Origin of the sequence: Acinetobacter sp. ANC 5600 (assembly GCF_002018395.1) — a bacterium.
In the GTDB taxonomy this organism is placed as follows: Bacteria; Pseudomonadota; Gammaproteobacteria; order Pseudomonadales; family Moraxellaceae; genus Acinetobacter; species Acinetobacter amyesii.
The window spans coordinates 115,344-198,253 of the sequence record NZ_MVKW01000005.1; the positions used below are offsets into that span (position 1 = coordinate 115,344).

83 protein-coding genes, 1 rRNA gene, 1 pseudogene and 1 riboswitch (1 of these 86 only partly in view) are annotated in these 82,910 nt (G+C 39.2%); of the genes and pseudogenes, 40 read left to right on the plus strand and 45 right to left on the minus strand.

Annotated features, from left to right (window positions below; translation table 11 throughout):
• Window positions 1-897 carry the 5' portion of a flavin reductase family protein gene (locus tag B1201_RS12430; RefSeq protein ID WP_078193814.1) on the minus strand. It extends 123 nt beyond the left edge of the window, so the window shows 897 of its 1,020 coding nt (coding positions 1-897); it begins with the start codon at window positions 895-897; its stop codon lies off the left edge, out of view.
• Window positions 898-1,155: 258 nt separating this feature from the next.
• Window positions 1,156-2,271 (minus strand): S-(hydroxymethyl)glutathione dehydrogenase/class III alcohol dehydrogenase, encoded by a 1,116-nt coding sequence (locus tag B1201_RS12435; RefSeq protein WP_078193885.1) that lies wholly within the window; start codon window positions 2,269-2,271, stop codon window positions 1,156-1,158.
• A gap of 125 nt (window positions 2,272-2,396) precedes the next feature.
• On the opposite strand from B1201_RS12435, the gene B1201_RS12440 reads away from it, so the two are divergent.
• Window positions 2,397-3,953 carry a phospholipase D family protein gene (locus B1201_RS12440; protein WP_078193886.1) on the plus strand — a complete coding sequence of 519 codons (1,557 nt, stop codon included), beginning with the start codon at window positions 2,397-2,399 and terminating at the stop codon, window positions 3,951-3,953.
• Between the two features lie 94 nt (window positions 3,954-4,047).
• Here the strand turns inward: B1201_RS12440 and B1201_RS12445 are convergent, their stop codons facing one another.
• On the minus strand, window positions 4,048-4,536 hold the full coding sequence (locus tag B1201_RS12445) for a class I SAM-dependent methyltransferase (protein ID WP_322853442.1): 489 nt from the start codon (window positions 4,534-4,536) through the stop codon (window positions 4,048-4,050).
• Between the two features lie 9 nt (window positions 4,537-4,545).
• The gene (locus B1201_RS17265) at window positions 4,546-4,683 is read right to left on the minus strand and encodes a hypothetical protein (RefSeq protein ID WP_322853441.1); all 138 of its coding nucleotides are present in this window, start codon (window positions 4,681-4,683) and stop codon (window positions 4,546-4,548) included.
• Window positions 4,684-4,853: 170 nt separating this feature from the next.
• Here B1201_RS17265 and B1201_RS12450 point away from each other — a divergent pair, with 170 nt between their 5' ends.
• Window positions 4,854-5,291 carry a hypothetical protein gene (locus B1201_RS12450; protein WP_078193815.1) on the plus strand — a complete coding sequence of 146 codons (438 nt, stop codon included), beginning with the start codon at window positions 4,854-4,856 and terminating at the stop codon, window positions 5,289-5,291.
• 107 nt (window positions 5,292-5,398) lie between these two features.
• Here B1201_RS12450 and B1201_RS12455 read toward each other — a convergent pair whose 3' ends face one another.
• Entirely contained in the window at window positions 5,399-6,007 is a 609-nt protein-coding gene (locus B1201_RS12455) for a uracil-DNA glycosylase family protein (protein ID WP_078193816.1), read from the minus strand.
• Between the two features lie 39 nt (window positions 6,008-6,046).
• Window positions 6,047-6,762: pseudogene (locus tag B1201_RS12460) on the minus strand (SGNH/GDSL hydrolase family protein).
• A gap of 227 nt (window positions 6,763-6,989) precedes the next feature.
• On the opposite strand from B1201_RS12460, the gene B1201_RS12465 reads away from it, so the two are divergent.
• Window positions 6,990-8,354 carry an alpha/beta hydrolase-fold protein gene (locus B1201_RS12465; RefSeq protein WP_078193817.1) on the plus strand — a complete coding sequence of 455 codons (1,365 nt, stop codon included), beginning with the start codon at window positions 6,990-6,992 and terminating at the stop codon, window positions 8,352-8,354.
• Between the two features lie 64 nt (window positions 8,355-8,418).
• Here B1201_RS12465 and B1201_RS12470 read toward each other — a convergent pair whose 3' ends face one another.
• The 5 genes from B1201_RS12470 to B1201_RS12490 all read right to left on the minus strand — a co-directional run bounded on the left by B1201_RS12470 (window position 8,419) and on the right by B1201_RS12490 (window position 13,691).
• The gene (locus B1201_RS12470; protein ID WP_078193818.1) at window positions 8,419-9,465 is read right to left on the minus strand and encodes a fatty acid desaturase; all 1,047 of its coding nucleotides are present in this window, start codon (window positions 9,463-9,465) and stop codon (window positions 8,419-8,421) included.
• 294 nt (window positions 9,466-9,759) lie between these two features.
• Window positions 9,760-10,503, minus strand: coding sequence for an SDR family oxidoreductase (locus B1201_RS12475; RefSeq protein WP_078193819.1), 744 nt, complete (start codon window positions 10,501-10,503; stop codon window positions 9,760-9,762).
• 19 nt (window positions 10,504-10,522) lie between these two features.
• Window positions 10,523-11,221 carry a histidine phosphatase family protein gene (locus B1201_RS12480; protein ID WP_078193820.1) on the minus strand — a complete coding sequence of 233 codons (699 nt, stop codon included), beginning with the start codon at window positions 11,219-11,221 and terminating at the stop codon, window positions 10,523-10,525.
• Complete coding sequence (locus tag B1201_RS12485) at window positions 11,218-12,339, minus strand: phosphotransferase family protein (RefSeq protein ID WP_078193821.1); 1,122 nt, start codon at window positions 12,337-12,339, stop codon at window positions 11,218-11,220. The genes B1201_RS12480 and B1201_RS12485 overlap by 4 nt, the downstream gene beginning before the upstream one ends.
• A 110-nt stretch (window positions 12,340-12,449) precedes the next feature.
• Window positions 12,450-13,691, minus strand: coding sequence for an acyl-CoA dehydrogenase family protein (locus B1201_RS12490; protein ID WP_078193822.1), 1,242 nt, complete (start codon window positions 13,689-13,691; stop codon window positions 12,450-12,452).
• 93 nt (window positions 13,692-13,784) lie between these two features.
• On the opposite strand from B1201_RS12490, the gene B1201_RS12495 reads away from it, so the two are divergent.
• The 5 genes from B1201_RS12495 to B1201_RS12515 all read left to right on the plus strand — a co-directional run bounded on the left by B1201_RS12495 (window position 13,785) and on the right by B1201_RS12515 (window position 18,179).
• Window positions 13,785-14,702, plus strand: a complete 918-nt coding sequence (locus B1201_RS12495) for a LysR family transcriptional regulator (protein ID WP_078193823.1) — start codon at window positions 13,785-13,787, stop codon at window positions 14,700-14,702.
• A gap of 185 nt (window positions 14,703-14,887) precedes the next feature.
• Window positions 14,888-15,442: a thermonuclease family protein gene (locus B1201_RS12500; protein WP_078193824.1), complete on the plus strand. Its 555-nt coding sequence runs from the start codon at window positions 14,888-14,890 to the stop codon at window positions 15,440-15,442.
• 139 nt (window positions 15,443-15,581) lie between these two features.
• Window positions 15,582-16,358, plus strand: coding sequence for a DUF805 domain-containing protein (locus tag B1201_RS12505; RefSeq protein ID WP_078193825.1), 777 nt, complete (start codon window positions 15,582-15,584; stop codon window positions 16,356-16,358).
• Window positions 16,359-16,549: 191 nt separating this feature from the next.
• Window positions 16,550-16,996 carry a MarR family winged helix-turn-helix transcriptional regulator gene (locus B1201_RS12510; RefSeq protein WP_171263796.1) on the plus strand — a complete coding sequence of 149 codons (447 nt, stop codon included), beginning with the start codon at window positions 16,550-16,552 and terminating at the stop codon, window positions 16,994-16,996.
• Window positions 16,980-18,179: an MFS transporter gene (locus B1201_RS12515; RefSeq protein WP_171263797.1), complete on the plus strand. Its 1,200-nt coding sequence runs from the start codon at window positions 16,980-16,982 to the stop codon at window positions 18,177-18,179. Before B1201_RS12510 ends, B1201_RS12515 begins: the two co-directional genes overlap by 17 nt.
• Before the next feature lie 7 nt (window positions 18,180-18,186).
• On the opposite strand, the gene B1201_RS12520 is transcribed toward B1201_RS12515, so the two are convergent.
• Entirely contained in the window at window positions 18,187-19,173 is a 987-nt protein-coding gene (locus tag B1201_RS12520; protein WP_078193826.1) for a GlxA family transcriptional regulator, read from the minus strand.
• A 122-nt stretch (window positions 19,174-19,295) separates the two neighbouring features.
• Here B1201_RS12520 and B1201_RS12525 point away from each other — a divergent pair, with 122 nt between their 5' ends.
• Entirely contained in the window at window positions 19,296-21,083 is a 1,788-nt protein-coding gene (locus B1201_RS12525) for an acyl-CoA dehydrogenase (protein WP_078193827.1), read from the plus strand.
• A gap of 155 nt (window positions 21,084-21,238) precedes the next feature.
• On the opposite strand, the gene B1201_RS12530 is transcribed toward B1201_RS12525, so the two are convergent.
• The 5 genes from B1201_RS12530 to B1201_RS12550 form a co-directional block, all read right to left on the minus strand.
• Window positions 21,239-21,841 carry a nitroreductase family protein gene (locus tag B1201_RS12530; protein ID WP_078193828.1) on the minus strand — a complete coding sequence of 201 codons (603 nt, stop codon included), beginning with the start codon at window positions 21,839-21,841 and terminating at the stop codon, window positions 21,239-21,241.
• 203 nt (window positions 21,842-22,044) lie between these two features.
• Window positions 22,045-22,536: a hypothetical protein gene (locus tag B1201_RS12535; RefSeq protein WP_078193829.1), complete on the minus strand. Its 492-nt coding sequence runs from the start codon at window positions 22,534-22,536 to the stop codon at window positions 22,045-22,047.
• Window positions 22,537-22,897: 361 nt separating this feature from the next.
• Window positions 22,898-24,292: a class II fumarate hydratase gene (gene fumC / locus B1201_RS12540; RefSeq protein ID WP_078193830.1), complete on the minus strand. Its 1,395-nt coding sequence runs from the start codon at window positions 24,290-24,292 to the stop codon at window positions 22,898-22,900.
• A 199-nt stretch (window positions 24,293-24,491) separates the two neighbouring features.
• A complete protein-coding gene (locus B1201_RS12545) occupies window positions 24,492-25,499 on the minus strand; it encodes an SDR family NAD(P)-dependent oxidoreductase (RefSeq protein ID WP_078193831.1) in 1,008 nt (335 codons plus the stop codon).
• Window positions 25,500-26,016: 517 nt separating this feature from the next.
• Window positions 26,017-26,613, minus strand: a complete 597-nt coding sequence (locus B1201_RS12550; RefSeq protein WP_078193832.1) for a phosphatase PAP2 family protein — start codon at window positions 26,611-26,613, stop codon at window positions 26,017-26,019.
• A gap of 313 nt (window positions 26,614-26,926) precedes the next feature.
• Between B1201_RS12550 and tusD the strand changes: the two genes are divergently transcribed.
• From tusD to B1201_RS12570, 4 genes are read left to right on the plus strand one after another with little or no spacing between them, the layout of a single operon-like run.
• Window positions 26,927-27,295: a sulfurtransferase complex subunit TusD gene (gene tusD / locus B1201_RS12555; protein WP_078190984.1), complete on the plus strand. Its 369-nt coding sequence runs from the start codon at window positions 26,927-26,929 to the stop codon at window positions 27,293-27,295.
• Between the two features lie 45 nt (window positions 27,296-27,340).
• Window positions 27,341-27,691 (plus strand): hypothetical protein, encoded by a 351-nt coding sequence (locus B1201_RS12560; RefSeq protein ID WP_078193833.1) that lies wholly within the window; start codon window positions 27,341-27,343, stop codon window positions 27,689-27,691.
• A gap of 13 nt (window positions 27,692-27,704) precedes the next feature.
• Window positions 27,705-27,992, plus strand: coding sequence for a DsrH/TusB family sulfur metabolism protein (locus B1201_RS12565; protein ID WP_078193834.1), 288 nt, complete (start codon window positions 27,705-27,707; stop codon window positions 27,990-27,992).
• Between the two features lie 48 nt (window positions 27,993-28,040).
• Window positions 28,041-28,352: a TusE/DsrC/DsvC family sulfur relay protein gene (locus B1201_RS12570; protein WP_078190987.1), complete on the plus strand. Its 312-nt coding sequence runs from the start codon at window positions 28,041-28,043 to the stop codon at window positions 28,350-28,352.
• A gap of 82 nt (window positions 28,353-28,434) precedes the next feature.
• On the opposite strand, the gene B1201_RS12575 is transcribed toward B1201_RS12570, so the two are convergent.
• Window positions 28,435-28,914, minus strand: coding sequence for a winged helix-turn-helix transcriptional regulator (locus tag B1201_RS12575; protein WP_078193889.1), 480 nt, complete (start codon window positions 28,912-28,914; stop codon window positions 28,435-28,437).
• 149 nt (window positions 28,915-29,063) lie between these two features.
• Window positions 29,064-29,963, minus strand: coding sequence for a LysR family transcriptional regulator (locus B1201_RS12580; RefSeq protein ID WP_078193835.1), 900 nt, complete (start codon window positions 29,961-29,963; stop codon window positions 29,064-29,066).
• Between the two features lie 97 nt (window positions 29,964-30,060).
• Between B1201_RS12580 and B1201_RS12585 the strand changes: the two genes are divergently transcribed.
• Together B1201_RS12585 and B1201_RS12590 are read left to right on the plus strand one after the other, a co-directional pair.
• Complete coding sequence (locus B1201_RS12585) at window positions 30,061-30,513, plus strand: CidA/LrgA family protein (RefSeq protein ID WP_078193836.1); 453 nt, start codon at window positions 30,061-30,063, stop codon at window positions 30,511-30,513.
• The gene (locus B1201_RS12590; RefSeq protein ID WP_171263798.1) at window positions 30,510-31,220 is read left to right on the plus strand and encodes an LrgB family protein; all 711 of its coding nucleotides are present in this window, start codon (window positions 30,510-30,512) and stop codon (window positions 31,218-31,220) included. Before B1201_RS12585 ends, B1201_RS12590 begins: the two co-directional genes overlap by 4 nt.
• A 64-nt stretch (window positions 31,221-31,284) precedes the next feature.
• Here B1201_RS12590 and B1201_RS12595 read toward each other — a convergent pair whose 3' ends face one another.
• From B1201_RS12595 to B1201_RS12665, 15 genes are all read right to left on the minus strand, one after another.
• A complete protein-coding gene (locus B1201_RS12595; protein ID WP_078193837.1) occupies window positions 31,285-32,031 on the minus strand; it encodes an adenosylcobinamide-GDP ribazoletransferase in 747 nt (248 codons plus the stop codon).
• Window positions 32,028-32,651, minus strand: coding sequence for a histidine phosphatase family protein (locus tag B1201_RS12600; protein WP_078193838.1), 624 nt, complete (start codon window positions 32,649-32,651; stop codon window positions 32,028-32,030). The genes B1201_RS12595 and B1201_RS12600 overlap by 4 nt, the downstream gene beginning before the upstream one ends.
• Entirely contained in the window at window positions 32,652-33,704 is a 1,053-nt protein-coding gene (gene cobT / locus B1201_RS12605; RefSeq protein ID WP_078193839.1) for a nicotinate-nucleotide--dimethylbenzimidazole phosphoribosyltransferase, read from the minus strand. It lies immediately after the preceding gene.
• Window positions 33,701-34,222 carry a bifunctional adenosylcobinamide kinase/adenosylcobinamide-phosphate guanylyltransferase gene (cobU, locus tag B1201_RS12610; protein WP_078193840.1) on the minus strand — a complete coding sequence of 174 codons (522 nt, stop codon included), beginning with the start codon at window positions 34,220-34,222 and terminating at the stop codon, window positions 33,701-33,703. The genes cobT and cobU overlap by 4 nt, the downstream gene beginning before the upstream one ends.
• A complete protein-coding gene (locus tag B1201_RS12615) occupies window positions 34,219-34,893 on the minus strand; it encodes a 2'-5' RNA ligase family protein (protein ID WP_078193841.1) in 675 nt (224 codons plus the stop codon). The genes cobU and B1201_RS12615 overlap by 4 nt, the downstream gene beginning before the upstream one ends.
• A 190-nt stretch (window positions 34,894-35,083) precedes the next feature.
• Window positions 35,084-37,255, minus strand: a complete 2,172-nt coding sequence (gene mtlD, locus B1201_RS12620) for a bifunctional mannitol-1-phosphate dehydrogenase/phosphatase (protein WP_078193842.1) — start codon at window positions 37,253-37,255, stop codon at window positions 35,084-35,086.
• A 235-nt stretch (window positions 37,256-37,490) separates the two neighbouring features.
• On the minus strand, window positions 37,491-38,711 hold the full coding sequence (locus tag B1201_RS12625) for an MFS transporter (protein WP_078193843.1): 1,221 nt from the start codon (window positions 38,709-38,711) through the stop codon (window positions 37,491-37,493).
• A 111-nt stretch (window positions 38,712-38,822) separates the two neighbouring features.
• Window positions 38,823-41,090, minus strand: a complete 2,268-nt coding sequence (locus B1201_RS12630; RefSeq protein ID WP_078193844.1) for a TonB-dependent receptor — start codon at window positions 41,088-41,090, stop codon at window positions 38,823-38,825.
• Between the two features lie 15 nt (window positions 41,091-41,105).
• A complete protein-coding gene (locus tag B1201_RS12635) occupies window positions 41,106-42,377 on the minus strand; it encodes an MFS transporter (RefSeq protein ID WP_078193845.1) in 1,272 nt (423 codons plus the stop codon).
• Window positions 42,353-42,745 (minus strand): hypothetical protein, encoded by a 393-nt coding sequence (locus B1201_RS12640; RefSeq protein WP_078190999.1) that lies wholly within the window; start codon window positions 42,743-42,745, stop codon window positions 42,353-42,355. The genes B1201_RS12635 and B1201_RS12640 overlap by 25 nt, the downstream gene beginning before the upstream one ends.
• Window positions 42,742-43,374 (minus strand): GNAT family N-acetyltransferase, encoded by a 633-nt coding sequence (locus B1201_RS12645; protein ID WP_078193846.1) that lies wholly within the window; start codon window positions 43,372-43,374, stop codon window positions 42,742-42,744. Before B1201_RS12645 ends, B1201_RS12640 begins: the two co-directional genes overlap by 4 nt.
• 54 nt (window positions 43,375-43,428) lie before the next feature.
• Window positions 43,429-45,264, minus strand: a complete 1,836-nt coding sequence (locus B1201_RS12650; protein ID WP_078193847.1) for an IucA/IucC family protein — start codon at window positions 45,262-45,264, stop codon at window positions 43,429-43,431.
• Window positions 45,264-46,721, minus strand: coding sequence for a lysine N(6)-hydroxylase/L-ornithine N(5)-oxygenase family protein (locus tag B1201_RS12655; protein ID WP_078193891.1), 1,458 nt, complete (start codon window positions 46,719-46,721; stop codon window positions 45,264-45,266). The genes B1201_RS12650 and B1201_RS12655 overlap by 1 nt, the downstream gene beginning before the upstream one ends.
• On the minus strand, window positions 46,714-48,498 hold the full coding sequence (locus tag B1201_RS12660; RefSeq protein ID WP_078193848.1) for an IucA/IucC family protein: 1,785 nt from the start codon (window positions 48,496-48,498) through the stop codon (window positions 46,714-46,716). Before B1201_RS12660 ends, B1201_RS12655 begins: the two co-directional genes overlap by 8 nt.
• A 585-nt stretch (window positions 48,499-49,083) precedes the next feature.
• Window positions 49,084-49,353: a hypothetical protein gene (locus tag B1201_RS12665; RefSeq protein WP_078193849.1), complete on the minus strand. Its 270-nt coding sequence runs from the start codon at window positions 49,351-49,353 to the stop codon at window positions 49,084-49,086.
• 353 nt (window positions 49,354-49,706) lie between these two features.
• Here B1201_RS12665 and B1201_RS12670 point away from each other — a divergent pair, with 353 nt between their 5' ends.
• Window positions 49,707-50,198 carry a hypothetical protein gene (locus B1201_RS12670; protein WP_078193850.1) on the plus strand — a complete coding sequence of 164 codons (492 nt, stop codon included), beginning with the start codon at window positions 49,707-49,709 and terminating at the stop codon, window positions 50,196-50,198.
• A gap of 111 nt (window positions 50,199-50,309) precedes the next feature.
• Here B1201_RS12670 and ybaK read toward each other — a convergent pair whose 3' ends face one another.
• Window positions 50,310-50,777: a Cys-tRNA(Pro) deacylase gene (gene ybaK / locus B1201_RS12675; protein WP_078193851.1), complete on the minus strand. Its 468-nt coding sequence runs from the start codon at window positions 50,775-50,777 to the stop codon at window positions 50,310-50,312.
• Window positions 50,778-50,931: 154 nt separating this feature from the next.
• On the opposite strand from ybaK, the gene B1201_RS12680 reads away from it, so the two are divergent.
• The 7 genes from B1201_RS12680 to B1201_RS12710 all read left to right on the plus strand — a co-directional run bounded on the left by B1201_RS12680 (window position 50,932) and on the right by B1201_RS12710 (window position 57,805).
• Entirely contained in the window at window positions 50,932-51,825 is an 894-nt protein-coding gene (locus tag B1201_RS12680; RefSeq protein ID WP_078193852.1) for an acyl-CoA thioesterase, read from the plus strand.
• Between the two features lie 90 nt (window positions 51,826-51,915).
• Window positions 51,916-52,551 (plus strand): CDP-alcohol phosphatidyltransferase family protein, encoded by a 636-nt coding sequence (locus B1201_RS12685; RefSeq protein WP_078193853.1) that lies wholly within the window; start codon window positions 51,916-51,918, stop codon window positions 52,549-52,551.
• Window positions 52,552-52,598: 47 nt separating this feature from the next.
• Entirely contained in the window at window positions 52,599-54,353 is a 1,755-nt protein-coding gene (locus B1201_RS12690; RefSeq protein ID WP_078193854.1) for a bifunctional alpha/beta hydrolase/class I SAM-dependent methyltransferase, read from the plus strand.
• A gap of 18 nt (window positions 54,354-54,371) precedes the next feature.
• The gene (locus B1201_RS12695; RefSeq protein ID WP_078193855.1) at window positions 54,372-55,724 is read left to right on the plus strand and encodes a phosphatase PAP2 family protein; all 1,353 of its coding nucleotides are present in this window, start codon (window positions 54,372-54,374) and stop codon (window positions 55,722-55,724) included.
• The gene (locus tag B1201_RS12700; RefSeq protein ID WP_078193856.1) at window positions 55,721-56,149 is read left to right on the plus strand and encodes a hypothetical protein; all 429 of its coding nucleotides are present in this window, start codon (window positions 55,721-55,723) and stop codon (window positions 56,147-56,149) included. Before B1201_RS12695 ends, B1201_RS12700 begins: the two co-directional genes overlap by 4 nt.
• A 61-nt stretch (window positions 56,150-56,210) precedes the next feature.
• The gene (locus tag B1201_RS12705) at window positions 56,211-56,861 is read left to right on the plus strand and encodes a lysophospholipid acyltransferase family protein (RefSeq protein WP_078193857.1); all 651 of its coding nucleotides are present in this window, start codon (window positions 56,211-56,213) and stop codon (window positions 56,859-56,861) included.
• Window positions 56,861-57,805, plus strand: coding sequence for a phosphatidate cytidylyltransferase (locus B1201_RS12710; RefSeq protein WP_078193858.1), 945 nt, complete (start codon window positions 56,861-56,863; stop codon window positions 57,803-57,805). Before B1201_RS12705 ends, B1201_RS12710 begins: the two co-directional genes overlap by 1 nt.
• A gap of 461 nt (window positions 57,806-58,266) precedes the next feature.
• On the opposite strand, the gene B1201_RS12715 is transcribed toward B1201_RS12710, so the two are convergent.
• The gene (locus tag B1201_RS12715) at window positions 58,267-59,472 is read right to left on the minus strand and encodes an alkane 1-monooxygenase (protein ID WP_078193859.1); all 1,206 of its coding nucleotides are present in this window, start codon (window positions 59,470-59,472) and stop codon (window positions 58,267-58,269) included.
• 181 nt (window positions 59,473-59,653) lie between these two features.
• Here B1201_RS12715 and B1201_RS12720 point away from each other — a divergent pair, with 181 nt between their 5' ends.
• Window positions 59,654-60,604 (plus strand): AraC family transcriptional regulator, encoded by a 951-nt coding sequence (locus tag B1201_RS12720; protein WP_078193860.1) that lies wholly within the window; start codon window positions 59,654-59,656, stop codon window positions 60,602-60,604.
• A gap of 4 nt (window positions 60,605-60,608) precedes the next feature.
• Here the strand turns inward: B1201_RS12720 and lpxB are convergent, their stop codons facing one another.
• Window positions 60,609-61,781 carry a lipid-A-disaccharide synthase gene (lpxB, locus tag B1201_RS12725; RefSeq protein WP_078193861.1) on the minus strand — a complete coding sequence of 391 codons (1,173 nt, stop codon included), beginning with the start codon at window positions 61,779-61,781 and terminating at the stop codon, window positions 60,609-60,611.
• A gap of 139 nt (window positions 61,782-61,920) precedes the next feature.
• Complete coding sequence (locus B1201_RS17315) at window positions 61,921-62,148, minus strand: helix-turn-helix domain-containing protein (RefSeq protein WP_078193862.1); 228 nt, start codon at window positions 62,146-62,148, stop codon at window positions 61,921-61,923.
• A 387-nt stretch (window positions 62,149-62,535) separates the two neighbouring features.
• Here B1201_RS17315 and B1201_RS12735 point away from each other — a divergent pair, with 387 nt between their 5' ends.
• The 3 genes from B1201_RS12735 to B1201_RS12745 all read left to right on the plus strand — a co-directional run bounded on the left by B1201_RS12735 (window position 62,536) and on the right by B1201_RS12745 (window position 65,233).
• Window positions 62,536-63,432 carry a sulfite exporter TauE/SafE family protein gene (locus B1201_RS12735; RefSeq protein WP_078193863.1) on the plus strand — a complete coding sequence of 299 codons (897 nt, stop codon included), beginning with the start codon at window positions 62,536-62,538 and terminating at the stop codon, window positions 63,430-63,432.
• A 127-nt stretch (window positions 63,433-63,559) separates the two neighbouring features.
• Window positions 63,560-64,651: a 3-deoxy-7-phosphoheptulonate synthase gene (locus B1201_RS12740; RefSeq protein WP_143221612.1), complete on the plus strand. Its 1,092-nt coding sequence runs from the start codon at window positions 63,560-63,562 to the stop codon at window positions 64,649-64,651.
• 57 nt (window positions 64,652-64,708) lie between these two features.
• Window positions 64,709-65,233, plus strand: coding sequence for a protein tyrosine phosphatase family protein (locus tag B1201_RS12745; RefSeq protein ID WP_078191020.1), 525 nt, complete (start codon window positions 64,709-64,711; stop codon window positions 65,231-65,233).
• Here the strand turns inward: B1201_RS12745 and ispF are convergent.
• Window positions 65,221-65,709, minus strand: coding sequence for a 2-C-methyl-D-erythritol 2,4-cyclodiphosphate synthase (gene ispF, locus B1201_RS12750; protein ID WP_078193864.1), 489 nt, complete (start codon window positions 65,707-65,709; stop codon window positions 65,221-65,223). The genes B1201_RS12745 and ispF overlap by 13 nt on opposite strands.
• A gap of 100 nt (window positions 65,710-65,809) precedes the next feature.
• On the opposite strand from ispF, the gene B1201_RS12755 reads away from it, so the two are divergent.
• Window positions 65,810-66,460 carry a hypothetical protein gene (locus B1201_RS12755; RefSeq protein WP_078193865.1) on the plus strand — a complete coding sequence of 217 codons (651 nt, stop codon included), beginning with the start codon at window positions 65,810-65,812 and terminating at the stop codon, window positions 66,458-66,460.
• Window positions 66,461-66,536: 76 nt separating this feature from the next.
• Here the strand turns inward: B1201_RS12755 and B1201_RS12760 are convergent, their stop codons facing one another.
• Window positions 66,537-67,778 carry a D-amino acid dehydrogenase gene (locus tag B1201_RS12760; protein WP_078193866.1) on the minus strand — a complete coding sequence of 414 codons (1,242 nt, stop codon included), beginning with the start codon at window positions 67,776-67,778 and terminating at the stop codon, window positions 66,537-66,539.
• A gap of 134 nt (window positions 67,779-67,912) precedes the next feature.
• Window positions 67,913-68,003, minus strand: a riboswitch (glycine riboswitch).
• Window positions 68,004-68,233: 230 nt separating this feature from the next.
• Between B1201_RS12760 and B1201_RS12765 the strand changes: the two genes are divergently transcribed.
• Together B1201_RS12765 and B1201_RS12770 are read left to right on the plus strand one after the other, a co-directional pair.
• Window positions 68,234-69,007: a hypothetical protein gene (locus tag B1201_RS12765; protein WP_078193867.1), complete on the plus strand. Its 774-nt coding sequence runs from the start codon at window positions 68,234-68,236 to the stop codon at window positions 69,005-69,007.
• A 168-nt stretch (window positions 69,008-69,175) separates the two neighbouring features.
• The gene (locus B1201_RS12770) at window positions 69,176-69,703 is read left to right on the plus strand and encodes a hypothetical protein (RefSeq protein WP_078193868.1); all 528 of its coding nucleotides are present in this window, start codon (window positions 69,176-69,178) and stop codon (window positions 69,701-69,703) included.
• 104 nt (window positions 69,704-69,807) lie between these two features.
• On the opposite strand, the gene B1201_RS12775 is transcribed toward B1201_RS12770, so the two are convergent.
• The 3 genes from B1201_RS12775 to prmB all read right to left on the minus strand — a co-directional run bounded on the left by B1201_RS12775 (window position 69,808) and on the right by prmB (window position 72,788).
• On the minus strand, window positions 69,808-70,323 hold the full coding sequence (locus B1201_RS12775; RefSeq protein WP_078193869.1) for a GNAT family N-acetyltransferase: 516 nt from the start codon (window positions 70,321-70,323) through the stop codon (window positions 69,808-69,810).
• 346 nt (window positions 70,324-70,669) lie between these two features.
• A complete protein-coding gene (gene aroC, locus B1201_RS12780; RefSeq protein ID WP_078193870.1) occupies window positions 70,670-71,764 on the minus strand; it encodes a chorismate synthase in 1,095 nt (364 codons plus the stop codon).
• Window positions 71,765-71,777: 13 nt separating this feature from the next.
• Window positions 71,778-72,788, minus strand: a complete 1,011-nt coding sequence (gene prmB / locus B1201_RS12785) for a 50S ribosomal protein L3 N(5)-glutamine methyltransferase (RefSeq protein ID WP_078193871.1) — start codon at window positions 72,786-72,788, stop codon at window positions 71,778-71,780.
• A gap of 311 nt (window positions 72,789-73,099) precedes the next feature.
• On the opposite strand from prmB, the gene B1201_RS12790 reads away from it, so the two are divergent.
• From B1201_RS12790 to B1201_RS12835, 10 genes are all read left to right on the plus strand, one after another.
• A complete protein-coding gene (locus tag B1201_RS12790; RefSeq protein ID WP_078193872.1) occupies window positions 73,100-73,405 on the plus strand; it encodes a hypothetical protein in 306 nt (101 codons plus the stop codon).
• 157 nt (window positions 73,406-73,562) lie between these two features.
• On the plus strand, window positions 73,563-74,936 hold the full coding sequence (locus B1201_RS12795) for an ABC1 kinase family protein (RefSeq protein ID WP_078193873.1): 1,374 nt from the start codon (window positions 73,563-73,565) through the stop codon (window positions 74,934-74,936).
• Window positions 74,937-75,177: 241 nt separating this feature from the next.
• Entirely contained in the window at window positions 75,178-76,464 is a 1,287-nt protein-coding gene (locus B1201_RS12800) for an acyl-CoA dehydrogenase family protein (protein ID WP_171263801.1), read from the plus strand.
• A gap of 30 nt (window positions 76,465-76,494) precedes the next feature.
• Window positions 76,495-77,697, plus strand: coding sequence for an acyl-CoA dehydrogenase family protein (locus B1201_RS12805; RefSeq protein ID WP_078193875.1), 1,203 nt, complete (start codon window positions 76,495-76,497; stop codon window positions 77,695-77,697).
• A gap of 88 nt (window positions 77,698-77,785) precedes the next feature.
• On the plus strand, window positions 77,786-78,271 hold the full coding sequence (locus tag B1201_RS12810) for a GNAT family N-acetyltransferase (protein ID WP_078193892.1): 486 nt from the start codon (window positions 77,786-77,788) through the stop codon (window positions 78,269-78,271).
• 343 nt (window positions 78,272-78,614) lie between these two features.
• Window positions 78,615-79,199 (plus strand): lytic transglycosylase domain-containing protein, encoded by a 585-nt coding sequence (locus tag B1201_RS12815; protein ID WP_078193876.1) that lies wholly within the window; start codon window positions 78,615-78,617, stop codon window positions 79,197-79,199.
• Window positions 79,200-79,679: 480 nt separating this feature from the next.
• Window positions 79,680-80,039 carry a hypothetical protein gene (locus B1201_RS12820; RefSeq protein WP_078193877.1) on the plus strand — a complete coding sequence of 120 codons (360 nt, stop codon included), beginning with the start codon at window positions 79,680-79,682 and terminating at the stop codon, window positions 80,037-80,039.
• 52 nt (window positions 80,040-80,091) lie between these two features.
• The gene (locus B1201_RS12825; protein WP_078193878.1) at window positions 80,092-81,051 is read left to right on the plus strand and encodes a hypothetical protein; all 960 of its coding nucleotides are present in this window, start codon (window positions 80,092-80,094) and stop codon (window positions 81,049-81,051) included.
• A 9-nt stretch (window positions 81,052-81,060) separates the two neighbouring features.
• Window positions 81,061-81,597 (plus strand): GTP-binding protein, encoded by a 537-nt coding sequence (locus B1201_RS12830; RefSeq protein ID WP_078193879.1) that lies wholly within the window; start codon window positions 81,061-81,063, stop codon window positions 81,595-81,597.
• 10 nt (window positions 81,598-81,607) lie between these two features.
• A complete protein-coding gene (locus B1201_RS12835; RefSeq protein WP_078193880.1) occupies window positions 81,608-82,039 on the plus strand; it encodes a roadblock/LC7 domain-containing protein in 432 nt (143 codons plus the stop codon).
• Window positions 82,040-82,050: 11 nt separating this feature from the next.
• Here B1201_RS12835 and B1201_RS12840 read toward each other — a convergent pair whose 3' ends face one another.
• Window positions 82,051-82,491, minus strand: a complete 441-nt coding sequence (locus B1201_RS12840) for a hypothetical protein (protein ID WP_078193881.1) — start codon at window positions 82,489-82,491, stop codon at window positions 82,051-82,053.
• Window positions 82,492-82,744: 253 nt separating this feature from the next.
• Window positions 82,745-82,859, minus strand: a 5S ribosomal RNA gene (rrf, locus tag B1201_RS12845).
• Window positions 82,860-82,910: the final 51 nt, after the last annotated feature.

Below are 82,910 nucleotides of genomic sequence, written 5' to 3' on the forward strand. Positions count from 1 at the left end.
ACAAGTATTACAAATACCCATCCGACAACCATGCGCAGGTTTTAAACCGGCTTTTTCAGCACTTTCAAGTAAGTTACCTTCTGCTAAAAAATCTTGTTGGGCTAAACTAAAAGTGACAGGTTGAGCACGCACTGAATCATCAGCAATCATCTGAAAATATTCAGTATTTAAATATTCTGAAAGCTTAAACTCACGATACAGTTGCTCAATGCTTTGCATCGTTGGCGCTGCACCACAGGCATAGCAATCTCGCTGCTTAAAATCGGGGACCATGTGGTTTAGCACCTCTGGTGAGATATGTAATTTAGTTTTCAGCGTATTAATCGCATGTAAGTGTGCATGGTTTGATTGCTTCGCTAGTTGAATCAATTCATCCAAATACGCATCATCTCGATTGAAATAAATCAGGTCAACCACACGTTCAAGCTTAATCGCTTGTTTAAACAAAGCCATGATTGAGGTAATGCCACTACCTGAAGCAAGCAGTAAAATTGGTCGATCCGAATTTAGCTTTAGGCCAAACTCACCTTGCGGTTGCGATAATTCAACAACATCACCTGTTTTTAATTGCGTCAGGCAATTGGACACGTTGCCTTGCTGTTTAACTGCAATCACCACATGACCTGATGTATTGATTTCGACGATGCTATAGCTACGTTGATGACGTACACCATCTTTGACCACTGTCACCAGAACACATTGGCCTGGTCGATAGTTTGCTACTTTAAAGTTGTGATTCGCTAAAAAACTCAGTTCATAAAACCCGATTCCCACACAACGTGATTTAACCAATTGTGCTTTTACACGTTTGTAGGCCCAAATTGCATCAAATTTTTCTGCAATAAAATCAATAAAATCTTCCCGAATCCACTCAGGCTTGTAACTTGTAGTTGTCATTTTTTGCCTCGGATAATGCATTAATATACATTTGTTTTTAAATTATGCTTACCTTATGTTTAGTGCTAATTTCCCACCATGTGAATTCGGGACAAAATCTATCATTTGGCATTTTTTATCATTTTATGTCTAACAATCTGTCACTTTTTGCAAATCCTAATTTGAAGTTTTGATTTGTTATAACGACACAAAAAAAAACTAGGCCAAAGCCTAGTTTTAAAACAGTGAAAATTAACGTATTAATATTTACATCAATGCTTAATCTTCAAAATGTACAACAGAGCGAATTGATTTACCTTCATGCATTAAATCAAAAGCTTCATTGATTTTATCTAGCCCCATGGTGTGGGTCACGAATGGTTCAAGTTTAATCTCGCCTGACATGGCTTCTTCTACCATACCCGGTAATTGTGAACGACCTTTAACACCACCGAAAGCAGTGCCTTTCCAAGTACGACCAGTAACCAATTGGAATGGACGGGTTGAAATTTCTTGACCTGCACCTGCCACACCAATAATCACAGATTGACCCCAACCACGGTGAGCACATTCCAAAGCAGAGCGCATCACATTGGTATTGCCAATACATTCAAATGAATGGTCGACGCCCCAACCCGTCATTTCTACAATCACTTCTTGAACTGGACGATCATAATCTTTTGGATTAACAAAATCTGTAGCGCCAAATTCTTCAGCCAATTTGAATTTGTCAGGATTGGTATCTACCGCAATGATACGACCTGCTTTAGCTTTTTTAGCACCTTGTACCACAGCCAAACCAATTCCACCTAAACCAAAGACTGCAACTGAATCACCTTCCTGAACTTTAGCGGTATTTTTAACTGCACCAAGGCCTGTTGTTACGCCGCACCCCAACAAACACACATGCTCATGGTTCGCTTCAGGGTTAATTTTTGCCAAAGACACTTCTGCAACCACAGTATATTCAGAGAATGTTGAACAGCCCATATAGTGATAAATCGGCTGACCATTATAAGAAAAACGTGTTGTACCATCCGGCATTAAACCTTTCCCTTGTGTTGCTCGTACAGATACACAAAGATTCGTTTTACCCGATTTACAGAATAAACATTCACCACATTCTGCGGTATAAAGTGGAATAACATGATCACCTGGTTGCACTGAAGTCACACCTTCACCGACTTCTACCACAACACCTGCACCTTCATGCCCTAAAATTGCTGGAAATACGCCTTCAGGATCATCACCCGACAATGTAAATGCATCTGTATGACACACACCTGTATGGCTAATTTTGACTAAAACCTCACCTGCTTTAGGTGGTGCCACATCAATTTCAACAATTTCTAAAGGCTGACCCGGTCCAAAAGCAACGGCTGCACGTGATTTCATGTCTAAAAACATCCTGTATGGCTTATATTAACAGATGAGTTACAGTAACCTCTTTTTAAGCCTAGATACAACCTTAAAACATGATGTTATGATGAATTTTTCAAGGAATGATTAATGCTATTCGAATGATACAATTACGTGAAATAAGTTGTACTGTCGGTTTAACTGTTTCCATCAGCCTATTAACTGGATGCAGCTTACCTAGCAATCAGTCAAAAAAAGATGTCCCTATACAATCACATGCAGAAAAATGGATTACGTCTGCTATGGATTTAGAAAAATTAGAACAAAAACAAACGGCTTATTTAGCATTAGATGATGCCTTCTTAAGCATTGCTTCTCGCCTACATTTGATTCGAAATGCAAAATACACCATCGATTTGCAATATTATATTTGGGAAAATGATGCTATTGGGCATCTGATGTTTCAAGAATTACTGCATGCCGCTGACCGTGGGGTAAAAGTCAGGCTACTAATTGATGATCAAAACGGGACGAAACTCGATCCGACCTTACAATCCCTTTCAGCTCATCCCAACATTTCAATCAAACTGTTTAATCCCTATAAATTCAGAAAATTACGTGTCATTGATTATGCATTTCGCTTAAAGCATATTAACCATCGTATGCATAATAAATTAATTGTTGCCGATGGTTTTATAGGCGTAACTGGTGGTCGTAACATCAGTAATGAATATTTTGATGCCAGTGAAAGTTTTCAATTTACAGATTTGGATATCCTTTTCTATGGGGAAGCCATTCAACAAGCCAAGCAAGTGTTTTTGAACTTTTGGAATGATGATTTAAGTTATTCTGTTCAGCAATGGATTGGTGCAGGTACAAAAGAAGACTTAAATCAATTAAGACAAACGTACCAAGAAAACTCTACAACGTTGACTAAAGATCAACAGCGCATTAACTATGCACAGCAACAACTGGCGGCTCAGCTTAAACTAAGACCGGTGAATTGGGCCGAAGCACATTTCATTGCGGATAGTCCGAATAAAATTCGTGGTGAGGCTAAAGAGCAAGAATTAATTTATAACCAATTTTCGACCTTGATGGGACAGCCCAAGGAACGCATGGAATTGGTTTCAGCTTATTTTGTTCCCACGCAACAAGGAACTGACTTTCTAACGGGTCTTGCAGGTAAAAATGTAGAAGTCCGTGTGTTAACCAATTCATTTTTAGCCAATGACGTCGCTGTCGTTCATGCGTTTTATCAAAAATATCGCAAAGACTTACTCGAAAATGGCGTGAAACTATATGAATTTAAACCTTATATAGAGCGTTCAAAACGCACATGGTATGAGGTCATAACTGGAAATATCATCCCTGCAAAAGGCAAAAATGCCTCTAGTTTGCATGCAAAATTTTTCGATATCGACGGAATGGTGTTTATTGGATCATTTAACTTTGATCCACGTTCCGCAAATTTAAATTCGGAAGTTGGCCTTGTCGTTAAATCTGATCGATTACAAAACGATATTTCGGCGGCATTAAACCAGTATTTACCGCAAATTGCATATGAATTAAAACTAGATGAAAAAGGCGAAATCATTTGGTTAGAGCAACAAAAAAATGGAAAAATCAAAACCTATACCCATGAACCTGAAACAACTCGATTCCAACGATTTAGTATAAAAGCAGTGTCATACCTCCCCATTGAATGGATGATGTAATGACAATGTACTGCTAATTGGTTAAGTTTTTCTCATCGATAAGATCTAATAGGAACGATTTAAGCAGTTTCAAGCAACTCAATAATGCTCTTGGTCAGTCTCGTTCATATGAGTGCTGGCTTTTGAAAACAACCAAACCATTGACTTCACCAAGACATTCCACTTGACCATAATTAGCTGCTTTAAGCGCGGGTAAATGTTCCTCAACTGACATATACAACTCATGATTTTGCTGCGCATGTGGTGCATATAAATGATCACATACAAAATACACGCCTTGTGTATTTAACAACGTTTTTACAGTCCGATGAAACTCTGCTGCATACGCCTTATGTCTCAATTCATGTAAGGCCTGATGAATAATAATCACATCAAAGCAGCTGTTCTGATTGAAATAAATAGATTCTTCCCAATTAGATTGTTTGAAATCCTCTTTTATAAAATTACATTTTAAGCGTTGCGCTGCACTTAGTTTTCCTTTTGCCAAGTCATGCATAGCTTCGGAAAAATCAAATGCTGTGTAATCTATATTTGGACAATGATTGATTAAAAACTCAGCCAAATAGTCTGGGTCTAAACCCAGTTCAAGTACTCAGGCAATCGTGTTGAAAGCCAAAATAGAGTCAACATACATTTGAAAGATGTCATAACGCCACGGACGTTTAAGATTGACTTCAGCAGCCCATTGTTTAGCTTCGATTGGATCTTTTAAGTCTATGGGGCTGTGCACATCATTTATGTGAACATTATTTTCGCAATTCATTTTCTTAGACTTAATTTAGATAGATTGAATGCTATTTATACATAAAATATCTCAATAAAAGCAAAGGTTTTACTCACACTTGATGATGCTTTAACATCCACCTCTTATTTTGTTTTATCTCCTCCTAAAGTTTTCTAATGCAATTTTTTGATTTAAGCCGCCAATTTAATTTAAGTGATATTTTAACGCCTTTTACGACACTTCCTGAACTTGGACATCAAGAATGGTTTTTGTCGAAAGTTCGGGTTGAGCATGACTGCTTATCTGACAATGACATGATTGAAGGCCAAGCTGTGCTTAAATCTAATCACAATATCCAAATTGAGTTGGAATGGTTAATCCAAGATACAGGTCATGAATTACAGCTTTTATTTAAAGGCATTGAAACTGCTGCTAGCGAAGAAACTTTGGTGATCGTGAAAGGCGCGCAAATTGTAGATGATGCAAACAAAAAAGTTTCGTCCCAAACACTGAGTTTATGGATCGATGGCACTTTACTGCCTATGCTGCCAAATATTCGCAAAGAAATTAAAGCGCGATTAAACCTTTGGGATTATGTTGAATATGATGGCTAAGGAGTTGATGTTTATCCATTATTAAGATGCCACGTTTTAATCATTGAATGTTTGCCTGTTTAAATAAGAAATTTTATTCAAGGCATTTCATAAATTCGAAAACTTACTTAAAGGAAGCCTATATCTTTAAATAAGCTTTGGTAGGCTTCGGCTTTTTTTTCCAATGCTAGTGGATAAGCTCTAGATGATGACGGCATACGGTATAAAGTCAAATCTCTGCCTGCAAATTCGGTACGAACAGCATGCCCAATGTGTGGTTTTTCAGTATTTTCTGGCATCGAGAGCATCAAAGTATCAGTCGCCTTGTCTCCCGTCGTCATAATACTGTGGCAATTCGGCATCTGTGTAAGCAGCTTCGCAATGTCGGTTGGCTGATAGATCTGTAAAAACTTGTCTGATGCATTGCCTTTCAAACGAATCACTTGATAGGCCGTATCAAAAATGCCTATACCCTTTTCATTTAAAAAATCTCGAATGCGCTGTTCTTTAAAAGTCTTGCTATCAAGATTGAGAAAATGATTTTTATCCTGAAAAAAACATAAGCCAAAGATTTTCCACATGTCATTTTGGAAATTTGGATAATAAAAATCCATCTTCCAGCGTGTTTTAGGTGGCGGAAAACTCCCTAGCATCAAGAGTTTCCCATTTGCTGGCAAAAATGGCGCTAAAGGATGCGTTTCGATTTGCGGATTCACGTCTGAAATATCTTTACTCATATAGATGTAACTTCACCAAGTGATTGAATCATATATTATCTATGAAAATTGTTCAGTGATATGTTTCGCTATTTTTTCAGCCCATAACTGATAAATTTCTTTACTCGGGTGAAAGCCATCTTGTGCCATTTGTAAATTTTTCTCACGATACTCGTGTAAATCGTATTCAATTAATCGCATATTCGCTTGAGTATTAACATAAATTTTTAACAGCGCATTCATCTGCTGTGAATATTGTCCAAACAGCCATGACAATGGAAACGGTAAAGCTGGAAACGCATCCATTGGTGGCACACCTGAAATGATCAATAGCTGTGGTTGAAACTTTTCCTCGACAGCTTGATATAAGCGCTGCTGGAGCTTCAACCACTGGTCTGGTTGTTTTAATGCTGTGACATCATTGACACCAACAGAGCTGATCACGACATCAAAGTTCTGCGTTGTGACATTGTCCAAAGCATTGATGATTTGCTGGCTGTTATGTCCCGTTGTGGCTTCAAGGCAAAAGTGAACTTGATAATCAGGCGATAAAATTTTAAGCAATTGTCCCAATAACGCATCCGACTGATGCTCGACGCCGACACCTGCTGCCGCTGAGTCACCAAGGATCAATACCGATAATGGCCGATTACCCTGACCAATCATTCCACAGCACTCTCCCACCGGTTCTGCTAAACGTGGGGTATTTTTTTTCACACGGTAACCTTGGATAATAATGCAGGTAACAGCAGCAGTGTTGATACTTTGAGTAGCATAATATTTAGCAATGATTGAGAGCTTGTCGACTGCATTATTTTAATTATTTTTAAAAAACAAAGCATTGACTCTATTGTTATTTTTCTACATTTTCTTTTTTAAAAGCACCATTCTGCGGCATATTGCTAGTTTTTCATATTAATAATGATTATCATTTATCTGATTTCATTCTACCTATTTTATTATTTCAATGAAAAAACTTTCCCTACTTTTTTTGGCTTGTTCTATGAGCTTTGCTGTTTCTTCTGCTTTTGCCCAAACTCAAAACTTACCCGCTTTAACCGATACAACAGAAAAAAAACATTTCCCTTATGCTGCTGCATGTGAAGATGTCAAAGCGCAAAGCCAAATATTATTAAACCTACAACATCAGTTAAATCAAAATCCAAAACAACATGCTCAAATTCTTGAAGATTTTTGGAAGCGTGTAGAGCTTATAGGTACACCAATCATTGAAAACTATGATGAAAAACATGACCGTATAATTTTTTTATGGAAAGGTGCGCAGCATAATGTACGTCTTATTGGTGGCCCGAGTAATGACCATGAATGGTTAACACGCCTACCAAATACCGATATTTGGTTTAAAGAATCGATTATTGATCATCGTTATATTGGCAGTTATAGCTTTGCTGTCGACTTACCGAACTTAGAAGGTTATCTGTCAAATTATTGTCCGCATCTGAATCCTAAACTTAAAGAATCAAGAACGCAGCGTCGTGCTGTGATACAAGTACAACGCATTGATCCTTTCAACAAAAACGCTTATCTCGCAAGTGATGACACATCAGGCTTGCGTAATGAAAATTTAGTGGCGCTTAAAGATGCCCCGCCTTTTATTGATCCAAAACAATATCCAAATGTGAAACAGCCCCAATTACAAGAGTTTGTTCTAGACAGCAAAATTTTGAATAACTCACGTAAAATCCAAATTTACCAATCTAAAGCTAAGAAAAATCAAAGCTATATCACCTCTATATTTTTTGATGGTCAGCAATACAACGAGTTGCTGAATGTGCCAAAGGCATTAGATATATTAGTTGAGCAAAGTCAGTTACCGCCAATTCAAGCCATATTTGTTTCTCCACCGAACGATCAGGAACGACCTAAAGAATTAACACCAAATGCAAAATTTTCAGCATTTTTTAGTGATGAACTGATACCTTGGATTCAAAAAAATGCACCTGCAAAAGTCGATTCGAAAAAAACGGTATTACTCGGGTCAAGCCTTGGCGGTTTAAGTTCAGCTTATTTAGCCTTAGAAAATCCAAATCAAATTAGTCACGTCGTACCGTTATCTGGATCATTTTGGTGGCAAAATGAAGCGACAGACCTCCCAAATGGCATGAGTAAAATCATTCGTGATAAAACCTCGCAACCTAAACAGCATTGGTTTATTACTGCCAATAGTTATGAAAGCTCTCGAAATAATAATGAACTGAGTATTTTAGAGACTTCACCTATTGTTGCAGCCGATTTAAAAAATAAAGGTCATGATGTGCATTACCAATCATATATCGGCGGACATTCCTACGCGGTATGGCAAGTTGCCTTGCAAGATGCGCTCAAGCATTTTTTTGCACACAAGTAATTTATAAACGTTTAGATCATAAAAAAGCCCTCAATTGAGGGCTTTTTTTGAAGCTATTACTGATTTAATTCCAGCGATTTATGCGTTTAAAGGTTCCAAAATCATTGAAACGTACACCAACCTCACGCATGACTTGGTGTGCAGTTTTTGCGGTTAGATGACGAATATAAAACGGCTCTTTGACCACAAAATGGTGGATGGCATGGGTCGAACCAAAGTTAAAGCAAAATAATTGCATTGGGAACAACCACCACGGATTTAACACCTGAGTTTGTTTAATGACATCGCGTGGGTCAATATCACCATAATAATGCATATTTGAGCTGATAAATTGTAAGCAGAAAGAACGTATAAAGTTCGGAATAATCCAAATCACAGCTAAAAAATTAATCGTTGGAATTAATTTCACTAAATTGACTGACCAACTAATACTTTGCCCTAACATCGGAGCAATTCCATTCACCACATGATAAATGACAAATACATACCAAATGCCGTAATAAACAAAACTTAAAGGAAAAAAACCAGTCAGCTGAGAGAAGAATGCAGTTTTACGTTCTTTTTCAGGCTGTTTTTCAATGAATGTCCTAATCATCTTGAACATTTGAAATGGGCGCAAATAAACCGTCATCAATTGATCGCTAATGACCAATAGACGACGTAAACCCCACGGCATGCCATTACTAATGCCCCGTTCTTCCAAATCGTATTCTGAACCTGAATATTTATGGTGGTTGAGATGCAAACGACGACGTGCCCAAGGACTAATGGTATTGGGACGTGCTAACCACACCAAAGCCAACATGAGATGGTGAGCCCACGGCGTCTTTTTAAAGTACATATAATGAATCAGGTCATGTTCTAATTCATGTGTCAGTGAAGCAAACATCGCCACCAAAATCACACAAGCCCATGCCGGTAAAATGCCAACAGCAAACGCCCAAGCTGAACCCAACATTCCTAGTAGCGCAAAAATAAGGATGGCTGCGCCTATAAAGTTTTGATGTTTTAAAATGGGATATTGCTGACGTAAGTCTTCACCAGCTTTCGTTACGACAGTTCTGACTTTGTTAATTCGCTGTTGATCTGTCATATCGGAAGACATAGACATAGTACAAACCTAAAAATTAATGAACAGTTGTACATTAAAGCAAATTAAAAAAAAGGAAATCGCTATTTTGAGAACAAATCATCGTCTGTTCAAATATTCAACATTTTATTTATTTTCAATATCTTATTTATAAATAATCTGAGTATTTACTCCATTTTTTCTTTGCAAAATCGGCTGCTTTTTATGTCTTTTCATCACAGGTTTTATGTATTCCTTTTTAACCTACAGAGGATGACGAATATCATTTGAGAATAATAAAGCCCCAAAATTGGAGCTTTATTATTGCATAAAGGTTTAACCCAATTTATTCACGATCTTCAACGGCAATACTTTCATCGCAAGACCTAAAGGCAACCACGGCCATTGTGGTACATAAGCTTTAACTGGTGCTTTCTCAATGGCTTTTGCTAAAAGATGTGAACCAGTTTTTTCATCGACTTCAAATGGTAGTTTTTTCGCACCTTCATTGATCTCCGTACGAATATAACCAGGGAAAATAGTCGTCACTTTAATTGGGGTATCAATCAGCTCTGCACGAATACCTTCAGCTAGAGCAGCAACACCTGCTTTACTTGCACCATAAGCCGTTAAATGTTTAGGCATACCACGCATAGCACTCATCGACGAAATCACCACCAAATGCCCTGCATTTTGGCTACGGAAAATTTCAACCGCAGCTTCGCATTGCGCCAAAGCAGAGATAAAGTTGGTTTCAACTGTGGCACGGTTAATTTCAAAATTACCTTTACCAATACGACGGCCTTCGCCAACACCTGCATTAACAATAACACGGTCAATACTGCCAAAATCTGCTTTAAAGGCACGGAACACTTCAAACACTTGATCGTAATTTGTGACATCGAGGGTTTTCGCAATCACTTTGATGCCATATTGGCTTTCCAGTTCATTTTTTAGCGTTTCTAGACGCTCTAAACGACGTGCACAAATGGCTAAGTTGTAGCCTTTTTGTGCAAACTCGCGTGCCATTCCTGCACCAATCCCTGAGCTTGCACCTGTAATTAAAATTGTTTTAGCCATGATAATTCCTTTGTTTATCTTAGATCCAAGTCAATAAATTTGGATCAACTGCTTTTATAAAATGGTGTTCATTTAAACTGAGTAATTGCGGTTCATTTCCAACCAAACGCAGTGTTGTCATACTGGTATTGGCAATGGCCCAATTAAGTGCAAATGTTTTTTCAGGACTCAGCCCTAAAATTTTACCGACTGCAACGGAGATCACTCCACCTGAACTAAACACAACGGCATAACGCGGTTTGGTTTCAGCCAGTTGAGTGCATAACTTTTCTAGCGCTGTTTCGACTCGACTTTTAAAATGTGGCCAAGATTCATCATATTCATGATGAAATTCTCCGCCTGTCCAACGTTCAATGGCACCTTCAAAAATTTTAGATAAATAAGCACGCGGGTTTTCATGCTTCGATACATCTTCTTTTAATAAATGCGGCTGGTTAAATCGAGGTTCATATTGAGCAAAAACTTGCTGATGATTAAATTCATTCCACGCGTTATCTGTATCAACTTGTGCTTCTGGAAAGCATTCAGCCAATGCAAGATTGGCTGTTTGTTGATGACGTTGCATTGAGCCCGCAACCACATAAGGACTTTCTTTTAAAATACGGTCGAAATACTGTCCCAGCACCTTAGCCTGTAGCTCACCATTGGGAGAAAGCTTGTCATAGCTTTCTGCACCAAAAGAAGCCTGACCGTGCCGAATTAAATATATCGTGGTCATTTCCCTAAAATATCCTTCATTTTTTCAATATATTTTTGTGCCACATCATTGGCTTCAAGTTTTTGCAAACCGATAAGTTTTAAGGCACGAATATGTAAAGCATGGATCACAATCCAAAAATCTTTAAATGCCGGATTATTGGTTTGTTTGTGGTAAAAGCGATAATAAATTTGCTGTGCAATTACCGCTAAACGGAAAATACCGAACACTTCATAAAAGGTCCAATTGTCCGTTTGAAGACCAGTTTTTTCTAAGTAATATTCAACGACTTCTTTACGGCTAAACATTCCTTTCAAGTTGGTCGGCTGACGGCGTGTGGCTTTAAAAATTGCGTTATCGCCACTTTCAACCCAATACGCCAAAGCTGAGCCTAAGTCCATCAATGGATCACCAAGCGTTGCCATTTCCCAATCCAATACGCCAATCACTTGGGTAGGATCATTTGGATCTAATATCACGTTATCAAAACGCCAATCGTTATGAATTACACAGGTTTTAGAGTCAGCAGGAATATTGTCTTTGAGCCAATTACGGACATATTTAAAAGAAGGAACATTTAAGGTTTTGGCTTTTTCATAACGCGCGTCCCAACCTTCCACTTGACGACGACAGTATCCGTCGCCCTTACCTATTTTTTCTAAAGCGGTGCCTTCATAAGGCACTTGATGCAGTTCAATTAACTTATCGATGACGTTGGTACACAACGCTCGAACTTGAGTTTCATCAAAATTAATTTCTTTGGGTAAGTTTGCACGTGGAATGATACCTTCTACGCGTTTCATTACATAGAAATCACAGCCAATCACTGATTCGTCCTGACATAGTGCCACCATCTCAGGGAGTACAGGATAAAATTCAGATAATGCCTTCTGAACGTTATACTCACGTGCCATATCATGTGCAGACTTGGCTTTGGTGCCTTTCGGTGGACGACGTAAGATTAAATCAGCATTGTCGTATTTTAAGCGATAAGTCCAATTTGATGCGCCACCTGAATATTGAGTGACTTCTACAGGCCCTTCTATTTCAACGCCATGTTCAATCAACCAATTTCCTACAGCACGTACATCCAGTTCTTCACCCTCACGAACTGAACCGCCTACATCGATCACTGACATGCTTTTCTTCCTAAACTTGAATCTATCATGATGATAAAAATATAATTTTCTATAGTTTTATAGCATGGACAATTCGGGGTTGCCATGCCAAATATGTGACTACAACTTGTTTATTTTTTACGGCGACTGCTGTAACCGCGCTTAGCCAACTCTAATTTGGCAATCATGCCTTTATGCACTTCATCAGGGCCATCAGCTAGACGCAGTGAACGTGCTTGCGCAAAGAAACCTGTGAGCGGTGTATCTCGAGAAACTCCAGCACCGCCGTGAATTTGAATCGCCATATCGACAACTTTTTCTAAGACACTCGGCGCGACCACTTTAATTGCAGAAATCTCGGTTAATGCAGCCATATTCCCTAGAGTATCCATTTTATATGCTGCATAAAGGGTCAGTAAACGTGCTTGATCGATTGCAACACGCGCTTCTGCTACGCGTTCTAAATTGCCACCGAGTTTTAAAATTTCTTTACCAAACGCAGTGCGGCTCATACCGCGGTCAATCATCAATTCTAGCGATTTCTCAGCAGCACCAATACAACGCATACAGTGATGAATACGGCCTGGGCCTAAACGACCTTGTGCAATTTCAAAACCTTGACCTGCTCCGCCAATGAAATTTGCAACAGGAACACGAACATTTGTGAAGCTAATTTCACCATGTCCATGTGGTGCATCGTAGTCGCCAAAGACCGGAAGCATACGTTCGATTTTGACTCCATCCGTATCTACTGGAACTAAAACCATAGAATGCTGATGATGACGATCTTTACTTTCATCTGGTGTATGCGCCATAAAAATAATGATTTTGGCATTTGGATCACCTAAACCTGAAGACCACCATTTACGTCCATTCAACACAATTTCATCGCCTTCAACGACAGCTGTAGCTTCCATATTGGTTGCATCACTTGAAGCAACAGCAGGTTCTGTCATACAAAATACTGAACGGATTTTGCCGTCCAGTAATGGTGTTAACCATTGCTGCTTTTGTTCTTCAGTACCATAGCGCCAAATCACTTCCATATTGCCGCTGTCAGGTGCATTACAATTGAATACCGTAGGTACAAGTAGGCTACGGCCTGAAAGTTCTGCGATGTGTGCATATTCTTGTACAGATAAGCCTTGCCCAAGTTCAGAACAAGGTAAGAACATATTCCATAAGCCCGCAGCTTTGGCTTTATCTTTTAAGACCTCTAACTGTGCCGGCCATTGCCATTTGGTCCAATCGCCACCTTGGTTCAGCTCATGAACTTCTGCCCAAAACTCAGTTTCTACAGGCTCAATTTCATCTTTAATAAATTTTTTTGTTCTTTCAATATAATCTTGTGCACGTGCTGAAAGTTCAAACATGACAACATCCTTTAAATATTATGTTCTTTACGCTTTACAACACCATAACCGGAAATCTAATATGAACAAAATGATTTAATTCAATAGATGAACATGAATAGTATTCATAAAAACACCGTCATCGATATGGGTGTGTTTCACCGTATGGATATCAATTTATATCCGCTGTATATCGCAATTTATGAACAAAAAAGCATTTCAAAAGCTGCAAAAATTTTGTGTATTACTCAGTCTGCAGCGAGTCATGCACTTCAACGGTTAAGACAACATTTACAAGATGACTTATTTGTACGTGCTGGAGCAAAAATGCTTCCGACGCCATTTGCCGAGCAGATTTATCCTGTAATTAAAAATGCGCTTATTGCGATTCAAAGTATTTCTATCCAAAAACAACAATTTACTCCTTCAATGGTACAGAGCTTGAAAATTGCGGTACATGATGAAATTGAACCGATCATTTTTCCCAAGTTAGTTGAACACTTTCATCAGCAGCAGTTTCAGATTCAATTTTCCAGTATCAAATTAGACCGCAAAACCATTGTGGCTGACCTTGCTGCACAGCAAATTGATTTTGCGATTGACCTTGAGCAAAACTTTGGTGAAAAGATTAATTTTCAAACCTTAGTTGAAGACCAATTCGTGGTTTGTAGTCAACATCCCAAAATGGATGAACATATTTATCTTTCGGCTCCTCATATTGGGGTTTCTTCCCGACGTGCAGGTGTATTAGTTGAAGATATTTATTTAAATCGTAAAAAACACTCTAGAGAGATTTTTTTACGCTGTCAGCATTACTCTACTGCGCTACAAATTTTGGCACAGCAGCCCAAGGCGATATTGACGATTCCGCAAAATATTTTGACGCATTTACAGGTTGCTCCCGAACTGAATATTTTTGATGTACCTGTAGACTTGCCGAAAATTAAATTAGGGATGTATTGGCATAATGATTTGGAATTAAATTCACGGCATGTCTTTTTGCGAAGCGAAATTTCTAAAATATTTGCTTAGGCTATTTAAATGGGTTTAGATTGAATTCTGCGTGATGAAACTTGCTGTATATTTATAGATCAAATGCTGATTATTTAAGGTATTTTTAACTGATCGCCGGTTTATTCGACAGCCATAAATCATGAGTTCTTATAAAATCTAAACTCCTGTTTTTATGCGATATGACTTCGTTCATATCATTATGTATGCTTTCAAATCTCTCCGCGAATTGGCTCATGGCGTTAGGTGCAGTACTGTGCTTGATCACAGTCTATGTTCTCTATAAAGTCACCATTTTCTTAAAGGATTTTTTTCAACCCTTTAAGAAAGGAAAATCTTACCTCTGCCGTGTATCCGATATTAGTGATGGCGATACCCTCACCTGCTATCGGATGAATCTGAGACGTTCTAAAACCAAACTTCGCTTTGCTTATGTGGATGCGCCAGAATCGACACAAGCCTACGGTAAAGAGTCTGCACGCCTGATCAAATCTATGGTTTACAAGAAATTTGTTCGTGTAAAAATCACTGATGTAGACCGTTATGGCCGCTGCGTTGGGGTCATTTATCGCTATCGTAAATGCATGAATGAAGAAATGGTAAAACGTGGTGCTGCGTGGGTGTACGAAGAATACATCCGTGACCAAAAGCATTTGCACTATATGATGAATTTACAAAGTAAAGCACGTAAACAAAAGAAAGGTTTGTGGAAAGCCAGTCGTCCAATGCGCCCTAAAGAGTATCGTAAATTACATAAATAACAGACCACATTACAGCATGGCTAAGGAATATTTGATGACTTAGCCATGTCTAATATTTGACCTTTTTTTACTTCGCTATACAATAAAGCTGCCCTTTGGGGCATAGAAAATAAATTAGATAATTAAAATTGGAATAATAATGACTGAACTTACTTCAAGCGAATTGAATCCGTTTCAACAAGATCAAAATATTCAGCCTCAAATTCAAAAAGCCGATCATCCACTGTCTCCTGAAGGACGTTTTGGCCGCCTGTCCTATTTAGCGTGGTTATTTATCATTAGTATGATTTATACCTGCCTATTGGGCATCAGCGTCGCGCTAGGTGTTTTTGCATTTTTCAATTCAGCAGAACGTAGTATTGAAGCACTTTTTAATTCATTCTTAGGACTCAGTGCAATCGCACTGATTGTCGTTTCCATCGTTGCAATGTTTGTCGCAATGATCTGCATTACGATTCGTCGTTTACATGATCTAAATAAAAGCGGTTGGCTCTGTTTAATTTTTCTCATCCCTCTCGTCGGTACCATCTTTAGCATTTATGTGATGGCTGCAAAAGGCACTGAAGGTGAAAATAAATATGGTATTAAGCGTCCAACGGAACAAACAGAGAAAGTTATTGGGTCATTGTATCTAATCCTGATGATTGTTTATTTATTGGTCATGATCCCATTGATGTTCAATATGCAAAGTATGATGAGCAATTTAGAACAAGCGCAATTACAAGAACAAGCAATGATGTCTGAAGGTGAACCTGAAGAATTAACAGATGAACAACTTGCGGCTTATTTAGAGCAAGCTGAATCAGAAGGTGAAGAACTTGCTTATGCAGATGGTGAAAGTGTAGAAATTTCAGAAAATGCAGACAGCTCAGCGGAAGATGCAGCAATTGCAGCTGCAGAAGCTTCTGTAGAATAAACACGTATTGTTTAAGGTATCAATTCATCGATATGCATTGAACGATAAGCTTTAAATGAAATGTTATGCAAGAAAACCTGTGCGCACACAGGTTTTTTTTATACCTGATTTTTATGCTTTGAGTTGTTCACTTGAATTGAAAATAAATTAGGCGTAAAGTTGCGATAATTTAGTTACCCTAGTTAACTATCATGAATTCCACATTAGGTTTCCGCTCTTCACTTCTGCGCTGTGCGCGTCTGATGAGTGATGAAATCAACACGATTTTATTGCCCTATCATTTGAACTATTCACTTTGGCAAGTCATGTTTGTCATCCGTGAAAAAACTGCTTGTACATCTATTGAAATGGCTGAATATTTAAACGTATCCAAGCCATCCATCACAAAGCGAGTCAAAATTCTTGTACAGATGGATATTTTGAGTCATGTGCAAACGGACGATAAACGTCAAAAGAAAATGATGCTCAGCGAGACTGGACGTGAGTTATTTCAGCAATGTGCAAAAGACATAGATGCCTTTGAGCAGCGCCTGATCGCGCGATTAGCAAGCCAAGATATCCAACACTCCATTCAAATTTTACACCGTGTCATGCAAGAACTTGAACAAAGCACTGTAGGTGATGATCATGCAAGATAAAGCACCACTTTGGACTCGAAATTTTATTTTAGTCAGCGCCATTAACTTCCAATTGGTTTTAACCTTTTATCTCTTGGTTGTGGTGATCGTGGGCTATGCGGTGGCTGAATTGGGTGCGACAACTGCTCAAGCCGGTCTAGTTTCAGGCTTGTTCATTGTCGGCACCTTGGTCGGGCGTTTATTGGTGGGTAAGTTCCTAGAGCGTTTTGGTCGTAAAACAACACTGATCGTTGGTTTAATTGGCTTTTTAGTCTTTTCTGGTTTTTACTTCATTCAGTTTGGCGTCGGCATGTTGCTTTTCATCCGCTTTATGCATGGCTTTATGATGGGTATGGCATCAACAGTGCTGGGTACCTTAATTGCCCAAATCTTACCAGCGACACGTCGCGGTGAAGGCATTGGCTACTACAGCATGAGTAGTACGTTAGGTACGGCTATTGGGCCATTTCTTGCCATTTGGATGATGTTACATATTGGTTATCATGCGATTTTTATCGTTTCTACGATTATCGCATTGAGCTGCCTATTGGTTGCCTTGCTGATTCAAGTGCCCGATTTACCCAAAATCAATAAACCCCTCGATACTGTTGAAGCCGTCAAAAAACCAAGTTGGATTGCTCAATTTGTAGAGCCTAAAGCATTACCGATATCATTCATCATGCTTTTCGCTTCAATCTGCTATTCAGGCGTTTTGTCTTTCATTAACTTTTATGCCAAAGAAATCGATTTGGTTGAAACAGCCTCGTTTTTCTTTTTGATGTATGCCATTGCGATTTTAATTTCTCGCCCATTTACTGGCCCTTTGATGGATCGTAAAGGTGAAAATATTGTGATCTACCCTGCTTTTGTGATTATGGGCGTAGCATTGGTACTGCTCAGCATCACTCAGAGTTCATGGATGCTTTTACTTTGTGCCGGCTTACTTGGACTCGGTTATGGCAATATTCAGTCGGTCTGCCAAACAGTTGCCGTGAAAAGTGCACCGCTTGAACGTATGGGCTTTGCCACTTCGACTTTCTTTATATTTTTGGATGCAGGCTTAGGCTTTGGACCATACTTTATCGGTAAATTGCTCGACCATATTGGTTACTCACAATTGTATTTGTATAGCGCATTTGCTGCCTTTGCATGTATTGGTGCTTACTACATTTTACATGGTCGTTATACCGTTCGAACGGCTTAAACTATAACTAAACATCAAATCGTCGGCTGAAACGTCGACGATATTCTAAGGGGCTCAGCCCCGTTTTTTTTTGAAATAACCGTCGAAATGAGCTTGGGTCACTATAGCCAACATCTCGCATAATCAGATCTAAAGCATGTCCCGTTTCTTCTAAACGCTTTCGTGCAGCTTCAATCCGTATCGATTGTAAGTACTGATTCGGTGGAATATCCAAAGCTGCTTTAAAATGTCGAATCAATGTCCTCGTTGTCACATTAAACTGCGCCGCAAGTTCATCTAAGACAATATTTTCATGATAATGCTGTTCTAACCAATCTTGAACTTTTTGCACCAAACCATCCTGATGCGGTTTAGATATTTTCAATAATGAATAGGACAACTGACTATCACGACGATAATCCAATACAAATGATTTTGCCGTATGGATTGCCGTTTCAAAACCATAAAAACGTTCTATTAGGTGTAGTCCCAAATCAAACCATGCTAAGCCGCCGCCTGCACAATAGATATTTTGGTCATGGCTAATGAGCTGATCTGCATTCAGTTTGACCAAAGGATAGCGTTCACGAAACATTTGCTGAAAGCCCCAATGCGTCGTTGCCTGCTTACCATCTAAAAGCCCTGATTCTGCCAGAAAAAAATTACCCGTACAATTTCCTGCGATCAGTCCGCTCTGCAATTGCCGAGTTTTTAATAACTCGATTAGTGCTGAATTTTGCGCTAAAACATCTAAGATCGGCGCGCCTATCGTTGGAACAATGATGATATCTGCATCTGTTATTTCAGAAAATGCTAAATCTGCATAAAGCTTGATGCCATTGATACATTGCACTGCTTGACCATGTTGTGAGGCAATTTTGACCTGAAATAGCCGCTGCACATTTTGTTTTTGAATCCGGTTCCAACTGACTCCCGCCATTGCAAATAGATCAACAACCCCAGTAATCGCGGAAGCCAAAGCACCATCAAATGCTAAAATTATGATTTTCTTCATTTAAAGTTCAAATTATCAAAATGTCATTTTTAACTTATTGAGTGTCATTATTGACAATTCTATATCCAAAAATCAACTGCTAGGCTTAAGGCATAAAATTCAACCCGATTAGAGATTGAGCAATGGCGCAGTTAATCAATGACAAAGATTTAAATTTTTTGCTATTTGACGTGTTTAAAGCACAAGACTTAACGCATTACCCACGTTTTGCTGAGCATGATGCTGAAACCTTCAAAAGCATCCTAGAAACTGCACAAGGTATTGCTCAAGACTTTTTTGCACCCCATAACGCAACTGCCGATCAAAACGAACCTACGTTTGATGGTCAACAGGTTAAAACCATTGCTGAAGTCAAAACGGCATGGAAACAATTTGCTGATGCCGGCTTGCTTTGTGCGCAGCATGATTATGATGCAGGCGGTATGCAACTTCCGACTTTGATCAACATGGCTGCAAATGCCTATTTCATGTCGGCAAATCCTTCATCAGTGGCTTATTCATTTCTAACCGCTGCGGCTGCAAATGTGATTCAGGCTTTTGGTACGACCGAACAAAAAGATAGGTTTGTACCGCATATGTTTAGTGGTCGTTTTGCAGGAACGATGGCCATGACTGAACCTGATGTGGGTTCATCTTTGGGTGATTTGACCACAAAAGCCATACAGCAAGCCGATGGTACCTACCTCATCAAAGGCCAAAAGATGTTTATTTCAGGGGGTGACCAAGACATCACTGAAAATATCGTGCATTTGGTCCTTGCTCGCATCCAAGATGCACCTCAGGGCGTGAAAGGTATATCGCTGTTTATTGTTCCGAAGTTTAAAACCCTGAGCAATGGTTCACTTGCAGGCGCCAATGACGTTCAACTGGCCGGCTTATTACATAAAATGGGCTACCGAGGTACAACATCGACTGTGCTGAGCTTTGGTGAAAAAGACCAATGTACAGGCTATCTAATTGGTGAAGCAGGTGCTGGTCTTAAATATATGTTTAAGATGATGAATGAAGCACGAGTCGGTGTCGGCTTAGGTGCAGCCATGATTGGATACCGTGGCTATTTAGAGTCACTCGAATATGCCAAAAACCGTCCACAAGGCCGCTTAGTTTCAGATAAAAATCCTGCTGCGAAACCTGTCAATATCATTCAACATACAGATGTTAAACGGATGCTTTTGGCGCAAAAATCCTATGTAGAAGGCGCACTTGCGTTATGTTTATTTGCTGCACGTTTAATTGATGAACATCAAGCCGCTAACAATGATGACAGTGCACTGTTATTAGATTTGATTATCCCTGTCGTCAAATCATTCCCTTCCGCCTATGGACCAAAAGCCAATGATTTAGCCATTCAAGTTTTAGGTGGCGCTGGCTATACCCGTGAATATCCGCTTGAACAATGCTATCGCGACAATCGCTTAAATCCGATCCATGAAGGTACATTTGGGATTCAATCTTTGGATTTGTTGGGTCGTAAGCTTTGGCAGCACAACAGCATAGGTTTGATGCTGTTATTACAACGTATGCAAAATACGATTGATCAAGCTCAACATCCAAAAACGCAAGCGCTTGCAGCGATTTTTTCAGGGCATTTAAACACCGTGAAGAAAACCACACAAAGTTTGGGACAAGTCCTCGCACAAGGTCGTGTCGATCAGGCGCTGGGTAATTCTGCCTTGTATCTAGACATGATGGGCAAAGTCATCATTTCATGGTTATGGCTTGAAATGGCTAATCAAGCCCTAGTGAAATTTGAACATTCAGATTTAGCTGAAGATCAACAATTCTTAGCCGGTAAATTACAAGCCGCGCAATATTATATCCGCTGGGAGTTACCTGAAATAGAACATCAAGCCAAGTTATTGCTAGAACTTGATGATACTTGCCTCAACATGCAAGAAAGTTGGTTCTAGCCACCCGTTTAGCTCAGTCCTCAATGGGCTAATCTGGACAAGGTTTTCACGGATGAAAATCTTGTCCAACCCTATCTATCTCAATAAAACTGCAATAAAAAAAGGAACTTATTTTTCGTTCCTTTTTTATCGAAATTGTGTGTTATACACTGCAATTATTGAAAGACTTTAAAACGAGCTGCATCATCCATATAGCCTTTTTCTTTCGCTTCACCTTCCACTGAACCAAAAACTAATTGAGCACGAAGTTTCCAATGCGCAGGAATGTCCCATTCAGCATGCACTTGTTCATCCACAATTGGGTTGTAATGCTGTAGTGATGCACCTAAACCTTCGGTGTGCAACGCTGTCCAAGTCGCAAATTGGGCAATGGCAGTTGAGTGTTCTGCCCAAATCGGAAAGTTTTCTGCATAAGACGGAAATTGTGCTTGTAGCCCACTGACCACATCTAAATCTTCAAAGAACAGAACCGTACCCAAACCTGCTGCAAAACTTGCCATTTTAGCCGTGGTCTTCGCAGCACTTGCTTCATCTTTTGCATAAGATTTTAATTTGTCAGCGACTAAGCCCCAAAATTTTTCGCTTTCACCGTTAAATAAAATAACAGCACGAGAAGATTGTGAATTAAATGAAGACGGGCTTTGTTTAATCGCTGTTTGGATCAAATCAGTTAAATATTCTGTGCTTTGGCTTACATTGTCCCCAATAGCATAAATAGTGCGACGTTTGCTTATCAGGTCAATAAACTGATTTGACATATAAAATGGTCCTTTAAAATAAAATGTGCAGATGAGTCAGAAACATTTGGAATGATAAGTATCGCAACTTTCCAAATGTTGGAATGCTTCTCCTGCTTGATGGGTCACTATGAAACAGTCACTTGTCGAAGTAAATCTGAAGTTCTGCTGTACATATAAAAAATCCTCCTAAGCGGAGGATTTTTCGACTAACTTTTTGACGTTTAGAATTTTGCTTCTAGTACATTCGCTGACACTTGGTTTTTCCAAAGCTCACGTAACGTCGGTAGATAGAATTTTTCACCTAGCTCGACCAACTCAGCATCAATCAAACCATGAACTTCGTGCATGAATAGATAATCTAGTTCAACAGTTTGTAATTTTGACTGTGCTTTTTTATATTCTTTACGCTTTTGCTGAGCTTTTTTTACCAAGTTATCTGCATAAGCACGGTCTTTATATTGAGCAATAGCATTCAAACGTAGTTCAATTACGCCCCAACCACTGAGTAGCAATTTAAATTTTTCAAAATCTGTCGTTGTCGATTCCCAGCTCATTTCTTCTAGATTTTCATTTTCAGGCAAAACTGGTAGCAAAAGCTCCATAACACTTGGGAAAATCTTTTTAAAATTCAAAACAAATTTAACAGGATGCTCGCCCGGATAGTCTTTAAATTGAACGTTCTTTTGGACATCTGTCAAATAGATGGTGAGCATTGGGGGAAATCCTTAAATAAAACACTGTCTTGCAAATATTTATTCAAACAAATGTCAAATAGCAACGAAAACAGAAAAAGAAAGGCATTTTAACAAGTGTGCCAATGAATTCAAAGCCCAATCCAATGAATTACTCGCTTCATCATCAGGCCTTTCTTCATTTTGTTCGTTCCCCTATTTTTAATAAATCGTCTGGTTTCTATACATACATTTCAAGATGAATATGAATCCAAAGAATCTGTGTTAGGCAATAACTAGTTGAAAAATAATTCAATCATATATCCAATAAAAAGAGAGGCTAAGTATGAGTCAGCCTCTCAAATTATTTTCAAACACTCTAATTGAATGATCTCAAAACTATTTATTTGGTATTGGGTGAAACCATTTGCTCAGGACGAACCACTTCATCAAATTGCTCTGCAGTGACTAAACCGAGTTCTACCGCAACTTGCTTTAGAGTTTTACCTTCTTTATATGCAGTTTTAGCAACTTTCGCAGCATTTTCATAACCAATTACAGGATTGAGTGCCGTAACTAACATTAATGAATCATGTAAGAAATGATCGATTTTTTCACGGTTTGGCTCAATGCCTACTGCACAGTGGTCATTAAAGCTATTACATGCATCACCGAGGAGTTGAATAGATTGCAATAAGTTAAAGGCAATAACCGGCATAAACACGTTTAATTCAAAGTTACCCGATGCCCCAGCAACATTAATGGTTGTGTCATTTCCAAGTACTTGAGCAACCACCATCGTCATAGCTTCACTTTGAGTTGGATTAACCTTACCTGGCATGATGCTTGAACCTGGTTCATTTTCTGGAATGCGTAGCTCACCAAAACCACAGCGTGGGCCACTGGCTAACCAGCGCACGTCATTGGCGATTTTATTTAAACTTACAGCAAGTGTTTTTAACGCCCCCGATGCAAATACAGCAGCATCACGTCCTGCAAGTGCTTCAAATTTGTTGGGTGCAGTTACAAATGGCAGACCCGTTTGTTTCGCAAGTTCTGCTGCTGCTTTTACAGCATATTCAGGATGTGCATTCAGACCTGTGCCGACCGCTGTACCACCTAGTGGTAATTCATACAGTCCTTCTAAAGCTTGATTTAAACGCTTCAAACCATGATCGAGCTGTGAAACATAGCCGCTAAACTCTTGGCCTAATGTTAAAGGCGTTGCATCCTGTAAATGTGTACGGCCAATTTTAACAATATCTTTAAAATCGTTAGATTTAGCTTCTAAGGTATTACGCAGTTTTGTTACTGCAGGAATTAAAAGCTCATTGATTTGTAGACTTGCAGCCACATGAATTGCGGTTGGGAATGAATCGTTGGTCGATTGCGCACGATTGACATGATCATTTGGATGGACAGGTTTTTGTGAGCCCAACGGATTACCCAGTTTTTGATTGGCAATATTGGCAATTACCTCATTACAGTTCATGTTACTTTGCGTACCTGAACCCGTTTGCCAAACTACCAGTGGAAATTGTGCATCCCACTGCCCTGAGATCACTTCTTCGGCTGCATTGACGATATAACCAGAAAGTTCCTGAGGGATTTGACCCAATGCTGCGTTCGTAATCGCAGCTGATTTTTTCACGAGACCCATTGCACGAATCATTGGACGTGGTAAACGTTCACCACCAATTTTAAAGTTTTGCAAACTACGCTGTGTTTGTGCACCCCACATCGCATCGCTAGGTACTTCAACATCGCCCATTGTGTCATGTTCAATACGTGTTTGCATAAATGACCTCATATCCTTATCTATAAAACTTGAACGTCTGTGCAGAATCAAATTCTGCTGATAAATACAGTTTAGGTAACTTGCTTAGGCTTGTAAATAATAACCATTATCAATTATAAATGGATTATTTGATAATCTTTATCGTGATTTTATAAGGAAAATCATACTCAATGATGATTTTTTTCCAATACAAGACGAGTTAATTACCTCTTAATGTTTGTTGATAGAAACGCCATTCATCTTCAAGCATTTTCTTTAAATCTTGTTCAGGCTGCCAATCAAAAGTACTTTTCGCTTTCTGTGTACTTGCCCCAAGCTGGTCATATTCATGGCTTGGGTAAAAACTAGATTCGACCGTCTTAATCTCCGCCTGTGTCACTTCTGAAAGCGTATCCAACAGTTGCTGTATCGAAACCAACTCACCTGAAATATTAAAGGCCTCACAGGCAAACTGTTGCTGTGACAACCATTGCAAACATTGCCACACCGCCTTACAGCAGTCGAGTACATGCAAGAAACTCCGTTCCACAGTACCATCTTCAGTTTTGGCTTGTTTGCGAAGTTCGATAAAGTCTCGTTGTAAAGCCCCGACTTGCATCGCAAGCGGCACAATATTTTTTGGCAATGGCGCAACAAACTCACCTAAAACTGCATGTTCGAATGCACCTGCGACGTTTCCTAAACGCAAAATCGCAATTTTCCACTCATTATCAGTACGTGCTGTATCCCGTATAATTTCTTCCACCATTTGTTGAGATTTCACATAGGGATTTGGATAGGTAAAATTGATTTCTGTGTCTTCTGTTAATTCTGCCGACGACTGTCCATATACCGCTAAACTTGATAAATGGATCAGTGTTCGTACACCTGTTCGCTGCATAGCACGCAGCAAACTCATGATACAACTGACATTATCATTATAATATTCAAGTGGTTTAAGGACGGATTCTTCCAATGACTTAAAGCCTGCCGTATGAATGACAGCATCGACGTTATATTGTTCAAATACTTTATTGAGTGCGGGAGTATTGCGAATATCGAGTTTGACAAAAGGCACATACATGCCTGAAATAAATTCTAGTCGTTCAAGTGTTTGTAAATTTGCATTGGATAAATTATCCACAATAATGACTTCTTGACCTTGAGCCATTAAACTCAAGGCTATATGTGAGCCTATAAAGCCTAAACCACCAGTCACTAAAATCATTGTTTAGATACTCCTTATAGTTATCAAGCTTTTACAAATCTTTGGCATCATCTTGGTGTCGTCACCAACTTATCTACAGATCTAAATTTTGAAACTTCGCCTCAGCATTTTTCATGAGCCGAATAATCTGCAAGAGCATTCTAGTTTTATCTTACTGCTTTAGAATTTTGACTGTGTTGCAGTTATGGATATTAACTGTATTTGATTTACGACAAATGACCTAGCTAACGATCAATTTTGAAGACATTACAAGTTTTCGTGGCATTTGAGTTGAAGGCTTTTTGAAGAAGATATTTAATAATAGTCGTACAACAAAGCATATTTCGCAGCAAAAAAAGTATTAGAAGTAATCTACTCTAATGAGCAAATGGAATTGAGCAGTCTGACTATTTTTGAGATGGAGAAGCAGGATGTGAACGCCAGATGAATCATCAGAAATATTCATCTGGCAGGATGTTGGCAATGTAACTATAGCAGCAGCAAAAGTTTGTAATCGCAAATATCTAGCAAACTTAATTTAGCGGATATAGCCTTTTTTAATCATGGCTGAGAATAGGAACTCGTAAACTTTTAAGATCATGCTCACCAAATAAGACCCATATTTTCGCCATAAAGACAGTCCAACAAAATTAAGCAAAACAGCAATGATCAACGCGCCTGCCATATCCATTGGATAATGCACACCCAAATAGACTCTCGACCACGCCACAAGAAAAGCGAAAGCTAGAAATACATAGCCGACAGCTTTTTGCTTTGAAAAAATATAAGAAAATGCAATCGTACTAAAAAACAGCATGTGATCACTCGGGAATGATCCATTTGGTGAATGTTCTATAATCGTGCGTCCAACGTCCAAGACAAAGGGTCTAGGATAGTAAAAGAAACTTGAAATCACTTGGCTGATTAAAAATGCGACAATTGTAAAAACAGTGGCTTTAACGATTTGTTTTTTGGTGTCAAAACTGCCTTTAAACCAAGCCAAAAACATCAAAAGAATCACGATATAAAATAGATCATTGGCTATAAATATGGCAAAAGAAATAGTGAAATCTAAAGCATTGTCCGATGCATTGATTGAATTAAATAAACTTAAATTAAATTTCTCTATATTCATGAGATGGTTTAAAAAATGAAAAGATCATAGCACTCTGTAAAATCAAAAATTGCGTTTTATTCATATAAAGATTTTTCAGTATGTAACCGCACAGTTTATTTATGAAAAGTGATGGCTTGAGGCTGAATCCCAAATAAGCCAGAAGTTATACCAATCGTTCTATTTGAAGAAAAATTTGCAATGGCAGTGCTGCCTAAATAAGCAAAACTTTGCAAATGTTCAGATCATTGAGTAAATCATTGTATACTAGCTTTTTCTTCTGAACTCAGAACAAACTGTCGATCTAGACCGTTTATTCATTTAGTGAATTTCGATGAGTACTCTATTACTAATTACCTCCTCACCCACTTCGATATTGGCTTGGCATGCTTTGGGTCTTGCCCAAGCGCTGAAGCAGAAAGGCGAAAACTTTCGGGTTTTTTTCTATCAAGATGGTGTAAATGTGGCAAATGCTCTGCAATGGGTGCCAGATGATCAGCGCAAACTCAGTAGTGAATGGCAAAAACTCGGCATTCGTTTACCTGTTTGCGTAAGTGCAGCGCTCGCACGTGGGATCACAGATCAGGAAAATGCACAGCGTCACAATATTCAGCAACATAATCTAGCTGAGCAATTTGAACTTGTAGGCCTAGGCGAACTTGCTGATGCCGTACAAGCTGCTGACCGTTTATTGCAATTCTAAGTATTTTGATTGCCGCGCATTTGTAGCATTGAAAAGGAAAATTACGTGAAATCTGTACTGGTTGTTTTAACCCATGCAAATCTTGCAAGCTTACAAGTACATGAAAGTCTTTCTGCGACCATGGTGCTTGCAACCTTCGGTTGTGACGTAAAAGTGTTGCTCAAAGATGCTGCGCTGAGCTTACTTCAAGCAGAACAAGAGTTTAGTCAGCTCAAGCATGCATTTAAACTCGCATCCAACATGGTTGATAGCTTTGAATTTTATGATCTCACCCCGATTTATATTGAACAAAAAAATTCACAGCATCCATTTGTGATCAACAGTGAACAAGAACTAGAGTTTGTTCAATTCAATACTGAATTAATTCAACAATTTGATCATGTGTTGTATTGGTAAAAGAGGAATGATGATGTCAAATTCTACGCTGTATTTAGTCCAAGCCAGCTATGCCAATACCCTACAGCACATCCAGCAGTTAGCCAGTTTAATCAATCCTGAAGATGCAATTATCTTGATGGGTGAAGCAGTCTTACATATTGCAGATGAACGAATTCAGCAATTTGGCACATGTTATGTACTTGAAAATGATGCTGAAATTTTAGGTAAAACTATGAATTATAGTCATATGAAAGTGATTGACTATGCCGCTTTTGCTGATCTATGCCTTAGATTTAAAAGATGTATTTCACTCAAATAATTTGAATAAAAGCGATCCATTTCTACAATCTTCTCTTTTGGAATGAATATGAATCTTGAATTAGACCAAGATGGTCATTTGGTGGATTACACTATTTGGAATGAAACTGTTGCCCAAGAACTGGCTAAAAGTTTAGAACTTGAGTTAAGCCCTTGGCATTTTGAAGTTTTACAAGCTGTGCGACAGTTTTATCAACAGTTTGGTCACTCGCCGGCAACTCGCCCACTCATTAAATTTTTAATGAAAACGGTGAGCGCTGATATTAATAATGCAGTGTTACAGGACAAATTTAATACGGGCTTGGTCGCTCGACATTTAAGTCGTTTAGCGGGCATCCCTAAACCTGCAAATTGTTTGTAATTTTAAATCAATCTAAATACCGCTTAGGCTATTTTGGCTAAATGGATGCAAATCAGCATCTTGAAGAAAGCCATAAAACAGCTTAGGCAGGTTTTAATTGATTTAGAGCAATGTAATAGGCTTGGGTAAATATAGGTTTGACCTGTTTGGCTTGAATCGGTTCAGCACAACATGAGCACACTAAAATCGGTTTAAATTTTTGCCCACATACCTGATGCACATATTCAACAGGTGATCCTAAGCCCTGATCCATATATTGATCAGCCCAATGGGTCATAGCTAGAAGGATTGGATACAAGTCTAAGCCTTTTTGAGTCAGCCGATATTCAAAACGTTCCTGACGCTCGACATAAGCAACTTTGGTTAAAATACCTTCTTCAACCAAACGCTTTAATCGGTCGGATAACACATGACGCGTCACACCGAGATTTTGTTGAAAGTCATCAAAACGTCGAATGCCCATAAATGCATTACGGATAATCAACATGGTCCAACGGTCCCCTAGCACTGAAAGTGCACGAGCGATTGAACACGGTTGTTGACCTATATCATCCCATTTCATTTTATGAACCATTAAAAATAACGACCGACACCCAATTTAATTCATGCCTGTTAATTTTGCAAAATCCTTTTCAATAATCTTTGTTGTACAAATCATAAATCCATCTTCATTTCCAATCATTTATTTCATCGGCTTGATCTGCATATGAACTAAAAATGTATTTTGTCTTTATTGTCCTCAATTATTTCTAGCCATGCACGCGTTGCGGGACTCATGGCAACAGTGGTATTCCAGGCCATACTGAGTTTCCAGTCTAGGTTTGGATTTTCTAATTCAGCCATATGGTATTTTGCCGCATCAAGTTGTTCACAATAAATTTTAGGCAGGAGTGCAATCCCGACATTTGAATCTACCATTTTGGCGATGAAGTCCCACTGGCTACTTTTACACACTACATTGGGCTCAAATCCGACGTAATTTGCCGCCTGTATAATGATGTCATTGAGTGTGAAGGTATCGTCATACAATAAAAAAGATTCTTCTTTTAATTCAATCAACGAAACAGTTTTTCGCTTACGCCACTGTGAGTTTTTTTTGGACAATAGACACAAAGGTGACTCCATCACTGGAATACCACTTAACACCGGTTTCAAGTGACCCAAAATAATTCCCACATCGACCTGTTTTTTTAAAATGGCATTTTCAATACCTGTTGCCCCTACCTCAAAAAAGCTCAATTCAATATTAGGGTATTTTTTATGAAACAGCGCGATTAACTGACTAAACATCACCGATGCCAATGGCGGTAAACCTAGAGTCAATTTACCTTGTTTTAAGGCACGAACTTGGGTGACTGTATCAAGCATCCGTTGTTGTTCATTCAATATCACTAAAGCATGCTGATAAATCTGCTCTCCCATATAGGTGAGCTGCGCTTCCCTTTTACGCCCTGCTTCACCTTTATGAAATAAAGGCACGCCGATCTCATCTTCTAACTGACGAATTAATTTACTAATGGTCGGCTGAGTGACAAAAAGCGCTTCTGCTGCATGACTGAAACTCTGTTTTTGTACGATGGTCACAAAAACTTTTAAGCTTTTAATGTCCATTATTATTCCATATAGGCATAATTAATAATTAATTATTCATAATTATACAGGGTATGCACTTTTAAAATAGCGTCATCTCCTATTCTGCTGTTGTCTCATGGATACGTTTCCACAATCTACTTCCAAATTTACCCAGTTTCTCAAGACCTTAGCGCAGCTAAGTTTATTGATATTTATCTGGTGGATTGGCTTTTGCATTCAATCTTGGTTTAACTTGCCGATCTCTGCTGGCGTGATTGGTTTATTGCTGCTATTAGCTGCATTGTTGAGTGGTTTATTTAAAATGCAGTGGGTCAAACAAGGCTCAGATTTTATTTTGGCTGAACTGGTTCTATTCTTTATCCCCTGTGTGGTTGGGTTAATTAAATATCAAGATTTATTACTCAGCTCTGGCTGGCAGTTAATTTTAGCCGTGGTACTGGGTACCGTCTGTGTCATGGTGTTTACAGCATTTACGGTTTATTGGGGCTTTAAACTCGAGGCAAAAATTAAAGCGAAACACCAAACTGCGACAGATCATGATGTCAACACAGCAGGAAAAACCTTATGAACGATTTTGGGTTGAACAGCATCTCTGTATTGTTTTTCGTCCTGACCTTTGTCGGTTATATTTTGGCGAAAAAGCTACATCGTAAGTTACCGTATATGGTTCTTTCCCCTGCACTATTCGTCCCATTTGTGCTGATTATACTCATGCTTTGCTTTCATATTTCATATGACACCTATATGCAAGAAAGCCAATGGATTGTATGGATGCTCGGCCCTGCCACTGTGGCCTTTGCTATTCCCATCTATGAATATCGACAAATTATCCGTCAGCATGCGCTGAGCATTAGTTTGGGCATCGTGATTGGTACGTTAGCAGGGATTATTAGTGCTTTTTATTTGGCACAGTTGTTTCAGTTTGATCAAGAAACGTCTTATAGCTTAATGGCACGTTCCATTTCTACACCCTTTGCCATGGAACTTACCTCGAATATTGGAGGTTCAGTAGAATTGGTGATTCTATTTACCATGATTACTGGGATTGCCGGCGTGGCTATGGCTGACCTAGTTTTGGCTGGGCTTAAATTGCATTCACGCTTTGCACAAGGTGCGGCTCTTGGCAATGCTGCACACGGATTTGGTACAAGTAAAGCATTATCACGTCATAAAGAAGAAGGTGTTGCAGCCTGCTTGAGCATGGTACTTGCTGGAGTATTTATGGTATTGCTTGGGCCATCGCTTATTCATTTAGTCATTTATCTATTGGGATAAATAAAAAGCCCAGTGCAGTCTCTGGGCTTTTTAAATGATGATTTAAACTGTTTCATCTGTAAAACTATACAGCTAAATAATGTATTGCTATGACAAACGCTAAAAGACTCGACACTTCTGTGATTTCAATCGCGGCACCAATTGTATCTCCTGTCACACCACCTATACGCTGAATAAATTTCCATCGCAAATACAATAAAGTACAAATAAATGTAAGAATACTGACCACTCCAGTCCAGCTAAAATACAAACATGCACTTAGGCAGAGTATAAAGACTAGGTATGCCGACTTTCGTGGAATAGTTTCTGCTATCGATGAGCCTAAGCCTTTTTCGCGAACATACTGAGTTGTTAAAAACAAAAATAAAGGGGCTAAACGTCCCAAGACTGGAAATACAATTAATGCCAAATACATTTGCTGTTGTAGCAAAACATAAAGTGCCGACCATTTGAGTAAGCAAATCACGACGAGGCTCAAAACACCGATCGGCCCACATGCAGGGTCTTTCATGATTTTTAGTGTACGCTCGGCATCACCAAAGCCACCGACCCACGCATCTGCCGTATCAGCTAAACCATCTAGATGTAATCCACCTGTGAGCCAAATCCAGACTACAAGCAAAATACTAGTGAGTAAGACGATCGGCAGGCTGTGAAATATAAAAGCAAGCAAGGCGAGAATGCCACCGATCAGCAATCCCACCGCAGGATAAAACAGTAAAGACTGTCCATTTTGCTGTTTCGATGGCATCGCTTTAAGTTGAATCGGAAAAGTCGTGAGAAACTGTAGAGCAATCCAAAAAGGTGTCATTCACTTTGCTCCAAAAGACGAATATTTGTACGATTTTGCACAATGAATGAATTTAATTGTCCCAATTCGGCAGTCATTTTTAATAAATCATCTAAGTGACTTTGCTGTGCCATACATTTTAATAATTTAATCACGCCGCCATGGGAAACAAATAAAACGCGGTGCCAATGATGCTGTTGAGCCTGCAAGACTAACTCATCTAGACCGCTTAATATCCGATGTTGAAATTGCTGAAGACTTTCTGCATTCGGTGGCGTAAATGTGCTGGGACTTTGCCAAAACTGTGCGAGTAACTCTGGAGTGTTTTCATAGATATGCTTGGTTGATACCGCTTCCCAGTCGCCAAAATGCATTTCTTGAAACTTCGCATTTTCAAACATTGGACATTTAAGTTGTTGAGACAAATCTAAAGCAAATAAACGGCAGCGCTGTAAGTCAGAAGTGATGATGACATCCCAGCTCGCTAAACCGTGTGTATGTATGACGTTCAATACATCATCTATGGTCTGCTGCATCTGCTGCCAACCTTTTTGCGTCAAAGCATCATCTGTAGAGCCACGTAAGGTATGGCTTAGTTCAGTCTCACCATGACGCAATATATCTAAACGGAAATGTTCCATTTAAACTTTTTCACCAATCACAGCAGCTTGTGCGAAAGTTGCCATGTTGTTATGTAAGCGACATGCCAAACGAATTAAACCCAATGCCGCACCGGCACCGCTACCTTCACCTAAACGTAAATTCAATTTCAAAAGTGGTTCAGCTTCAAGGGCTTGGAGTAAACGTTGGTGCCCATATTCAGCCGATTGATGACCAAAAAGCATCCACTCACGTACAGCAGGATTTAAACGAACAGCGACCAAGGCAGAAACCGTACTAATAAATCCATCCACGACCATTGCCAGACCCAATTGTGCACAGCGAATGTATGCTCCAACCATCGCGGCAATTTCCAAACCACCTACGGCACATAGGGCTTTAAAGACATCTTGGCCGACATAGTCCTGATGTAAAGCCAAGGCCTGATCAATCACTTGTTTCTTATGTGCCAATTGTTCAGCACGAATACCCGTACCAACACCTGTCAATTTTTCGGCCGGCTCATTAAATAAAAAACATGCAACAGCAGAAGCAGAACAGGTATTGCCAATGCCCATTTCCCCTGCGACATAAATTGACGCACCTGCAGCGATAGCATCTTCAACACTTTTACGACCAAGATTCATCGCTTCAATACATTGTGATTCGGTCATCGCAACAGTTTTAGCAAAATTTGCTGTACCCGCTGCAATACAGTAACGCTCTACCCCTGCATATTCATAAGCGTCACCTACCGAACCACAGTCAATCACTTGTAGTTTGGCTTGATACTCACGTGCAATGACACTAATACATGCACCACCGGTCGTGAAGTTTTGTAGCATTTGGCGTGTGACAACTTGTGGGTAGGCCGAAATATTTTCTTCCATCACGCCATGATCACCTGCAAAGATGGTAATCCATGGGAAATCGATATTGGGCTGATCTGTGTTTTGTAATGATGCAAGTTGCACCGCTACATTTTCAAGTTCTGAAAGCGAGCCCGTAGGTTTAGTTAGCTGTAACTGGTGATTTACCGCCTGTTGCTTTGCTTCGATACTCGGATTTTGACAGGGTTCTTGCCACCAGTTCATGCTTTATCTCCTTTTAAGATTATTGGAAAACCTGCAACACAAAACACCACATGGTCAGCAATTTGACCAATTTGTTGATGTAAGCGCCCAGATTCATCGACGAATTTTCGACTGATTTGTCCCATGGGAACAACGCCTAGTCCAGTTTCGTTACTGACTAAAATAATGTCTGACTTTAATGTCGGTAGCACCGTAAGTAATTTTTGGCATTGTTGCTGTTGAAAGTCTGCTTGTTCATGCATCAATAAATTACTCATCCACAGTGTTAAACAATCGATAAGAATGGTTTGATGCGCTTGGTCTATTTCAACTAAGCGATCGGCTAAATACAAAGGCTCTTCAATCAGCCTCCAATGCTCTGGGCGGTCGGCTTGATGATGCTGAATTCGCTCCTGCATTTCCTCATCATAGGCTTGTGCTGTAGCCACATAGATGACGGCTTGAGCACTTTCTTTGGCTTTTTGTTCTGCAAGTCGGCTCTTACCTGAACGTGCCCCACCCAAAATGAAATGAATCATGACTGTGCCATCTCTATATTTTGTCTAAACTGATGTTGATAATAAGGACTTAATGCCCCTTGTAGTACTTGAGCCTGATAATGACCAAAAGTCAGTTGCTCGCTTTCAAAATCAAAGCTGTGCTGTTCAATTTGTTGGATTCTTTCAAAAATATCATCGCTATTCCATGCCTGTTTATACAAGCCTAATGTGATATGCGGACAATATTCGATTGGTGCAATTTCATTCGAAGTTAAATTCAAAGCTTGACGGAGATGCTCTAACTTATGTTCTACATCCACAATTTCAATAAACAGCGCGCTTTGAAAGCTATTGATCTGACCGGTACATAACCGAATATTAGATAGCGATAACTGTCGAAGTTGTTGTTGGTGCAGTGCCAATTCATCTGCTGAGAAATTATCATTCCATCGTTGTTCAACATGATCGATTAATTGGGTTTTATTCAGCTCTTGAAAAAAACCACAAATAAACACGGTAATATGAAATTGGCGCGTATTCGGCGTGTATAAAAGATCTGAAAACTGCGCTCGAAGTGCTGTGAGATATGCCAATAATTCAGGATCCTGTATTTCTATATACCACAAAGCATAGTGCTGACGACCTTGATGCCAATCGGGATAATCCTGATTGAGCGTAGGTACGACTTGCGTTGAAGGTTTTAGAAACACAGATAAATCACTTTAAATTTAATCCGCTTTATTAAAGCATGAATCAAAACAGACTTTGCCCAATTTTGATTTAGTAATATTCATTTAAAGCTGAAATTCATTCATCTAAAGCATCTTTGTAAGAAAAAAATGCCGAGTCATACTCAGCATTTTGATTCAATATATATTGCGCACAGATAAGCATTATATTTTAGGCAAATTTCGCAGTATCTTTCTGATCTTGCGTTACAGCATGGTTTTTCCAAGATGTAAACTGCTCTGTGGACTGTTCAGCATATTGCTGCAACTGTACCATTACATTGGCCTCAATCTGTTCGATCCGTTGCAGTTGTTCAAGCTCGTTTGTCTTTTTCAGTTCTGAAAATTGCAACTGGATAAAGTTGATAGCCTGATCCATCGAACATTGATTAACACTCACGGCATACATCAAACCATAGACAATACCTTGCTGTAGGTGCGTTGTCTCCAGTCCATATTTCACATTGGTCACCAACGAGCCCAACACTCGTTCATTAATTGCAAGTTTACGTAAAGGATCTCGTGCCACACGCGCACATGGATCTTTATACGCATGTTCACAAGAGTTTATAAAGCTTTCTGCCAGTCGTGTTAAATCAAAAGCACGATTTGGTAAGCGCAGTGCTAAACCAGCCTTCACCTCGTCAATGAGTTCATGCATAAATTGATCAACACGATGATCTGCAAGTGCCACACCTATGGTTTGATGATTGAACAGTGCAGATTGCCAAGCCAACATGGCATGTACGCCATTCCATAAGCGATTTTTGATTAGCTGAATATCTTCAATATGATCGACCAAAATCATTTGACGCATTTTTTCTAACAAAGGACTGTTATTTTCTACATAGATCGGCATGTCAGATTCTGCGTTAAATAAAATTAAATCCATGCTTTGCAGTATATGACTTGGGTGGAAATTTCGGCGCATATCCTCAACATATAAAGTGGCTTGACGTTCCTGATCAGGATTTAATTTCGTCGCATCTTCTAAGTCTAATTGAGCATCCACTTCAACTTCATCTAATTGAAATTGTTTAAAAATATTATATTTTATACGGAGCTGACGATATAAGTTTTGGTCACTTAACTTAGATACCATGCGGTTGACCACGGTATCGCAAAAATAGTGTTGTTGCATGATTTTCTCTGCAACGACCGCCCCTGCAAGCTCAGTTAAAGCCTGTTTTAAATGTGTCATTAATAAATGTTTTGCCCCAACTTTGTTCAAAATGATGAGCATCGTTAGGGGTTCGATGGCTTTTTCATCATGTGCAATATGTCGTGCATACAGGCCTTGTGCAATGGTTTTGGCCTCTTCTGCAATCGCTTTTTCAGGCAAACAGATGGCAACCAAACTCGACTCTGTGTACATCTCTTGCATCTGCTGAATATTTTCAGCATCAATGACTGCCATGTTTTCAATGCGTTCGTCATAAGACAATTGACCATAGCGAATACAATATGTACCAAATGCATTGACTGCAGAGCGATATAAAGGGTTACGTGTCGAAGCATAAATTTTTTTCGGGCGAGTATAACCATCCCAATGCGACAAAATTTGTGCTAAATAACCACCACCAATCGCCCCAAAACCATGAATACCAACAGTGAGCTGATTAAGGGTTTGTGGAAAAGCCTCTTGCACATGCGGCATCTCTAAATGCGCAGTGAACGGGTCAAGTTCCGTCAAACAGTCATACATACATTCATAATAATATTTGGCTTTGGACAGCATGTTTTGATTGGGCGATTTAATATCTTTAAACAGTACGGTAATACCGCCAGCGTCAAAGGCCGAAGTCACACCATTTTCCGAGTCTTCAAACATCAAACAATCAGCAGGATTTAAATTCAGCTTTGCGGCAGCACGCATAAATATTTCAGGATGTGGCTTACCATTTTCAACTTCATCACCGCAAACCAAGACATCAAAAAACTTATACACATTGGCATTGATGAGATATTCTTCTGCGATTGCACGGCGACTCGATGTTGCCACGGCCATCCTCAGTCCTGACTTGCGTAAGCGTTCTAATACTTGAACCAAACCTTTTTTGATCGGTACACCAAACTGACGAACATGCTCCAACTCTAATTCATCTGCGCGTTTGCGAATATCTGCGTATGGAATGTTTTCATCATATTCGGCTTGGGCCAATCGATGCGCGCTTTGTGCACTTAGCCCCAAACAATTCATCAGATATGATTCGGAAAACTCAACACCGGTCAATTCAAGAGATGCCTGTTTCAATGTTTGAAACCGTAAACGTTCAGTATCAAACATTGTTCCATCCATATCAAAAATGGCGCCCAGAACCAAATCATTATTAAATTTAAGCATTTAACCTCCGTTATTTTTTATGTGAAAAGAATAACGGAGAAAACTATTGATTCAGTACTTTGAGAATTAATGAAACAATTGTGATTATTTTTTAATCAAAGTGCTTGCTTTAAACATCTATTTTGTAAGATCAATCACCGATCAAGTAACATCATGTAATCAAAGCCCACTATTGTCAGGATAGTCCTATCTTCACACCGACCTATTGAAGTAAGTATACAAGTCTCTGCATATTTCACTCAGTTACTCGCTTCACGGTTTGAGTTTTGATTTGAAATAAAAAGAATACGATTAAACCAAGCATCACTAAAAATAAAAAATAATACGGAAATTCTTTGTGCCATTGATATAAACCCGTACTAATCAGTGGCCCAACAACAAAGCTCAAAGCCTGAGTGGCTGTACACCAACTTGCCACCTTGGTCTGTAACGCACTGGGCGCCGTTTGCGCTGCACCCGTTGTAAATGCAGGGATTAAACACGCAACCGATATACCATATAACAGGTACGTGGCTTGAAATATCCGTAATTCATTGGTGAAAACCGAAATCAGCAAGGCTACTGCCATGCTAAACAGCCCAACCCACAGTAAGCGATATACGGACCAATTTAAATATTTAGAAATCAGCGTTTGCATAACCACCAAAGCGATACCCACGACGAGAGAACACTCTGCAAAATGCACTGCACCCTCTGCAGCAGTCATATTAAAGCGGTCTTGAATATAAAACCCTGCCGTTAAATTAACGGTCACGATGGCAAGATAGAGACTGAATCCCAACATTAACCATGGATAGCATTGCTGAATGCTCAAATCCGTAGATGGTGACTCATGCTTTTCAGTTACTGACTTTTCAACGCTATGCTGTTCTGTATGTCGGTCAAAGCTGAATACCAAGACCACAGAAATCAACGCTAAAATAATAATTGCTGCCCACAGTGGCGTCATAATTCCACCAAAGCCCAACAGTAAGGTTGTTAGAAATGGCCCTATGATTACGCCTGCACTGTTTAATGCACCAAATTTTGACATCGCTTGTGAACGCTGCTGCTCATTGCTAAAACGGGTCATCACATAAGTTTGCAAGGCAATCTGTGGCATCGCCATAAATACCCCAGTCGCTGCGCGTGACAACATTAATAAACTAAATAGCAGCAACATCCCTATATGAACAGTAAGGCCATACATCAACACGGCTGTAAATAACCCCCATGTCACAGCCATGCCCACAAAACCGATACTCAACAGTTGATATATCGAAAACTTGGATTGATTTTTTGAAATGTAAATGGCACCGATGGCCATCAGCAGCGCACCGACGGAAACCATCGCGCCACCTTGTAGCTCAGTAAGTTTTAACTCACGAACCAATGGCGCCAACAGCGGCAATATCATCGAGAAACTTGCACCATTGGCAAGACTGGCGGCAATAAACAGTTTGTTATTTCGATCCATTATTTTTGTTATCCATTTTTAATGGCTACGTTATAAACAATAGAGGTGACTTAAGCCACCTCTATTTTGTAAGTCACGATACCGTGCTTTAAACCTGATTCAGGCTTTAAATCAGTATTTCACCGTATAACTTAAACCGTAGGTGCGACCTTGAGCCGCTAGGCTAGAAATTGGGCCATAGACAGTTTCAACCGACTGACTGTATACCGACTTATAATCCGTATTCCACACGTTGTAGACACCAAAGCCCACATTACCCGGTCCTACTTTTGCATTGGCAATCACGTCCATCGTTGCAAAGCCTTTAATTGACGCTGCTGGAGCAGATCCATATTTCACAGCGTCTTTTTGGGCTTTGTCTGTACCGCCAATCGCTAAAGCTTGAACACGTAGGCTCATGTCATTATCAAATTGCCACTCTGAAAATGCTGTACCTTTTAAAGGTGCTACACGAATGGCATCCAATTCTTGCCAGTCACCTTGGGTATTTTTAAATTGGCCCGTGGTATATGCAACTGTGCCGCCAACCGTCCAATTCGGTTGAACTTCATAACTGGCATTGGCTTCGACACCATAGATACGTTCATCGGTATCAATAACATCAATGGTGTAATTCGGCGCACCGAATTTCAGGCTCTTGTCTGAGTCATTATAAAAAGCCGTCACACCGGCATTTAAACCACCGGCATTTTGTACACGCCAACCGAGCTCATAGTTATTGACTTTAATCGGGTCAATGGTTTGGCTATTAATCACAGAATTTGCTGGCACATCACGCAGCATACGTTGCACATCGGGCAAGTTTGAACCTTGTGAGAAATTGGCAAACACTTGCTGTGCATCTGTTAAGTGATACACCGCGCCAACATTAAACAGCGTTGCATCATGTTTTACTTTGCCGCCATTCAGTGTTTTCGCCACATAGCCTGGGGTTAAATCTGCAGTAATGGCTTCCATATAAGGCACAGATGAATCGACATCACTCTCTACCCGCTCATGGCGAATGCCGGCTTGTAAGCCAAGACGGTCGGTTAATTCATATTGCGCTTGGGCAAATACGCCAAGTTTTTCTGTTTCAACATCTGGGCCAAAGGCATAGTAGTTAAACGGCTGATAACTCAGACCATTACTTTGAATAAATGTAGCACTGTCATACATTTGGATATTTTGTTGATCTTTTTCATTTTCATAGTCCACACCATAGGTTAGCCCCAGTTCACGACCATTTAAGTTAAGATCTTTTTGTAGTGCAACACGTGCGCCTAACACATCAATATCGGTTTCTGACTGATACACCAAGAAGAGTTCAGGGGCCATTTGACGTGCAGATGGGAACCAACGTGCCTTTTCATTTCGATAATACGTTTCAGCGTTTAGACGATGCCCTAAAATATCCTGATTTTCATATTGTGCATTGATGCTATAACGTTCAGTTTGTGGTTGTTCAGCAAGTTGTAAACCTTTTGCCGCATTTAATGACAACGGCAGCTTGCCACCCACGGGCTGTGAGCGCAGCGCATTTAAATTTGGACCATAGTCAGGGCCATAGTCACTATCTTGCTCATCATTATAATATTGCGCACCGAAACTCAGCGTTTGACCATCGGCAATTTTCCAACTGACACGACCATTTAAATCTAAAGTATCGGTATCTTGACGGTCAGTTTGCGCAATTTCAGGCCCAATACGGTTGCCATGACTATCTTGTATTTCACCACGTTTGGTATAGCTTGCACCTAAAGTTCCGCGTAAATTGCCTTGATTAAAATTCATGGTTTGTGCAGCTTCATAAGCCAGCGCATCAGACTTAAAGTTATTACCAGAAGTGACACCGACTTTTGTTTCAAAACTCAGCGGTTCCGATCCACCACGTTTGGTGATGATATTGATAATACCGCCTGTTGCACCTGAACCATAAATACTACTTGCACCTGAGACCACTTCAATTCGTTCAATCATCGACGGGCTAATACTCGCCAGTTGTCGAGATCCATCTCGATATCCCGTTTGCGGCACACCATCAATCATGTATTGCACCACACGTCCACGCATGGTCATCCCATAGTTAGACGTTGTACCACTTGATGGAGTCAGTGATGGCACCAATAAACCGACAATATCAGCTGTGCTTTTACCTGCATTGGCTTGTTTTTCAATTTCTTCTTTAGGAATGCTGTACACCGTACCCGCAATATCGGCAATGCTTTTCGCAGAACGGGTTGCCGTCACGACAATCGGGGCCATTTTAGTGGCTTCTGCAGTTTGCGTTTCGACCGCAGTATTTTGTGCAGTGTCTGTCGTAACGTCTTGTGCATAAAGCTGAGTGCAAATTGCAAGGCTGAGACACGTCAGTTGCATTGGTAGAGCTAAACGTTTCATATTCTTTTCCATTTCTTAGAGTTCCGATTGAGTCGGAAGAGTTTGAGTTTTTAAATTTTGTGTTTTTAAAACAATGCGTTGACTAAGTAAGACACTGATTACTGAGCCGATTGCCAATACCAAGTAAAAATGTCCATAGCCTAATGATTTTGCGAGAAAGCCTGAAAATGCGCCGCCAATGAAGTAAACGAGCAATTCAAAGCACACTAATATAGTGAAATCGGTACCCGCCTGTTCTTTAGAACTGGTCTGCATGAAATAGGCATAAAGTGATGTCATGGCGATATAACGAATGGCTAGCATCAGCACGACAAATAGACCTAAAAGCAGATGCCATTGATTCAACCACCCCAATACAACGGCTGCCCCAATGACGGCATATAGCAATGTACGTAACCATCCTGCCCAGACCAACAATTGCGTTGCTTTGATTTTTTTCAGCAATACAGCTGCACTAACGGCTGCAATCAGACCGACACCGGCCCCCACCACAGACATCAACACCCCAATCTGAGACAGTGACCATTTTTGATCGATCAACATGGGATTGAGCATCGCCATTGCGGGTGCTTCAACCACGCGATAACAAACAATGAGTAGCAAGGCCCAACGAATCTCTGGTCGTTTAAACGCTTGTCGTAGGCTTGGTTTGGCTTTGGCAAGTTGAGTTTCTGGTTCTTCTTGAATAAAAAACACAGCAAACATGGTTAAAAATGTCAGCAGCGCTAAAGTTGTGAGCGCTGACTGCCAACCCCAATATTGGTAAATCCATAAAGTCGCAGCGCCACCGAGCATACTACCGACGGCCACCCCAATACTTTGTGCCATACTGCCCAGACGGTAATTGCCTTCGGTAAATTTCTCTACGGTATAACCATCAATCGCAATATCTTGCGTTGCCGCAAACGTTGAAATCCATAAACCAACGATGACAAATAAAGTCAGCCCATAAGAAAACTGCGTAAAGGCTAAAACCAGTACCCCCAGTACCAATGCGATTTGCGTAAACAACAGCCATGTTTTACGTTTACCGAGTTTTTTGACATAGAGCTGATCGATCCAAGGCGCCCAAAAAAACTTGAATGCCCATGGAATGTAAAGCAGCGATAACATGCCAATCCAGCGTAAATCTACCCCTTGATGTCGTAAAATGGCAGGCAAAGCCACATTGTAAAAATACAAAGGCAATGCATGTGCTAAGTACAAAATGATCACGACGCTCAAACTCAGGACTGAAATTTGAGATGGTGAAATTGCATGATTTAATTTTCTTGAGTGTTGTTGCATATCCACCTCTGCACTGCCCATTGCAGCGCATCAGACTGTTCTAATGAAACGTAATAAGGCACACGCCACGCTGCATGCAGGGCGGGTGTGTTTAAACGTTTGAAGTCATCTGGATCTTGCGCAATACGCACCAGACCCAAACAATATTGAAAAAAGAGATGTTTAAACTTCTTGTACCAAACGGCCTGTATTTGCCGATATTCTTCAGGAAAAGTTGTTCCCTCAGCCGTTTGCATAACCAAAACAAAGGGCTGACTTTTCAGAAAAAAGCGCTCAACTTGAGTCAACCATTGTTCAAACTCTTCCACTGAAACATGCGCTGAAAAGCGCATGTCCAGTATGTGCATGTGGGTGCAGCGATAACTCATGACACCGCCTTAGCTAATTGCTGATGCTGAAATGCCTTGGAGTCGTTTAAGTAATGACCAAATTTTGCATAAAAAGTTTCTCTAAAGCAGTAATACAACATGGCGGTCTTTTCAGGCATTGGGATTAGGCGCTGTGCTTCATAGCACATGTCTTCAACCACAACGGCATAAGGTTTCACACTATGATCAGGTTCTCCCACAATCTTGGCTGATGCGGCATTTTCAAAGATATAAAAGCTCAATAAACGCATGACAGGACGTAAATAGCCTTTACCAAAAACGGACTTTTCACCAAATAACAAATGCCAACCTAGATCTAGCTCGTCACCGTCGTAGTACAAACCTAATCGATCCCGTTTTCCCTCGTAAATCTCTGTGTAGCCCACATCTTTACCGTTTACCCCTACGATCAAAATTCGGTGATGATCATCTGCCAGCATTTTTTCGTAATACACTTTTAGTTCAGTTTCTGACTTATTGAGTTGCCACTGTGGAATCACATGCGGTTCATGCATCCATTTATGAACCAAAGCCATATCTTGTGGATATTGCATTTGTCGTAAGTAGTATTGCGTCTCATTCTCATAGTATTCATAAAAATCAGGTAGTTGTCGTGATAACGTTGTCATGATCTCGTCCTTTAAGTTTGTTTAATATTTTCTGTTCTTAGCTCAAAAATCTGCTTATGACGCAATACGGTTGGTTGTCATTTTCTGCTTAGCAATATGCAGTTGTTTCGCCCACTGATTTAAAGTTTTTGGACTTACAGGGTTTGCAATTGGATCTAAAAATACAGGTACTGGTCGTTCTGCTTCGTCGTTATAACTGGTGGTAAACAGTCGTACTCGGTTCAGACAAATTTTCTCGAAACGTGGACGGAACATACTGAATTTTTCAATACGATCTGCCAAATCAGGATGCGCCTGATGAAATTCATCGATCACGCTGGAGATGGTCTGCCAAAATTCAAGTTCTGTATGCTCTGGATAATCTTCAAGGAAGACATTACAGATATAGCGGTAATGCACTATGAATAAACCTGTAAAGATAAAGTGACTAAGTTCTTCAGCAGGATGGCGCAGTAAAATTTGCCCTTCAGGTGGTAAATTTTCGAGTTCAGGAAAATCTTCATCAACTAAATTGACATCATCAATAAAGTCCTTCAGCACCATTTTTTTCGGTAAGCCATTTTCATGGATCAACATGGTGTTTTCACCGTGCGGAGAAAAAGCTAAACCATATTTGTATAAGCAAATTAGTAGCGGTGTTACACAAACTTCGGCAAATCGTTTCAGCCATTGCAAAGGCGTCAAACCTGAAGCCTGAATCAACACGGATAAAATAGATTGACCGTTTATGTCTCGATGTAACAATGCGGCTTGGGAAAGTGCCATCTCATGTTCACCAATACATGGCTCTACACTTTCACGCCATAAGCAACCAAACAATTCTTTAAATTGATAAGGCGCACCCTCTATCTGATCAAAACACGGCTGCTGTAAAGTGAGACTTGCGACTTCACCCAAAAATGCTACCTGTGTTTTTTGCAGGTCTGCATCATGACGTTGTAAGTCCTTCAGCCAAGCGGTCACCGCAGGTGCAGCCAAATTTCGTTTTGAAGGCAAACCTCGATAGACCGCCGTATTAAAGATACTGACGGGTAACTTCACATAATGCCGTTCAGGATGACTGGTATTGCATAAGGTACGAATTGATTGCATTGGCACATAATCATCTTGTCCAATGTCCAGCTCTACAATGCGCTGATCGACGATTTCATTGGCATAGGTCGGGATTAACCACTGATGCCACTGCCATGCATGTACAGGAATAAAGTAATACTCAGCAGCATCTAAGGCTTTGTCCGCCAATTGCTGTTGAAAATCGTGTAATTGTCCTGAGTCTAATTCATGGCGATATAAGCTTTGCGCATCCCAAGCCTCGGTAGAACGAAACTTAGCTAAATCACGATGAACAGCTAACCACAGAACTTTAACCGTTGGAGAAATCTCTGGTGCTGAGCTTAAATAATCATCATAGCCAAAGCCCATACGGCCTTTACTCATAATGAGCCAAGGGTGTCCACGCAACATGCCTTCAATTTGATAGTGTGGCGCTGACAAGACAGCCTGACTCAGTAATCTTTGCTCATCGAAAACATGTGCTTCAGCCAACCATGTATTGTTCATCTCTTTAATCAAATAGGCCTTGGTAAAAGGTTTCACTTCAGCTTGATTTGAAAATGCACGGATAAATTCATGCAGATTCCATGCAGGCTCTGTTGTCGATTCACTTAAATCTCGAACGCTCCCTTCAACAATACGCCAGTGCCCAAGCAGAAACTGAGTCGCTTCAAATTGATACGTTTTGTCATCTAGTTTAAGTTGCCAAGTGTTATTTTCCACTTGCTGAATCTGAATAATTTCTTCATATAAAAATTCAGCAATCGCCATTTCAATCAGTCTTTGTCCTGCACGGCGCCACTGCGTTTGATTTATCTGTAATTTTGCAAATGTCATTATAATTTCTCGAGTTTAACCGCATTCTGTTCTTGCTTATTCGGCATAGTCGTATTGCGGTTCATTGCATAGTTGGCAATGGTTTTTTTTACGGATAAAGATCTTTGGATATTGGTTGGCGCTGATTTCTTCACAATGCCCATACTGTGCATTTCAGTATTTTCACTGGGTGAAAAATGTTGGAAACTTTGTGCTTGATCGCCTAAATCGTATAAGTCAAAACCCAATAATTGATTGGCAATGACCGCTGCACGGTGAGCACCCAGCCCTAAATCTGGTGTTCCTACGCCGTGGCTGTGCATTTCCTGATTTTGAACAAAAATTTCACCGACAGCGTCATGCTGTACGCGGTAGTCCTGACTAATTTTCCAGCGACCGAATTCATCACATTGAATCAGTGGTTTTAGATATTTGAGATATTGCCACTCTGGACTGTGATATCCCGTTGAAGCCACGACAAAGTCCGCATCTAGATAGAATTGTTCTGCCGTGACTTTATGCTGAAACTGCAAACGGATGCCCGCACCATGAGGCTCGGCATCGACCAAACCCACCTGAGCATGTAAATGCGTCTGTTGAATATTTTGACCAATACTCCGGTGATACAGTTTTTGGTAAATATCACGGATGGTTTTTGCACTGATGCCCTTATATAACAAACTTTGTTGCTTCAATAGTTCGGCTTTATTTTCAGGACTTAGTTGATAAAAATGCGTAGTATAATCCGGACTAAAATGCTCTAAACCAAGCGGCGCATATTCCATCGGGAAAAACCCATTAGAACGGGTCAGCCAATGCAATTTAAACTGCGCTGTTGTCGTCTGATCCTGCAAATATTGACGATCAAACAGATCCATAAAAACTTCGGCCGAAGACTGGCCTGATCCCAGTACAACTACATTACCTTTCAAGTGATTTAACGCTGCATTGCAATAATTTGCAGAATGTAAGCAGCGCTCCGGATATTGCTGTTGTATGTCTTTTAGACACTGTGGTAAATGCGGAACATTCCCCGAACCAATGACCAAATTTCGGCATTGATAACGTCTAAAACGTCCATCTTGCTCAACCATGACTTCAAAGCCTTGCTCTTGGGCATAAATGGCTTTTACGGTTGATTGATATTGAATATGCTCTAGTTGGTCTGCAACCCACTGACAATAATGATTATATTCACGTCTAGGAATCTGAGCTTGTTCTAAAAAATAGAATTTATATAAACGCTGCTGTGCCTTTAAATAGTTTAAAAAACTAAAAGGACTGGTTGGATCAACCATGGAAACCAGATCGGCCATGAACGGCACTTGCAATACTGTATTGGGCAATTGCATACCCGCATGCCAGTCGAACTGTGGTTTCTTTTCAAAAAATTGATATTGCAAATGATTTTGCTTATGTAGCAAACTCGCCAAACTAAGGTTAAATGGCCCTAAGCCTATCCCAATAAAATCAAGCATATTGCACATCCTTCTGTTCCACACATAAAGGATTTGGCAACTGTACATAAATCGATTGCTGATCGACTGGGGCAATCAATTCATCCAGCTCATACAAGCGTGTCAACAGATTGCCCTTATACGGCAAGGTTGGCTGATACAGTAATGAATGAATCAATGAACTCTCTGGATAAGCCTGATATAAGTCCAACAGTTCATTTTGCAATATCGATATCAACACTTGCTCTGTGACATATCCAGTTGCACCAATTGCATTGATAATGCCGAATAAAGTATTACCAAAGAAATAATAGCTAAAGCGCTCATCGACAAAGGCTTTTGAACCCACGGCATGCGCTTTTTCTTCCAACTCTGGAAACGCTGTTAAGACTTCACCTGCAAGTTCTTCAATATAGTAAAAGCCTTGATTGTCACGCAGCCATAGATATTTAGGCATTGCATGTTCAAGCTCAAGTAAGACATTTTGCTGATGTGATTCAAAGGCCATTCCGTATTGATGGTACAAATACATTAATGGTTTTAGACTGATAGCTAAGAATTGTTTAAACCAATTGATCGCAATGGCGCTTTGATCAAGTTCAGGTTGTTGTTTTTCGATTTGTTCAAATAAGGCATTAAAACGGCTTTTCGGCTGTGCAGGATGCTCTTGGCACAATGACGCAATACAACTTACCTGCTGCTTTTCACTGAAAGGCTGATCACGGAAGATGCAAATAGTTTCATCGACTATTTCATCATCTATGCTCAATGCCATCCACGCAGGATCATTCACCGCTTTGAGCGTTGGGCATTGTTGTAAAATACGTTCACCGAGACTTGAATGCCAAAGTCGATGGGTCATTTCACCACGGTGGCATTCTTTGGCAAGGTTGACTCGGATTGAATTGGTGATCATTACGGAAAGTGATGGTTTTAACATCCACGGCGCTGCAAAACTTGCCATAGTCCGTACCGAAGTTGTTGGTGAAAATGCCCAACCTTTCTCGCCAAAATCGATAATTTTTAATTTGGTTTTTAAGCTCTTAAACCATGCTTTTGACTGTAAATAACGTGCTTGCCAAGGATGCAAAGGCAATAACTTATAATGTGAATAGGCATTCAGTAGTGCTTGATCAGTTTCTGATAAATGCCATTGCAATTCGCTTTTCAATTGCGCTGATATAGCTTGATCTAGGGCAGAACCTTCTTGAATATATTCTGGAGCCACCAACCAATAATGCAGTTGGCTGAGACCTTTGGCTTCTGGCGAATACCTTTCCCAATCTTCATGCACAAAACCGACCCGACTTTTCGGTGCAGGATGCATGCTGTGCCCTAAAATTAAAGCTTGTTCCGATTCAATGAAACTTTGTTCAGCTTGGACCAAAGCCTCAAAATCATGTTCACGCAGTGTCAAAAATTGAGTTAGCGCTTCACGACTTTCGATCCAACGCTCTAATAATGATGAAGCATCCAGTGTATGACCTGACTCTTGTACGAGCTGTTCAAGTAATAAACTCGCTATCGCGGTGATACTAAATGACTGTTTCTGTCCTTTATTAAAAACGTATGGGAGATCTGCAAGACGATGTCTACCAACAAGGCTGACATAAGATAGTGGTACAAATAACTGTGATTGTATGCAATCTAAGGGGATGCATAACAACGTCAAGCCTTGGCTAAACGTCAATTGTGATGAATTCTGTTGATACTTTTCCAGCAAAATACCTTTACCGGTTTCTTGTGAGTATGCATTGACAAGATGCTGCATCGCCAAGCGATTTGCAAGCTCTTTCATCTGACCATATCCTCTATTTTTAAGCTTTTCCAAGCTTTGTCATGTAATTGTGTTTCTTTAACTGTGCAAGTAATGCTTAGTACGCTGGCCAGCGTGAAACTATGTTAATGATAATCATTATTATTAATAATTGCATTTTTGTGAAGATTTGCTACAGGATTGCAAATTTGGTCTTATCTCTATGTATTTAAAAATTAATTTTTTTAATATGAACTTTTCTGTTTTTATTTATACAATTTTCTGAAATGGAACTAAATGATAATTTTCTCATTTAGCATTGAACAAATAAATCATATTGCTTATTTTTTAGCCGAATTATCACATTGTGCAACTTAAACTAAAAACCCATGTCTTTTACATGGGTTTTTATATTCTGCTTTTAACCAAGCTTTTATTTAAATCAAGGAACGAAATGTGCAGTTAAATTTTAATCATTGAAGACTTTAACTAACACCATACTGGCCATACATCCTTATTGCCAATTAGCATGTATTTCATAACAAACACCTACTGATTTCTGATCAATATCTTCTATTCAGACTGGTTATACAGCATGAATTATGTACTCCAATGATTTGGTTGAAATCAATCAATTGATTTAACAACCCAATCCAAAAACTTGTGCTTATCAAAAAAGTCTGGCGCAGCATTCGCAAATATACTTTTTTCTCTGTTGTTAAAGATTCCTTTGTAATAAAAAGACCTATCTGCGGTAAATTTTGAGTCATCCCCTTCATGCAATTCTCTAAAGAAGATCGATAACTGCATAAATCGACTTTTAGATGCTAAACTGTGTTTTTCTAATACAAAATTATAGATTTGCTCAATAATCGCTTTCGAATTTGAATAAGGCATTTTGTTGTCTCTTAATTTGATCACACTTTCAAATTACAGCTTTTAAATTAAAATACAACTGTTTTAGTCGGATTTTAAATACCTATTTTTTATAAGTATTTTTATAATTAAACACCTTTAAGTGCTATTAATGAATCAACCTCTAAACATGAAGTTTTACTAAATTCTACTTCTGCAACTTCATGCATTTTCGTTATTCAAAGCTAAAGAAACAACAAAAGTGTAGTCTTAGCTAGAACTTCCAAATTAAAAATAATCAGTTGGAGTGAATTGATCAGTATTAATATGCACAAAATACGTATTAACCAAGATTAAAATGTTAAAAGTTTTAGCTGAACAAGGACTTCACCTAGATGTATATCAAAATTTTAAAGTTTATAAGTATTCTCATTTTTAGCAGTATTTTAACAACAGGATGTAAATCTTCACCGTCTCCTCAGCAAGAATTAGATGTACAGGCAAATTTTTTCCCGTCTATGTTGAGAATTGATGGAAATCTCTTTGCCCTTGCTAATCAAACACCTCCTAATGATTTAACTATAGAATTATTTAAATCAACACTACTCAAAGCAACTTTGTTAAGAAAATACGAAGCTGAGGCAAAAAACAATTTTAGTTTAGAAAAAAATAGAAATCCAATTGAGCTGAATTCAATGTGTTTGATGACTAAATTTCTTCTAAATAAATCATATATTCAAAAAGCTAATCTCAATCCTGAATTTTATGAAGATATTTACGGCTGGATTAAAACAAAGAATAGTTCTTGGGAAAACTTACTTAAAGAGACTAAACCCGGAGAGTTCGAATATTCATGTGTGATTTCTCCTTCAAATATCCCCAATTAAGATGTGACATCGAACCAAAAAGCCGCTTAATGCGGCTTTTGTTATTTTATAGATTGTGAAGTGGAAGGTATTCCCTCTAAATTCACTTAAATTTAAGTAGTCAAACCGCACTTAAACATCTATCACATCAGCAAAGTTTGCACCCAAAACTTTTGCTAAATCTTCGGGTTTTAAACCAATATCCAAACCACGCTTACCACCACTCACATAGATTTTAACTAAGTTCTGTGCAGAAGCATCGATCACAGTTTTTAAGCGTTTTTTCTGTCCAACTGGACTAATACCACCAACCAAATAACCGGTTAAACGCTCTGCATCTTTTGGGTCAGCCATTTTGAGTTTTTTACAGCCAAATGCTGTGGCTACTTTTTTCAAATTTAGCTGATATTCAACTGGCAATACGGCAACAAAGTAATTTTTATCGTCCGTAACCATCAAGGTTTTAAAGACTTCTTCGACCGTTAAACCAAGTTTTTCCGCAGCTTCTAAACCAAAACTTTTTGCTTCTGGGTCATGGTCATATTCATGAATTGTAAAGTCGATTTTATTAGATTTTAAGAGTTTACATGCAGGTGTCATTGCTTTTTCGTCATTCCATTCGGACAACTAGGAAAACTCGATTATAAGCCTATTCTAGAAAGACCGGCGAACACTTTTATATTTTTCATTAACATGACTTGTGCAATAAGTTTGAGTTGAATACATTTAAATAAAGCAAAAATTTCAAAAAAATATGACAACGCTGACTCAAGACCTCATCCAATTATTATCTGTAGTGCCCAAAGATCAGTGCTACTTTTTGGTACAGAGCAAACCTCTGTTTGGTGACCATATTTTTGGTGGGCAATTACTTGCTCAGAGCATAGTCAGTGCATCCTTTACCTGCACACTCCCACTCCACTCTTTACATGCCAACTTTATTTCTGCGGGTCTTGCAAATCATCCCGTATTATTTAAAGTCGAAAATTTACGTGATAGCCATAGTTTTTCTACACGACAAGTGACCGCCATACAGCATGGCAAACCAATATATATGGTGATGTTGTCCTATATGAAAAACGAAACGGGTATGGAGTATCAAATACCCGAACCAGATCTGATCCAACAGTTTCCACCAAGTATGCTCAAAGAGGAGCAATTCTATAAATCGCAAATCCAATCATCTATTTCACCTGAATATCTGGCCACATTTTTACAGCCTTTTCAGCTTATATCTAAACCGATTGAATACGTGCTGACAGATTTTCCACCGTCCGGTCAAGCTTCTGTCTTAAATCAAAATCAATATGCAGAATATTTAAAACTCCATGATGCCTTGGATGCACAATTTGACCAACTTCATATACATCAGGCCATTGCAGCATATTATTCAGACTATAATTTATATTCTGCGGCGCTCAAAACACATGGTTTAAATTATCTGTCTCCTGAAATCATCGCAACCAGCCTTGATCATTCGATGTATTTTCATCATACCTTTCGGGTGGATGATTGGGTTTTCTATGACATGAATACCACCCGAACCTCCCAATCACGTGGGCTTAGTCATGGGCAAATGTGGCAAGATGGAAAATTAGTCGCAAGTACTACACAAGAAAATTTAATGCGTTATACAGGCGAATCGTGAGGCCTGTGACAATCTTTAACATTCAAATTCTTGTTAAGTTAAGCATCAAGCGTATAAAATTCATGCAAATCATACCGCTATAACAATAATATGCCTTCGATCTACCAACTTAAACCTGCATTTCAAAACCTACTTCGACCTTTGGTTAAATCACTTCAGCATCTTGGTATTACAGCAAATCAAGTAACACTACTAGCAATGTTCATTTCGCTAGCTGTGGCATTTTTTATGTATATCTATTTCTCTCACAACGGTATTGGCATTTTACTGTTGATTTTCCCCGTGTGGATGCTTATTCGAATGGGCTTCAATGCCATAGATGGCATGCTGGCACGTGAGTTCAACCAACAATCCAAACTCGGTGCTTTTTATAATGAATTATGTGATGTGATTTCTGACTCAGCACTCTATTTTAGTTTAATTTGCTTTGCTTTTATTCAAGCTGAATTACTTATTTTAACCTGTTTTCTCGCCATACTTGCTGAATATACAGGTGTGATGGCGCCATTAGTGGGTCAAGAACGTCGCTACGATGGTCCAATGGGAAAAAGTGACCGTGCTTTTGTATTTAGTATCATCTGTATAGTGATCGTGACTTCTTCTATATTTAACTTCGGTTTAAATACATTGTCTCTTATTTGCAATAGTATTTTGATTATTATCATCTTTTTATTATTTATCACGATTTATAACCGCATTAAAAATAGCATTATCAACCCACAATAAATTTCAGTTTAGATCGTCAGTCGATTCATTATTTTGAGAACAACACAATGTATAACAATACTCAGCATACCTTTACGAGCCATGATGGAACATCCTTGTTTTATCAACATTGGGAAAATAGCAGTTTAAAAAGCAACCGTAAGAAAAAAGCGGTGATCTTATTTCATCGTGGCCATGAACATTCGGGACGAATGGCGCATTTGGTCAATGAATTGAATTTGCCTGATTTTGATTTTTTCGCTTGGGATGCGCGAGGCCATGGCAATACTCCTGGTGAACGAGGAGATGCACCGAGCTTTTCTGCATGCGTTCAAGACATTCAATATTTTGTTCAGCATATAGAACAAAATTACCAAATTCGATCAGAAAATATAGCAATTGTAGCTCAAAGCGTTGGCGCTGTTTTAGCCGCGACATGGGTGCATGATTATGCCCCTAGAATCCGTGCTTTATGCCTTGCGTCGCCTGCATTTGACATCAAACTCTATGTGCCTTTTGCAAAACCTGGCTTAACACTTCTCAATAAATTCGCTGGCAACTTTTTTATTAATAGTTATGTCAAAGCCAAAATGTTGACACACGATACTGCACGTGCGCAAAGTTATGATACTGACCCAAAAATCGCTCGGGCCATTTCAGTCCGGATGCTGCTGGGGCTATACGCAGCTTCAGATCGAATCGTTAAAGATGCACAAAATATTTTTGTTCCTACTCAAGTCTTATGTTCAGGATCTGACTTCGTGGTGCATCAAAAACCGCAATTGGCGTTTTATCAAAAACTCCCACATCCAATGAAGGAATTTCACGTCTTAGACGGTTTTTATCATGATACTTTGGGTGAAAAACATCGAAAAATCGCCACAGATAAAATCCATCGCTTTATTCAACAATGTTTTAAACAACCCTATTCCGCACCTAAACTTTTAGATGCAGATAAAATTGGCCCAAGCTGTGCCGTTGCAGAAACATTAAGTTCAACGCTTCCAAAACACTCTTTAAAACATGCATTTTGGAGCTTAACCAAACAAAATCTTAAAATTGGTAGTCTCTTTTCTAAAGGTTTAAAAATTGGTGAAGAGACAGGATATGACTCTGGCAGCACCTTAGATTTTGTCTATCGTGATCAATCAGAAAACCAAAATGCACTGGGTAAAATCATCGATCGACAATATTTAAATGCGATTGGTTGGCGTGGTATTCGCGTTAGAAAACAAAATATTGAAGCGCTATTAACGAAATATGCTTCTAAGTTAAATGATGCCCAACACGCGGTACGGATTATGGATATTGCTGCAGGCCATGGCCGATATATTTTAGATGCTGTACAAAAACTGCCTCAACAGCCTGAATCCATCCTGCTTAGAGACTATAGCTCGATCAATGTACAAGCGGGTCAAGCAATGATTGAGCAAAGAGGTTTAAGCCAGATTGCCAAATTTGTAGAAGCGGATGCATTTGATACCACTTCTTTAGCCAGTGTTGAACCTAAACCCACTCTAGCCGTGGTCTCAGGTTTATACGAATTATTTAGTGATAATGATTTACTTAGACAGTCCTTATCAGGCTTGAGTCAGGCCATTGAGAAAGATGGTTATCTCATCTACACAGGTCAAATTTGGCATCCGCAACAAGAGTTTATCGCCCGTGCCCTGACCTCACATCGCCAAGGAGATGCATGGGTCATGCGTTTGCGCTCACAAGCAGAAATGGATGCCTTGGTTGAGCAAGCCGGTTTCAAGAAAGTCGATCAAGTCATTGATGAGTTTGGTATTTTCACAGTTTCCGTTGCACAAAAAATTTAAGCTTGGATGGTCAATCTTATGCATAAACTGGATACGGATACAGGAACTTGGAAATACGGCCTACTGTGTTTGGCATTTCTGGCACCTTTTTTCTTCTTAAGTTATGGATTTGCCAACCAATACGCTGCGGGTTTAGCGTCTGTACCTGTTATCGTCTTTGAATGGGAAAAATATATTCCACTTTGGCCATGGAGTATTGTGCCTTATTGGTCGATTGATCTGTTCTATGGTTTGTCTTTATTACTTTGTTGGAATAAGTTTGAATTAAAACAACATGTATTGCGACTATTCTCAGCACAAATCATTTCAATCAGCTGCTTTTTACTTTTCCCATTACGCTTTAGCTTTGAACGCCCCGAACTCACAGGTTTTTTCGGGTTGTGGTTTGATGTCTTGATGGGTTTTGATAAACCGTTCAATCAAGCACCCTCTCTGCACATTGTACTACTGGTGATACTTTGGGATTTTTACCGTCGGCATAGCACAGGCAAGCTAAAATATCTGGTAGATGGTTGGTCCTTTTTGATCGGTCTCTCGGTTCTAACCACTTGGCAGCACCATTTTATAGATATCCCAACGGGTTTATTGGTCGGTGCCTTATGTTTATGGCTATTCCCAATGTCTGGCTCTGCGCCATGGGCTAAAAATATACAGAGTCGTCTAAGCTTAAAGCACATTAAAATCGGCATCCTTTATCTGTTTGCTGCCTTATTGTGTAGCGCAATCGCACATGCAAAAGGTTGGTGGCTTTGGCTGCTCTATCCTGCAAGCAGTCTGCTTTTAGTTTCGTTTGCATATTTATTCAATCGACCGCATTTTTTTCAAAAACTCAGTCATGGTGATATGACCATTGCTGCAAAAATGCTATTCGCGCCCTACTTTGTATTTGCTTGGATCAATAGCCGAATCTGGACCTATCGCCATCCTGAAGATTCTAAAATCATCAAAATCAATCAGAGTTATATTTATTTAGGTCGCTATCCGTCCAAACAGGTCATGCAACAATATGATGCTTTACTCGATTGTTGCGCAGAATTGCCCACTTATCCAAAGTGCTCTTATGCCCAAAACTTGAGTTTAGACCTAATTCCTTTACAGGCCAATCAGCTACATAATGCTGTAGAGTCTTTAGAACTATTCTTGAAATCTAATAACAATGATGAAGCACAAAACATCTTGGTCTTCTGTGCTTTGGGATATTCACGAAGTAGTGCTGTAGTTGCCGCATTATTATTGAAACAACATCCTGAATATTCAGTCGAAGATGTTTTACGAATTATTCGCCATAACCGTCCTTGGGTTGTGCTTAAAACACCGCAAATAAAACATTTAAATACTTATCGTTTAAAACTTAAAGGACTTGCACCATGAATTTACAACTTGTGGTGCTATCAAAGTTGTTACAATCCACCACTGGATTGCTCATTTCAGCTTATGTAGCAGCGATCCTCACGCTCTCGCTCATCATCCAGTTTGGCAATGTGATGCTATTCGATTTGCTATATATATTAATTTGTCTAGTTTTGCTCGGAATACAACATTATTTAAGCCTGAGAATCAAATTTGATTCGGCACTTTTAGCCACTGTCGCTGAATACAGCCAAACTCAAAACCTTGAACAAACCACCAAGGAGCTGGACTTAAGTTTAATCAACTTAAAATTAATGCCTGCAAATAAATGTGGTCGCGCATGGGAGCTGCGTGAATTAGGTTGTCTGGCTTTATTTAAATGGCAGATCTTTGTGCTTTGCTTGCAATACATCGCATTCATCTGCATATTTTTACTGTATAAATAATTCACAATAATTTAAAGCCATGCCAAATCCAATAGACACTTCAGGGAATGCTCACTCACCAATGAAAGGTAATTTTTTAAGCCGTTCAATTGCTCGCTATATTGCCTTTCTCACTCGTCGTGGTGCGCGGCTGCTCACGGGCGCGCGGAGTCTCTGGGTCGGGTGCAAACCGGTTATGAAACAGCGTATTTATTATGCAAATCATAATAGCCATATCGATTTTATTTTGCTTTGGTCATCACTGCCGACAGATCTCAGACGAAAGACGCGTCCTGTAGCTGCTTCGGATTATTGGTTAAAAGATGGCTTTCGACGTTTTCTCATTCAAGACACGTTTACTGGCGTCACTATTCAGCGAAATCGAGAGCAAAATCAAGATCCCTTAGAACCGATCAAAACCGTTTTAGCGCAAGGTGACTCAATTATTTTCTTTCCTGAGGGTACTCGAAATTTAAATGATGACGTTGAATTATTAGAGTTTAAAAGCGGCTTATTTCATCTCAAAAATCAATTTCCTGATGTTGAAATCGTGCCTGTGTGGATCTCTAATTTAAAACGTGTCATGCCTAAAGGCGCGCTTATACCATTGCCATTATTATCTACCGTTATTTTTGGCAAACCTTTAGAAGCCCATAATGAACAGAGTAAAACTGAGTTTTTAAACTACGCTCAGGAAGAATTACTCAAATTAAAAGCATGGGAGTATCAATAATGGAATTCACCAATGCGCAAATGACCTATGTATTGTTCGGTATCTTTGCAGTTATTTTGATTATTGCCTCAACCATTGGCTCAATACTAAAATTTAAAGCGGGTTATGCACCAGCACCGGTCATCGACAATTTAAATGCGCGGATCAATGCATGGTGGGTCATGTTGTTGGTACTTGGTGTAGCAATTTCATTAGGCAAAATTGCCTTTGTGATCCTGTTTGCGTTGATTTCACTCTTTGCTTTACGTGAATTTATCAGTTTACTCCCAACCCGTCGCGGTGATTATCTTCCGTTGCTGATCGCTTTTTATTTTGTCATCCCTTACCAGTATTACTTGGTGTATATCGACTGGTACGGGCTATATTCTATTTTTATTCCGCTGTATGTATTTCTTCTTATCCCTATCGCTACACTCAAAGCCGAAGATACCACGCGATTTTTGGAACGTAGCTCAAAAATTCAATGGGGTCTGATGATCAGCGTATTCTGTATTTCGCATGTGCCTGCGCTATTAAATCTTAAACTTCCCGGATTTGAAGGTGAAAAAATTTGGCTAGCGATCTGGCTGATCATGGTGGTACAAGCCTCCGATGTCTTACAATATGTCTGTGGCAAGCTATTTGGAAAACATAAAGTCGCACCGATACTTTCACCATCTAAGACCGTTGAGGGTTTAATCGGAGGCATTGCTTTAGCCACTGCACTAGGTATTGCTATGTCATGGCTTACACCCTTTAGCTATCTACAGGCTGCATGTATTGGTTTTATTGTTTGTATATTCGGTTTCTTTGGTGGTCTTGTCATGTCAGCCATTAAACGCGATCGTGGTGTAAAAGATTGGGGACAACTCATCCAAGGCCATGGTGGCATGCTCGACCGAATTGATTCCATCTGCTTTTCTGCACCGATTTTTTTCCATATTTTGCGCTATTGGTGGTCTTAAAAAGTGACTAAGTTTCAAATAGAAAATTTGGGATTTTAATTGATGTTACGTATGTAGAATTAATTTCACATTTTAAAAATGATTTTTAAGTTTATGCGACGGTGTCTTACATCTAAAGATTGAATAAAGGTATTAGCCTTCGGCTGGAGATACTCTTACGAAACGTTGTTTCTCATTCGGCAAAATGAGAAGCGAAGCTTCGCAAGGAAACCATCTTGCGGTGCAATGCACCTCACCGACAAAACGCGTTTACTAGCGTCAAATTATTCAAAGTATCGCAGAAACATTTTTGATTACAATAAGTCTTGTCTCAAACAATTGCGGATGACGTTACCGTGTATCGTTCTTTTATTTGAATCAACGTGCGCTTCTGATGTTACTGCGTAGCATCGGTTAATAATACACACAATAAAAAAATCCCAAGCAAACAAGCTTGGGATTCTTCTCATCAGGTATTCGACTTAAACAACTGAAATTGCAAACTTTTTAAAAATACTTGCACGACGTTTAGGATGAATATTGGCTTTAGTTAAATCACCTTGATAGTGATCATAGACCCGTTTATCCATCATCTTAAACCAAATAGAGGGGACTAAAGCAGGAATTAGCATAGTGGCATAGCCGCTAGGCAACTCTGGCGCTTCGTCAAAATGTCTTAAAGCCTGAAATGGACGAGTCGGATATGCATGATGGTCTGAATGTCGCTGTAATTGATACAAAAATAGATTGGTCACAATATTATTGTTATTCCAACTATGTTCAGGCATGGTTCGCACATAACTTCCATCCGGTTTTTGCTCACGCTTCAGGCCATAATGTTCAATATAATTAATAATTTCAAAAAGGCTGATTCCATAAAAGGCCTGTGTAACTAAATACGGTGTCACGCCTTTACCAAACATTTTCAGCATCGAGGCATGAAAACCTGCACTCATCGTCCAACCATGAAACAGTTCATTCTCCTTCGAAAAGAAACTTAAACCTTTACGTTTTAAGCGTTGTTTTTCAATCTGCACCGCCGATTTAATTCCACCAAATACAGTGCGTGGCCAAAACTCATAAAAAGTTTCGCCCATTTTTGAAGATGCAGGATCTTCAGGAGTTGCCGCACGTTTATGGTGCCCATAAGGATGTTCAATGCGGAAATGGCTATAACCCAAAGGCGCGAGAGTCGCATGTGCCCAATAATGGTCTTTTTTATGTGGTCGATGGCAGAGTTCATGTGCTGTATTTACACCGACGCCATTAATTGCACCCATCGAAATCCCAAGTAGAACTTGATCTAGTATTGAAACATCTTTACGGGTAACCACATAGCCAGCAAAAGCATTCGCTGCCATTTGCAGTGGAATAAATAATTTGACGATACGATCATAATAAGGATCATTCACTAAAACTTTAATGTCATCATCTGTCGGGTTATTGGCATCATCACCGATCAGTGCATCCAGTGCAGGAATAATGACATGCAGTAGAAGCGGCCCTCCCATGGCAAATAGTTTTTTTGTCGGTTTGGGACCAAAATGATAACCCGCCAAGATCCCCATACCAATGACTGGTAAACCTGGACTCAATAGCCAACCATAACGTTTTTTATCTAAAACACTACCGATTTTGCTTTCTAACTGAGCGAGCTGCTGTTCATTTAATTTTACTGGTGCATTCATGCGCTAGACTTCCCTAATTACTTCTTCTGTGTTTATATTCGTAAAATATGGGCAGCCAGAACAGTTTTAAGCGTCCAAAAAAACTATGTGATCGTCTTTGGCATTTAAGGATAAATGTTGACCTTTAAGCACATAGTGACCATCTATAAATACAAAATTAATATGAGTAAATATTTGAAATATGGATGCTTTAAGTAAAATTTTTGATGATATTCATCTCCACCGATCTGAATATATTTATTTGAGATCAAAGCATCCTTGGGCTTTTCATTTTCAAGATCACAATGCCATGGTTGCGTATGTGGTGATTCAAGGTCAGTGTGTTGTGCATATAGATCAAGAGCAGGTTTTGCTTGAGACTGGCGATCTTTGCCTTATTCCTTCCGGGCAAAACCACTACTGCAAATCTATACAGCCTGATGTCTTGGTCGAATCAATAAACATCACGCCACTATTTCAAGAGCAGCGAAATAAAACCATTGAATTAAATTCTGCCGAATCTCATGAAGCAGAGGAATTGTTTGTACTCGCGATCCGTGGGCATGTCGACAGCATTATGGCAAAGCCCTTAGTGAATGCACTCCCCACGCTGTTACATACACCACATATCATGAGCAGTACCGCACCTGAATGGTTGCAAATTGGCTTACATTTTCTGGCAATTGAAGCGCATCAGATCCGTCCAGGCCGCGACAAAATTTTGGATCATTTGGTGAGTATTTTATTTATCGAATGTGTGCGTGATTATATTGCAGCCTTGTCAGATTCAAGCAGTTGGTTGCATGCCTTGAGTCATCCTGAATTATCCAACGCTTTGGCCGCGATTCATGAACAACCACAGCATGCTTGGACCGTCGAAAGTTTGGCAGAACAATGTTGTATGTCGCGTTCTAAATTTGCCAGTTTATTCACCCAAATGCTCGGTGAATCTCCACTCGCCTATTTGCAGCAACATCGTTTGCGACTGGCGACACAGCACTTACAAATGGGGCAACTGACTATTCAGCAAATTGCCCATCGTATCGGTTACTCATCTGAAACGGCATTTAGCCAAACTTTTAAAAAGTTTTATGATCTCACACCGAGCCAGTATCGACAGCAGCATCAACTCGCAAAAACTGAGTCACCTTAAAGGTTTAATCTAAAAGCTTTAAAATCGCTTCCACAGGGTTTTCACTGTTGCCTGAAAGCAGTTGTTTATGCATGGTGATGTGCTGCATCACTTGAATTTGCGATTTTTCAACATCCATCAAGCTTTCAATTTCTGCTGCTAATTTTTCAGGCGTTGCATCATGTTGGATGAGTTCCTGAATCACCTTTTTGCCCGCAATAATATTTGGCAATGAATAATACGGAATTTTGATCAGCAATTTCACCACATGATAGGTCAACCAATTTAACTTATAAAAGGTCACCATTGGACGGTGTAAAAGCATCGCTTCTAAAGTCGCTGTACCCGAAGCCAATGCGACAATATTCGATGCGTTCATCACCTGACGGCCAATTTTAGATTCGGTATCGGTGTTTTCCATCAAGCGAACTTTGGCTTGTAATGCTTCAGGGTACTGCTTGAGCAACAATTCGATTTGCTGTTTACGTGCATCATTAATTGCAGGAATCAGGAACACATAGTCTGGATGCTGCTCCGTCAAAATCTGTGCGGCGGACAGTACCAAAGGCCCCAAACGCTCAATTTCACCGCGACGGCTGCCCGGAAGTAATGCAATGTGTTTTTGATGCTCATCTAAGCCTAACTCGTGTTTAGCCGCAACGAGTGGATTATCTAAAGGCAACTGACTTGCCAATGGGTGTCCGACAAATGCAGCCGGAACTTGCCATTTTTGAAAAAATGCTTTTTCGAAAGGAAATAAACAAAGGACTAAATCGATACTCGCCTTGATGCCATGCACACGGCCTTGTCGCCATGCCCACACTGAAGGGCTGACATATTGCACTGTTTTAATTGGTAGCTGTTTTTGCTTCATGCTCTTAGATAAACGCAAATTAAAATCCGGTGCATCTATCCCTACAAAAACATCGACAGGGTTTTCAGTCCATTTTTCAACAAGACCATCACGTACAGCAAAGAGTTTTTTAATATCTTTTAAGACTTCAACGATCCCCATCACCGATAAAATATCCATCGGATAATAGCTGTTAAAGCCTTCTGCAATCATTTGCGGACCACCGATGCCTTCAAATTCCGCATCGATCCCTTGCTCTCGAAAACTACGGATAAGCTTGGCGCCTAATGTATCCCCGGATACTTCCCCAACCACGATGCCAATTTTAAGTTTCCGATTTTGCAAAAGTCTGTCCTTTTAACTCAATTTTCTTTAGCTATAGATTCTATACGAGTCCTTCACAAAGTTAATAGATTTCCTGAAAAAAGCTGCACAGCTTTAATTCACCATTTTAGAAATATTCCTCACTGTGCTTAGCTACTAACTAAAAATTTTTATACCAATGGTTCTGATTTCTACCGTATTTACTCTTAAACAATTTACGAAATAGTACTGCGGTTTTAAAACCCGTGCTTTCCGCAAGTTTATCAACTGAATAATCTGTCAATTCGAGCAATTCAGCCCCACATCGCAGTCTTTCATTATTTGACCATGTGACAATAGGTAGTTCTGACGCATGTTTAAAATGTCTAGTTAGTGTCCTTCTACTCATATTCGAATAATGGCGAAACCTTATCTTTTTAAGGAGTATAGATTTTGCAGGAATGGACTTTAAGTTCACAGTCGCATATATCGATAAATAACTAATTAAAGACTAGGAAAATAAACCTACGGTGCGTTTTTTGGTATTAGATATGCATTTCAGATAGTCATCACCTTATATTCTAAATACATGATTTCACTGCAGCATAATCTCCATTTGAACTATTAACTACTTGAGAAAACCATAATCAATAACTTAGTTTAGATAAAATTCATTTATTCCAAAATTAAAAACATTCTTTATCTATTTTTTTCACAAGCAAATCACTAATCGAGACAACGACTTATATCAATTAGTCATAAGATATGCACGTTTTTTGATATTTGGCATTCAGCGATGGTCGGTCCTTTAGAGTTCATTCTGGCAGGTGTAATTGTAGGTTTCTGCGTAGGTATTACCGGTGTTGGCGGTGGTTCATTGATGACCCCGATCCTGATTAGCCTATATAAAATTGAACCCCACATTGCGATCGGTACAGACCTACTGTATGCCGCAATTTCAAAATTTTGTGGTTCTTTAGTCCATGCCCGTAAAATGAATATCGTTTGGACCATTGTCATTTGGCTTGCAGTCGGCAGTATCCCTGCGTCATTTGCGACCCATTGGGTACTTGAAAACTATTTAAGCCAATCGACACATTACAAAACCGTGTTAACCATGTTTTTGGGTTTTATGCTGACGATTACAGGGATCTCAATTATTTTCCGTGGTCATATCGAAAAATTCTTTAATAAATTTCGAAAAACTGATCAGTTGGATGATATGAGTGCGGATCTTGAACGTATCAATTTCCAAGCTAAAAATAAGCGTGCATATATCATCATCATGGGCATTATTTTAGGCGTATTCGTTACCCTATCGTCTGTTGGTGCAGGTGCTTTCGGTATTATGGCATTGGTACTCATGTTCCCTAATTTACCAATGATTCGAATTATTGGTTCAGACGTCGTACATGCCGTGCTTCTTACACTGGTTGCTGGCTTGGGTCATATGAGCTCAGGTAATGTCGATTTTCATTTATTGGGTTGGTTATTGGTGGGTTCTATTCCCGCGATTGTGGTCGGAACTTTGATCAGCTCACGTTTACCTGAAAAAGTCATTCGTAAAGTCTTAGGCATTACCTTGTTTGTTTTAGGCATGAATTTCATCATTAATCCAGTAAAATCAAAACCTGTCGAAAAACCAACAACTGCAATGTTGATCGCACCGACGGTGAATAGTCAGCAGGTTTAAATTAACTGCCCGATTCATCACTTTTTTTTCAGAGACTTATTGATCTTTTTTATAACATTTGAATGCTATATTCATGTTATATTCGGCTCACGAAACAACCTTTTGTATAATCAAACCAGTGACGGCAATGAATACTTTACAGTCAAATTCTATTACCCAAAACGACATTGATGACGTGAATGTAAAAAGCATTCAGCCTCTTGTTACTCCTGCAGAACTAAAAAAAGAGCTACCTCTGACTGAAACTGCCTATCAAACAGTCCTTAAGGGCCGTGAAACTGTACGTAATATTTTAGATGGAAATGACAAACGTCTTTTTGTTGTCATTGGTCCATGTTCAATTCACGACACAGTCGCTGCACATGATTATGCTGACCGTTTAAAAGTTTTAAGTGACAAAATCCAAGATACGATTTATGTCGTGATGCGTGTGTATTTTGAAAAACCACGTACCACTGTGGGTTGGAAAGGTCTGATTAATGACCCTGACATGAACGACTCATTCAACATCGAAAAAGGCTTACGTATTGGTCGTAAACTTTTACTTGAATTGAATGAAAAAGGTTTGCCTTGTGCAACTGAAGCGCTCGATCCAAACTCACCACAGTACTACCAAGATCTTATCTCTTGGTCAGCGATTGGTGCGCGTACCACTGAAAGCCAAACACATCGTGAAATGTCTTCTGGCCTTTCTTCACCTGTGGGCTTTAAAAATGGTACAGATGGCGGTTTAACCGTTGCGACCAATGCCATGCAATCTGTTAAACATGGTCATAGCTTCTTGGGCTTAAGCGACCAAGGTCAAGTTTCTGTTATTCGTACCAGTGGTAACCCATATGCACACGTTGTACTTCGTGGCGGTAACGGTAAACCAAACTACGACGCAGGTTCAGTTGCAGATGCCGAAGCGGCATTAGCCAAAGCAAAAGTTAGTGGCAAAATCATGATTGATACCAGTCATGCAAACTCAAACAAAGACCCGTACCTACAACCCCTTGTTCTGAAAAATATTACTGAACAAATCCTTGACGGAAACAAGTCAATCGTGGGTATTATGGTAGAAAGTCACTTAAAAGGTGGTCGTCAGGATATTCCTGCCAACCTATGTGACCTCGAATATGGTAAATCAGTGACTGATGGCTGTATCGATTGGGATACGACTGAAAAAGTCTTGTTAGAGATGCATGAAGCACTTAAAGACGTGTTACCGACACGCTAAGTGAATGAAAAACGCCATCTTCAAGATGGCGTTTTACTTTGAAGGATTATTTGTCAGATGAATGAAATCGAAAATGCGTTAAGTCACATTGAAAACTTCCAATATATACATGAACACTTATTAACGTCCGGTCAACCATCTCCTTCTGAGCTTCAAACGATCAAAGAATATGGTGTTTCAACGGTTATTAATTTAGCACTGACTGATGCATCCAATCATATCGAGCATGAAGACCGCATTTGCCTAGATCTAGGCCTGAACTACATCCAAGTTCCAATCTCTTGGGATACCCCTTCAGATGATCAATGCCTTTTAGTACTCGATATGATTGACCATTTGGTTCAAGGTCAAACGGTTTGGCTGCACTGTGCAAAAAACTTCCGTGTCAGCAGTTTGATGTATTTATATCGTCAATACTATATGGATGTTGATATGCCAAAGGCTCAAGATTTGATGCATCAAATTTGGGAACCCAATGAAACATGGACAGGTTTAATCCATGCGGTTGCCTTACAACTTCAAGGCCGTAAGGCAACTCAAGATTTACAACATGCACTGATCCATCCAGATCATTTTGCGTGAGAAATCAGTACAGTTGCTGTAGAAAGAATACCTTCTTGGCGACCGGTAAACCCTAATTTTTCGGTGGTGGTCGCTTTGATGCTAATTTGTGTGACTTCAACATCCATAACATTTGCGATACTTTGACGCATTTCTAAATTATGTTTTGCTAGTTTAGGGCGCTCACAAGCCACGGTAATATCAGCATTATTAAGTACATATCCACGATCTAAAATCATTTGGTAGACGTGTTTTAAAAGTACTCGACTATCGGCACCTTTAAATTTTGGATCTGTATCTGGAAAATGCTGACCAATATCTCCAAGTGCCAAAGCACCTAACAATGCATCACAAAGCGCATGCAATACCACATCACCATCTGAATGTGCTTTGAGTCCATGTGTATGTGGAATTTGAACACCAGCAAGCGTTACAAAGTCACCTTCTTCAAATGCATGTACGTCCATGCCCTGACCGATACGAATTTGAGCTATCATGCTTGAGTTCCTTGAGAAAATAATGATTGAAATCTTGTATTCACGCTTTCTATTTCGCTATAGTGTGGGCAAGCGCAACATAGTGAAAGTATAAGCGATCATGCTGTTGAAAACTGAAATAAATATCATCAAAAAATTCGGACTGGTTCTGCTAATAGGTTCTGGCCTAGCGACGTTTACGCATGCAGAAAAGATAGACTGTGATCATGCCAATACTCAGGCAAAAAAAAATTACTGTTCTAACGGTTTTGAAGAACAACGTGAAAAGCTAGATGGGCTTTTTTTAACAGCGCAGTTGATTACCGATGCCCCAATACGCTTACTGATAGATACGCAAAAATTATGGTATAGCCGAGTTCAGCAATGCAAAAACTTGGAGTGTTTTAAACAACAATTTGAGCTTCGCCATGAAGATTTGAATATTTATACCTCAATGAACCAAAGTTTAACGCAGCATTATCTGAAATTTGAAAATGGTCATTTTGCGACATCACCTGTACATTTAAAGGTACATCAACTAGGCAAAGACAGCATCAAAATAGAAGGCATTGCCTATCGTAATCCGAACAATCGAGTTGAAACACAAACCATTCCATTTTTAGCTTACACAACACCCGAACAAAAAAATCAAATCACCGATAATGAACACGACTGCAAATATCAGTTCAATTACAGTAAAGCCTTACTCTCAGTAAAAACCGAACAAAAAGGCTGTGAACGTTTTGCAGGGATTTATCGCTTATATGATTAAGATCAAATTCGAATGACTTAGAAAAATACAAAAAAGCCTCAACATTGAGGCTTTTTTGATGTCTAAAATATGTCAGTTAAATCGGATGTGTTTGCTGCACTTGCTGGCTGATCATTGCAGCTGTTGCCGCAGATAAAGTCCATCCAAGGTGACCATGCCCTGTATTATAGAAAATATGATCTCGCTTACCTGCATGCACTACTGGCATCATATTGGGCATCATTGGTCGTAAACCCGCCCACGGTACTACATGTTCTGTTGATAGGTTAAAGTTACGATTTGACCAATCAATTAAGGGCTGAATGCGATCTGCACGAATGTCTCGGTTATAGCCATTAAACTCTGCCGTACCTGCAACACGGAGTCGATTTGCACCTAAGCGTGAAGTCACAATTTTGGCACTTTCATCTAACAGACTTACCCAAGGCGCATTGCCCTGACTTTGTTCATCATTTAAATTAATGGTGATTGAATATCCTTTTACTGGATACACATTTACGCGATCACCGAGTTTGTGCGCAAGTTCATAACTACCTACGCCACCACAGACCACCACAGCATCTGCTTCAAGTATGGTATCAGCATCAGGATGTTCCATATTTTCATCACTGGCTTTTAACTGAACATTGACACCTTTTGCATGGTGTTCAAAGTCAGTCACCTCAAAACCCCACATATATTTCACATCAAAGCGTTCTGTTGCTTTAGCAAGCTGCGTTGTAAATTTGTGGATATCTCCAGTGGCATCCCCCGGACAATAAAAACCACCATAGTATTCACCTCTCAGACTAGGCTCAATATCACGGATTTCAGCTAATGTCACAGGATGACGCTCTAAGCCACCCTCACAGAGCATATTATTAACTTGAGTCGCTACCTCATAATCATGTTGATTATGAAAGAAATGTAAAATGCCGCGTTTTTCTAAATCAAACTGTAAGTTTTCATGCTCAGCTATTTCAAATAAACGCTGACGTGCCATCAATGCGAGACGTACAGTCTCGTGAGTATTTTCACGATAATCTTTAATATGTCCCATAAACTCAAAGAGCCATGAATATTTGTGTAGATTAAAACTTGGATTTAATAATAATGGCGCGGTTTTTTGTGACATCCATTTGATGCCTTTCACCACCGTTGCTTTTTGGTTCCAGACTTCAGCATTACACGCTGATAATTGACCACCATTGGCAAACGACGTTTCCATTGCAGGATAAAGATGTTTATCCACCACAGTGACACGATAGCCGAGTAATCCGAGTTCGTAAGCTGTCGTTACCCCAGTAATACCTGCACCAATCACAACAATATGACACATATAGGCTCCTTGGAAATTATATTTCCTATGTTCGCCCCATCTGTCATTGGTACCTGAGAGCTTTGGTTCCTTGCGAAGCAATGTGAACTTTCCCCTTCGGTGAGTAGATCTGGCCTACTTCTCTCCAGATTTTTTATATGATTACAGTCCTTTTGCCTGAGAGTTTCCTGGGGGAACTTGCTCCTTCGGCGAGCACAATCTGTGCTTCTCTCCTGCAATCATCCTTTCGTTTTTTATTTCGCATTCTTATTGATATTGCCTTAGTTAGATATGAGCAATATTTGTACCAAATCTCAAGTCCTATTTGGGTCAATATTGTTAAATATTATTTTTATATCGATTTAAGTTGTTAGGTTATAAATTTAAAATCATTTTTCCTACACCTAAATACTTCATCTTTAAAATAAAGGTTTAAAATATTAAATGAAATTTATAACTAGAAAGATTGAAGTTTTATGTCGGATTCTACGCTTTTCTCTCGCTACGCATCTGTGATCAAAACACATGCTATTGAAGAATTAACCCAAAGTGATTTACTCCTTCTTAAGACTCTGGGGCCTGTTCAAAGTTTTTATGCACCATTCGAGGCCATAAATCATGATGCAAAAGTGGTTATCGTCGGCATCTGCCCAGGCCAGCAACAATGGCGTAATGCATTAATCGCAGCAAAGGACGGCTTAGAACAGCAAGTATCTGAGGAAAACATTCTTAAACTTGCCAAGAATAGTGGCGCTTTTAGCGGCCCTATTCGTAAAAATTTAACTCAACTGCTAGATCATATTGGATTACACAATCAATTAGGCGTACAGACCACTGCTGAGCTATTTAGCAATCATCAAGATAAGGTGCAAATGTGCTCGGTTTTACAGCAATGCATTTTGGTCAATGGAAAAAATTATGCTGGCTCAACGCCCCCAATGCTGAAAAATGAATTATTAAAACAACATATTGATGATTATTTTATTCCTATGGTTCAACAGCTTCCGAACGCAATTTATATCCCGCTAGGCAAAGGTGTAGATGAGGTTTTAAATTATGTAAGCAGCTTAGGCTATTTTAATGATCAACAGATTCTAGCTGGACTTCCCCATCCATCAGGTGCAAATGCTGAACGGATCAAATATTTTTTAGGTGAAAAACCACGTGACCAATTATCTCGACAAACCAATCCCGAGCAGATAGATAGCGCAAAATCACAGATCCTGCTTAAATTATCCAATCTTCTATGAAGTTCGCTTAACATCATTGAAAAATATTATTTATTTTAATATCCACTACTTATATCAAAGCAGTGCTCGAACAAAACTAGAAAAGTGTGATGTATTTTTGTTTTTTCTGTGTGAATATGCGCCAAAATAAATATTGCTCATAAAAATAACGCTAACATGGAAATACGCATGAAAAATTATTTAGTTCTAGGATTTACACTCCTACTATTCACGGGTTGTATTACCGTACCTAAAAATAAACCTGAAACAAGAACCTTGAAGCTAAAAGGTGTGAATACCGTTGAAAACAGCAAAGTGATCCAACGAACCATTACTCGGGGTCAGTTACTATGTGAAGCTGGGCAAAAATGTCCTGAACTTGCAATTGATTGGCAAAAAAACAAAGGTGAGTATGCACTTTCACTGCATTCTTATGATCAACAGCAGCTTGATATGAGTGAAATATCTTTTGTGATTGACGGCAAAGTTTTGTCTTATCCTGCAATTGGTCAAACAAATTATCGTCGCTTAGATAATTCAAATGTGATTGATTCTTCTAATACCGTGATGATCCCAGATGCTGTGCTTAAACAATTTCGGGACGCAAAAAATATTGCTGTGATAATGAATACCAACCAAGGTGAAATCGCACACTATATGTTAAAAAACCAAAAATCTTTAGATGCCTACCGACTATTTTTACGTGCTTATTCTTAAGCTCAAACAGTCTAAAATAAAAATCCCAAAAGTTAGTGTATGTTTTCTTTTGGGATTTTTTATTCATCTCGCTTTATAAATTGATCAAATACATCATATGATCTTTATTTTATTCGTTTAATTAATTGTTTAATTGTAAGTTCACAAATCGGTTGACCTACCTCTAGATGAAGAGGATAGGCTTGATTTTCATTTGTTAGCTTATAGCCACGTCGTTGATAATATTTTATTAATTCTAAACGCTGATCAATCACATACATGACAAATTCTTCAACATTGGGTTCAATCAACATCGCTTGTTGTTCTGCAAATTGCAATAATTTTTTTCCTAATCCCTGAGCTTGCTCATCTGGGTGAATTGCAAAATGACCAATTTCACAGCTCATTCCCTGCATTTGAATACCAATACACCCCTTGATCTGTGTATTTTCCGACTCAATCACATATAGATGAAAATCCTTTTTTTGTAAGAGTTGACTGAGTTGAGAGACATTTATTCGATTTCCTCGAACAATATGATGTTCTGTGGTCCAACTCTTGGGATGATTCTCCCGATAGGCTATATTCATTAAGCTTTCGAGCTGCTGAATATCACCAAGTAAAGCATGTCTTATATTCATATTTTTTAGCTATTTATTTTCATAGGCCTATTTTACTGAAATAAAAAAACCAGACAATTGTCTGGTTTTTTTAAAGCAATGTGCTCATCAGTGTGACTTGCTAACGCTATTCACCAACAGCATCGGAACAAAAAGCAGTGCTTTGTTATTTATCCTCTGTGACTCGCTAACGTTACTCACCAAATCGCGTTCGGAACAAAGCAGCGCTTTGTTATTTATCCACTGTGACTTGCTAACGCTACTCACCAACCGCGTTCGGAACAAAGCAGCGCTTTGTTATTTATCCACTGTGACTCGCTAACGCTACTCACCAACCGCGTTCGAAACAAAGCAGCGCTTTGTTTCCTCACTTGGGTTCAATTGGAGCAAATGGAGCGACAACATCCGCATTTTGTGCACGGTTACGCATGAAGTGATCCATGAGCACAATTGCCAACATCGCCTCTGCAATTGGTGTTGCACGAACACCGACACAAGGATCATGACGACCTTTGGTCAACACATCAGTATCTTCACGATTAATCGTAATGGTTTTACCCGGCGTAGTAATGGAAGCTGTTGGTTTCAAAGCAATCGCAACACGAATGTCCTGACCACTCGAAATACCGCCCAAAATGCCGCCAGCATGGTTTGCCAAGAAACCATCCGTAGTTAACTCATCACGGGTTTCATGACCAAACTGCTCGGCAACACCAAAGCCATCACCAATTTCCACACCTTTTACGGCATTGATGGACATCATGGCATGTGCAATATCTGCATCTAAACGATCAAATACAGGCTCGCCCCAACCTACTGGCACTTGCGTCGCAATAATTTCCAGTTTTGCGCCACAGCTCGTTCCTTGTGCACGAAGTGAAGTTACGAGAGCTTCAAAACGTGGGACAGCATCTGCATCACCACAGAAAAATGGGTTATTTGGAACTTCATTCCAGTCCAATTTCTCTGCTTTTTCGGTACCAATTTGGGTTACATGACCACGAATTTCTATGCCGAATTTCTCAAACAAGAATTTTTTAGCAATCGCACCCGCAGCAACACGCATCGCAGTTTCACGAGCACTCGAACGGCCACCACCACGATAATCACGGAAACCATACTTATGTGTATACGTATAGTCTGCATGACCCGGACGGAAGGTTTGCGCAATGTTGCCATAATCTTTTGATTTTTGATCTGTGTTACGGATCAAAAGACCAATCGATGTACCGGTTGTTTTGCCTTCAAATACGCCTGAAATAATTTCAACTTCATCGGGTTCTTTACGCTGAGTCGCAAACTTAGATGTGCCCGGCTTACGACGATCCAGATCCTTTTGCAAATCGGCTTCAGTCAGTTCAATACCCGGTGGAACCCCATCCACAATGGCCATCAGACCAACGCCATGAGATTCACCACAAGTCGTTACACGGAAGAGTTGCCCTATACTATTACCGGCCATGTCAAACGACTCCTTATGCTTGAACAGATTGAATGAATAAATCTCGGTATTCGCGGCATTGAGCAGCAGTCAATGCAAAGATACCTGTACCGCCTTTTTGGAACTGTAACCAGTAAAAATCAACGGTATTGAAGTTTTGACGCATTGCCCATTCTGAGTTACCCACTTCGATCACAATTAAGCCATCTTCAGTCAGGTAATCTGCAGCTTGTGCCAACATTTTACGCACAAGATCCAAACCATCTTGACCCGCAGCAAGCGCCATTTCAGGTTCATGGTGGAATTCTTCTGGTAAATCTGCCATGTCTTCAGCATCCACATATGGCGGATTCGACACGATCAAATCATATTGATTTTCTGCTGGAATTTTGGCGAATAAATCAGACTCGAGTAAAGCCACTTGATATTGTTTATTGTGGTGTTCACAGTTAATTTGCGCCACTTCAAGTGCATCTTTAGATAAATCTGTTGCATCAACTTCAGCATCTGGGAATGCATAAGCTAAAGCAATCGCGATACAACCTGAACCCGTACACATATCTAAAATGCGCTGAGGAGTTTTTGGATTGGCATTTTCAGGTAGATTATTAACCGCAGCACCCATTTCGCCATTTTCACCTAAGCAATATGGCGCAAAACGGTTTTCAATTAACTCTGCAATTGGAGAACGTGGAATCAGTACACGTTCATCGACATAAAATGGCTTACCAAAGAAATATGACAAGTTTAGTAAATAAGACGTCGGAACTTTTTCATTAATACGACGTTCTAACAATGCTAAAAATTCTGCAACTTCACTTGGCAATAATTTCGCATCTAAGATTTCCGCATCTGCATTCCAATCTAGAGATAACGTTTGTAAAACCAATGCTGAGCTTTCAGCAAAATAGTCTTCTGTACCTTGTCCTAAGTGGGCATCATATTGACGTAAAGCTGTTACCCCAAAGCGGATATAATCACGAATTGTAGATAGGTTTTCAGCTGCTTCCTGTAAATGTTCAGGGCTAATAGTCGGTCGATCCACTTAAGGCGTCTCCAGTTCATAATTTTTTAAACGCCCTATGATACCTTGTTTTGATGCTATTTATAATAAAAATACGGCATTATTCACCGCTTGAAAGTATTTCATAACCGTATATATGAGGTCTGATACATTCGCTGAAATGAAATGTGTAATTTAAGTCTTTCTTCAGCATTTTATAAAACCAAATAGATGAAAATTACGAATAAAAACCAATTCAAGCTCAATTGTTTAGCAATTTGTACTTGATCCTAAGCTTTATTTTCTTAAAATCATCCCCATACAAACAGTTAAATTTTAAATGCGGAGCTCCAATGAGCTATAAGCACAATAACCTCATGGCTATGCGTCAAAGCTATTGGGAAGACACTCAGTCTTTAAACGTGCAAAATGAAAAGGCATTTTTTCAGCAACTGCTGATCGAACATCAAGTTTTCCCTGATCCGAGTTTAGAAAACGCTCGTACCCTATTTTTTAGCTTACCGAGCATTATTATTGTCAAAGGTTATGCTGCCGGATTTAAAGACGAATCTGTCCAACACCTTATTCATCAACATATTGAAGAACATAAAGCGGCATTGATGCAAAACGATACGGTAAAAATCAAATATCGTTTATAGTTTTATTTCCAATGTGCCTGTCTACGTGGCATCTTGCTTAAGTTTGCAAATGCTTACTGCTTATTCAGTAAGTTGAACTATTTTAATACGTTAAGAAACGTTAAAATTAGCTACAATGTATTTTTCTGCGAATTGCTGATTAAAGGATTTAATTTACATGTCAGATCAGAACGATAAGCTCAAACACTTGAAAACGTCTTCTATGGATCGACGCTTATCTATCGCAAAGGCATCGCTACTTGCGGGAACTCGTTGGGCAGCATCAAACGCCACTTCTATTTTTTCGAGTGAGGAAGAAAAAGAGAAAAAGCGTAAAAAAGCCATGAAAGATCAGGCTGAATATCTCGTCGCAGAAATTGGTAAATTAAAAGGTTCGATTGTAAAAATCGGGCAAATGATGGCGTTGTATGGTGAACATTTTCTACCTGAAGAAATCACCCAAGCCCTCAATACCCTTAACAATCAAACAGTCGCATTGGCATGGCCAGCCATCAAAGTCCAATTACAAAATCAACTTGGCTCAAAGCTTGATGATCTCGTGATTGATCATGAGCCACTTGGCACTGCGTCTTTGGCACAAGTTCACCGTGCAAAACGTAAATCTGATGGTTTAGAACTGGTTTTAAAAATCCAGTATCCGGGTGTGGCAGATGCAATCGATTCAGATATGAATCTATTCAAAAACATGCTCAAACTGACACGAATGGTTCCTCAAACCCGTGAATTTGATCAGTGGTTTGATGAAGTTCGTGAAATGATGCATCGTGAAGTAAATTATAAAATCGAAGCAGATACCACTCGCCGTTTTGCAGCACGCTTAAAAGAAGACCCACGCTATATCGTGCCGCAAATCATTGAAGGTTATTCAACACCTCAAGTGCTGTGTATGACCTTTGAACGTGGTGTGCCGATTAATAGCCCTGTAATGCTGTCACTTCCTCAAGAGCGCCGTAATGCCTTAGGTGAAGCATCACTTGAAATTGCCGTACGCGAAATTTTTGAATGGGGTGAAATGCAAACCGACCCTAACTTCGGAAACTATTTGGTCCGTTTAGGCAATGGTGCGGATGTTCCAGATAAAATTGTTCTCCTCGACTTTGGTGCGATCCGTCAGTTCGATGAGCATCTATTAGGCGTTGCGCGTAATTTGATTACCGCGGGTTATCACCATAGCTCTGAGCAAATGGTCAAAGCGATGACAGGTTATGAGTTCTTTGATGGTATTCCACAAAGTATTAAACCCGATATGGCCAAAGTCTTTCTGTTAGCAACAGAGGCATTTAGTAGCACTGAAAATAACCCAGACATCCCTGCTGGTGTTATGGACGAACAACAACGCTATAACTGGAAAAAAAGCCAATTACATAGCCGTGTAATGCAACAAGCTTCAAAATCGATGGCATCTCGCTACTTCTCAGTTCCACCTAAAGAGTTTATGTTTATCAGCCGTAAATTTATCGGTGCATATACCTTTATGACCGTCATTGAAGCGAAAACCAATGTTCGTCGTATGATTCAAAAATATCAATAATCACTCAATGCACACTTCAAGACTTGGCTGACTCAAATGTCAGCCAAGTCAATTTTAAAATAAAAATCCTTTTAAGCCTTTTTACTTTTCTATTCTTAATTAATCATTTAGCTATCAAAAATCGCCTAAGTGCTCCGTTTATCTTTGACAATCACGCATGTCATTTATGACATGGTTTTTCTATCTTTGGCATGTCAGCATTAAATAAGAACAACGCAAATGGAAAACAACAATGACCAATATGGTAAACAAGGCACAAGGATTTGGACTCTCACTTTTAACTAAAATTGCCGGAAGTGATGTACTCGATCAGTTTAAACTGCGAAAATTTGTTGAAAAATCTTTGTATCAGAGCTCAAAAGCTGGTTTTAAAACCCTGAGCCAGACGCAAAAAGTATTTCAGACCAACAAAGATGTGCATAAGCAACGTTTGCCTAATCAACAAAAATCATTATTTGATTTAAACCTGACTGAAGAACAACAAATGACTGCTGATGCGATGCAGCAGTTTGCCACAGAAGTCTTGTATCCACTTGCTCATCAAGCCGATCAAGAGGAAAGATTTCCTGAAGCGTTATGGCAACATATCCAAGATCTAGGTCTAAATTATTATGCCTTACCTGAAGATTTAGGTGGCGTCGCGGCAGAAAAAAATATCATTAGCAATATCTTAATTGCTGAACAATTGGCTGAAGGTGACTTTAGTTTAACAGCAGGTTTACTGTCGACATTTAGCTGTATCAATGCCATCACCCAATGGGGTTCAGAATCTGTTCAAGCAACCTACTTAGCGGCATTTGCAGATGATTCAGCCCTACGTGCAAGCTTTGCGGTTCAAGAGGCAACAGCGGCATTTAATCCCTATCAACTTAAAACTCACGCGATTGCTGATGGCCAGCAGTATAAAATCAGTGGGGAGAAAACCTTAGTCCTTTTAGGTGAGCAGGCAGATGTGCTCTTGGTGAGTGCCATGCTCAATGGGCAGCCTGAAGTTTTTATTGTGCAACGTGACCAGAGTATTAGCGCAAAAAAAACACCTGCTATGGGTTTGAAAGCCACTGAAACGGTAACGTTAAAATTTGATCAGACCCCTGCCCAACGCTTAGGCGATCAAGATTTCAACTACACATCATTTATCGATCTTGGCAATTTAATGTGGTGTGCCATGGCTGTTGGTACCGCAACTGCAGTCAAGAAATATTGCATTCAATATGCAAACGAACGTACAGCTTTTGGGGAGCCAATTTCGCACCGTCAAAGTGTGGCATTTATGATTGCAGATATGGCAATCGAAATTGATGCCATGCATATGCTCATCCTCAATGCAGCAAGTCTAGCCGAAGCTGGCAAGCCCTTTCATCGTGAAGCCTATTTAGCCCGCGTGCTATGTGCTGAAAAGTCAATGAAAATTGGGACCGATGGTGTGCAAATATTAGGTGGTCATGGCTTTACCAAAGAACATCCCGTAGAACGTTGGTATCGAGACTTACGTGCCACAGCGATTCTTCAATCTGGCTTACATGCGTAATTCAGCAAAATAAAAAACAAGGAAATGTCCATGAACTTACAAAATCCGAAAAAATTTAAATTGCTGATCGACCAAGCCCATGAAGTTGCTTTAAATGTTCTACGTCCTATTTCACGTAAATATGACAAAGCCGAACATGCCTATCCGAAAGAGTTAGACATGTTGTCTTCCCTCGTCGACGGTATGAATGATGGCGGTGATGGCATGAATGCAGGTGCTGCCGTCAATAAACGTGGCGACACAGATACTGGAAATAAAAACGGTGTCAATATGTCGACTGCTCTCAGTATCATCGAGATGTGCTATGGAGATACAGGTCTGTTGCTCAGTATGCCTCGCCAAGGGCTTGGCAACTCAGCTATTGCAGCAGTAGTAGCTAATGATGAACAACTACAACGCTTAAAAGGAACTTGGGCAGCTATGGCCATTACAGAACCCAATTGCGGCTCTGATTCAGCTGCTATTAGGACAACAGCGACGAAAGATGGCGATGAATACATTCTCAATGGGGAAAAAATCTTTGTCACCTCGGGCGAACGTGCTGATTCAGTGGTGGTTTGGGCAACACTAGATAAAAAATTAGGTCGAGCAGCGATTAAATCCTTTGTTGTTGAAAAAGGTACATCAGGCATGACTGTAGAACGCCTAGAACATAAATTGGGTATTAAAGCTTCTGATACTGCTGCCATTAGTTTTGTTGATTGTCGTGTCCCTGCTGCAAACTTATTAGGCAATGCTGAAATTGATGTAGCAAAGGGTTTTGCTGGGGTTATGGAAACTTTTGATAACACTCGCCCACTCGTTGCTGCGATGGCTATTGGCTGTGCAAAGGCATCTTTAGAGCGAATTAAAGAAATCTTTGAAGGTGAATTAGATGAGCAGTATTCAACACCGATCTTACAAAGCTCGAATATTGCTGCACAAATCTACCGTATGGAAGCAGACTGGGAAGCAGCACGTCTCCTCATGCTCAAAGCCGCATGGATGGCCGACAACAAAAAACCTAACTCACGTGAAGCATCCATCGCTAAAGCAAAAGCAGGCCGTGTAGGTAATGAAATCACATTAAAATGTGTAGAGCTCGCAGCTGCAGTTGGTTATAACGAAGATGAATTATTGGAAAAATGGGCACGTGATTCAAAAATCCTTGATATATTTGAAGGAACACAGCAAATTCAACAATTAATCGTTGCACGACGTGAACTGGGTAAAAGTTCAAGCGAATTAAAGTAATTATTTGCTTGAGTAATTTTAAACTTAGAGATGGATTTTTATATAGGATCAGTCTATAAACAATCCATCTTTTTGTTTTTCGATGATTATGTTTCAGATCCGACCACTTCAACTTGAAGACAATGCAAGCATTGCCAATGTCATTCGCACAGTTTCCAAAGAATTTGGATTAGCACCTGAATCAGGATTTGCCGTTGCAGATCCAATTTTAGATGATTTATATCACGTTTATGCACAAGCAAATGCACAATATTGGGTTATTGAAAATCAACACGGTACAATTTTAGGTGGTGGCGGCCTTTCTCCTTTAGCTGGAGATTCAAGCATTTTAGAAATCCAAAAAATGTATTTTTTGCCTGAATTACGTGGTCATGGTTTAGCCAAAGATATTTTAGAACTTTGTTTTCAATTTGCCAAAGATCATAATTTTAAAGCGTGTTATTTAGAAACCACACATACACTTGGGCAAGCGGTGAAACTCTATGAAAAAGTAGGATTTCAACACTTACAAGCTCCTAAGGGCAATACAGGTCATAGCCAAGCATGCGAAATTTGGATGCTTAAAACACTTTAAATTATACTTAGATTCCATTCATACCTCTGAAAAAAGTTATAGCTTTTTCAAATAGGGATATTTCATGAGTGGATATTCTAGTTTTTTATAACTAAAGTTCTCGGGATTTGAATATCCCCACAATCTTAATAAGTACCATGTCAAGAGAGAAATACTGACACAAGTAATGCTATCTGTTTTTCTCTCTTCAGTTAGACAATCATGTAATTTGAGTACATTTCCATCAATTTTTACAATTACACTGTATAGAGCAACTTAAGAAAATATTGACCTCTAAGTCTCCAATTCATACTATCGCTTAAAGAAATTACACTTAGCCATGATTATTTTAAAGTGAACATAAATGCAGAATGTACTGAATAAAACTCGCCTTTCAACTCGTCTTACTTCGCTCCTGAGCGCTCACAGCTTAAAGTTTTCAACTGTTATTATATCTGTAACCCTGATTTCTGGATGTTCATCACTTGGTGGTGGCTCTGTAGAAAAACGTGCCATTAAACTTTCATCAGGGATACAAAAGGCCTATTCAGTCAATCCTGAAACTGCAAATCGAGTGTCCCCCTACATTGTGCAAACTGCTGATCAATACAACTTAGATCCTTTACTACTGGCTGCTGTTATTCGCCAAGAATCAACTTTCCGCCCTTATGTCAGTTCACCTGCAGGTGCAGTCGGTTTAACTCAGGTGATGCCACGTTATTGGCAAGCAACATGCCCTGGGGATTTATATGACGAATTCACCAATATTAATTGTGGGTCATTTATTTTAACTAAATATAAAAATGCCGCTGGCAGCATGCCAAAAGCTTTAGCCTACTATAATGTCGGACCTACCGCTTATAACACCAATCAAAAAATGAAAAAACAAGGCAAACGTTATGCAAAACAAGTGAAACAACATCGAAATAATTTAAAAAGTGCATTATAAGAAGTAAAGTTCAATCCTATTACCCCAGGATTGAACTTTTAACATATATCACAAATAATTAAATTTAATAGACTTAAATCACAAATATTAATCTAGAAATAATATTATATAATATATTTTAATGATCAGAAAATAAACAAACAGCACAGATATTTAATACTTATTTCATCTTATACAATCGTTTTTGCATATTAAATTAATGAAATAATACATTAAATCTATTAATAAAAAAACTCTTATAAAACAACAACCTTAATTGAATTTCATATACAACAATTCTATAAAAGGTTTAAATATTCTACACAATCCTACAACTATTAACAGCCAAGAATCGTTTAAAAACCATTTTTACTTTATTTATTATTAACAATAATCAACCAGCTGATTTTTTTAGCATTGTTTATTCATTATTTTTAGCTAATATCATATAGGTCAGTAAAACTATATTACTGATTAACATATAATTTATTGGGGTTAATAATGGCCAAATTATCTTTAAACGCTTTAACAGACATTGACGGTTTTATTGCTGCAGCTTTGGTTGACAGCGAAAGTGGCCTTGCTATGGCAACACAAGGCAATAACGACATCGATTTAGAATTAGCTGCTGCTGGTAATACTGAAGTTGTACGCTCAAAGCGTAAAGTTGCCAAAGCGTTGAATTTAAATGACTCTATTGAAGACATTCTAATTACTCTGGGTAAACAATATCACTTAATCCGCCCACTCGACTCAAATGAAGCATTATTTCTTTACCTCGTCTTAGACCGTAGTAAATCAAACCTTGCTATGGCTCGCCATGAACTTAAACATTTCGAAAAAGAATTAGATTTTTCTTAATTTAAAGTTGGGTTATTTCACAAGAAATAACCCAGTTTTTCTGGACCATTTCGTGAATAGCACATTATATATTTCTATCTTTGGCTTAAATCTAAATGTTATCAATGACATTAAATCTATTATTTCAAATAAGCTATCTGAAACTTTTACTATTCATTGGACAAACATTGCAGATTCGAAACTCCAAGTCCTATTAATCAATGATGACTTTATCGACCTGCCGAATATAAATAAAATAAGGCACGAAGCTTTAATCATACTTAAACTTAAAAAAAATGAATTGAAAGCAAATCAAATCGAACACGATACCCTGTTTTTACCCCTAACAAATACCAATCAATTTGAGCATTGGTTAGAGCATTCAGTTGCGTTAAGGTTCCGAGACATTAATCCTGTAAATGTGTCCAATCCTATTGTTGTTCAAGACACAAAACCTAAATTAAATGCACTCCAGATCTCACAGGCTTTTAAAGATTTAAATAAACATCAACGTCAACTATTGCTTTTAGATCAAAAACCAATCGCACTCATTGATAACTTAAGCAATGAGTTTTGGATAGAACAAAATATACAAATCACACAAAATTCTGAAATCACACTCATTTCAGCAGATACAAATACAGTTGTCACTTTTAAATATGGGTTGGAATCAATAAATTTACAGCATGGATTATGGCAATTTGTTTGGGATTACGTAGATGATACTCCCCCCAATTACACAAGCCACTATAAACTTTTGCATTGGCCACAGCCTATACATTGTGCTGAGCGACAATCACTATTGAAAATATCCGCTTTTTTTATGGAAGGTAGTTCTACTCAATATATCGCTGAACAAATACATTTGAGCCATAACATTATCAATCGCTATTTATTTGCATGCCACATAGCTCAAATCATAGAAGAGATACCGGCCATGGCGAGTGTATATCATAGCCAAAAAACAGCTCAAGAATCTTCAAATCCACTACAGAGTTTTTTCCGTAGTCTTCGAAAAAAATTAGGAATCTAAAATTTCATTATGATTTTACAGCAATACAAAATCGTATTTGCCGGAACGATGGGTGCCGGAAAAACCACTGCTATTCAAAGTATTTCTGATATTCCTGTACTGAGTACAGAAGCGCTGAATACGGATCAAAATGCGCATCAGAAAATGTTGACTACCGTTGGAATTGATTATGGTGAACTTACTCTAGCCGATGGTACTAAACTTGGTTTATATGGTACGCCGGGCCAAGAAAGATTTAACTTTATATGGAATACCATTTGCAACGGCGCAATTGGTACAATTATTTTGATTGATCATACACATGACCATCCAATTCAGCAGCTGAATGATTATTTAAATTATTTTTCTGAAAATAATGAAAACATCATCATCGCGATTACACATTTAGACAGTACGCAGTATAAATCCACCAAACTTTATAAAGAATGGCAGGATTCACAACAGATACATCACCCGATTTTTTATATCGATGCTAGAAATAAAAAAGACATTCTTTTTATTCTAGAAGCACTTATTGCAAAAGCCGAAGTTCAACTTTCAATCTAATGAAGATATTATGAATACAGCAATTCGTACAACACGTTCAGCACCACTACAGCTTATTGAACATGCACATAAACTCATGAAGGAGTTAATTTCTGATGTGTCCGGTGTTGAATATATGATGTTATGTTCAACTGATGGTTTTGAATTAAAATCTATAGAAAAGAAAAATATTGAAAATTCTGGAAAACTTGCAGCTGTAAGCAGTTCGATCTTAGCAATGGTTCAAGCTTTTACTAACGAGATTAATTTAATTGGTTGTCAAACCATTACATTAGATGCTGAAAATGGTAAAGCATTACTCACAGCGATCTCTCACCCTCAGCACCCCATGATATTAGTTGTCTTGACATCAAAAAATGTATTATTAGGGCAATTATTATATTCTTTAAAAAGAGTGAGTAATGAACTAAGCGAATATCAACTGTCAAATACATTCGCCTAGTCCGATTCAAATTATTTCATCGATTCACGCATTTTATCTTCATCAAAATATTGTGCAAATGATGAAATACGTTTTTCAACAAATGAATTTTTCATCAGGTTCTCAGCTGCACGATTCCCCAATAGTTCAAATGCTTTACCCAAAGCATTTGTTCCTTCATTTTCTGTAACAGCTTTGATTTCAGCATTACAACGTTTAGTAAATAAATCTTGAAATAAATTTGCCATATTTTTATCTATTTTTTGCATCTCAGCGGACGTCACTTTACTATATTTAGAAATTTCTGGATGTGCTGAAAATGCCAAATAAATCCAAGCCGTTAAGTTCTGACTCTCTTCTGCTGAAATTTTATTTACCAAACATTCACTTAGTTTATCCTGATACACACCAGCTGTAGTATTTAAAGAAACAAATGCAAATAAAACTATAGTTAATAATTTTTTTAAAAACATCTTAAATACCCTATATATTATTAATGAAATAAACGATTTTATTATATTGATTTATTACACATTTTCATTAGCAAAAGATTTTAAAATGATATAGATGGATTGAGCATTTTAGTTTTATTTTCTTTAAATATCTCTCGTTTTCTTATTTTTTTGAATTTGCTTCTCTTATTATTTTCTATTTTGATAACTTTCCCTTTTTCTTCGTGCATAAAAAAACACCCCCTGGACTAGTCAGGGGGTGTTTCGAATAATGAGCTGGCGATGACTTACTCTCACATGGGTAACCCCACACTACCATCAGCGCTAAGAGGTTTCACTTCTGAGTTCGGGAAGGGATCAGGTGGTTCACTCTTGCTATTGTCGCCAGCACAACTGTTATGGATACTTGCTTAGTCTAATCTCAGAGCAGTGCTCTTCGT

Excerpts from the sequence above, each read along its gene's own strand:
- B1201_RS12435 (WP_078193885.1), bottom strand. The coding sequence starts at position 2,271 with ATGAAATCACGTGCAGCCGTTGCTTTTGGACCGGGTCAGCCTTTAGAA.
- B1201_RS12440 (WP_078193886.1), top strand. The coding sequence starts at position 2,397 with ATGATACAATTACGTGAAATAAGTTGTACTGTCGGTTTAACTGTTTCC.
- B1201_RS12450 (WP_078193815.1), top strand. The coding sequence starts at position 4,854 with ATGCAATTTTTTGATTTAAGCCGCCAATTTAATTTAAGTGATATTTTA.
- B1201_RS12455 (WP_078193816.1), bottom strand. The coding sequence starts at position 6,007 with ATGAGTAAAGATATTTCAGACGTGAATCCGCAAATCGAAACGCATCCT.
- B1201_RS12465 (WP_078193817.1), top strand. The coding sequence starts at position 6,990 with ATGAGCTTTGCTGTTTCTTCTGCTTTTGCCCAAACTCAAAACTTACCC.
- B1201_RS12470 (WP_078193818.1), bottom strand. The coding sequence starts at position 9,465 with ATGTCTATGTCTTCCGATATGACAGATCAACAGCGAATTAACAAAGTC.
- B1201_RS12475 (WP_078193819.1), bottom strand. The coding sequence starts at position 10,503 with ATGGCTAAAACAATTTTAATTACAGGTGCAAGCTCAGGGATTGGTGCA.
- B1201_RS12480 (WP_078193820.1), bottom strand. The coding sequence starts at position 11,221 with ATGACCACGATATATTTAATTCGGCACGGTCAGGCTTCTTTTGGTGCA.
- B1201_RS12485 (WP_078193821.1), bottom strand. The coding sequence starts at position 12,339 with ATGTCAGTGATCGATGTAGGCGGTTCAGTTCGTGAGGGTGAAGAACTG.
- B1201_RS12490 (WP_078193822.1), bottom strand. The coding sequence starts at position 13,691 with ATGTTTGAACTTTCAGCACGTGCACAAGATTATATTGAAAGAACAAAA.
- B1201_RS12495 (WP_078193823.1), top strand. The coding sequence starts at position 13,785 with ATGAATAGTATTCATAAAAACACCGTCATCGATATGGGTGTGTTTCAC.
- B1201_RS12500 (WP_078193824.1), top strand. The coding sequence starts at position 14,888 with ATGCTTTCAAATCTCTCCGCGAATTGGCTCATGGCGTTAGGTGCAGTA.
- B1201_RS12505 (WP_078193825.1), top strand. The coding sequence starts at position 15,582 with ATGACTGAACTTACTTCAAGCGAATTGAATCCGTTTCAACAAGATCAA.
- B1201_RS12510 (WP_171263796.1), top strand. The coding sequence starts at position 16,550 with ATGAATTCCACATTAGGTTTCCGCTCTTCACTTCTGCGCTGTGCGCGT.
- B1201_RS12515 (WP_171263797.1), top strand. The coding sequence starts at position 16,980 with ATGATCATGCAAGATAAAGCACCACTTTGGACTCGAAATTTTATTTTA.
- B1201_RS12520 (WP_078193826.1), bottom strand. The coding sequence starts at position 19,173 with ATGAAGAAAATCATAATTTTAGCATTTGATGGTGCTTTGGCTTCCGCG.
- B1201_RS12525 (WP_078193827.1), top strand. The coding sequence starts at position 19,296 with ATGGCGCAGTTAATCAATGACAAAGATTTAAATTTTTTGCTATTTGAC.
- B1201_RS12530 (WP_078193828.1), bottom strand. The coding sequence starts at position 21,841 with ATGTCAAATCAGTTTATTGACCTGATAAGCAAACGTCGCACTATTTAT.
- B1201_RS12535 (WP_078193829.1), bottom strand. The coding sequence starts at position 22,536 with ATGCTCACCATCTATTTGACAGATGTCCAAAAGAACGTTCAATTTAAA.
- fumC (WP_078193830.1), bottom strand. The coding sequence starts at position 24,292 with ATGCAAACACGTATTGAACATGACACAATGGGCGATGTTGAAGTACCT.
- B1201_RS12545 (WP_078193831.1), bottom strand. The coding sequence starts at position 25,499 with ATGATTTTAGTGACTGGTGGTTTAGGCTTTATAGGCTCACATATAGCC.
- B1201_RS12550 (WP_078193832.1), bottom strand. The coding sequence starts at position 26,613 with ATGAATATAGAGAAATTTAATTTAAGTTTATTTAATTCAATCAATGCA.
- tusD (WP_078190984.1), top strand. The coding sequence starts at position 26,927 with ATGAGTACTCTATTACTAATTACCTCCTCACCCACTTCGATATTGGCT.
- B1201_RS12565 (WP_078193834.1), top strand. The coding sequence starts at position 27,705 with ATGTCAAATTCTACGCTGTATTTAGTCCAAGCCAGCTATGCCAATACC.
- B1201_RS12570 (WP_078190987.1), top strand. The coding sequence starts at position 28,041 with ATGAATCTTGAATTAGACCAAGATGGTCATTTGGTGGATTACACTATT.
- B1201_RS12575 (WP_078193889.1), bottom strand. The coding sequence starts at position 28,914 with ATGAAATGGGATGATATAGGTCAACAACCGTGTTCAATCGCTCGTGCA.
- B1201_RS12580 (WP_078193835.1), bottom strand. The coding sequence starts at position 29,963 with ATGGACATTAAAAGCTTAAAAGTTTTTGTGACCATCGTACAAAAACAG.
- B1201_RS12585 (WP_078193836.1), top strand. The coding sequence starts at position 30,061 with ATGGATACGTTTCCACAATCTACTTCCAAATTTACCCAGTTTCTCAAG.
- B1201_RS12590 (WP_171263798.1), top strand. The coding sequence starts at position 30,510 with ATGAACGATTTTGGGTTGAACAGCATCTCTGTATTGTTTTTCGTCCTG.
- B1201_RS12595 (WP_078193837.1), bottom strand. The coding sequence starts at position 32,031 with ATGACACCTTTTTGGATTGCTCTACAGTTTCTCACGACTTTTCCGATT.
- B1201_RS12600 (WP_078193838.1), bottom strand. The coding sequence starts at position 32,651 with ATGGAACATTTCCGTTTAGATATATTGCGTCATGGTGAGACTGAACTA.
- cobT (WP_078193839.1), bottom strand. The coding sequence starts at position 33,704 with ATGAACTGGTGGCAAGAACCCTGTCAAAATCCGAGTATCGAAGCAAAG.
- cobU (WP_078193840.1), bottom strand. The coding sequence starts at position 34,222 with ATGATTCATTTCATTTTGGGTGGGGCACGTTCAGGTAAGAGCCGACTT.
- mtlD (WP_078193842.1), bottom strand. The coding sequence starts at position 37,255 with ATGCTTAAATTTAATAATGATTTGGTTCTGGGCGCCATTTTTGATATG.
- B1201_RS12625 (WP_078193843.1), bottom strand. The coding sequence starts at position 38,711 with ATGGATCGAAATAACAAACTGTTTATTGCCGCCAGTCTTGCCAATGGT.
- B1201_RS12630 (WP_078193844.1), bottom strand. The coding sequence starts at position 41,090 with ATGAAACGTTTAGCTCTACCAATGCAACTGACGTGTCTCAGCCTTGCA.
- B1201_RS12635 (WP_078193845.1), bottom strand. The coding sequence starts at position 42,377 with ATGCAACAACACTCAAGAAAATTAAATCATGCAATTTCACCATCTCAA.
- B1201_RS12640 (WP_078190999.1), bottom strand. The coding sequence starts at position 42,745 with ATGAGTTATCGCTGCACCCACATGCACATACTGGACATGCGCTTTTCA.
- B1201_RS12645 (WP_078193846.1), bottom strand. The coding sequence starts at position 43,374 with ATGACAACGTTATCACGACAACTACCTGATTTTTATGAATACTATGAG.
- B1201_RS12650 (WP_078193847.1), bottom strand. The coding sequence starts at position 45,264 with ATGACATTTGCAAAATTACAGATAAATCAAACGCAGTGGCGCCGTGCA.
- B1201_RS12655 (WP_078193891.1), bottom strand. The coding sequence starts at position 46,721 with ATGCTTGATTTTATTGGGATAGGCTTAGGGCCATTTAACCTTAGTTTG.
- B1201_RS12660 (WP_078193848.1), bottom strand. The coding sequence starts at position 48,498 with ATGAAAGAGCTTGCAAATCGCTTGGCGATGCAGCATCTTGTCAATGCA.
- B1201_RS12665 (WP_078193849.1), bottom strand. The coding sequence starts at position 49,353 with ATGCCTTATTCAAATTCGAAAGCGATTATTGAGCAAATCTATAATTTT.
- B1201_RS12670 (WP_078193850.1), top strand. The coding sequence starts at position 49,707 with ATGTATATCAAAATTTTAAAGTTTATAAGTATTCTCATTTTTAGCAGT.
- ybaK (WP_078193851.1), bottom strand. The coding sequence starts at position 50,777 with ATGACACCTGCATGTAAACTCTTAAAATCTAATAAAATCGACTTTACA.
- B1201_RS12680 (WP_078193852.1), top strand. The coding sequence starts at position 50,932 with ATGACAACGCTGACTCAAGACCTCATCCAATTATTATCTGTAGTGCCC.
- B1201_RS12685 (WP_078193853.1), top strand. The coding sequence starts at position 51,916 with ATGCCTTCGATCTACCAACTTAAACCTGCATTTCAAAACCTACTTCGA.
- B1201_RS12690 (WP_078193854.1), top strand. The coding sequence starts at position 52,599 with ATGTATAACAATACTCAGCATACCTTTACGAGCCATGATGGAACATCC.
- B1201_RS12695 (WP_078193855.1), top strand. The coding sequence starts at position 54,372 with ATGCATAAACTGGATACGGATACAGGAACTTGGAAATACGGCCTACTG.
- B1201_RS12700 (WP_078193856.1), top strand. The coding sequence starts at position 55,721 with ATGAATTTACAACTTGTGGTGCTATCAAAGTTGTTACAATCCACCACT.
- B1201_RS12705 (WP_078193857.1), top strand. The coding sequence starts at position 56,211 with ATGAAAGGTAATTTTTTAAGCCGTTCAATTGCTCGCTATATTGCCTTT.
- B1201_RS12710 (WP_078193858.1), top strand. The coding sequence starts at position 56,861 with ATGGAATTCACCAATGCGCAAATGACCTATGTATTGTTCGGTATCTTT.
- B1201_RS12715 (WP_078193859.1), bottom strand. The coding sequence starts at position 59,472 with ATGAATGCACCAGTAAAATTAAATGAACAGCAGCTCGCTCAGTTAGAA.
- B1201_RS12720 (WP_078193860.1), top strand. The coding sequence starts at position 59,654 with ATGGATGCTTTAAGTAAAATTTTTGATGATATTCATCTCCACCGATCT.
- B1201_RS17315 (WP_078193862.1), bottom strand. The coding sequence starts at position 62,148 with ATGAGTAGAAGGACACTAACTAGACATTTTAAACATGCGTCAGAACTA.
- B1201_RS12735 (WP_078193863.1), top strand. The coding sequence starts at position 62,536 with ATGGTCGGTCCTTTAGAGTTCATTCTGGCAGGTGTAATTGTAGGTTTC.
- B1201_RS12740 (WP_143221612.1), top strand. The coding sequence starts at position 63,560 with ATGAATACTTTACAGTCAAATTCTATTACCCAAAACGACATTGATGAC.
- B1201_RS12745 (WP_078191020.1), top strand. The coding sequence starts at position 64,709 with ATGAATGAAATCGAAAATGCGTTAAGTCACATTGAAAACTTCCAATAT.
- ispF (WP_078193864.1), bottom strand. The coding sequence starts at position 65,709 with ATGATAGCTCAAATTCGTATCGGTCAGGGCATGGACGTACATGCATTT.
- B1201_RS12755 (WP_078193865.1), top strand. The coding sequence starts at position 65,810 with ATGCTGTTGAAAACTGAAATAAATATCATCAAAAAATTCGGACTGGTT.
- B1201_RS12760 (WP_078193866.1), bottom strand. The coding sequence starts at position 67,778 with ATGTGTCATATTGTTGTGATTGGTGCAGGTATTACTGGGGTAACGACA.
- B1201_RS12765 (WP_078193867.1), top strand. The coding sequence starts at position 68,234 with ATGTCGGATTCTACGCTTTTCTCTCGCTACGCATCTGTGATCAAAACA.
- B1201_RS12770 (WP_078193868.1), top strand. The coding sequence starts at position 69,176 with ATGAAAAATTATTTAGTTCTAGGATTTACACTCCTACTATTCACGGGT.
- B1201_RS12775 (WP_078193869.1), bottom strand. The coding sequence starts at position 70,323 with ATGAATATAAGACATGCTTTACTTGGTGATATTCAGCAGCTCGAAAGC.
- aroC (WP_078193870.1), bottom strand. The coding sequence starts at position 71,764 with ATGGCCGGTAATAGTATAGGGCAACTCTTCCGTGTAACGACTTGTGGT.
- B1201_RS12790 (WP_078193872.1), top strand. The coding sequence starts at position 73,100 with ATGAGCTATAAGCACAATAACCTCATGGCTATGCGTCAAAGCTATTGG.
- B1201_RS12795 (WP_078193873.1), top strand. The coding sequence starts at position 73,563 with ATGTCAGATCAGAACGATAAGCTCAAACACTTGAAAACGTCTTCTATG.
- B1201_RS12800 (WP_171263801.1), top strand. The coding sequence starts at position 75,178 with ATGGTAAACAAGGCACAAGGATTTGGACTCTCACTTTTAACTAAAATT.
- B1201_RS12805 (WP_078193875.1), top strand. The coding sequence starts at position 76,495 with ATGAACTTACAAAATCCGAAAAAATTTAAATTGCTGATCGACCAAGCC.
- B1201_RS12810 (WP_078193892.1), top strand. The coding sequence starts at position 77,786 with ATGTTTCAGATCCGACCACTTCAACTTGAAGACAATGCAAGCATTGCC.
- B1201_RS12815 (WP_078193876.1), top strand. The coding sequence starts at position 78,615 with ATGCAGAATGTACTGAATAAAACTCGCCTTTCAACTCGTCTTACTTCG.
- B1201_RS12820 (WP_078193877.1), top strand. The coding sequence starts at position 79,680 with ATGGCCAAATTATCTTTAAACGCTTTAACAGACATTGACGGTTTTATT.
- B1201_RS12830 (WP_078193879.1), top strand. The coding sequence starts at position 81,061 with ATGATTTTACAGCAATACAAAATCGTATTTGCCGGAACGATGGGTGCC.
- B1201_RS12835 (WP_078193880.1), top strand. The coding sequence starts at position 81,608 with ATGAATACAGCAATTCGTACAACACGTTCAGCACCACTACAGCTTATT.
- B1201_RS12840 (WP_078193881.1), bottom strand. The coding sequence starts at position 82,491 with ATGTTTTTAAAAAAATTATTAACTATAGTTTTATTTGCATTTGTTTCT.